The organism is Mesorhizobium sp. WSM2240 (assembly GCF_040438645.1).
Lineage (GTDB): Bacteria > Pseudomonadota > Alphaproteobacteria > Rhizobiales > Rhizobiaceae > Allomesorhizobium.
In genome coordinates, this window is record NZ_CP159253.1 from 2274927 (window position 1) to 2387261 (window position 112335).

General features: G+C 62.3%; 104 protein-coding genes, 1 tRNA gene and 6 pseudogenes (2 of these 111 running past the window's edge). 70 read left to right on the plus strand and 41 right to left on the minus strand.

What is annotated here, in order from left to right:
- Nucleotides 1-401: the 3' portion of a VWA domain-containing protein gene (locus tag ABVK50_RS10925; protein ID WP_353641542.1), read on the plus strand. Its footprint begins 325 nt before the window's first position; the window shows 401 of its 726 coding nt (coding positions 326-726); the start codon falls outside the window, past its left edge; it ends in the stop codon at nt 399-401.
- Nucleotides 398-1093, plus strand: a complete 696-nt coding sequence (locus ABVK50_RS10930; RefSeq protein ID WP_353641541.1) for a DnaJ domain-containing protein — start codon at nt 398-400, stop codon at nt 1091-1093. The genes ABVK50_RS10925 and ABVK50_RS10930 overlap by 4 nt, the downstream gene beginning before the upstream one ends.
- A 44-nt stretch (nt 1094-1137) precedes the next feature.
- On the opposite strand, the gene ABVK50_RS10935 is transcribed toward ABVK50_RS10930, so the two are convergent.
- Nucleotides 1138-2553, minus strand: coding sequence for a D-alanyl-D-alanine carboxypeptidase (locus tag ABVK50_RS10935; RefSeq protein WP_353641540.1), 1416 nt, complete (start codon nt 2551-2553; stop codon nt 1138-1140).
- A gap of 257 nt (nt 2554-2810) precedes the next feature.
- Here ABVK50_RS10935 and ABVK50_RS10940 point away from each other — a divergent pair, with 257 nt between their 5' ends.
- The 3 genes from ABVK50_RS10940 (at nt 2811) to clpA (ending at nt 6210) form a co-directional block, all read left to right on the plus strand.
- On the plus strand, nt 2811-3140 hold the full coding sequence (locus ABVK50_RS10940) for a phasin family protein (protein ID WP_353641539.1): 330 nt from the start codon (nt 2811-2813) through the stop codon (nt 3138-3140).
- A gap of 269 nt (nt 3141-3409) precedes the next feature.
- A complete protein-coding gene (clpS, locus tag ABVK50_RS10945; protein ID WP_165030813.1) occupies nt 3410-3739 on the plus strand; it encodes an ATP-dependent Clp protease adapter ClpS in 330 nt (109 codons plus the stop codon).
- Nucleotides 3740-3747: 8 nt separating this feature from the next.
- On the plus strand, nt 3748-6210 hold the full coding sequence (gene clpA, locus ABVK50_RS10950; protein ID WP_353641538.1) for an ATP-dependent Clp protease ATP-binding subunit ClpA: 2463 nt from the start codon (nt 3748-3750) through the stop codon (nt 6208-6210).
- 64 nt (nt 6211-6274) lie between these two features.
- Here clpA and ABVK50_RS10955 read toward each other — a convergent pair whose 3' ends face one another.
- The gene (locus ABVK50_RS10955) at nt 6275-6751 is read right to left on the minus strand and encodes an Lrp/AsnC family transcriptional regulator (protein WP_353641537.1); all 477 of its coding nucleotides are present in this window, start codon (nt 6749-6751) and stop codon (nt 6275-6277) included.
- A 105-nt stretch (nt 6752-6856) separates the two neighbouring features.
- Between ABVK50_RS10955 and ABVK50_RS10960 the strand changes: the two genes are divergently transcribed.
- From ABVK50_RS10960 to ABVK50_RS10975, 4 genes are read left to right on the plus strand one after another with little or no spacing between them, the layout of a single operon-like run.
- Nucleotides 6857-7792, plus strand: coding sequence for an EamA family transporter (locus tag ABVK50_RS10960; RefSeq protein WP_353641536.1), 936 nt, complete (start codon nt 6857-6859; stop codon nt 7790-7792).
- 45 nt (nt 7793-7837) lie between these two features.
- Nucleotides 7838-8584 carry an AzlC family ABC transporter permease gene (locus ABVK50_RS10965; protein WP_353641535.1) on the plus strand — a complete coding sequence of 249 codons (747 nt, stop codon included), beginning with the start codon at nt 7838-7840 and terminating at the stop codon, nt 8582-8584.
- The gene (locus ABVK50_RS10970; RefSeq protein ID WP_353641534.1) at nt 8581-8931 is read left to right on the plus strand and encodes an AzlD domain-containing protein; all 351 of its coding nucleotides are present in this window, start codon (nt 8581-8583) and stop codon (nt 8929-8931) included. The genes ABVK50_RS10965 and ABVK50_RS10970 overlap by 4 nt, the downstream gene beginning before the upstream one ends.
- Nucleotides 8932-8945: 14 nt before the next feature.
- Nucleotides 8946-9368: an ACT domain-containing protein gene (locus tag ABVK50_RS10975; protein ID WP_353641533.1), complete on the plus strand. Its 423-nt coding sequence runs from the start codon at nt 8946-8948 to the stop codon at nt 9366-9368.
- A gap of 7 nt (nt 9369-9375) precedes the next feature.
- On the opposite strand, the gene ABVK50_RS10980 is transcribed toward ABVK50_RS10975, so the two are convergent.
- From ABVK50_RS10980 to ABVK50_RS10995, 4 genes are read right to left on the minus strand one after another with little or no spacing between them, the layout of a single operon-like run.
- The gene (locus ABVK50_RS10980) at nt 9376-9804 is read right to left on the minus strand and encodes an HIT family protein (RefSeq protein ID WP_353641532.1); all 429 of its coding nucleotides are present in this window, start codon (nt 9802-9804) and stop codon (nt 9376-9378) included.
- Nucleotides 9805-9858: 54 nt separating this feature from the next.
- Nucleotides 9859-11094, minus strand: a complete 1236-nt coding sequence (locus tag ABVK50_RS10985) for a GNAT family N-acetyltransferase (RefSeq protein ID WP_353641531.1) — start codon at nt 11092-11094, stop codon at nt 9859-9861.
- Nucleotides 11095-11131: 37 nt separating this feature from the next.
- Nucleotides 11132-11860, minus strand: a complete 729-nt coding sequence (locus tag ABVK50_RS10990) for a glycerophosphodiester phosphodiesterase (protein ID WP_353641530.1) — start codon at nt 11858-11860, stop codon at nt 11132-11134.
- A 7-nt stretch (nt 11861-11867) separates the two neighbouring features.
- Complete coding sequence (locus ABVK50_RS10995) at nt 11868-12332, minus strand: RidA family protein (protein WP_353641529.1); 465 nt, start codon at nt 12330-12332, stop codon at nt 11868-11870.
- A gap of 135 nt (nt 12333-12467) precedes the next feature.
- On the opposite strand from ABVK50_RS10995, the gene ABVK50_RS11000 reads away from it, so the two are divergent.
- From ABVK50_RS11000 to lpxB, 17 genes and pseudogenes are all read left to right on the plus strand, one after another.
- Nucleotides 12468-13295 carry a cell envelope integrity EipB family protein gene (locus ABVK50_RS11000; protein ID WP_353641528.1) on the plus strand — a complete coding sequence of 276 codons (828 nt, stop codon included), beginning with the start codon at nt 12468-12470 and terminating at the stop codon, nt 13293-13295.
- 15 nt (nt 13296-13310) lie between these two features.
- Nucleotides 13311-13580 (plus strand): annotated as a pseudogene (locus tag ABVK50_RS11005) (DUF4031 domain-containing protein); the annotation flags it as partial.
- Between the two features lie 148 nt (nt 13581-13728).
- On the plus strand, nt 13729-15048 hold the full coding sequence (locus ABVK50_RS11010; protein WP_353641527.1) for a hypothetical protein: 1320 nt from the start codon (nt 13729-13731) through the stop codon (nt 15046-15048).
- Between the two features lie 13 nt (nt 15049-15061).
- Nucleotides 15062-15390: pseudogene (locus ABVK50_RS11015) on the plus strand (putative quinol monooxygenase).
- Between the two features lie 194 nt (nt 15391-15584).
- Nucleotides 15585-16370, plus strand: coding sequence for a 30S ribosomal protein S2 (gene rpsB / locus ABVK50_RS11020; RefSeq protein WP_353641526.1), 786 nt, complete (start codon nt 15585-15587; stop codon nt 16368-16370).
- 115 nt (nt 16371-16485) lie between these two features.
- Nucleotides 16486-17409 (plus strand): translation elongation factor Ts, encoded by a 924-nt coding sequence (tsf, locus tag ABVK50_RS11025; RefSeq protein WP_353641525.1) that lies wholly within the window; start codon nt 16486-16488, stop codon nt 17407-17409.
- Between the two features lie 103 nt (nt 17410-17512).
- The gene (gene pyrH / locus ABVK50_RS11030) at nt 17513-18235 is read left to right on the plus strand and encodes a UMP kinase (protein ID WP_353641524.1); all 723 of its coding nucleotides are present in this window, start codon (nt 17513-17515) and stop codon (nt 18233-18235) included.
- 40 nt (nt 18236-18275) lie between these two features.
- A complete protein-coding gene (frr, locus tag ABVK50_RS11035; RefSeq protein WP_353641523.1) occupies nt 18276-18836 on the plus strand; it encodes a ribosome recycling factor in 561 nt (186 codons plus the stop codon).
- Nucleotides 18836-19588, plus strand: a complete 753-nt coding sequence (locus ABVK50_RS11040) for an isoprenyl transferase (RefSeq protein WP_353647029.1) — start codon at nt 18836-18838, stop codon at nt 19586-19588. Before frr ends, ABVK50_RS11040 begins: the two co-directional genes overlap by 1 nt.
- The gene (locus ABVK50_RS11045) at nt 19585-20400 is read left to right on the plus strand and encodes a phosphatidate cytidylyltransferase (protein ID WP_353641521.1); all 816 of its coding nucleotides are present in this window, start codon (nt 19585-19587) and stop codon (nt 20398-20400) included. Before ABVK50_RS11040 ends, ABVK50_RS11045 begins: the two co-directional genes overlap by 4 nt.
- 108 nt (nt 20401-20508) lie before the next feature.
- Nucleotides 20509-21648 carry an RIP metalloprotease RseP gene (gene rseP / locus ABVK50_RS11050; protein ID WP_353641520.1) on the plus strand — a complete coding sequence of 380 codons (1140 nt, stop codon included), beginning with the start codon at nt 20509-20511 and terminating at the stop codon, nt 21646-21648.
- Nucleotides 21649-21866: 218 nt separating this feature from the next.
- The gene (gene bamA / locus ABVK50_RS11055; protein ID WP_353641519.1) at nt 21867-24254 is read left to right on the plus strand and encodes an outer membrane protein assembly factor BamA; all 2388 of its coding nucleotides are present in this window, start codon (nt 21867-21869) and stop codon (nt 24252-24254) included.
- Nucleotides 24255-24304: 50 nt separating this feature from the next.
- Nucleotides 24305-25363, plus strand: a complete 1059-nt coding sequence (gene lpxD / locus ABVK50_RS11060) for a UDP-3-O-(3-hydroxymyristoyl)glucosamine N-acyltransferase (RefSeq protein WP_353641518.1) — start codon at nt 24305-24307, stop codon at nt 25361-25363.
- Entirely contained in the window at nt 25356-25823 is a 468-nt protein-coding gene (fabZ, locus tag ABVK50_RS11065; protein ID WP_353641517.1) for a 3-hydroxyacyl-ACP dehydratase FabZ, read from the plus strand. Before lpxD ends, fabZ begins: the two co-directional genes overlap by 8 nt.
- A 14-nt stretch (nt 25824-25837) precedes the next feature.
- Nucleotides 25838-26671, plus strand: coding sequence for an acyl-ACP--UDP-N-acetylglucosamine O-acyltransferase (gene lpxA / locus ABVK50_RS11070; protein ID WP_353641516.1), 834 nt, complete (start codon nt 25838-25840; stop codon nt 26669-26671).
- The gene (gene lpxI / locus ABVK50_RS11075) at nt 26658-27548 is read left to right on the plus strand and encodes a UDP-2,3-diacylglucosamine diphosphatase LpxI (protein ID WP_353641515.1); all 891 of its coding nucleotides are present in this window, start codon (nt 26658-26660) and stop codon (nt 27546-27548) included. The genes lpxA and lpxI overlap by 14 nt, the downstream gene beginning before the upstream one ends.
- Nucleotides 27545-28714: a lipid-A-disaccharide synthase gene (lpxB, locus tag ABVK50_RS11080; protein ID WP_353641514.1), complete on the plus strand. Its 1170-nt coding sequence runs from the start codon at nt 27545-27547 to the stop codon at nt 28712-28714. The genes lpxI and lpxB overlap by 4 nt, the downstream gene beginning before the upstream one ends.
- A 19-nt stretch (nt 28715-28733) precedes the next feature.
- Here lpxB and ABVK50_RS11085 read toward each other — a convergent pair whose 3' ends face one another.
- The 8 genes from ABVK50_RS11085 to moaA form a co-directional block, all read right to left on the minus strand.
- Entirely contained in the window at nt 28734-29603 is an 870-nt protein-coding gene (locus ABVK50_RS11085) for an NAD(P)-dependent oxidoreductase (protein WP_353641513.1), read from the minus strand.
- A 58-nt stretch (nt 29604-29661) separates the two neighbouring features.
- A complete protein-coding gene (locus ABVK50_RS11090) occupies nt 29662-30483 on the minus strand; it encodes an ABC transporter permease (protein ID WP_353641512.1) in 822 nt (273 codons plus the stop codon).
- Nucleotides 30484-30485: 2 nt separating this feature from the next.
- A complete protein-coding gene (locus ABVK50_RS11095; protein ID WP_353641511.1) occupies nt 30486-31199 on the minus strand; it encodes an ABC transporter permease in 714 nt (237 codons plus the stop codon).
- 74 nt (nt 31200-31273) lie between these two features.
- A complete protein-coding gene (locus tag ABVK50_RS11100) occupies nt 31274-31969 on the minus strand; it encodes an ABC transporter substrate-binding protein (protein ID WP_353645961.1) in 696 nt (231 codons plus the stop codon).
- A gap of 539 nt (nt 31970-32508) precedes the next feature.
- Complete coding sequence (gene mobB, locus ABVK50_RS11105) at nt 32509-33021, minus strand: molybdopterin-guanine dinucleotide biosynthesis protein B (protein WP_353641510.1); 513 nt, start codon at nt 33019-33021, stop codon at nt 32509-32511.
- A gap of 68 nt (nt 33022-33089) precedes the next feature.
- Nucleotides 33090-34295 carry a multidrug effflux MFS transporter gene (locus ABVK50_RS11110; protein ID WP_353641509.1) on the minus strand — a complete coding sequence of 402 codons (1206 nt, stop codon included), beginning with the start codon at nt 34293-34295 and terminating at the stop codon, nt 33090-33092.
- 2 nt (nt 34296-34297) lie between these two features.
- Nucleotides 34298-35218 carry a DMT family transporter gene (locus ABVK50_RS11115; RefSeq protein WP_353641508.1) on the minus strand — a complete coding sequence of 307 codons (921 nt, stop codon included), beginning with the start codon at nt 35216-35218 and terminating at the stop codon, nt 34298-34300.
- A 137-nt stretch (nt 35219-35355) separates the two neighbouring features.
- Entirely contained in the window at nt 35356-36351 is a 996-nt protein-coding gene (moaA, locus tag ABVK50_RS11120; RefSeq protein WP_353641507.1) for a GTP 3',8-cyclase MoaA, read from the minus strand.
- 185 nt (nt 36352-36536) lie between these two features.
- On the opposite strand from moaA, the gene ABVK50_RS11125 reads away from it, so the two are divergent.
- Nucleotides 36537-36887 carry a DUF971 domain-containing protein gene (locus ABVK50_RS11125; protein WP_353641506.1) on the plus strand — a complete coding sequence of 117 codons (351 nt, stop codon included), beginning with the start codon at nt 36537-36539 and terminating at the stop codon, nt 36885-36887.
- Nucleotides 36888-36938: 51 nt separating this feature from the next.
- Nucleotides 36939-37550, plus strand: a complete 612-nt coding sequence (locus ABVK50_RS11130) for a pyridoxamine 5'-phosphate oxidase family protein (protein ID WP_353641505.1) — start codon at nt 36939-36941, stop codon at nt 37548-37550.
- Between the two features lie 12 nt (nt 37551-37562).
- Here the strand turns inward: ABVK50_RS11130 and ABVK50_RS11135 are convergent, their stop codons facing one another.
- Complete coding sequence (locus ABVK50_RS11135; protein WP_353641504.1) at nt 37563-38015, minus strand: MarR family transcriptional regulator; 453 nt, start codon at nt 38013-38015, stop codon at nt 37563-37565.
- Between the two features lie 47 nt (nt 38016-38062).
- Here ABVK50_RS11135 and ABVK50_RS11140 point away from each other — a divergent pair, with 47 nt between their 5' ends.
- The 4 genes from ABVK50_RS11140 (at nt 38063) to ABVK50_RS11155 (ending at nt 42150) form a co-directional block, all read left to right on the plus strand.
- Nucleotides 38063-38968: an alpha/beta fold hydrolase gene (locus ABVK50_RS11140; protein WP_353641503.1), complete on the plus strand. Its 906-nt coding sequence runs from the start codon at nt 38063-38065 to the stop codon at nt 38966-38968.
- Nucleotides 38969-39077: 109 nt separating this feature from the next.
- Nucleotides 39078-39350, plus strand: coding sequence for a hypothetical protein (locus ABVK50_RS11145; protein ID WP_353641502.1), 273 nt, complete (start codon nt 39078-39080; stop codon nt 39348-39350).
- 237 nt (nt 39351-39587) lie between these two features.
- A complete protein-coding gene (locus tag ABVK50_RS11150; protein ID WP_353641501.1) occupies nt 39588-41453 on the plus strand; it encodes a murein L,D-transpeptidase in 1866 nt (621 codons plus the stop codon).
- Between the two features lie 181 nt (nt 41454-41634).
- Entirely contained in the window at nt 41635-42150 is a 516-nt protein-coding gene (locus ABVK50_RS11155; protein WP_353641500.1) for a hypothetical protein, read from the plus strand.
- Between the two features lie 121 nt (nt 42151-42271).
- Here the strand turns inward: ABVK50_RS11155 and ABVK50_RS11160 are convergent.
- Together ABVK50_RS11160 and gph are read right to left on the minus strand one after the other, a co-directional pair.
- A tRNA-Val gene (locus ABVK50_RS11160) sits at nt 42272-42346 on the minus strand.
- Nucleotides 42347-42463: 117 nt separating this feature from the next.
- Nucleotides 42464-43147: a phosphoglycolate phosphatase gene (gene gph, locus ABVK50_RS11165; RefSeq protein ID WP_353641499.1), complete on the minus strand. Its 684-nt coding sequence runs from the start codon at nt 43145-43147 to the stop codon at nt 42464-42466.
- A gap of 160 nt (nt 43148-43307) precedes the next feature.
- Here gph and rpiA point away from each other — a divergent pair, with 160 nt between their 5' ends.
- The 4 genes from rpiA (at nt 43308) to ABVK50_RS11185 (ending at nt 47626) form a co-directional block, all read left to right on the plus strand.
- Nucleotides 43308-44006: a ribose-5-phosphate isomerase RpiA gene (rpiA, locus tag ABVK50_RS11170; RefSeq protein WP_353645960.1), complete on the plus strand. Its 699-nt coding sequence runs from the start codon at nt 43308-43310 to the stop codon at nt 44004-44006.
- 18 nt (nt 44007-44024) lie between these two features.
- Complete coding sequence (locus ABVK50_RS11175) at nt 44025-44612, plus strand: DUF2059 domain-containing protein (RefSeq protein WP_353641498.1); 588 nt, start codon at nt 44025-44027, stop codon at nt 44610-44612.
- A 101-nt stretch (nt 44613-44713) separates the two neighbouring features.
- Entirely contained in the window at nt 44714-46105 is a 1392-nt protein-coding gene (gene gor, locus ABVK50_RS11180; RefSeq protein WP_353641497.1) for a glutathione-disulfide reductase, read from the plus strand.
- A gap of 147 nt (nt 46106-46252) precedes the next feature.
- On the plus strand, nt 46253-47626 hold the full coding sequence (locus ABVK50_RS11185) for a class II 3-deoxy-7-phosphoheptulonate synthase (RefSeq protein WP_353641496.1): 1374 nt from the start codon (nt 46253-46255) through the stop codon (nt 47624-47626).
- A 63-nt stretch (nt 47627-47689) separates the two neighbouring features.
- Here the strand turns inward: ABVK50_RS11185 and ABVK50_RS11190 are convergent, their stop codons facing one another.
- Nucleotides 47690-48757 carry a GGDEF domain-containing protein gene (locus tag ABVK50_RS11190; RefSeq protein ID WP_353641495.1) on the minus strand — a complete coding sequence of 356 codons (1068 nt, stop codon included), beginning with the start codon at nt 48755-48757 and terminating at the stop codon, nt 47690-47692.
- A gap of 326 nt (nt 48758-49083) precedes the next feature.
- Here ABVK50_RS11190 and ABVK50_RS11195 point away from each other — a divergent pair, with 326 nt between their 5' ends.
- The 3 genes from ABVK50_RS11195 to ABVK50_RS11205 all read left to right on the plus strand — a co-directional run bounded on the left by ABVK50_RS11195 (nt 49084) and on the right by ABVK50_RS11205 (nt 50612).
- Nucleotides 49084-49491 carry a GFA family protein gene (locus ABVK50_RS11195; RefSeq protein ID WP_353641494.1) on the plus strand — a complete coding sequence of 136 codons (408 nt, stop codon included), beginning with the start codon at nt 49084-49086 and terminating at the stop codon, nt 49489-49491.
- A gap of 131 nt (nt 49492-49622) precedes the next feature.
- On the plus strand, nt 49623-49982 hold the full coding sequence (locus tag ABVK50_RS11200; RefSeq protein ID WP_353641493.1) for a diacylglycerol kinase: 360 nt from the start codon (nt 49623-49625) through the stop codon (nt 49980-49982).
- Nucleotides 49983-50027: 45 nt separating this feature from the next.
- Nucleotides 50028-50612 carry a hemerythrin domain-containing protein gene (locus ABVK50_RS11205; RefSeq protein ID WP_353641492.1) on the plus strand — a complete coding sequence of 195 codons (585 nt, stop codon included), beginning with the start codon at nt 50028-50030 and terminating at the stop codon, nt 50610-50612.
- Between the two features lie 4 nt (nt 50613-50616).
- Here the strand turns inward: ABVK50_RS11205 and ABVK50_RS11210 are convergent, their stop codons facing one another.
- Nucleotides 50617-51171: a DUF1003 domain-containing protein gene (locus tag ABVK50_RS11210; RefSeq protein ID WP_353641491.1), complete on the minus strand. Its 555-nt coding sequence runs from the start codon at nt 51169-51171 to the stop codon at nt 50617-50619.
- Nucleotides 51172-51264: 93 nt separating this feature from the next.
- Between ABVK50_RS11210 and ABVK50_RS11215 the strand changes: the two genes are divergently transcribed.
- The 6 genes from ABVK50_RS11215 (at nt 51265) to gltX (ending at nt 59017) form a co-directional block, all read left to right on the plus strand.
- Nucleotides 51265-51978, plus strand: a complete 714-nt coding sequence (locus ABVK50_RS11215) for a DNA-3-methyladenine glycosylase I (RefSeq protein ID WP_353641490.1) — start codon at nt 51265-51267, stop codon at nt 51976-51978.
- 87 nt (nt 51979-52065) lie between these two features.
- Nucleotides 52066-53745, plus strand: coding sequence for an NAD+ synthase (locus tag ABVK50_RS11220; RefSeq protein WP_353641489.1), 1680 nt, complete (start codon nt 52066-52068; stop codon nt 53743-53745).
- 63 nt (nt 53746-53808) lie between these two features.
- On the plus strand, nt 53809-54165 hold the full coding sequence (locus ABVK50_RS11225; RefSeq protein WP_353647030.1) for a GNAT family N-acetyltransferase: 357 nt from the start codon (nt 53809-53811) through the stop codon (nt 54163-54165).
- Nucleotides 54165-55394, plus strand: a complete 1230-nt coding sequence (locus ABVK50_RS11230; RefSeq protein WP_353641487.1) for an MFS transporter — start codon at nt 54165-54167, stop codon at nt 55392-55394. The genes ABVK50_RS11225 and ABVK50_RS11230 overlap by 1 nt, the downstream gene beginning before the upstream one ends.
- Nucleotides 55395-55762: 368 nt before the next feature.
- Entirely contained in the window at nt 55763-57568 is a 1806-nt protein-coding gene (locus ABVK50_RS11235) for an ABC transporter ATP-binding protein (RefSeq protein WP_353641486.1), read from the plus strand.
- Between the two features lie 75 nt (nt 57569-57643).
- Nucleotides 57644-59017, plus strand: a complete 1374-nt coding sequence (gene gltX, locus ABVK50_RS11240; RefSeq protein WP_353641485.1) for a glutamate--tRNA ligase — start codon at nt 57644-57646, stop codon at nt 59015-59017.
- Here the strand turns inward: gltX and ABVK50_RS11245 are convergent.
- The 3 genes from ABVK50_RS11245 to ABVK50_RS11255 form a co-directional block, all read right to left on the minus strand.
- Entirely contained in the window at nt 58935-60062 is a 1128-nt protein-coding gene (locus ABVK50_RS11245; protein WP_353641484.1) for a DUF2865 domain-containing protein, read from the minus strand. The two genes, gltX and ABVK50_RS11245, sit on opposite strands and share 83 nt — an antisense overlap.
- A 103-nt stretch (nt 60063-60165) precedes the next feature.
- Nucleotides 60166-62490: an NADP-dependent malic enzyme gene (locus ABVK50_RS11250; RefSeq protein WP_353641483.1), complete on the minus strand. Its 2325-nt coding sequence runs from the start codon at nt 62488-62490 to the stop codon at nt 60166-60168.
- Nucleotides 62491-62600: 110 nt separating this feature from the next.
- Nucleotides 62601-63380, minus strand: coding sequence for an SDR family oxidoreductase (locus ABVK50_RS11255; protein ID WP_353641482.1), 780 nt, complete (start codon nt 63378-63380; stop codon nt 62601-62603).
- Nucleotides 63381-63505: 125 nt separating this feature from the next.
- Here ABVK50_RS11255 and ABVK50_RS11260 point away from each other — a divergent pair, with 125 nt between their 5' ends.
- Together ABVK50_RS11260 and ABVK50_RS11265 are read left to right on the plus strand one after the other, a co-directional pair.
- Nucleotides 63506-64330 (plus strand): UDP-2,3-diacylglucosamine diphosphatase, encoded by an 825-nt coding sequence (locus tag ABVK50_RS11260; protein WP_353641481.1) that lies wholly within the window; start codon nt 63506-63508, stop codon nt 64328-64330.
- Nucleotides 64331-64454: 124 nt separating this feature from the next.
- Nucleotides 64455-65669: an MFS transporter gene (locus tag ABVK50_RS11265; protein WP_353641480.1), complete on the plus strand. Its 1215-nt coding sequence runs from the start codon at nt 64455-64457 to the stop codon at nt 65667-65669.
- Here the strand turns inward: ABVK50_RS11265 and dgcA are convergent.
- Complete coding sequence (gene dgcA / locus ABVK50_RS11270) at nt 65640-66623, minus strand: N-acetyl-D-Glu racemase DgcA (protein ID WP_353641479.1); 984 nt, start codon at nt 66621-66623, stop codon at nt 65640-65642. The two genes, ABVK50_RS11265 and dgcA, sit on opposite strands and share 30 nt — an antisense overlap.
- 76 nt (nt 66624-66699) lie before the next feature.
- On the opposite strand from dgcA, the gene ABVK50_RS11275 reads away from it, so the two are divergent.
- The 4 genes from ABVK50_RS11275 (at nt 66700) to ABVK50_RS11290 (ending at nt 70818) form a co-directional block, all read left to right on the plus strand.
- The gene (locus ABVK50_RS11275) at nt 66700-67881 is read left to right on the plus strand and encodes an ABC transporter permease (protein WP_353641478.1); all 1182 of its coding nucleotides are present in this window, start codon (nt 66700-66702) and stop codon (nt 67879-67881) included.
- Between the two features lie 7 nt (nt 67882-67888).
- Complete coding sequence (locus tag ABVK50_RS11280; protein WP_353641477.1) at nt 67889-68707, plus strand: ABC transporter ATP-binding protein; 819 nt, start codon at nt 67889-67891, stop codon at nt 68705-68707.
- Between the two features lie 15 nt (nt 68708-68722).
- Nucleotides 68723-70096: an MlaD family protein gene (locus ABVK50_RS11285; protein ID WP_353641476.1), complete on the plus strand. Its 1374-nt coding sequence runs from the start codon at nt 68723-68725 to the stop codon at nt 70094-70096.
- A gap of 125 nt (nt 70097-70221) precedes the next feature.
- Nucleotides 70222-70818 carry an ABC-type transport auxiliary lipoprotein family protein gene (locus ABVK50_RS11290; protein ID WP_353641475.1) on the plus strand — a complete coding sequence of 199 codons (597 nt, stop codon included), beginning with the start codon at nt 70222-70224 and terminating at the stop codon, nt 70816-70818.
- A gap of 72 nt (nt 70819-70890) precedes the next feature.
- Here the strand turns inward: ABVK50_RS11290 and ABVK50_RS11295 are convergent, their stop codons facing one another.
- Nucleotides 70891-76890: a kinesin gene (locus ABVK50_RS11295; RefSeq protein WP_353641474.1), complete on the minus strand. Its 6000-nt coding sequence runs from the start codon at nt 76888-76890 to the stop codon at nt 70891-70893.
- 296 nt (nt 76891-77186) lie between these two features.
- On the opposite strand from ABVK50_RS11295, the gene ABVK50_RS11300 reads away from it, so the two are divergent.
- The 3 genes from ABVK50_RS11300 (at nt 77187) to ABVK50_RS11310 (ending at nt 79069) form a co-directional block, all read left to right on the plus strand.
- Nucleotides 77187-77555 (plus strand): Hpt domain-containing protein, encoded by a 369-nt coding sequence (locus tag ABVK50_RS11300; RefSeq protein WP_353645959.1) that lies wholly within the window; start codon nt 77187-77189, stop codon nt 77553-77555.
- A gap of 116 nt (nt 77556-77671) precedes the next feature.
- Nucleotides 77672-77992, plus strand: coding sequence for a 2Fe-2S iron-sulfur cluster-binding protein (locus ABVK50_RS11305; RefSeq protein ID WP_353641473.1), 321 nt, complete (start codon nt 77672-77674; stop codon nt 77990-77992).
- Nucleotides 77993-78043: 51 nt separating this feature from the next.
- Complete coding sequence (locus ABVK50_RS11310) at nt 78044-79069, plus strand: NAD(P)/FAD-dependent oxidoreductase (RefSeq protein WP_353641472.1); 1026 nt, start codon at nt 78044-78046, stop codon at nt 79067-79069.
- A 72-nt stretch (nt 79070-79141) separates the two neighbouring features.
- Here ABVK50_RS11310 and ABVK50_RS11315 read toward each other — a convergent pair whose 3' ends face one another.
- Complete coding sequence (locus ABVK50_RS11315) at nt 79142-79762, minus strand: DUF922 domain-containing protein (RefSeq protein ID WP_353641471.1); 621 nt, start codon at nt 79760-79762, stop codon at nt 79142-79144.
- Nucleotides 79763-79872: 110 nt separating this feature from the next.
- On the opposite strand from ABVK50_RS11315, the gene folK reads away from it, so the two are divergent.
- Entirely contained in the window at nt 79873-80388 is a 516-nt protein-coding gene (gene folK, locus ABVK50_RS11320) for a 2-amino-4-hydroxy-6-hydroxymethyldihydropteridine diphosphokinase (protein WP_353641470.1), read from the plus strand.
- Here folK and ABVK50_RS11325 read toward each other — a convergent pair.
- Nucleotides 80385-80933, minus strand: a complete 549-nt coding sequence (locus ABVK50_RS11325) for a DUF924 family protein (RefSeq protein ID WP_353641469.1) — start codon at nt 80931-80933, stop codon at nt 80385-80387. The genes folK and ABVK50_RS11325 overlap by 4 nt on opposite strands.
- Before the next feature lie 7 nt (nt 80934-80940).
- Nucleotides 80941-82770 carry a monovalent cation:proton antiporter-2 (CPA2) family protein gene (locus tag ABVK50_RS11330; RefSeq protein WP_353641468.1) on the minus strand — a complete coding sequence of 610 codons (1830 nt, stop codon included), beginning with the start codon at nt 82768-82770 and terminating at the stop codon, nt 80941-80943.
- Between the two features lie 199 nt (nt 82771-82969).
- Between ABVK50_RS11330 and ABVK50_RS11335 the strand changes: the two genes are divergently transcribed.
- Nucleotides 82970-83431: a RidA family protein gene (locus ABVK50_RS11335; protein WP_353641467.1), complete on the plus strand. Its 462-nt coding sequence runs from the start codon at nt 82970-82972 to the stop codon at nt 83429-83431.
- 17 nt (nt 83432-83448) lie between these two features.
- Here ABVK50_RS11335 and ABVK50_RS11340 read toward each other — a convergent pair whose 3' ends face one another.
- The 4 genes from ABVK50_RS11340 to ABVK50_RS11355 form a co-directional block, all read right to left on the minus strand.
- Nucleotides 83449-84003 (minus strand): hypothetical protein, encoded by a 555-nt coding sequence (locus ABVK50_RS11340; protein ID WP_353641466.1) that lies wholly within the window; start codon nt 84001-84003, stop codon nt 83449-83451.
- 102 nt (nt 84004-84105) lie between these two features.
- Nucleotides 84106-85182, minus strand: a complete 1077-nt coding sequence (locus ABVK50_RS11345; protein WP_353641465.1) for a TIGR01620 family protein — start codon at nt 85180-85182, stop codon at nt 84106-84108.
- Nucleotides 85179-86642: a YcjX family protein gene (locus ABVK50_RS11350; RefSeq protein ID WP_353641464.1), complete on the minus strand. Its 1464-nt coding sequence runs from the start codon at nt 86640-86642 to the stop codon at nt 85179-85181. The genes ABVK50_RS11345 and ABVK50_RS11350 overlap by 4 nt, the downstream gene beginning before the upstream one ends.
- Before the next feature lie 73 nt (nt 86643-86715).
- Nucleotides 86716-87165, minus strand: a complete 450-nt coding sequence (locus ABVK50_RS11355) for a histidine phosphatase family protein (RefSeq protein ID WP_353645958.1) — start codon at nt 87163-87165, stop codon at nt 86716-86718.
- Between the two features lie 287 nt (nt 87166-87452).
- On the opposite strand from ABVK50_RS11355, the gene dksA reads away from it, so the two are divergent.
- Entirely contained in the window at nt 87453-87869 is a 417-nt protein-coding gene (dksA, locus tag ABVK50_RS11360) for an RNA polymerase-binding protein DksA (RefSeq protein ID WP_353641463.1), read from the plus strand.
- An 87-nt stretch (nt 87870-87956) separates the two neighbouring features.
- On the opposite strand, the gene ABVK50_RS11365 is transcribed toward dksA, so the two are convergent.
- Nucleotides 87957-88718, minus strand: a complete 762-nt coding sequence (locus tag ABVK50_RS11365; protein ID WP_353641462.1) for a hypothetical protein — start codon at nt 88716-88718, stop codon at nt 87957-87959.
- A gap of 307 nt (nt 88719-89025) precedes the next feature.
- Between ABVK50_RS11365 and cckA the strand changes: the two genes are divergently transcribed.
- The 4 genes from cckA to ABVK50_RS11385 all read left to right on the plus strand — a co-directional run bounded on the left by cckA (nt 89026) and on the right by ABVK50_RS11385 (nt 93356).
- Entirely contained in the window at nt 89026-91635 is a 2610-nt protein-coding gene (cckA, locus tag ABVK50_RS11370; RefSeq protein WP_353641461.1) for a cell cycle histidine kinase CckA, read from the plus strand.
- A 319-nt stretch (nt 91636-91954) separates the two neighbouring features.
- Nucleotides 91955-92290, plus strand: coding sequence for a hypothetical protein (locus ABVK50_RS11375; protein ID WP_353641460.1), 336 nt, complete (start codon nt 91955-91957; stop codon nt 92288-92290).
- 476 nt (nt 92291-92766) lie between these two features.
- Complete coding sequence (locus ABVK50_RS11380; protein WP_353641459.1) at nt 92767-93132, plus strand: hypothetical protein; 366 nt, start codon at nt 92767-92769, stop codon at nt 93130-93132.
- Nucleotides 93133-93203: 71 nt separating this feature from the next.
- Nucleotides 93204-93356 (plus strand): hypothetical protein, encoded by a 153-nt coding sequence (locus ABVK50_RS11385; protein ID WP_353641458.1) that lies wholly within the window; start codon nt 93204-93206, stop codon nt 93354-93356.
- 203 nt (nt 93357-93559) lie between these two features.
- Here ABVK50_RS11385 and ABVK50_RS11390 read toward each other — a convergent pair whose 3' ends face one another.
- Entirely contained in the window at nt 93560-94717 is a 1158-nt protein-coding gene (locus tag ABVK50_RS11390; protein ID WP_353641457.1) for a permease, read from the minus strand.
- A 248-nt stretch (nt 94718-94965) separates the two neighbouring features.
- Here ABVK50_RS11390 and ABVK50_RS11395 point away from each other — a divergent pair, with 248 nt between their 5' ends.
- The 4 genes from ABVK50_RS11395 to ABVK50_RS11410 all read left to right on the plus strand — a co-directional run bounded on the left by ABVK50_RS11395 (nt 94966) and on the right by ABVK50_RS11410 (nt 99640).
- Nucleotides 94966-95853, plus strand: coding sequence for a PRC-barrel domain-containing protein (locus ABVK50_RS11395; protein ID WP_353641456.1), 888 nt, complete (start codon nt 94966-94968; stop codon nt 95851-95853).
- Nucleotides 95853-96833: a CAP domain-containing protein gene (locus ABVK50_RS11400; RefSeq protein WP_353641455.1), complete on the plus strand. Its 981-nt coding sequence runs from the start codon at nt 95853-95855 to the stop codon at nt 96831-96833. The genes ABVK50_RS11395 and ABVK50_RS11400 overlap by 1 nt, the downstream gene beginning before the upstream one ends.
- 215 nt (nt 96834-97048) lie before the next feature.
- Nucleotides 97049-98305: a DUF2254 domain-containing protein gene (locus tag ABVK50_RS11405; protein ID WP_353641454.1), complete on the plus strand. Its 1257-nt coding sequence runs from the start codon at nt 97049-97051 to the stop codon at nt 98303-98305.
- Between the two features lie 228 nt (nt 98306-98533).
- Nucleotides 98534-99640 (plus strand): AI-2E family transporter, encoded by a 1107-nt coding sequence (locus ABVK50_RS11410; RefSeq protein WP_353641453.1) that lies wholly within the window; start codon nt 98534-98536, stop codon nt 99638-99640.
- Between the two features lie 533 nt (nt 99641-100173).
- Here the strand turns inward: ABVK50_RS11410 and ABVK50_RS11415 are convergent.
- A complete protein-coding gene (locus ABVK50_RS11415) occupies nt 100174-100566 on the minus strand; it encodes a hypothetical protein (RefSeq protein ID WP_353641452.1) in 393 nt (130 codons plus the stop codon).
- A gap of 188 nt (nt 100567-100754) precedes the next feature.
- Nucleotides 100755-101447 carry a LysM domain-containing protein gene (locus ABVK50_RS11420; protein WP_353641451.1) on the minus strand — a complete coding sequence of 231 codons (693 nt, stop codon included), beginning with the start codon at nt 101445-101447 and terminating at the stop codon, nt 100755-100757.
- A 422-nt stretch (nt 101448-101869) separates the two neighbouring features.
- On the opposite strand from ABVK50_RS11420, the gene ABVK50_RS11425 reads away from it, so the two are divergent.
- From ABVK50_RS11425 to ABVK50_RS11440, 4 genes are all read left to right on the plus strand, one after another.
- Nucleotides 101870-104428 carry a membrane-bound PQQ-dependent dehydrogenase, glucose/quinate/shikimate family gene (locus ABVK50_RS11425; protein ID WP_353641450.1) on the plus strand — a complete coding sequence of 853 codons (2559 nt, stop codon included), beginning with the start codon at nt 101870-101872 and terminating at the stop codon, nt 104426-104428.
- Between the two features lie 81 nt (nt 104429-104509).
- Nucleotides 104510-104779: a thermonuclease family protein gene (locus ABVK50_RS11430; protein ID WP_353641449.1), complete on the plus strand. Its 270-nt coding sequence runs from the start codon at nt 104510-104512 to the stop codon at nt 104777-104779.
- Nucleotides 104780-104905: 126 nt separating this feature from the next.
- Nucleotides 104906-105172: a hypothetical protein gene (locus ABVK50_RS11435; RefSeq protein WP_353647045.1), complete on the plus strand. Its 267-nt coding sequence runs from the start codon at nt 104906-104908 to the stop codon at nt 105170-105172.
- Between the two features lie 366 nt (nt 105173-105538).
- Complete coding sequence (locus ABVK50_RS11440) at nt 105539-105823, plus strand: hypothetical protein (RefSeq protein ID WP_353641448.1); 285 nt, start codon at nt 105539-105541, stop codon at nt 105821-105823.
- A gap of 175 nt (nt 105824-105998) precedes the next feature.
- Here the strand turns inward: ABVK50_RS11440 and ABVK50_RS11445 are convergent, their stop codons facing one another.
- The 4 genes and pseudogenes from ABVK50_RS11445 to istA all read right to left on the minus strand — a co-directional run.
- Nucleotides 105999-106343: a hypothetical protein gene (locus ABVK50_RS11445; protein ID WP_353641447.1), complete on the minus strand. Its 345-nt coding sequence runs from the start codon at nt 106341-106343 to the stop codon at nt 105999-106001.
- Nucleotides 106340-107433: pseudogene (locus ABVK50_RS11450) on the minus strand (IS5 family transposase). The gene ABVK50_RS11445 and the pseudogene ABVK50_RS11450 overlap by 4 nt, the downstream one beginning before the upstream one ends.
- A 153-nt stretch (nt 107434-107586) precedes the next feature.
- Nucleotides 107587-108938: pseudogene (locus tag ABVK50_RS11455) on the minus strand (IS701 family transposase).
- Between the two features lie 393 nt (nt 108939-109331).
- Nucleotides 109332-109999: pseudogene (gene istA, locus ABVK50_RS11460) on the minus strand (IS21 family transposase); the annotation flags it as partial.
- A gap of 335 nt (nt 110000-110334) precedes the next feature.
- On the opposite strand from istA, the pseudogene ABVK50_RS11465 reads away from it, so the two are divergent.
- Nucleotides 110335-110935, plus strand: a pseudogene (locus ABVK50_RS11465) (tyrosine-type recombinase/integrase).
- Between the two features lie 695 nt (nt 110936-111630).
- Here the strand turns inward: ABVK50_RS11465 and ABVK50_RS11470 are convergent.
- Together ABVK50_RS11470 and ABVK50_RS11475 are read right to left on the minus strand one after the other, a co-directional pair.
- A complete protein-coding gene (locus ABVK50_RS11470; protein ID WP_353641445.1) occupies nt 111631-112290 on the minus strand; it encodes an MFS transporter in 660 nt (219 codons plus the stop codon).
- A protein-coding gene (locus ABVK50_RS11475) for a hypothetical protein (RefSeq protein WP_353641444.1) crosses the window boundary here: on the minus strand, nt 112262-112335 show its 3' end. The gene runs 142 nt beyond the window's last position; 74 of the gene's 216 nt are visible here — the last part of the coding sequence; its start codon lies off the right edge, out of view — the gene reads right to left on this strand; the stop codon is at nt 112262-112264. Before ABVK50_RS11475 ends, ABVK50_RS11470 begins: the two co-directional genes overlap by 29 nt.

Below are 112335 nucleotides of genomic sequence, written 5' to 3' on the forward strand. Positions count from 1 at the left end.
TCGACTGCCGCGGCGGACATACCCAGATCGGCAAGGTGCTGTCGCACGCGCTGAAGGAAACCGCGCGCGAGAAGGTCAATGCACTCGTCTATATAGGCGACGCGATGGAGGAGAAGATCGACGATCTTTCGGTCCAGGCCGGCAATCTCGGCCTGCTCGGCGTACCGGTCTTCGTCTTCCAAGAAGGCCGCGACCCAGTCGCCGAAGCCGCCTTCAAGGAGATCGCCCGTCTGTCGAAAGGCGCATGGTTCCGTTTCGACCGCAACGCCGCCGCGACACTGGCGAAACTGCTTTCCGCGGTAGCCGTATTCGCCACCGGCGGGCTCAAGGCGCTCGAGGCGCGCGGGCGGCCCGAGGACCGCCTGATGATCGAGCATTTGCAGGGCAGCAGGCCGCAATGAGCATTTTTCTCGGCATAGTGACCGCTTTGCTGGTTCTGACACTGATCGTCGCCGCGTTTCTGCGGCTCGATCCGGCCTCGCTCGCCAGAACGCTGCGCAATGCCGGACCGGTGGTGCTCGCTATTCTCGGCGCGGCGGCGCTGCTCAGCGGCCGGGCCGGCATAGGCGGAATGATGCTTTCAGGGGCGCTCGCCTGGTTCATGTCGAACCGGATGCGGAGCGGGCGCAAGAAGACGCCGGGCAAGCGCTCTACGGTGCGTACGGCGGCGCTCGAGATGGAACTCGATCACGACAGCGGTGCGCTCGAGGGGGTGGTTCTGGCCGGGCGTTATGAGGCCCGGATGCTCGGCGAGATGGCTTTGAACGAATTGAAACAGCTTTACGCCGAACTCCCAGGCGATCCGGAAAGCCGGCAATTGCTAGAGACGTATCTTGACAGCCGGTTTCCCGTCTGGCGCGAAGACCCGGATACGCATGATGGCGAAGGGCTGGGTGTTCCGCCAGGTACGGGCGCCATGACTAAGCAGGAGGCCTACAAGATCCTTGGTCTTGAAGCGGGGGCCACCGCGGCGGATATCCGCAAGGCGCATCGCCGCCTGATGCAGCGCCTGCACCCCGACCTCGGCGGAACGTCTTTCCTGGCGGCGCGGATCAACGAAGCCAAGGACGTCTTGCTCACCAATCACCACTAGTCTCCTTCGACACGATACTTTCCGGGAGATTCCTGTTGCGCCGCCTAGTTCTCGACAGCGTAACAGTCGATCTTCTTTCTCTTGAGCGCATCGCAGGCCTTCCAGGCCGCCGCCTTGGAGCCGAAACCGCCGAAGCGGGCGCGATGGTAGATGACACCGTCCTTGTCAAACGTGACGGTATAGCCGGACGCATGGGCAAGGACCGCGGGCGCCACCTTGCTCGTCCTGGCCAGGGATGCGTTGGCTTCGGACTTGTTTGGCGACGACGCGACCTGGATCGCCCAGCCGGACGGCGCAACCGAAGCCGTCTCGACCGGATCGACGTCGCCGCCAAAACGGTCGGCCGAAGGTTGTGCATAGGCCTGCTCTACCGGGGCGGATTCGAGAGTTTCAACAAAGACGGACTTTGGCGTGGGGGTAGGCACAACTTCTTCTTCGATGGCCGCAACCTCTGCTTCCTCCAAGGTTTCGGCGTCCGCCTCGGCCGCGATCACAACGTCTTCCTCGGGCCGGGCTTCCGGCGTCGGCGCATCGTTCTTGGGCAAGAAAACCTTCGCCAGAGCGCCGATAGGCGAACCCCCGGCGCTGGCGATAAGCGGCGCGCCTTTGCGCCTGGTCGATGCCTTGGGCATGTATTTCTCGATCAGTTCGGCCATGTGATTGTCGCGGGATGCGCCGCTGTTGCCGCCCATCACCACCGCGACTATGCGGCGATCGCCTTGCGAAACGGACGAAACCAGATTGAAGCCTGAGGCGCGGGTGTAGCCGGTCTTGATGCCGTCGACGCCCTTGACGCGGCCGAGAAGGCGATTGTGGTTGGCCATGCGATTCCGGCCATAGGTGAAGGAGCGCGTTGAGAAATAGGAGTAGTACTGCGGGTAGTGTTCCTTCAGTGCGATGCCGAGGGTCGCCAGGTCGCGCGCCGTCGAGAACTGCGCCGTATCGGGCAGGCCGTGAGCGTTGCGGAATACGGTGCTGGTCATGCCAAGCTTGCGCGCCTTGGCCGTCATCATCTGCGCGAACTCTTTCTCCGAACCGCCGAGATATTCCGCGAGCGCCGTCGATGCATCGTTCGCCGACTTGGTCACGAGGGAATAGATCGCCGTTTCCACGGTGATGGATTTGCCGGCCTTGACCCCGAGCTTCGTAGGCGGTTCCGCAGCGGCATTACGGGAAATCGGGATCGAGGTGTTCTTGGTGATTTTGCCGGCGGCCATCGCCTCGAACACCAGATAGAGCGTCATCATTTTGGTCAACGACGCCGGATAGCGCCTCGAATCGGCGTTAGACGAAAACAGCGTCTTGCCGGTGTTGGCGTCGATGACGATCGCCGCGTATTTGGAATTCGCAGCAGACGGGCCGGTCGCGGCAAGCCCCAGCGCAATAGCCAGCAATCCAGCAATGGCGGATTTCAACGGAGAAGCGATGGAAAAGGCAATGGCCGCAAACGCCTGACGCACTGTTACACCCTTTGAATTTTAATTGCACCGGAGGCGGCAAAGGCTCCTGCCTCGCTTCCGATGAACCTAAGGGCGACAGCGTTACCAATCCGTTTATGGTAACCAGGACGTTCATCCTTTTTGTCGGGATTGAGCCAATTTTGAAACAAATGCCGCGCGGCGCGGGCCAAATTGACTCTTTTTGCGCTGCACAATAAATTGGGGTGCGTTGCACAGCGGGACGTGTTGCGCGCCAACTCACCCGAAGGGATGATCGAATGACACAAACATTTGAAGACGCCGGCAATTACGGCAAGGAGTTCGTCGATACCGGGCTGAAGAGCTTCGCCGCGCTTTCAAAGAGCGCTCAGGCGATTGCGGTTGAATCCGCCGAATACGCAAAGAAGTCGTTCGAAGCCGGCAGCGCCGCGCTGGAAGCACTACTGTCGGCAAAGTCGCTGGAAAATGCGTTCGAGATTCAGACCGACTACGCCAAGCAGTTCTATGAAGGCTTCCTTGCCGAGGCCACGACGCTCAGCGGCCTCTATGCCGACATGGCGAAGGACAGCTACCGGCCGTTCGAATCGATCGTGGCGAAGGCCCGCTAAGCCAACCTGCAAACATATTCGGGCCCGGAAAGCCCACTGGGAGAACCCGGCTGCGCCGCGCGGCCGGGTTTTTTCGTGACCTTTGCGTCCCTATATCGCGAATTCCTGAAAAACGACGATGCTCACGCGTTCGTCCATATTGTCAGCAAAAAAGAAGGGCTTAAAATTGCGATGAGGCTACCTACATTCGACAGTCGGGTGAGGAACCCGCGAAAGGCAAGGCACTGGTGAAGAACGGCGGGGATGCCACGACAAAATTTGTGGCGCACATGCAAAACGGCGAAGACGGGGGCAACAGCCCCGGTCGCGGTACGGCTGTCATCACGCGAACCAAGACCAGGACCAAGAAACCGAGCCTCTACCGCGTTCTGATCCTCAATGACGACTACACGCCGATGGAATTCGTCATCCACATTCTGGAGCGCTTTTTCCAGAAGGATCGTGAATCCGCCACCCGCATAATGCTCCATGTTCACAATCACGGAGTGGGCGAATGCGGGGTATATACATTTGAAGTGGCCGAGACCAAAGTGTCTCAGGTCATGGACTTCGCCCGTCAGAATCAACATCCGCTGCAATGCGTGATGGAGAAGAAATGAGGTTTTGAATGCCGGCTTTCTCCCAAGGCCTTGAAAAGGCGCTGCATCAGGCGCTGACTTTCGCCAATGAGCGGCATCACGAATATGCCACGCTCGAACATCTCCTGCTCGCCCTGATCGATGACAGCGAGGCGGGCGCTGTCATGCGCGCGTGCAATGTCGATCTCGACGAACTCAAGCAGACCGTCCTCACCTATATCGACACTGAGCTCGACAACCTGGTCACAGGCTATGACGAGGATTCCAAGCCGACCGCCGGCTTCCAGCGGGTCATTCAGCGCGCGGTAATCCACGTCCAGTCTTCTGGCCGCGACGAGGTTTCGGGCGCCAACGTGCTTGTGGCGATCTTCGCCGAGCGCGAAAGCCATGCTGCGTACTTCCTGCAAGAGCAGCAGATGACCCGCTACGACGCGGTCAACTACATCTCGCACGGCATCGCCAAGCGGCCTGGGGCCAATGAAACCCGCACCCCGCGCGGCGCCGAAGAGGACCAGCAGAATTCGTCCGGCGGCGAGCCGGAGGAGAGCGGCGCCAAGAAGAAGCAGCAGCAGGACGCGCTGACCGCTTACTGCATCGATCTCAACAAGAAGGCGAAGTCGGGCAAGATCGATCCGCTGATCGGACGCGAAAGCGAGATTAACCGCACGATCCAGATCCTTTGCCGCCGCTCCAAAAATAACCCGCTTTATGTGGGCGATCCGGGGGTGGGCAAGACCGCTATAGCCGAGGGGCTGGCCAAGCGCATCGTCGAGGGCGACGTGCCGACAGTTCTCGCCAACGCTACGATCTTCGCGCTCGATATGGGCACGCTGCTCGCCGGCACGCGCTACCGCGGCGATTTCGAGGAGCGCCTGAAGCAGGTCGTCAAGGAACTTGAGGACTATCCCGGCGCGGTTCTGTTCATCGACGAGATCCACACTGTGATCGGCGCCGGGGCCACCTCCGGCGGCGCCATGGATGCGTCGAACCTGCTGAAGCCGGCGCTGTCTTCCGGCGCGATACGCTGCATCGGCTCGACCACCTACAAGGAATTTCGTCAGTTCTTCGAGAAGGACCGCGCACTCGTGCGGCGCTTCCAGAAGATCGACGTGAACGAACCGTCGGTGGAGGACACGATCGCTATCATGAAGGGCCTGAAGCCCTACTATGAGAACTTCCACAAGGTGAAATTCACCAACGACGCCATCAAGGCGGCGGTGGAACTGTCCGCGCGCTACATCAGTGACCGCAAGCTGCCCGACAAGGCGATCGATGTGATCGATGAGACCGGGGCCAGCCAGATGCTGGTACCCGAAGCCCGGCGCAAGAAGACGATCAGCGTTAAGGAAATCGAGGCAACCATCGCCACCATGGCGCGCATCCCGCCGAAGACGGTTTCGGCCGACGACGAGCAGGTGCTGGCCGGTCTCGATACCGAATTGCGCCGTGTCGTCTACGGCCAGGATACCGCCATCTCGGCGCTCACTTCGGCGATCAAGCTGGCGCGGGCAGGCCTGCGTGAGCCCGAGAAGCCCATTGGCTCATATCTGTTCTCGGGCCCGACCGGCGTCGGCAAGACCGAAGTGGCAAAGCAACTTGCCGCCTCGCTAGGCGTCGAATTGCTGCGCTTCGACATGTCGGAATATATGGAGCGCCATACCGTCTCGCGGCTGATCGGCGCGCCTCCGGGCTATGTCGGATTCGACCAGGGCGGCCTGCTGACCGATGGTGTCGACCAGCATCCGCATTGCGTGCTGCTGCTCGACGAGGTCGAGAAAGCGCATCCGGACCTGTTCAACATCCTGCTGCAGGTCATGGACCACGGCAAGCTGACCGACCACAACGGTAAATCGATCGACTTCCGCAACGTCATCCTGATCATGACGACGAATGCGGGCGCATCCGACATGGCCAGGGCCGCAATCGGTTTCGGCTCGTCCAAGCGCGAAGGCGACGACATGGAGGCAATCAACCGGCTGTTCTCGCCGGAATTCCGCAACCGTCTTGATGCGATCATCCCGTTCGGTTCGCTGCCGATCCCGGTCGTGCATCAGGTGGTGCAGAAGTTCGTGATGCAGTTGGAGGCCCAGCTTTCAGAGCGCGGCGTCACTTTCGATCTGTCGCCGGAGGCCATCTCCTGGCTTGCCGACAAAGGCTATGACGAGCGCATGGGTGCTCGGCCGCTCGGCCGAGTCATCCAGGAGCACATCAAGAAGCCGCTCGCTGAGGAAGTTCTGTTCGGCAAGCTGAAGAAGGGCGGCACAGTGCGCGTAACGGTCGAGACCAAGGAAACCGGTGAGACCGGCCTGAAGCTCGAATCGCTCGCCGATGAGCTTCCGGTCAAGCCGAAGAAGGAAGAGCCGAAGAAGGTCCCGGCACGGAAACCTGTCAAGAAGGCTGCCAAGCCGGCGACGCAGAAGTCACGGCCGGCCGCCAACGGCAAGGATGGCGGCAAACGCAGCCTGGTGCCACAACTGCCCAGAAAGGGCTGAGTGGTTCGGCCAAAGCCATAATCTCCTCCCCGAGTGCCGGGGAGGAGATTTTCGTTTGAAGAAGCTATGCCTCGCCGATCCCGATCGGCGGCAGCCGCCGCTCCACCGGCGAAGACTGGATAATCGACGTGTTGGTCATGGCGTAGGGGATGATCTGGTCGATCAGCCGCTCCAGGTCGGCCACCGACCGGAGATGGGCCCGGGCGATGAAGCAATCCTCGCCCGTTACTCGGTCGCATTCGACGATTTCCGGCAGCGCGCGCAAGATCTCGGCGACTCTTTGAAGCTGGCCAGGGATAGGCCGGATGCGAAGCCACGCGGCGAGCGGCAGCCCGAGAGCCGCTGCGTTGATCTTAGCCGAATAGCCTTCGATCACACCGTTCTCCTCAAGACGCTTCACCCGTTCGGAAACACTGGGCGCTGACAAGCCGACAAGCCGGGAAAGCTCGGCCGTGCTCGTTCGCGCATCCCTGGCGAGCGCTCGCAGGATTTTCGCATCGACCGGGTCGATATCGCCATTTTCATATCGAAGGCGTTTCATTGAATTTTACCGATGATGTAGCCGCACCTGCCTGACAATAGCCTAATCTTAGGCATATAGAATACCGTAAATGCCTCTCATAATGACGGTTGAGGAAATCGTCATATGCCCACGTCCAATCCCACTCTCGACAGGGCCGCGCAAATCGTGCCGCCACACGCCTGGTTCTGCGTCAGCGCGATATTCCACTATCTCGGCCCGTCCTTCGCCGTGCTTCTATTTCCAGCCATCGGCGTGCTCGGCGTCGCGTGGATGCGGATCGCCTCTGCCGCGTTGATCTTTGCGCCCTTCACAAAGCCGTGGCGGACGATCGCGGAGGCGGATGCCAGGACCCGCCTGCTGCTGGTCGGTTTGGGCGCCAGTCTCGCGATCATGAACGTCGCGTTCTACCTCGCGCTCGAGCGCCTGCCGATGAGCCTGGTCGCGGCCATGGAATTCGTCGGCACGATCGGCGTCGCGCTCTACGGATTGAGGACCGGCCGCAATTTCGCAGCACTCGTACTCGCCGTTGCCGGCGTCTTCGTCCTGATCGATGTGAGGTGGTCCGCCGACATGATCGGGCTCGGCTGGGCGGCGCTCAACGGCGGGTTGTTTGTGGCCTATATCGTACTTGGCCACAAGGCAGCCGAAGGCGGCGCCAGTGGCGGCGTCGAGCGCTTGGGGGCCGCAATGGCGATTGCCTTCATTTTCGTTATGCCGATCGGCTTGGCGGAGGCGGTCAAGGCGTTTGGCTCGGCAAATCTCGTTCTTGCCGGCATAGGGGTCGGCCTGTGCTCGTCGGTCATCCCTTATATTTCCGATCAGCTCGCAATGTCGCGGCTGCCACGCGCGAGCTTTGCCCTGATGCTGGCGCTTCTGCCGGCGACTGCCGCGATCATCGCAGCGCTCGTACTCGCCCAAATCCCGACCGGCCGCGATGTTTTGGGCATCGCTCTGGTCATGCTGGGGGTTGCCGCGCACAAGCCTGCGCCGTCCGGGACAGGATCGGAATCGAGGCCGGCCCTCCGTCCTGGCCCACGGGAACAGATTGAACTGCCCTGATTTTCACATCGCCTCGATGAGGAGCTTATGTTATCCGGCAAGCCGATGCCTGATGACGCAACTCCCCGCGCGCCGACAGTCACCGACCGCCGCCACTGGTATCTGCGTGGCGTCCGGGCGGCGGTGTCCGTTCCAGGACTGATCCTCGCCAGCGCCTTTGTCGGCTTCGCCGGCCTCGCCAAGGAAGCCGGATTGACGCTCGCCGAGACCGTATTCATGACCGGCGTGGTATGGGCGCTGCCCGGAAAGGTCGTTCTGATCGGCGCGATCCTGTCAGGCGCCTCGCTGCCGGCGGCGACCTTCGCGGTCGCGCTTTCATCGGTCCGGCTGATGCCAATGGTGGTGGCGTTGGTGCCCGAACTCCGCGGCGGGCGCACGCCGAATTGGGTACTCTACGTGCTTTCCCATTTTGTCGCCGTCACCTCCTGGGTTGTCGCCATGGAGCGCATCGGTGGTATCCCGCGCGCCATGCGCACGACCTGGTATGCCGGCATCGGATCGACGCTTGTGCTGGGCAATATGGGTGTCGTGGCCGTCGTCTTCCTTGTTGCCGACAGGCTGCCGCCAGCGGTTTCGGCAGCGCTTTTTCTCCTGACCCCGATGTACTTCCTGACCTCGCTCTGGGGCTCGGCGCGCGAACGGGCAGGGCATGTCGCGATGGTGCTTGGGCTGGGCCTCGGGCCGCTCTTCCATGTGGTTGTGCCGCAATACGATCTGCTCGCGGCCGGCCTTATTGGTGGTACCACGGCTTACGCCTTCCATCGGCTATCGCGACGGAGGCGCGCCTCATGACATTCACCTCGTTGGACGCTTGGTGGTGGCCGTTCCTGTTCATCCTCGTCGCAGGCTGGCTCGCCACCGATTCCTGGCGTTTTCTCGGCGTCTATTTCGGCGGCCGCATTGCCGAGGATTCGGATCTGCTGGTGCTGGTCCGGGCGGTAGCGACGGCGCTGGTCGCCGCCGTCATCGGCAACCTCATCATCTTCCCCAGCGGCGCGCTGGCAGCAACGCCGCTCGGCCTGCGCATGGGTGCGGCGGCTCTTGGTTTCGCCGCCTACTTTTTCTTGGGCAAGCGCGTTCTGGTCGGCATCATCGTTGCCGAGGCGGTCCTTGCCGCGGGCTTATTCTACCATGGCTAGTTGAGATAGAGCGGATGACCGGCGTCAACGACCTGCAACAGCTTCTGGCCGGCATGGAGCCGGAACTGCACGACGGCGAATTCGTCTTCTGCACCGTCGCCAATGGGAATATCGCAGACCTCGCTCGTCTCGATCCGCTTGGGATGTTTCGCGAGGCTGAAGGCCTGACGCTGATCCTACGCCGCGAGATCGCCGAGCAAGAAAGGCTCGCCGGTGCCGCGCCGATGCGCATGATCACGCTTGCCGTGCATTCGAGCCTGGAGGCGGTTGGCCTGACCGCCGCCTTCTCGGCCCGGTTGGCGCGGGAGGGGATTGCCGCCAATGTGGTAGCCGCATTCCATCACGACCACATCTTCGTGCCGGCTGCCGACGCCGCGAAGGCTCTTGCGGCGCTGAAGGCCCTACAGAGTGAAAGTGCGGAAAACGTCCGCAAATAATCGTCGGCTATGCCGCTCCCAGCGCCGCTTTGATCTTTTCGGCATTCGCCGCAAGCACTTCCGGCTTCTCCATCGGCCCGCCGGGCTGTCCGAGCATCACGCCTTCGAAGCGCGGAATGACGTGGACGTGCAGGTGAAACACCACCTGTCCCCCGGCCGGTTCGTTGAATTGCTGAATGGTTACGCCGTCGGCCGAAAACGCTTTCACAACCGCGCGAGCCAGTTTCTGGGTCGTGCGCATCACAGCAGCAAGGCTGTCCGGATCGACGTCGAGGATGTTGCGCGACGGCTTTTTCGGGAGCACCAGGCAGTGGCCGTCGCCGCGCGGCATGATGTCCATCATCGCGAATGTATCAGCGTCCTCGTAGAGCTTATGGGCCGGGAGGTCGCCGCGCAGGATTTTTGCGAAGATGTTGTTGTTGTCATAAGTCGCCATTTGTACCTCGCCGTCTGTCGGTTCCCGCCATATTTGCCGCTGACCGGAATTGATTCAATGGCGGGGCTCAACATTGAGATCCGGCGACTTCCGGAACGGGCCGTGCTCCTCGAGATACTCGCTCATCCGCGCCACTTCGGCCCGTTCCCGCTCGAGATAGTCGTCGATGGCCTGCCGGAGGCCTGTATGGGCAATGTAGTGCGCCGAATGCGTTGTGACCGGCCGGTAGCCCCGAGCCAATTTGTGTTCGCCCTGCGCGCCGGCCTCGACGACCCGGAGCCGCCTGTGGATCGCAAAGTCGATGGCCTGATGATAGCAGACCTCGAAATGCAGGAAGGGATGATCCTCGATGCAGCCCCAGTTGCGGCCGTAGAGCGTATCCGATCCGATGAAGTTGATCGCCCCGGCGATGTAGCGTCCGCCGCGCTTCGCCATCACCAGCAGGATGTCGTCGCGCATCCGTTCGCCGACCAGCGAAAAGAATGTGCGGTTGAGATATGGCCGGCCCCATTTGCGGCTGCCCGTGTCCATGTAGAAGGCGAAGAAGTCATCCCAGACCGCTTCGGTCAGGTCGCTGCCCGTCAGCCAGTCTATCGAGATGCCGCTGACGAGCGCTTCGCGGCGTTCCTTCTTCAGCGCCTTGCGCTTTCGCGATGCGAGCGTTGCGAGAAAATCGTCGTAGCTCGAAAAGCCTTCATTGAAGAAGTGGAACTGCTGGTCCGTCCGCGCCAGGAAGCCGGCATTTTCCAGCGCCGCCATATCGGCCGTCTCGGCAAAGGTCACATGCGCGGAGGATACGCCGAGGCGGTCGGTCACCAGCTTCAAGCCGGCAGCCAGCGCCGCCTTGACCGCGGCCTCGTTCGCGCCGCGCCTGGCCAGCAGGCGAGGTCCGGTCGCCGGAGTAAACGGCACTGACGCCTGCAATTTCGGATAGTAGCGTCCGCCTGCGCGCTCGAAGGCGTCGGCCCAGCCGTGGTCGAATACATATTCGCCCTGGCTGTGAGACTTAAGATAGCAGGGGACAGCCCCGAGAACCGCACCGTCCGGCGCTTCGAGCCGCAGATGATGCCCCTGCCAACCGGAGCGCCGCACGGCGCAGCCGGATTCTTCCAGGATGCTCAGAAAATCGTAGGAAGCGAACGGGTTGTATGCAGTTCCGGCACAATTGCGTGAGGCGCCGGAAAAGCCGTCCCATTCCTCGCGCGTGAATGCGTCGATACTGGCCGCGATGCGGATCGCATATTCGCCATCCGCAGCGTTGGTTCCGGCTTCGTCTTCGCTGATGGTCATCCGCCTCTATCTACGATCGAAATGTGGCCGCACAAGGCTATGCGGCCAACACGGCTTCAGGCGTGAAGCCTTCGAACGTCATCTGGTCGGCATGCGCGAAGGTCCGCTCGACGGCAGCCTCGTCGCGAACGGTCCAGGTGATGACAGGCATGCCGAGCCTCTCCCGCACGAAACCGGCGAAACGGTTGGGCAAGCAGTCGACCCCGTAGGAGACGAACGAAATGTCATGCGCCAGCATGGAAAAATGTGCTTCCAGCTCGTGTTCCTTTTCGCCCCACGCTGTCAGGCCGGTCGGGATGTTCCGGGCATGCGCCGGAAATTGCCGGACCAGCCAGTGGTCGAACGACATGATCGCGACCTTGCCGCCGTAATCGTGAAGCAGCGCGCAGACGCGCTCGACCAGGCTGGCGTCATGGCCGGGAACCCCCTTGAGCTCGACCACGAGCGGCACGCGCCCGTGCACCAGATCGAGCATCTCCTTCAGCGAAGGCGGATGGTCCGCGGTGCTGCCGATGCGCAGCGCAGCCATCTCCCGCGCCGTCCTTTGCCAGACGCAGCCGTCGGTTCCCGTCAGCCGGAACAGGCCGTCATCGTGAAAAACGACCGGCACTCCGTCGCTGGTCAGGCGTACGTCGCACTCGATCGCATATCCCTTCGACGCTGCCGCCTCGAAGGCGGGAAGCGTGTTTTCCCAGACCAGCTTGTTGGAATCATGCAGGCCGCGATGAGCGATCGGCCGCGCGGTCAGCCAGGACAGATTTTTCATGCTCGCCTCACGCAACTTCGATTATGGCTTCGATTTCGACGGATGCATTGAGCGGCAGCGATGCGGTTCCCACCGCGGAACGCGCATGCTTTCCCGACTCGCCCAGCACCGCGACCAGGAAGTCGGACGCGCCATTGGCGACAAGATGCTGCTCGGCAAAATCAGGTGTAGAGGCGACGAAGACGGTGATCTTCACCAGCCGCTTGATCTTCTCCAAATCACCGATCGCGGCCTTGGCCTGCGCCAATATATTGATCGCGCAAAGTTTCGCGGCCTCCTGCCCGGCGGCTGTGTCCACGTCCCGGCCGAGCAGGCCGGTGACCTGCAGCTTGCCCTCCCTGAGCGGCAACTGCCCCGCAGTGAAGACGAGATTGTCCGTCCGCATGAAAGGCACGTAGTTGGCGGCGGGCGCCGCGGCAGCCGGCAGTGTGATCCCGAGATCGCTCAGCCGCTTTTCGATTGTTTCGCCCATTGTCTTTCCCTATGACTTTGTATGATGCGGTCGCTTGGTCGAACCTGCAATTTTCGCCTCGCTTCCGCCATGACTTTTTTTAGACTGCACAGCATGAAGCGGCCAAGCCGTCGCAATGCGGACCGGAGTGATTACATGCGCGCAAAGCGCCTTGCCCTGCTAGCCCTTGTTTCGCCGTCGGTGCTCATCTCTGCGCCGGCTCTGGCCGCAGCGCCACTCGCGCCGCACCGTGCCGTTTACGACCTCGTGCTCGACGAAGCGTCCGACCGTTCTGGCATAACCGGTCTATCCGGCCGCATGGTCTACGAGTTCAACGGCTCTGCCTGCGAGGGCTATACTGTCAAGTTCCGCTTCGTCACGCAGATCGACACCAGCGAGAACTCGCGCCTGACGGATCAGCAGACGACGACCTTCGAGGCTGCCGACGGCAAGACCTTCTCCTTCGTGACAAAATCCTTCACCGATCAGACGCTGGAGCGCGAGCTCAAGGGCACGGCGCGGCGCGAAGCGGACGGTTTGAAGGTCGAAATAGAGAAGCCGGAACCGAACAGCGTCAAACTGGAAGGCACCCAGTTTCCGACGCAGCACCTCGTCGAATTGATCGGCAAGGCCAACACCGGTGAGAATTTTTACGAAACCAGCATCTTCGACGGTTCCGAAGATGGTGACGAAGTGATGACCACCACTGTCGTGGTTGGCAAGAAGGAACCGGTGGAGAAAAGCGATCCGGAAGCCCCGGCGCTCGCCGGGTTCGCCAAGGAAAAATTCTGGCCGGTCGACATTGCCTATTTCGACGAGGCGACCGAGGGCGGCGAGGAAGTGCCGGAGTATCGCATCAGCTTCAAGCTGCACGAAAACGGTCTGACGCGCGATCTGGTGATGGACTACAACGACTTCTCAATGACCGGCAAGCTGGTCAATTTGACGTTGTTCGACCCGGCCCCGCAGAACTGCAACCAGTAGCGGGTCTTTCTCTGCATGGCCGTCTATGTCGATGAGGCGATCTGGCGCTTTGCGGGCCGACGCTGGTGCCATCTGATGGCCGACGATATGGCTGAACTCCACGCTTTCGCTGCAAAACTCGGCCTTCATCGATCATCCTATCAGGGCCCGCCCAAGACCGCCGCGCCGCACTATGACATCACCGCCTTCGAACGCGACCGCGCTGTCAGGCTCGGCGCAGTCGCCTGCAGCCGTAGTGAGATCGTTGCCGTCTGCCGGCGAGTGCGTGTGAAGAATGGCAAGGCTTCCATCGCTGTTCCGGCCGCGAGCGCATTTCCAGCGATCATAAACCAATCCCAGAAATTTCTTGAACATCGTTCAAATTTGACTTGAGCCCGCCTCAATTCCCCGACAGCATGCATTTGCGCAGGCATGAACACGCGGGGAGGCAGATTTGAGCAGGCTCGATACTTTCGTGGCGCCGGTGCCCAGCGTGCCGCTGATCAAGGCGATGACGGTGGTGAACCGCGTCCTGATGCTGCGGGGCGTTTTCGGTTTCCGCGACATTCCTCCGTTCAACAGGATCGCGGGCCTGCGTGGTATCGCCAATGTCCGTCACATCGATTTTCCCGAAGGCGACCGCGGGCGGCTTGCCGCTGTGTGCGGGCAGGGGAAGGCGACCTTCATCACGCCCAATCATCCCGAATTTTTCACCGACTGGATGATCGACAAGGAGATCGCCTCGCATGTCTGTCCGCTTGCCGCGTTCTGGGCGACCAATGGCGTCGTCAACGGCCTCGGTAAAGCAGCGCAGAAATTCTGGCTCGCCAACAATCTGATCGCGCAGATTCCGGGCAACAGCCAAGCCGCGCGCGAACATTCGGTCGACTGGGCGCTGAAGGGTCACAGCGTGCTGCTGCATCCGGAAGGCAGCGTCGGGTGGCACGGCGATTTCGTCGCGCCGCTGATGCCCGGGGCCGCCGAGATGGCACTGGAAGCGTTCCAACGCAGCCGCGAAGCAGGGCGCGAACTCGAGGTCTGGATCGCGCCGATCGTCTGGAAACTGGTCTTTACCCGCGACGTGGAGGCAGATCTCATGAAGGAATGCGCCTATGTCGAGCGCAGCCTGAAGATAGAGCCGGCGTCGCGCTCGATCGCACTTCCCGACCGGGTCTACCGCATCTACGAGACTTTACTGTCCCGGGATGAGGGAAAGAACGGCGTGGAGGCGGATGGCGCGCCGTTCGCGGAGCGGCAGGAAGCGTTGCTTTCAGTCATGCACGACCGACTATGCGAACTCCTGCCCGAGGCCGTCCCATCGAACCGTGACGAGACGATGCGGAGCGCGCGGCGCTTCGTTCGTGAAAACAGCTCTGCCGATCCGGAATTGCGCAGGCAGGTGAAGTCGCTGTCGGAAACCGTCACACGTGTCCAGCGCATCGGAGACTTCGCTTTCGCCGACGAGATGGTAACCCAGGAAGGGATCGCCGAGCACATCAAGCGCATCCGCAACGATTGCTGCAAAGGCACGATGCGCGACACGCTGAACCGTTTCTTGCCGCAGCCGGCCGGACCGCGCCGCGCCTATATCCGGGCGCCGGAACCACTCGCAATGCACCAGTTCGAGGGCACGCCGGCCGACGCCATGGCCGAGATCCGCCGCCGCATGCAGGCGGCGCTGGACGAGATCAATGACGGATTGCGCGCGAGCGGAAGTTTGAGATTTTATCCCAATCCGTTCCATCATTCCCGAAGTTCTGGATTGGCGAGGTAGTGGATCCGTTATGATGGCGAAAACAAGTAGCGGGCCGCTCGTAAGAATCGCGGAACTCGAAATCGACCCGTCTCAATTTGACACTTATAAGGCCTTACTCCGGGAGGAGATCGAAGCCTCGGTCAGGATCGAACCAGGGGTGCTGATGCTGTACGCCAGTCGGTCAAGGGAAGCCCGACGAACATCCGAATCCTTGAGGTCTAGGCCGATCAGGGAGCTTATGATGCCCATCTGCAGTCACCTCATTTTCTCAAATACAAGGCGTTGACATCGACCATGGTCAGGTCTCTCCGCATTGTCGATGCGGACCCGATCATCCTGAGCGCGAAGTCTAAGGCGTAGCGATTAAAACCGCTGGCCACCGATTGGCAGGGCCCGGGTTGCATTGCAGCGCTGTTCCCTCTATATGCGCGCTCATTCCACACACGGACTTTGGTGTCTGCCCGGGAGAAATCCGGCTGAAACCTCCGGTGGCGTCAAGGGAACTTTCCCAGAAACGTCAAGTGTCCGTGGAGGCTAACCGGAAAGGACAAAGAATGGCTCTGCCTGATTTCAGCATGCGCCAGCTATTGGAAGCTGGCGTTCACTTCGGCCACCAGACCCACCGCTGGAACCCGAAGATGGCTCCGTACATCTACGGCGCCCGCAACAACATCCACGTTATCGACCTCTCGCAGACGGTGCCTATGCTGCACCAGGCTCTGAAGCAGGTTTCCGACACCGTCGCCAAAGGTGGCCGCGTGCTGTTCGTCGGCACCAAGCGCCAGGCTTCGGACATCATCGCCGATGCGGCCCAGCGTTCGGCCCAGTATTACGTCAATTCGCGCTGGCTCGGCGGCATGCTGACCAACTGGAAGACGATCTCGAATTCGATCCAGCGCCTGCGCAAGCTCGACGAGATCCTGGCCGGTGAAGGCAGCCGCGGTCTCACCAAGAAGGAACTTCTGAACCTTCAGCGTGAGCGCGAGAAGCTCGACAAGGCGCTCGGTGGTATCAAGGACATGGGCTCGACGCCCGACCTGATGTTCGTGGTCGACACCAACAAGGAAGCGATCGCCATCCTCGAGGCCAAGCGTCTCGGCATCCCGGTCGTGGCCATCATCGATTCCAACTGCGACCCGGACAAGATCGACTTCCCGATCCCGGGCAATGACGACGCAGCGCGCGCGATCCAGTTCTATTGCGATCTGATCGCCAAGGCAGCGATCGACGGCATTGCGCGCCAGCAGGGCGCTCTCGGCGTCGATATCGGCGCTGCCGCCGAAGCGCCTGTCGAGCCGACGCTCGACGAGACGCCGGCAGCCGGCGCTCCCGAAGCGTAAATCGACGGGGCCGGACTCCGGCCCTAATTCTTGCGACGCGGATTGCCGCGTCGCCGGCAGGCGCATCATCGAGCACTCGGTGGTGCGCTCGCGCATTTCGATCCAAGAGGCAAAAATGAGCATTACGGCAGCACAGGTCAAACAACTCCGCGACATGACCGGCGCGGGCATGATGGATTGCAAGGCGGCGCTCGCCGAGACCAATGGCGATATGGAAGCGGCCGTCGACTGGCTGCGCGCCAAGGGGATCGCCAAGGCCGACAAGAAGGCCGGCCGCACGGCGGCTGAAGGCCTGGTCGGCGTCGCCGGCGACGCTACTTCGGCCGTCGTGGTCGAGGTCAATTCCGAGACCGACTTCGTCGCGCGCGCCGAATCCTTCCAGGAGATCGTGCGCAATGTCGCGCAGGTGGCGCTGTCTGTCGGCGGCGAGACCGAAGCGGTCGCCAACGCAACGTACCCCGGCACCGACAAGACCGTCGTGCAGGCGATCAAGGATGCCGTCGGCACTATCGGCGAAAACCTGTCGTTCCGCCGCTCGGCGAAGCTGTCGGTCGGCGCAGGCGCCGTTGCGACCTATGTCCATAACGCGGTCGCCGAAAACCTCGGCAAGCTCGGCGTGCTGGTCGCGATCGAGACCGCCGGCAACGCCGATGCGGCCCGCACCTTTGCCCGCCAGGTGGCGATGCATGTCGCGGCCACCAACCCGCTGGCGTTGACCGCAGAGCAGATCGATCCGGCCGCCGTTGCGCGCGAGCGGGCGATCTTCACCGAGCAGGCCCGCGAATCGGGCAAGCCGGAGGCGATCATCGAAAAGATGGTCGAAGGCCGTATGCGGAAGTTCTACGAGGAAGTCGTGCTCCTGAAGCAGTCCTTCGTGCTCAACCCCGACATTACGGTCGAGGCTGCACTGAAGGAAGCCGAGAAGGAAATCGGCGCGCCGGCCAAGATCACCGGCTTCCTCCGGTTTGCGCTCGGCGAAGGCATCGAGCGCGAAGAAAGCGACTTCGCGGCGGAAGTCGCGGCTGCGGTGAAAAAGTAACGCCGCATCAAGCTTTTCATGGCGGTTTATGAGGAGGGCATCGCGTGACAACGCGGTGCCCTTCGTGTATCGCGCGCATGAACACGATACCGACGAGGAAGCGATGACGAAAAAACCCCTGTACCGGCGCGTGCTTCTCAAGGCGTCGGGCGAGGCGCTGATGGGTGATCAGCATTTCGGCATCGACGTTTCAGTCGTCGACCGCATCGCCTCCGACATCGCCGAGGCGAGGGCGCTCGGGGTCGAAGTGGCGGTCGTCATCGGCGGCGGCAACATCTTTCGCGGCGTGGCCGTGGCCTCCAAGGGTGGCGACCGGGTCACCGGCGACCACATGGGTATGCTTGCGACCGTCATCAATTCGCTGGCGCTGCGCACCTCGCTGGTCAAGCTCGGCGTTGACGCGGTGGTCCTTTCGGCAATCGCCATGCCCGAACTCTGCGAGAGCTTTTCGCAGCGCCAGGCGACGGCTTATATGAACCAGGGCAAAGTCGTGATTTTCGCCGGTGGCACCGGCAATCCCTTCTTCACCACGGATTCGGCCGCTGCGCTCCGCGCCGCCGAGATCGGCGCGGATGCGCTGTTCAAGGGAACACAGGTGGATGGCGTCTATTCGGCCGATCCGAAAGTGGATCCTAACGCGGTGCGTTATAGCCGCATTAGCCACGCCGACGTTATCAGCCAGGGCCTGTTGATTATGGACACTGCAGCGATTGCGCTTGCACGCGAAAACAACATCCCGATAATCGTCTATTCGATCCACGAGCAGGGTGGTTTCGGCGAAATCCTAACCGGTGGCGGTCACTGCACGATCGTCGCCGACACCTGAAGACCAAATTGGCTCGACGTAGGGGCCAAGGAGAGTGAAAATGACCAGCGGGGCAGACTTCAACGACATTCATCGGCGCATGGATGGAGCGATCAACGCGTTCAAGCACGATCTGGCTTCTCTGAGGACCGGCCGCGCGTCCAGCAACCTGCTCGATCCGGTCATGGTCCAGGCCTATGGCTCGGCCATGCCGATCACGCAGGTCGCGACCGTTTCGGTGCCGGAGCCGCGCATGATTTCGGTTTCCGTCTGGGACAAGTCTATGGTCGGCGCGGTCGACCGCGCCATTCGCGAAGCCAATCTCGGCTTCAACCCGATCATGGACGGCACGACGCTGCGCATTCCGCTGCCGGAACTCAACGAACAGCGCCGCAAGGAACTGGTCAAGATCGCCCACACCTATGCCGAGAACGCGCGCATCGCCGCCCGGCACGTTCGCCGCGACGGCATGGATCACCTTAAAAAGGCTGAAAAGGATGGCGATATCAGCGAGGACGATCACCGCAAGCAGGCTGACCGGATTCAGAAGCTGACCGACGAGACGATCAGCTCGATCGACAGCCTGCTGGCGGCGAAAGAAGCCGAGATCATGCACGTCTGATGCTCGGCAATGCCGCGGCCGAAAGCGAAGAAATGACAACGCCCGCGCATGTCGCGATCATCATGGATGGAAACGGCCGCTGGGCGAAGGCCCGCGGGCTTCCACGCCTTGCCGGGCATCGCGCCGGCGTCGAAGCGTTGCGCCAGGCAGTGCGGGCAGCTGGCGAGTTCGGCGTCTCCTGGCTCACCGTCTACGCCTTCTCTTCGGAAAACTGGTCGCGGCCGAAATCCGAGGTCAGCGACCTGATGGGGCTCCTGAAGCTGTTTATCCGGCGTGATCTCGCCGAACTGCACCAGAACGGCGTTCGCGTAAAAATCATCGGCGATCGCGCCGGGCTGCAGGGCGATATCAAGGCGCTGCTCGAAGAGGCCGAGGCGCTGACCGCCGGCAACGATGCGCTGAAACTCGTCATCGCCTTCAATTACGGTGGCCGCGACGAGATCGCCCGCGCCGCGCAAAAGCTCGCCGCCGCCGCCGCTTCAGGAAAAATCGCTCCTGGCGACATTACCGTGGAAGCCGTCGCCGAGGCGCTCGACACGCGCGACATTCCGGATCCTGACCTCGTCATCCGCACCAGCGGCGAAATGCGGCTTTCGAATTTCCTGCTCTGGCAGGCGGCCTATAGTGAACTCGTATTTCTGCCATGCTACTGGCCCGACTTCACCCGTGAGCATTTCGCCGAATCGCTTAGCCAGTTCGCGGCGCGCGAACGGCGTTTCGGCGGCCCGTCGGCCCGAGATGTGGCGCTATGAGCAATCTGCAGCTTCGCGTCCTCTCGGCTGCCGTGCTGGCGATCGTCGTACTGGGGCTGACCTGGCTCGGCGGGCTGCCGTTCCGGTTGTTGGCGGTGCTGATCGGCGCCGCCATCTTCTACGAATGGTGCGCCATGTCCCGCACTGTCGCCAATGCTTCCTACCAGGTGCTGACGGCACTGATCCTGGCTGCGGTGCTGCTGTCGCTCATAGCGGGCTTGCCGGCTGCGACGGTGCTGCTCGTTTTGGCCGGCGCCCTGGTGGCTTCGATCGTGATGGGGCTCATCCGCGGGCAGGGTTCGTGGCCGACGATCGGGCTTGCCTATGCCGGATTCTCCGCTGTTTCGCTGATTTTCCTGCGCAGCGGCGACAATGCCGGGCTCGTGGCCATCCTGTTTCTGTTCGCCACGGTCTGGACAACCGACATACTCGCCTACTTCGTTGGGCGCGCCATCGGCGGCCCAAAACTCGCGCCGGCGATCTCGCCCGGTAAGACATGGAGCGGCGCGATTGGCGGCGCTGTCGGCGGGCTTGCCGCGGGGCTCATCGCCGCAGCTCTTGCGGGCGCCGCCAATCTTCCCGTCCTTGGCATAGTAGCGCTGCTGCTCTCGATCGTGTCCCAGATCGGCGATCTGTTCGAATCCTGGGTCAAGCGGCGCTGCGGCGTGAAGGATTCAGGCGCCATCATTCCCGGCCATGGTGGCGTCATGGATCGCGTCGACGGGCTTGTCGCGGCGGCGTTTGCTCTATACGTCATCGGCTGGATGGCGGGCGGCGCCGATCATCCGGCGCATGGATTGTTTCCGCTCTGAGCGGAAGACCACCCGGCTTCTGGTGTGTCTGCGCCACGGATTCGCCGGGATTGAGGTCACAGTCCGCGGCGCGATCGTCGCAATGGCGGTTTTGATCGAGGGCACGATTTGAACGAGTTGTTTTCAACGCTGTTTGGCTTAGACAGCCTGCTTGTCGGCACTATCTTGCCGTTCCTGTTCGTGTTGACGGTCGTCGTGTTCGTGCATGAGATGGGCCACTATCTTGTCGGCCGCTGGTGCGGCATCGGCGTCAAGGCCTTTTCTATCGGCTTCGGACCCGAGATCTTCGGCTTCAACGATCGCCGCGGCACGCGCTGGAAGCTTTCGGCCATACCGCTCGGCGGCTATGTCAAATTCGTCGGCGACATGAACGTCACCAGCACGCCTGATGCCGAGGAAGCCGAGAAGTTGACGCCGGCCGAGCGCCAAGTGGCGTTCCACACCCAGCCGGTCTGGAAACGTGCGGCGACGGTCGTCGCGGGACCGCTGTTCAATTTTCTGCTGACGATCGCGGTGCTTGCGACGTTTTTTTCAACCTATGGCCGCGTCGTCTCGGAACCGACAATCGCGGAAGTTCAGGCCGGCAGCCCCGCCGAAGTAGCCGGCTTCTTGCCCGGCGACCGTTTCGTCAGTGTCAACGGCAGTCCGGTACGGACTTTCGCCGACGTCCAGTACCATGTCTCCGGCCGCGCCGGCGATCCGCTCGACTTTGTGCTGCTGCGCGACGGCAAAGAGATCGAACTGACGGCGACACCCAAAGTCACCGAACAGAAGGACGCCGCCGGCAACACCTTCCGCATCGGTGTCATTGGAGTGGTCAACACCAAGGAAGTCGGCCAGTTCCGCGTCATCGAATACAGCGTGCCCGGCGCGGTGGCGGAGGCCGTGAGTGAGACAGGCCGCATCATCATGCGAACCGGCCAGTTCCTGAAGCGCTTCGCGGTCGGGCGCGAGGACAAATGCCAGCTCGGCGGTCCGATCAAGATAGCCGACATGGCCGGCAAGGCGGCCAAGCTCGGCTTCGAGCGGCTGGTCGAACTGATTGCGCTGCTCTCCGTTGGCATTGGATTTTTGAACCTTCTGCCGATTCCCCCACTGGATGGGGGCCATCTGGTTTTCTACGGCATAGAGGCCGTCATCAGGCGTCCTGTGTCGGAGCGCATGATGGAGGCGGTGTACCGAACGGGGATGATTCTTGTTCTAGCCTTCATGGCGTTCGTTTTCTGGAACGACCTGTTTGGGTGCTGAAAACATGAAGAAATTTGGGCTGGCGACTGCTGTCGTTACGACGGCGTTTACCATCGCGGGGAATATGCGTGACGCGAAAGCCACGCGGAATGGCGAAGTAAACGCAAATTAACCAGAAGCCTTGCGTGTAGGGAAAATCCGGTTAATACGGTATGGGAAATTTACCGCACGTCCGGTTTTCTCGCCGTGGGGACTTCGAGAAAAGGTTTTAAAGCCCGATGAAGGCAGTTACGAAGTTTTTGAGCGCCGCTTCCGCGGTGGCTGTGTCTGCTGCTCTGGCAGTTCCGGGCGCAGCCGTTTTGCAGTTTGCATCAGTTTCAATGGCCGAGGCGGCGGTTGTCAGCAGCATTGATGTGCGTGGTAATCAGCGGGTCGACGCTGAAACCATCCGCAACTACCTCTCCATTAGCCCCGGCAGGTCGTTTTCCAACGCCGACATTGACGAGGCTGTGAAGCGCCTGTTCGGCACCGGTCTGTTCTCTGATGTCCGCATCACCCAGGTCGGCTCGACGCTGGTGGTGCAGGTTTCGGAATATCAGGTCGTCAATCAGGTCCTTTTCCAAGGCAACAAGAAGATCAAGGACGCACAGCTAGCCGGCACCGTCCAGTTGAAGCCGCGCGGCACGTTTTCGCCCGCCTCGCTGGAAACCGATGCGGAAGCGATCCGCGCGGCCTACCAGCGCATTGGCCGCAACGACGCCACTGTCACCCCGAAAACGATTGATCTGGGGGACAACCGCGTCAACGTCGTGTTCGAGATCAACGAAGGCGACCGAACCAAGATCGCCTCGATCAATTTCACCGGCAACAACGCTTTCAGCGATCGACGGCTCTCCGACGTGATCGCCACCAAGCGCTCGACCATTCTGTCATTCCTGCTGCGGGACGACATCTATGACGAGGAGCGCCTGCGCGCGGACGAGGAAGCGCTGCGCCGCTTCTACTACAACCGCGGCTATGCCGATTTCCAGGTCGTCTCGGCGTTCGGTGAGCTCAACGAGGCAACCAACGAATACACGGTCTCGATCACGGTCGACGAAGGCGAGCGTTACACCTTCGGTGATGTGAGCGTCGAGAGTACGATTGCGGGCGTCGATGGCGAATCTCTGCGTTCGCTGGTCGAAACCAGCCCCGGTGCGGTCTACAGCGCCAAGAATGTCGAAGACTCCATCATTGCCCTTACCGAGCATGTCGCCGGTCTCGGCTACGCTTTCGCGCAGGTCACGCCGCGCGGCGACCGCAATTTCGAAAACCGCACCATTTCGGTTGTCTATACGGTCGATCAGGGCCCGAGAACGTATGTCGAGCGCATCGAGATCCGTGGCAACACGCGCACGCGTGACTATGTCATTCGCCGCGAGTTCGACGTCAGCGAAGGCGACGCGTTCAATCAGGTGCTGATCCAGCGCGCGAAGAGACGGCTCGAAGCCCTTAATTACTTTGAGCGCGTCGAGATCGCCACCGCTCCCGGCTCGGAGCCGGACCAGGTGGTGCTCGTCGTTGATGTTGTGGAGAAGTCGACCGGCGAATTCTCGATCGGCGCGGGCTACACGACGGGCGGCTCGACCCCCGGACCTTCGATCGAAGGTGCGATCACCGAGCGTAATTTCCTCGGCCGTGGCCAGTTCATCCGGCTTTCGGCCGGCGGTGGCAAGGATTCGCGCGACTTCATGCTGTCTTTCACCGAGCCCTACTTCCTCGGACGACGCATCGCGGCAGGCTTCGATGTCTTCCGCCAGACCCGCCGCTACAACGACTACGAGAGCGAACTGACCGGCGCGACCGTACGCTTCGGCCTTCCGATCACCGAGAACATCAGCACGCAGCTGGCTTATAATTTCACACAGGAAGAGTACGAGTTCCGTGAAGGCTGCGACGATCCAGACGTTCCCGGCACGCCGGACCCGGATTGCGGCGTATCGGAAGCCATTATCGACGGAGTCGAGAACAGCCCGTGGAACAAATCGTCCGTTTCGGGTGGGCTCGTCTACAACACCATCGACGACATGAAGAACCCGCATTCGGGCATATACGCAAACTTCACGACTGAAGTCGCCGGGCTTGGCGGCGATGCGGAGTACGTGAAGCTGACAGGACGTGGCAGCTACTATCACACGCTTTCGGAAGAAATGGATATCGTCGGCCTGGTCAGTGTCGGCGGCGGCCATATCGCCGGCTTCGGCTCGGAAAGCAATCTGCGCATCTTTGATCACTTCAAGAGCAATGACCGGATGATCCGCGGCTTCGAATTCGACGGCATCGGCCCGTACGATGATGCCTCTGATGACAAAGATCATCTCGGCGGTACGACTTACTTCAATGCGTCCGTCGAGGCGCAGTTCCCGGTTCCAGTCGTTCCGGAAAGCTTCGGCCTGCGTGGCGCGGTTTTCGCGGACGCAGCGACGCTCTATGGCAACGACATCGATACGGCCGGTACTACGATCGATCTCGTCGGCACCGGCATGGAGTGGCGCGCTTCGGTGGGCGCCGGCCTGATCTGGGCTTCGCCCTTCGGTCCGCTGCGCATCGACTACGCGGTTCCGGTCGTTAAGGAAGAGAACGACGAGGAACAGAACTTCAACTTCGGCATTTCGACCCGCTTCTGATTGGTTGAAAGATGCTTCCGGGCCTGAATGGCCCGGAAGAAAAGGCTTGCATGTCAGACCCGGTCTTCTTCGTGCCGTCACGACGCTATTCGGCGGGCGAGATCGCAAGCCTTACCGGCGCCGAACTTGCAGATAGCGCACATTCCGCAACTGCCATCTCGACCATCGCGTCGGCTGCCACTGGCGGGGAGGGTGCGCTTGTTTTCGTCGAAGGCAAGCGCAATGCCGGGCTGCTCGACAAGCTGAACGCGGCGGCGGTTCTGGTCACTCCCGATATAGCCGGCCGCGCGCCTTCCGGCATCGCCGTACTGGTCACGCCGACGCCGCAGCGCGCATTCGCCATGGTCGGTCGGCTGCTTTTTCCCGATGCCGCGACACCCGGCGCAATCACCGGTGAGACCGGCATTTCGCCCGCGGCCCATATCGACCCGACGGCGCATCTCGAGGCCGGCGTCGTCGTGGAAGCCGGCGCGGTGATCGGGGCAGGGGTCTCGATCGGAGCCGGCACGATCATCGCGCCGAATGTCGTTATTGGCCGCAATTCGCAGATCGGCCGCAACGCCTATGTCGGGCCCAACGCCACCATCCAGTACGCGCTGATCGGCAACCACGTCATCATCCATGCCGGCGCAAAGATCGGCCAGGACGGCTTCGGCTTCGTCGCCGGCCGCGGAGGGCCCGAGCGCATTCCGCAGATCGGCCGCGTGGTCATCCAGGACAATGTCGAGGTCGGAGCAAACTCCACCATCGACCGCGGGGCAATGGCCGATACCGTCATCGGCGAGAACACCAAGATCGACAATCTGGTCCAGATCGCCCACAACGTTCGCATTGGCCGTGGCTGCATCATTGCCGGTCTCACCGGCATTTCCGGCTCCGTCACCATTGGAGACAACGTCCTGATGGGCGGCGGCGTGGGACTGGCCGACCATGTGGTGATCGGCGACAGAGCGCAGCTTGCGGCGCGAAGCGGGTTCATGCACGACGTGCCGGCCGGCGAAGTCTGGGCGGGTTATCCGGCGAAGCCGATGAAAGAAGCCATGCGCGAATTTGCGATGATCCGCAGGCTGGCGCAGACCAGGCCGAAAAAGGGTGATGATAATGGCTGATACGCCGCCAGCGACGCTCGATATCGTTGACATTCTGGGCCTGATGAAACTCCTGCCGCATCGCTACCCGTTCCTGCTTGTCGACAAAATCATCGAAATCGATGAAGACAATTCAGCGATCGGCATCAAGAACGTCACCATCAACGAGCCGCATTTCCAGGGCCATTTCCCTGAGCAGCCGGTCATGCCCGGCGTTCTTATCGTCGAAGCGATGGCGCAGACGGCCGGCGCCATCTGCATCCGCAGCCAGAAGACCGACAAGCCGTCGCTGGTTTATTTCATGACCATCGACAATGCCAAATTCCGCCGTCCGGTCGTGCCGGGTGACCGCCTTGAAATTCACGTAAAAAAGCTGAAGAAGCGCGGCAATATCTGGCGCTTTGCCTGCGAGGCGATGGTAGACGGGGCGAAAGCCGCGGAAGCCGAGATCTCGGCGATGATGTCGCCGCCGACGGCCTGACCCGGAAAGACTTGATGCAGACTGACCCTTTCATCCATCCCTCGGCTGTGGTCGAGCCGGTCGCCAAGATAGGCGCAGGCGTCTCGATTGGGCCGCTTTGCCACGTTGGCGCGGATGCCACGATCGGCGCGGGCACGCGCCTCGTCAGCCATGTCACGGTCATCGGCGCAACAACGATCGGCGAAAACTGCGTCGTCTACCCGCAAGCTGTGCTCGGCGGTCCGCCGCAGAATACCGGCCACAAGGGCGGCCGCACCACGCTGACCATCGGCGACAATTGCACCATTCGCGAATTCGTCACCATGCACACCGGAACCGACAATGCCCGCGGCGCGACCATTGTCGGAAACAACGGCAATTTCCTCGCCTATTCGCATGTCGCGCATGACTGCATCGTCGGCGACAACGTCACCTTGACCAACGGTGCGACGCTAGGCGGCCATTGCGAGATCGGCGACAATGTCGCGATCGGCGGTCTGAGCGCGGTTCACCAGTTCGTCCGCATCGGCCACAACGCCTTTCTGGCCGGCGGCTCCATGCTGGTCGGCGACCTGATCCCCTACGCCATAGCCATGGGTAATCGCGCCAAACTGCGCGGATTGAACGTCGTCGGCCTCAAGCGCTCCGGTATGCCGCGAACGGAAATTCAGGCGCTGCGGCGCGCCTACCGCACCATCTTCGACCCGGCCCGCCCAGTTGCCGAAAATATCGAGATCGCCCGCGCCGAATTCGCCGGTTTCCCCGCTGCGATGAAGATCGTCGACTTCATCAGCGCGCGCGGCAAGCGCCATTACGCCGTGCCGCCGCTGAAAGCCGGCGCCGATGACGCCGACGATGACGAGAGCTGACGCGGAACCACGCAACAAGCTTGCCGCCGGCGACAGGGTCGCTGTGGTCGCCGGGAGCGGCAGGCTGCCCGTCACCATCGCCAAGAGCCTGGCCGAGGCCGGCCATTCGCCCTTCGTCGTGATGCTCGCCGGTGAGGCGGGCGACGATCTCGCTTTGGCCTCCTTCGAACATGAATGGCTGGCGCTGGAAGAGATCGGCGCTCTACTGCCGCTCCTGAAACATCGCAAGATCACCCACGTCGTGCTGGCGGGTGGGGTAAGCCGCCGTCCGCACTGGAGGCAAATCCGGCCGACCCTTGCCTTGCTGCGTATCCTGCCAAGAATCCTGATGGCGCTGGCGCGCGGCGACGACGGCTTGCTCAGGGTCATCATCGGTCAGATCGAAGCCGAAGGCTTCAAGGTGATCGGCGCACACGAAGTCGTTCCGGACCTGCTTGCGCCGGAAGGGCTGATGACCCGCGCCAGGCCGATGAAAGGCGACGCGGCCGACCTTGACGCTGCACTCGCCGCCGCTCGCGCCATCGGTGCACTCGACATCGGCCAGGCGGCGGTGGCGATCGGCGGCCGGGTGGTGGCGCTGGAGGGCGTGGAGGGAACCGACGGGCTGCTCGAGCGGGTGAAGGAACTGCGCCATCACGGCCGCATCGGCGGCAGGAAACGCGGCGTTCTCGTCAAATGCGCCAAGCCCGGCCAGGAATTGCGCGCCGACCTTCCGGGCATCGGCCCGGCAACCGTTGATGCCGCCCATGCTGCAGGCCTTGCCGGCATAGGCGTCGAGGCAGGTCATTCGCTGGTGCTGGATTTCGGTGAGACGGTCAAGCGCGCCGACGCACTCGGCCTGTTCGTGGTTGGCCTGCCGGCAGGCGGCAAGCCATGAGCGACACCCGCCCGCTCAAGATCGCCATTATCGCCGGTGAGGAATCCGGCGACCTCTTGGGCGCCGACATCGTGCGCGCCCTGCAACGTCTCACCGGTCGCGAGATCCGGCTTGTCGGGACCGGCGGCCGCCATCTTCAGGAACTGGGGCTTTCGCCGTTGTTCGACGCGAGCGAGATCGCGCTGATGGGCATCAGCGCCATCCTGCGCGATCTCCCGCGGCTGATCCGCCGCATCGGTGAGACCGCGCGGGCCGTTGTAGCCGAGAAGCCGGATTGCCTGATCACCATCGACAGTCCCGATTTCACGCTACGCGTCGCCAAAAAAGTGCGGGCGCGGGATTCCTCGATTCCGATCGTGCATTATGTCTGCCCAAGCGTCTGGGCCTGGCGGCCGGGCAGGGCGCCGGCAATGCGGCCGCATGTCGATCACGTGCTCTGCCTTCTGCCTTTCGAGGCGGCCGAACTGCAGCGTCTCGGCGGCCCGCCCGGAACCTATGTGGGCCACCGCCTGACCCAGGACGAGGGAGTGACGCTGGCTAGTTCTATGCAGGCTGCTCCGCGCGACCTGTCCGAGGCCCGCGAAAAGACGCTGCTCCTGCTGCCCGGCTCGCGCAGGGGCGAAGTCAGAAGCCTTATAGAGGTGTTTGGCGAAACGGTTTCGGTGCTGCGATCGCGTGGCCATCGCCTACGCCTACTCCTGCCAACGGTGCCACATGTCGCCGATACCGTCAAAGCCGCGGTCTCCGGTTGGGCCGTGAAGCCCGAGATCATTCTCGACCAGGCGCGCAAATGGCAGGCATTCGGCGAAGCCGACGCAGCGCTGATAGCGTCTGGAACCGTCTCGCTGGAACTAGCGCTGGCCGGCGTCCCCTCGGTATCGAGCTATAGACTCGACCCGGTCGCGCGGCTCATCCAGGGGCTGGTCTCCGTCTGGTCCGCGCTCCTGCCCAATTTGATCGCTGACCAGCCGATCGTTCCGGAATTCTACAACCAGTATGTCAGGCCCGAAAACCTTGCCCGCCACATCGAAGCGCTGTGGGCCGACACTGCGTTCAGGACGTGGCAGAAGGACGGCTTCGCCGAAGTCGCGGGGCGCATGCGCACTGACCGGCCGTCTGGTGAGATCGCGGCGCAAATCGTGCTCGACCATATAGCCAAACATTAGGCAAGCAGTAGAATCGCGGCTACTTTTCCAGCCGCGCCAGCAGCGAGGACGTATCCCATCGCCTGCCGCCCATCGCTTGCACATCCTTGTAGAACTGGTCCACAAGCGCTGTGACCGGCAGCTTCGCGCCCTTGCGGTCCGCTTCGGCGAGGCAAATGCCGAGATCCTTGCGCATCCAGTCGACCGCAAAGCCAAAATCGTATTTGCCGGCGTTCATCGTCTTGTGGCGGTTTTCCATCTGCCAGGAACCGGCGGCGCCCTTGGAGATCACCTCGATAACCTTTTCGATGTCGAGTCCGGCTTTCTTGCCGAAATGAATGCCCTCAGCCAGACCCTGCACAAGGCCGGCGATGCAGATCTGGTTGATCATCTTTGTAAGCTGGCCGGAGCCGGCCGGTCCCATCAGACCGACCATCTTCGCGTAGGAGTCGATCACCGGCTTCGCCCTGTCGAACGTCTCCTGCTCGCCGCCGACCATCACGGTAAGCACGCCGTTCTCCGCGCCGGCCTGGCCGCCCGAAACGGGCGCGTCGAGGAAGCCGAAGCCGCCGGCCGCCGCCTTTTCCGCGAGTTCCCGAGCGGCTTGGGCCGATGCGGTGGTGTTGTCGATGAAGATAGCGCCCTTTTTCATCGCCTGGAACGCGCCGTCGGGGCCGATGGTCACCTGCCGAAGGTCGTCGTCGTTACCGACGCAGGAGAACACGAAATCCTTGCCCGCTGCAGCCTCTTGCGGCGTACGCGCCGCCGCGCCGCCGAATTCCGCCACCCACTTCTCGGCCTTAGCGGCGGTGCGGTTGTAGACGGTCACGTTATGCCCGCCCTTTTTCCTCAGGTGACCCGCCATCGGGTAGCCCATCACGCCAAGTCCGAGAAACGCGACAGATGCCATGGTGCAGTCCTTTCAGTGCGATATTCCGGTTTTTTGATGCGTCGCGGCAGCTATGCTGTTAGCGCACGAGATGCCGCGTAATGCGACGTTCTACCCATTCGACGCCGTGACGCAAAGTCTCGACGAGGACGAGGTAGAAAATGGCGGCCCAGAGATAGGCCTGATAGTCGAAGCTCCGCGAGAACGCCAGGCGCGTCTGACCCATCAGGTCGGGGACCGTGACGAGCGCGACCACAGCGGAGCCCTTGATCATCAGGACGATTTCGTTGCCGTAGGGACGCAGCGCCACAATGAGCGCTTGCGGCAGGATGATCTTGCGCAGTGTCTGCAGCTTGTGGAGGCCGAGCGACGCCGCGCCTTCCCACTGGCCTCTTGGCACGCTTTCGATTGCGCCGCGCAGGATCTCGGCCTGATAGGCCGCGGTGTTGAGCGAGAAGGCAAGGATGGCGCAATACCAGGCATCACGGAACAGCCACCACAGACCTATGGATTCCAGCATAGGGCGCTGCGAGCCGAGCCCGTAGTAGATGAGAAATGTCTGGGCGAGCAGCGGCGTGCCGCGGAAGAAATAGACATAAGCGTAGGCGAGCGCTCCAACAACCTTGTTCCTCGACATCCGTGCAAAGGCGATCGGCACCGACAGAATAGCGCCGAGCACGATCGAGATGGCGACAAGCGCCAGGGTCACGCCTAGGCCCGAGAAATAGGCCGGCGCCCATCTCTTGACCAACTCCGTGTTCCAGGCGCTGACCAGGTAGGTAACCAGCGCAATGCCTGCGACAGTCCACAGGCCGACCAGCGTATAGCCGACTATGCGTTCCCGGGGCCAGCCTTGCGCCGGTGGCGGAGGCGCCGCGATGCTCACGGATTCGGTAGCCATGATTATCGACCGTCCTCATGCTGGCTGACCGCGCGTTCGACGGCTCGGATGCCGAACGACGAAATGATCGCCAGGACGAGATAGATGAAGATAGCAAGGCTGAAAAACAGGAAGGCTTCGCGGGTGACGCGCGCGGCAATGCCGGTCTGTCGGAGAATGTCGGAGAGGCCGATCGCCGAGACCAGCGCGGTGTCCTTGAGCAGGATCAGCCAAAGGTTGGCGAGGCCGGGCAGGGCAATGCGCACCAATTGCGGCAGCACCACCAGCCGCATGGTTTGGCCGCTGGTCAGGCCGATCGAATAGCCGCCCTCATACTGACCGCGCGGAATCGCGCGAAAGGCCGAGAGGAACACCTCGCTGGCGTAGGACGAAAACACCACGCCGAGCGCAACCATGCCTGAAACGAAACTGTTGACTTCGATGGTAGCGTCAGGCTGCACCAGCCGCACGATATTCTGCAGGCCGATCTGGACGCCGTAGTAGACGAGGAAAAGGGTGAGGAGTTCAGGAAGCCCACGGAAGATGGTTGTGTAGATATTGCCCACAAGCCGGAGCGAAGGCTCCGAGGCCTGTTTCGCAAGCGCCACGAAGAAGCCGATAATCAGACCGAGCGGGAGCGTCGCGACGGCAAGCGAAACGGTGATGAATGCACCGTAGGCGATGTCGTCAAGCCAGCCCTCCGACCCCCAGCTGAGCAGCGTCCAATAGCTGGGCATCAGGTCAGTCCGCTCCCTTGATCAACACACTAAAACGATGGGCGGCGGCTATGCCGCCGCCCATCGCGATTGTCTCAGGACTCGCCGCCGTAGACGTCGAAGCTGAAGTATTTGTCGTTGATTTCCTTGTATTTGCCGTTGGCGCGGATGGCGTCGATCGCGGCATTGAACTTGTTGACCAGGTCGGTCTCGCCCTTGCGCACAGCGATGCCCGCACCGGGGCCGTGGATTTCCGGAACCGGTGTGATCGTACCGACGATCTTGCAGCAGGCGCCGTCCGGCGTCTTCAGCCATTCCTCCAGCACCGTGATATCGTCATTAATGGCATCGAGGCGGCCGTTGGCAAGGTCGAGCTGCTCTTCCTGGCTTGTCGGATAGCCCTTGATCGTCGAGTCGGTGTAGGTCTTTTCCGAATAGTTGAAGTGGGTGGTGGAGGTGGCGACGCCGAGCGTCTTGCCGGCGAGGTCTTCCTTGGTCACGCCTTTGATGTCTGTATCCTTCGGCGCGGCGATCGCCGGCGGGGTGTTGTAGTATTTGTTGGTGAAGTCGACCTTCTGCTTGCGCTCGTCGGTGATCGACATAGAGGCGATGATGGCGTCGAACTTGCCGGCCTGCAGCGCCGGGATGATGCCGTCCCAATCCTGGGTGACGAATTCGCACTTCACCTTCATCTCCTCGCAGAGCGCATTGGCGATGTCGATGTCGAAGCCTTCCAGCTTGCCGTCGGCGGTCAGGTTGTTGAAGGGCGGGTAGGCGCCTTCGGTACCAATCTTGAGCGTTCCGCCGGAGGCAGCAGCCGCGGTTGGCTCAGCCGTTGTGGGCGCCGCGGCGGTTTCGGCAGGTGCAGGTTCGGCGGCCGGTTCAGCCGGAGCAGGAGCCGCTGCGGTTTCAGCTGGCGCCGGCTCAGCGGCCGGGGCTGTCGCCGTCTCAGCCGGAGCGGCCGGGGCAGGCTCAGCAGTCGCGGTTTCGGCGGGGGCGGGTGCAGGTTCGGCAGGCGCAGCCGTTTCGGCAGGAGCCGCCGGCGCGGTCTCGGCCGTCTTGGTTTCCTCCTGCGAGCAGGCGGCCAGCATCAGCGCAATTGCTGCTGCGGAGGCCGCGAGCGTCAAGCGTTTCATCGTACGCATTTAATCCCTCATGGTCTTGCGTTCCGGCCCGACGCCGGAGCATCGCTGGCGCGACCTCTGTCGCGCCGATGGCGGGATATTCCCACTGTTTTCAGAAGAAAAGCAATCGCAAACGGGGCCTTACGGCAAACAATTCCCAACCCTGACGGGCATTTGCGGGGAGTTTTTGCGCAAATTCGAGAGGGTTAGCTTCGGGATAATCCCGTCACCGCCTCGACGAAGTCAGCGATGGCTTCGAGGTCGTCGAGGCCGAAAACGGGAACTGCCTCGCCGGAGACTGGATGGTCCGCCGCGATCGCGACGATGTTGGGGTCGGAGGAGGAGAGTGGCGTGGCGTCCTTGGCGTCGCGTCGTCGCATCTCGATCTTCCTGTGCGGCTCGCGCTTATAGCCTTCGACCAGCACGAGGTCGCAAGGCGCCAGCCGGGCGAGGATCGCGTCGAGCGAGGGTTCGGCCTCGCCCCGCAGTTCGTGCATCAGCGCCCAGCGCCTGCCCGAGACGACAGCTACCTCCGTTGCGCCGGCGGCCCGGTGGCGAAAGCTGTCGGCACCTTCCTTGTCGATATCGAAATCGTGGTGCGCGTGCTTGACGGTCGAGATCGTCCAGCCGCGCCGGGTAAGCTCGCCTACCAGTTTCTCAGTCAGGGTGGTTTTGCCGGAGTTCTTCCAGCCGGTAATGCCGAACACACGGCTTTTCACGCAATCATCTCCGCAACAAGTTTCGACCGGTTGGCCGTAGCGGTATGTCGCCGGCGTCCATGCCGGCCTCAAATCTCGCCCGCGACGCGCGCAACATGCATGACATAAAGCGTCGTGAGGCCCGCCGCGGCCAGGGGGATGAACATGACCAGCAGCAGCGGCATCGGGCCGCTCTCGGGCGTCAGCAACGCCCCGGCAAGCACCGAAAGCGCTGCACCGCCGCCGATAGTCAGCGCGCCGCCGAGCCCGGATGCCGAACCGGCCAGGTGCGGTCTGACGCTCACAATGCCAGCATTGGCGTTAGGGAGCGTCATTCCATTGCCGGCGCCGACGAAGAATACCGGCCCGAACAGCGCCAGCGCATGGAGATGGCCGGCCAAAAGCAAAAACATCGCCAACGCCAGCCCGGAACAGGCAATGACATTGCCAGTCAGCATCATGCGGTTCAGTCCGATCGCCCGCGAGTAGCGCCCGGAAAGGAAATTGCCGAGCATGTATCCGACCGAGATGATGCCAAAATACATGCCGTATTGCGAGGGCGACAGCCTCAGCATCTCCGTCGCCACATAGGGGCCGCCGCCGAGAAACGCGAAAAATGCGCCGGAGGCGAATGTCGCCGTCAACGTATAGCCCCAGAACCGGCGCGAGCCGAGCAGTTCGGGGTAGGACCGGAATTGCTGTACAAGGCTCGACGTGCGGTCGTGATTGGTCTCGCCTAGGTCGATCTGGACGACGGCGAACGCAACAAGCCCGAAGGCGAGCGTCAGCACGAAGCCCGACTGCCAGCCGTAGAGTTCATCGAGCAGGCCGCCGATTAGCGGGCCGACCATCGGCACGACGCTCATGCCCATGGTGATGTAGCCGATCTTGCTCGCGGCTTCGGCGGTCTCGACCGTATCTCGCACCACGGCGCGCGCCAGAACCATCCCTGCAGCTGAAAAGCCCTGGAAAATCCTGCAAACAAGCAGTGCTTCTATCGTCGGCGCATAGATCGCGGCCAGTGTGGCGACAAGGAATATCCCGAAGCAGGCGAGCAGGACCGGCCTGCGCCCGAATCGATCCGAGGCGGGACCGATCAGCAACTGGAGCAGGGCGGTTGCGGCGAGGTAGAGCGAGACGGCAAGCTGCACGACTGCGTAGTCGGCGGAAAAGTAGCGCGCCATGCCGGGCAGCGACGGCAGGAACACATTCATCGCCAGAGGGCCGACCGACGCCGCCATGACCAGCGTGGCGATGCCTGGCGGCGTTCTCGTCACGTAAGGCGCGGTCGTCATGGCTACATGCCGTCCGGCGCCATTGCCGGGCTGGTGCTTTGGGCGGCGGGCAATTGCTTGCCCACAACCCGTTCGCGATAGAGCGTGTAGAGGCCCGAGCCGACGATGATGGTTGCACCCGCTATCATCGCCGCGTCGGGAATGTCGCCGAATACAAGGAATCCTAGCAGGATCGCCCATAGCAGCGCGGTGTAGCGGAACGGTGCGACGAAGGAGATGTCGCCTCCGCGCATGGCCATGATGATGAAGTGGTAACCGAAGAGGAGCAGCACTGCGGCGAAGGCAAGCAGCCCGACGGCGCCGGGGCGCATCGGCGCCCAGCCGCCGAGCGGCGCCACCAGGAACGCGCCGCATATGGTCACCACACAGGCGGTGACGGTCGAGATCAGCAGCGTCGGTACGCTCTGGGGAATACGCCTGGTCGCAAGGTCGCGCACTGCGCAGAAGGCGACGCACAAAAGCACAGACAGCGCATAGATGTTGAAGCCTTCGAGACCCGGCCGAACGATGATCATGACACCGGCGAAGCCCGCCGTGATCGCCAGCCAGCGGCGCCAGCCTACGCCTTCGCCGAACACCATAGCCGCGCCCATGGTGACGGCCAGCGGCAGCGCCTGGAGCACGGCCGAGACATTGGCGATCGGCAGATGCGCCAGCGCGATCAGGAAGAAGAAAGTGCCGCCGAGTTCGCCCATCGCCCGCACCGCGACCATGGGATGAAGCGCGAAGCTTGGCTTCTTAAGCACGCCCTGGTGCCATGCCAGTATGCCAATCAGCGCGCTCGCGAACAGCCCTCGCACCAGCATGACCTGCCCCATGTTCATCTCGACCGAGGCGAGTTTGACCAGCGTATCGTTCATCGTAAAGCCGGCCATCGACACCGACATGAATACGGCGCCGCGAAGATTGGGAGAAAGAGGCAAGGTTTTTTCCGATTCCGGGGCTGTCTGCATCCGATGTAGCACCCGGAACCCAAACAGCAAACGCAAAGCGGTGGGCCACGCTGCTCGCGCGGCCCACGTCAAAGTTGCGGACGGATTTTAGCTTCGCGCGTTTTCGCTCAGCCGCCGGTGACGCTCATATGGCGGGAGACGGCCGGCCGCCGGGTATTGCGGTCGATGATGAAGTCATGGCCCTTCGGCTTGCGGCCGATCGCCTCGTCGATGGCGTTGGACAGGAGTTCGTTGCCTTCCGAGGCGCGCAGCGGCGCGCGCAGATCGGCGGCGTCGTCCTGGCCGAGGCACATATAGAGCGTGCCGGTGCAGGTCAGCCGCACACGGTTGCAGCTTTCGCAGAAATTATGCGTCATCGGCGTGATGAAGCCCAGCCGTCCGCCGGTCTCGGCGACCTCGACATATCGCGCCGGGCCGCCTGTCTTGTAGGGAATGTCGGTAAGCGTGAATTGCCGCTCCAGGCCGGCGCGAACCAGCGACAGCGGCAGATACTGGTCGGTGCGGTCCGCGTCGATCTCGCCCATCGGCATCGTTTCGATCACCGTCAGGTCCATGCCGCGGCCATGCGCCCAGCGCATCAGTTGGGGCAGTTCGACGTCGTTGAAGCCCTTCAGGGCCACCGCGTTGATCTTGACCTTCAGCCCGGCGGCCTGTGCGGCGTCGATGCCGGCCATGACGCGGTCGAGATTGCCCCAGCGGGTGATCGCGTGGAACTTCTGCGGGTCGAGCGTGTCGAGCGAGACGTTGATGCGCTTCACGCCGCAATCTGCGAGTTCGGCGGCGAAGCGCGAAAGCTGCGAGCCGTTGGTGGTCAGCGTCAGCTCTTCGAGCGCACCGCTATCGAGATGGCGCGAAATCTGGCGCACCAGATGCATGATGTTCTTGCGCACCAGCGGCTCGCCGCCGGTCAGCCGGAGTTTCTTCACACCCTTCTCGACGAAGACCGTCGTCAGCCGGTCGAGTTCCTCGAGCGAGAGCAGATCCTTCTTCGGCAGGAAGGCCATGTCCTCGGCCATGCAATAGGTGCAGCGGAAGTCGCAGCGGTCGGTAACCGACACGCGCAGATAGCTGATCGTGCGGCCGAAGGGATCGATCATGTTCATGCCAGGCGCTTCCAGTGCAGTCGCGGCGATCGTTATATCTGACTATGTCGTACGATCCGGCGCCGCGATCAAGATATTCCTTCCGGCACTCCGGTAACAATCTCGAATCCGATGCGGCAATGGCCGCTTTGCGCGCCAGGCAAAGCGGCGTAGGAGTGGCCGAAAATGCGTGTGAGGCAAAGATGATGACGGCGCCGAAGGAGTTGCGGGTTTCCAAGGACCGGAAGATGCTGACGGTGACCTTCCCCGATCACCGTCCGTTCGATCTTTCGGCCGAATTCCTGCGCGTCGTTTCGCCGTCGGCCGAAGTGCAGGGCCATTCGCCCGAGCAGCGCGTGACGGTGCCGGGCAAGAAAAACGTTGCGATCATCAAAATCGAGCCGGTCGGGAACTACGCCGTGCGCATCACCTTCGACGACATGCACGATACCGGCATCTTCACCTGGGACTATCTCCACACGCTCGGTCATGAAAGAGATGAACGCTGGCAAGCCTATCTCGACGAGCTTGCGGAAAAGGGGCTGAGCCGCGACTAGCTTTCGCAAAAGCGTCACGTCGGCAGGATAGGCGGGATTGGAGAGTTTGAAATGCAGGTTATCACCACGGTCGAAGAGCTTGAGGCGCTGTACGGCCTGCCCGGCGAGACCTCTCTGGTCAAGGAACTCGACCAAATCATTCCGGAATATGCGGCTTTCATCGAAGCCTCGCCATTCGTGGCGCTCGCGACCAACGGGCCGGAAGGGCAAGACTGCTCGCCGCGCGGAGACCTGCCGGGGTTCGTGCGCATACACGACACGAGAACGCTGATGATGCCCGACCGGCGCGGCAACAACCGGGCCGATTCGCTGAAGAACATCGTTCGCGACGGCAGGGTAGGGCTGCTGTTTCTTGTTCCCGGTTCCGGCACCACCCTGCGGGTCAACGGCCGCGCGCAGATCACGACCGACGCCGCGCTCTGTGCCTCCTTCGCGGTCGAGGGCAAACCTGCGCGCTCGGTCATCGTAATCTCGGTGGAAGCTGTCTATTTCCAGTGCGCTCGCGCCATTCACCGTTCGGAACTCTGGAATCCCGAAACGCACGTAGATTCGAAATCGCTGCCGACGCCGGGAGATATACTGGCGGCGGCGAGCAAAAACAAAATCGATGGGACAGCCTACGACCGTGAATGGCCGGAGCGGGCGAAGCACACGATGTGGTAAACTGAAGGCGGATCAGCCTTCCTTCAGCATATCCTCAATCCGCCGCATCTGGTCGCCCATCAGGTCGCATTCCCTTGGGCTCGACTGCGCCATCACTCGCTCGATGAGCGCCGAGTAGATTTTCAGCGCCCGCATCAGCAGCGCCTCACCCTCCGCGGTCAGCGAGAGGCGCATGATGCGCTTGTCCTTGGCGTCGCTTTCGCGGCGAACCACGCCGCGGTGTTCGAGCTGAGGCAGGAGCATGGTGATGTTGGAGCGGCCAACCAGGAGCTTGCGGGCGAGATCGTGCTGCGACATGCCGGGATGGCGGTAGAGGTTCATCAGCATATCGAGCTGCGCCAGTTTCAGGTCGAGCGGCTGCAGCGCTTTCGTCAGCGCGTTCACCACCGCCTTTTCGGCGCGCACCAGGGCGATCCAGTTGCGGAAACGCGGATTGTCCCAGGGCAGATCTTGTTTATTGTTCATAGTTGAACTAGTATGTTCATGATTGAACTAATGGATGGATCGCAACTATGGCATCATTTGGATTGAAGGTCATCCGCGGTTTGTTCGGCGCGGCGGAACATGTCGCCCCGGCTTTGGCCGGGCGTGTTGCGTTCAATCTGTTTTGCCGAACTCCGGGCCGGCGTTCGCTGACCGCAGGCGAGCGCCGCGCGATCGTGCAGGCCGAAGCATTCATGCAGGAGGCGCGCCATCACCGTCTGCGAACCCGCTCCGGCTGCGTCATGGTGCATGAGTTCCGGCCGGCTCGGAAGGCGATCGGCACGGTGCTCGTCATTCATGGCTGGCGCTCGCGCACTGAGTATATGCGCTCGTTGATCGAAGGTTTTCGTAGCGCCGGGTTTCGTGTCATGTCGCTCGACCTTCCGGGCCACGGCCACTCATCCGGCCGGCGGCTGAATATGGTGACCGCCGTCGATGCTGCTCACACGGCCGGCGAGTGGTTCGGGCCGTTCGCGGCGGTCGTCGGCCATTCATTCGGCGGCGCGGTCGCCGTCAATGCGGCCGTCGGCTCCGTCCCCAGCATCGCGCCATTGGCAACTGAACGCCTTGTGCTGATCGCCTCGCCCAATTCGATGTCGGACCTGTTCGAGGGATTTGGCCGCTTCGTCAATCTCGGCCGGCGGACGTATTCGGCCATGGCCGGTCAGGTCCACCGGCTTTCCGGCCGGGTTCTCACCGAATTCACTGGCTCGCGGCAACTTGCCGACGTGCCGATCCCGGCGCTGGTCATCCATGCGACCGACGACCGCGAAGTGCCTGCCGACAACGCCAGGGTGCTAGCGTCCGCTGGCGATCACGTACGGCTTTACTGGGCCGACGGGCTCGGCCATCGCCGCATTCTGTCGGACCCGGCGGTGGTGGAACTGTCGATGGGCTTCGTGACCGAACGGCGCGAGCACGCCTTGGTGCATTGAGCGCTGCTGCTCCTTTGCGGCGCCACCGATCTTCGATTCTCGTGAACAAAATCCCGCGGTTCGACGTTTCGATCCTACATGCCGGCAACTGGAACCGAGGAGTTGAACGATGAACAAGCGGTATCGAGAGACCGATCAGGACAGGGACCAGAATCGCGGACTCCAGCAGGAACAGGCTGAGCGCGAGCGCGCCCGCCAGCAGAGCGGCGCCCCGCGCGAAAACGATGAAAGCCGAGCAGAAAGGGGCCGTCAGCAAAGCCAGCCCGGCCGTGGCCAGAACCAGTCCGAGGACATGTCTCGGCGTCAGCAGGCTGGCTGGCAGAGCGAGATGGAGCGAGAGAGCGAGGAGCGCCGTGGGCCGCAGTCGGAACGCAACGACTAAATGAACTGGCGCAAGGACAGCGGGGCTCGGATGCCGTGACCAGATCGAGCATGCGCTTCATGCGCGAAGTTACCTGCGCGGTGAGACAACAGGAGGTGGTCGAAAATTTATAGACTCTTAACGAAATCGGTATGAATCGGTATAGTCGCGAGGCTAAGCCGCCATTCGGCGGACCAAACCATTTTCGCGGCGAACAATAGGAGCCGGTCGGGGTACCCGATCGGAACAGATATTCTGATGGGTTTCGTGGCAAAGACGATCGGTTCACTTCCGCTGGCGGTGCTTGCGGCGACACTGGCGCTCGGTACGCCGCAAAGCCATGCGCAAAGCCTGTTCGAGGCTTTGTTCGGCGGCGGCATCAAGAAAAGCCGCCGCGCCGATTTTCCGCCTCCCCCCCGGGTGCATAGGGAAACCAGAAAAGCCGCCCCGGCTCCGAAAATCAGTGGCCCTTCCTACTACACCTATAAGGCCGATCCGCTGGTGCGAGTCGACTTCGCGGCGCTGAGGGCAGCCGGCCAGACGGTGTCTTTCGAGCCGTCGCTGACGGGATCGGCATTTCGCGAGGCAGCCGCTACGGGCCTCGCCGATTTCGACCTTCACGCTGAAAAGGATATCGCCAAGGCCCTGGCCGACCACTATTCTGCCAATCCGGAGTTCATCTGGGTGACAGGCTCGTCCGCCAATGGCCGTGCGAGAGAGGCGGTGCGGGTCCTGAGCGAAGCCGACAGTCACGGACTCTCGCCTGCCGACTATGCAGTCACCATCCCGGGCGCCGCCCATTCGCTCGACAATGCCGCCGCCCGCCAGCGCGAACTGGTGCGTTTCGAAATGGCGCTGTCGGCGCGCGTGCTGCGTTATGTCCGCGATGCCCAAGGCGGCCGCATCGATCCGAACCGGCTGTCCGGCTATCATGATTTTCCCGCCAAGCCGATCGACCTCGCCGGCGTTCTGAAGACGCTTTCGCATACGGCCGAGGTACGGACCTTCCTCGAATCGCGCCATCCCCAAAACCCCGAATACCAGGCGCTGCGGGTCGAACTGGAGGCGTTGCGGGCAAGTTCGGAAAACGAGATCGTGGTCGACGCCAAGCTTCTTTTGAAGCCCGGCGAGATCAGCCCGGAACTGCCCAAGCTGCTGCAACTGATCGCCCGCAACATCGACGACGAATTCGGCGGCGAGCATGGCGAAACGCTGTGGCGGCTCGGAAAGAGCGAACTCTACTCCGAAGAACTCGTGCCGGTGATCAAGGCCGTTCAGGAGAAGCACGGCCTGAAGCCTGACGGCGTCATCGGCCCGCGCACTGTGGCCACGCTTGCCGGCACCTCCAAGGCCGACCGTCTCGACAAGGTGACCTTCGCGCTGGAACAGTTGCGCTGGCTTCCGTCCGATCTCGGCAGTCCGCGCGTGTTTATCAACCAGCCGGCCTATACGGCGAGCTACATCGAAGGCGGCCAGGAAAAGCTGAACATGCGTGTGGTGATCGGGAAGCCCTCGAATCAGACCAGCTTCTTCTACGATGAGATCGAGCAGGTCGACTATAATCCCTATTGGGGCGTGCCGCAGTCGATCATCGTCAACGAGATGCTGCCCAGGCTGCGCCGCGATCCGGGTTATCTCGACCGCTCCGGCTACGAGGTCACCGATGCGAGGGGCAGGCGCATTCCGTCCTCGGCGATCAACTGGGGTCAATATGGCGCGAAGGTACCCTATAATGTCCGCCAGACGCCGAGCGAGGCGAACGCACTCGGCGAACTGAAGATATTGTTCCCCAACAAGCACGCCATCTATATGCACGACACGCCGCAGAAGGCGCTGTTCGATCGCGATTCACGCGCCTTCAGCCATGGCTGCGTGCGCCTGAAGGATCCGCGCGGCATGGCCGCCGCCGTACTCGGCACGACCGTCCAGCATATCGAGGCGAAGCTGAAACAGGGGCATTCCTCGGAGAAGGTGACCCGCAAGATCCCGGTCTACGTCGCCTATTTCACCGCCTGGCCGGACATCAACGGCAAGGTCGAGTATTTCGGCGACGTCTACGACCGCGACGCCCGGCTGAAAACGGCGCTGGAAAAGACCGACGAGCTGCGCGCGTCGAGCATCTGACGAAAGCGATTCTCTCAGCATAGGAAGACGCCGGCGGTTCCGGCGTCGCCTCGCGTTCGCTACGATCTCCATCCATGGCGACTTTATAGCAATTTTGCCCAAGCACTGGAAACCGCAACGCTGCAAGTTGCAGGGGCGATGTTCCAGCGCCTTGCGGCGGCTCGCTTATCTATAGGAGACCATGACGATGACGATTTCTCCATTTCTCACTGCTCTCGGATCCGAAGGTTCCGCTGCCGACCAAGCGAAAGACATGGACCTGTACGGATGGCTAATCGGAAGCTGGGAAATGGACACGGTCCGCCACCTCGAGGACGGCACAATCCAGAAATCGGATGGAGAGATCCATTTCGGCTGGGTGCTCGAAGGCCGCGCGATCCAGGACGTCTGGATCAGGCCCAAGCGCCCGGCGCCATCCACTATGTATGGCACGACCTTGCGCATCTTCGATCCTGGGATCGGTGCCTGGCACATCATCTGGAGCGACCCGCTCAACCAGGAGTACTCGCGCCAGATCGGGCGAGCCGAAGGTAAGGACATTGTCCAGATCGGCGATGACTCGCGCGGTCTGCAAGCTCGATGGCGTTTCACAGAGATCACGGCCAACAGCTTCCATTGGATTGGCGAGGAAAGATCTGCCGAGAGCGACCCTTGGCAAACCCCGTATGAACATTTTGCCCGCCGAACAAATTGCTGAAGCTGGTGATAGCCACCTATGAGCGTCCGGGTTTGTCAAAGATATAATCGCCGGCAATTGCAAGATCAGACGCTCAGCGCGCTGTCGAGTGACAAGCAGGCATTGGTTTTATTAGGGAAAATGGTGGGCGATGCAGGGATTGAACCTGCGACCCCACCCGTGTGAAGGGTGTGCTCTCCCGCTGAGCTAATCGCCCGCCGGGGTCAGACCCCGGAACAGGCGGCGATATAAGGGAGGGGAAACCCGGAAGTCAATCGCCGCAGCGACAAATCCGTCATGTCCGCGTTGCCGCTCCCCCGGAGTGGCGAAGCAGTCACGCGTTGGCCGTCTCGATCAGCCGCCCTGCAAGGTCGAGCGTTAGTTCGTCGAAATGCGAGATGATCACGGACGGCTCGAATTCCCGCACATGCCTGTCCGTATAGCCGAAATCGACGGCCACCACCGGAATGCCGGCGGCCTTGGCGGCATCGATGTCGGTTCGCGAATCGCCAACCATCACTGCGCGATCGGGATCGCCGCCGGCCCTGGCGACGGTCTCCAGAAGGTGCCGCGGATCCGGCTTGCGGAACGCGAAGGTGTCGGCTCCGCATATAGCTCCGAAATGATGCGTCATGCCGAGCGCGCCGATCAGCTTGCGCGAAAAGGCCTCGGTCTTGTTGGTGCAGATCGCCAGATTGAACCCTGCGCTCTCGAAACGGGCGAGTGCTGCCGGAACGCCGGGGTAGGGGCGTGACTTGCCGGGGATGTTGGCGCCGTAATGGTCGAGAAACAGCGCGAGCAGTCGGTCATGCTCTTCGATCGCGAGCGCCTTCTGCTGTGCGGCGTAGGCACGTTCGATCATGACACGGCCGCCATGGCCGACATATTGATGGAAGCCCGCTGTGTCCGTGTGGGCGACGCCACCGGCGCCGAGGCAGTGGTTGAGGCTGTCCAGCAGATCGGGCGCCGTATCGATCAGCGTTCCGTCGAGGTCGAATACGATGATGGGCTTGCGCATCAGAAGTCTCGGCGACCGACGGGTTGGCGGGGCGATGATGAAGGCGATAGCTTGCGAGCCGCGCCGGCGCAACCTGTTCCCGCCTCCGTGCACAAGACCTTTGCCCTATTCCCCAAAGATGCTAGGAGCGCCCGACGCAAAATTGAGGCGCGAAACAGGCATGGATGCGAGGGCGTTGAAAATCGAGGCGGCGCGCGCGGCCCTCGGCCACGTAAAGGACGGAATGCGGCTCGGTATCGGCACCGGCTCGACCGCCGAGGAATTCGTGCGCCTGCTCGTCGAAAAAGTTGCCGCCGGCATGAAAATCGTCGGCGTGCCGACGTCGGAGCGCACGGCAGCGCTCTGCCGCGAACTCGGCGTGCCTCTGTCGACGCTTGAGGAAACGCCCGAACTCGATCTTACCATAGACGGCGCCGACGAGGTCGATGGCCAGCTTGCTCTGATCAAGGGCGGCGGCGGCGCGCTTCTGCGCGAAAAGATTGTCGCCGCTGCTTCGGCTCGCATGATCGTCATTGCCGACGAGTCGAAACTCGTCGAAACGCTTGGCCGGTTTCCGCTGCCGATCGAGGTGAACAGATTCGGTCTCGGCGCCACAAAGCTGGCAATCGCTCGTGCGGCCGATGCGGCCGGGCTTTCAGGCCCGCTGACATTGAGGATGACGAACGCCGAGCCGTTTGTTACAGACGGCGGTCATTTTATTATCGACGCATCTTTTGGCCGCATTCACGATCCAAGAGCGCTATCAAATGGTCTTCATGCCGTTCCGGGTGTCGTCGAGCATGGCCTGTTTCTGGGCCTCGCCGATGCCGCCATCATCGCCGGCGCCAACGGCGTCCGGACGGTTCATGCGGCAAGTTAAACAGGAGTTCTACCTATCATGACGCTGGTCCACCGCGTTCGTCGCCTGTCCACCGCACTGGCGGCTTCGGTCATTGTCGCAACCGCCTCTCCGGCCTTCGCGCAGGAGATTTCCGACGCCCACCTTCAGGCTGCGCGCGAGGCGGTGGATGCGATCAACGCCACCGACATGTTCGACGGTATCCTTCCCGCTGCCGCCGCTGCGCTGAAGTCGACGCTGATCGAGAAGAATCCGGACCTGCAGGAAATCATCACGGCGACCGTCGACGAGAAGGCGATCGAAATGGCCGGCCGCCGCGCCGACCTCGAAAAGGAAGCGGGTCTCGCCTATGCGCGGGTGTTCCCTGTCGAGGATTTGAACGCCATCGCCACCTTTTACAATTCGCCGGCTGGCAAGAAGCTCCTGGCCGATGGTCCGATTGTCACCCGTGAGGTGACCAAGGCCGCCGATATCTGGCAGCGCGGCATCGTCCGCGATCTCGCGGAGGTTGTCGGCAAGTCGCTCATGGAAAAGACCGGCGGCCGCGCCCAGGCCGCGCCGGCCGTTACCGAGGGCGCCGCTCCGGCCCCCGCGGCCGAAGGCGAAGCGCCCGCCGCGGCGAACTGAGCCGCTTCCGCTCGAACAAAACTTGTTGAAAAGCCCGACCGATCGTCGGGCTTTTCTTTTGCCGGGCTGCCTCGTAACAGTGGGGCGAAGGGGGCGACCAGATGGCTCGATACGACTACGACCTTTTCGTCATCGGCGGCGGCTCGGGCGGTGTGCGCGCCGCGCGGGTTTCGGCGGCGCTCGGCAAGCGCGTCGGCATAGCCGAGGAGTATCGCTTTGGCGGAACCTGCGTCATTCGCGGCTGTGTGCCGAAAAAGCTGTTCGTCTACGCCTCGCAATTTCCCGAGCACTTCGAGGACTCCGCCGGCTATGGCTGGACCGTCGAGCCGGCGCGGTTTGATTGGCGCACGCTCGTCGCCAACAAGGACCGCGAAATCGCGCGCCTTGAAGGGCTCTATCGGCAGGGTGTCGAAAACGCCCGCGGGGACGCGTTCCAGACCCGCGCGGTGCTGGTCGACAGGCATACCATCCTGCTCGAAAGCGAGAACCGGACGGTTACCGCCGACCAGATCTTGATCGCTACAGGCGGCAGGCCGAACCCGCATCTGGCGCTCCCCGGCCACGAGCACTGCATCTTCTCCAACGAGGCCTTCGACCTGCCCGAACTGCCCAAGGCGATCGTGATCGCCGGCGGCGGCTATATCGCGGTCGAATTCGCCAACATCTTCCACGGTCTCGGCGTCCACACCACGCTGATCTACCGCGGCAAGGAGATACTCAGCCGTTTCGACATGGATCTTCGGCGCATGCTGCACGAGACTATGGAGAAGAAAGGTATCCGTATCATCTGCCATGAGATCTTCAGCGCGATCGAGAGGCGCGCCGACGGACGCCTCGACGCCTATCTGCAGGGAGGCGAGGTGCTCGTCGCCGATCAGGTGATGCTGGCGATCGGCCGCATTCCAAACACCGAGGATCTCGGCCTCCAAGCCGCCGGCGTCGAGAGGGGCAAGATCGGCGAGATCATGGTCGACGACTATTCGCGCACAAATATCGATAACATCTGGGCAATCGGTGACGTCACCAACCGCTTCCAGCTGACCCCGGTGGCCATCCATGAGGCGATGTGCTTTGTCGAAACCGCCTTCAAAAACAATCCGGTCGCGCCCGACCATGACTGCGTCGCTACCGCAGTGTTCTCGCAGCCCGAGATCGGCACTGTCGGCCTCTCGGAGGACGAGGCGGCGCGGCGCTTCCACGACATCGAAGTCTATCGCGCGACTTTCCGGCCGATGCGGCACACGCTGTCAGGCCGCGACGAGAAGATGCTGATGAAGCTGATCGTCGATGCCCAGACGCGGCTGGTTCTGGGCGCCCACATCCTCGGGCCGGACGCCGGCGAAATGGCGCAGCTTCTCGGCATTTCTCTCAAGGCTGGCCTCGCCAAAGACGATTTCGACCGCACAATGGCGGTGCATCCGACTGCGGCCGAGGAGCTTGTGACGATGTACAAGCCGTCCTATCTCGTGAAGAACGGCGAGCGGGTAGGATAAGGCTGCCAGCAGGAGTAAATGCCGCTTCGATTTCCGCCCAACTCCGGTCTAGAATAGACCTCCGGCTTCCTGTATAGAGCCGCGTTCCCGAAAAGCGGGCAATTGCGGGGCGAAATCGCCCCGGTTAAACAGCGTTTGGACACGGCAATGACGAAATGGTCCCCGAATTCCTGGAGAGTGAAGCCGATTCAGCAGGTCCCGGCCTATCCGGACCAGGCTGCGCTTGCCGAAACCGAGGCCCGTCTCGCCACCTTTCCGCCGCTGGTTTTTGCAGGTGAGGCACGCAAGCTGAAGAAGCAGCTTGCATCCGTCGCTGCCGGTGACGCATTTCTTCTCCAGGGCGGCGATTGCGCCGAAAGCTTCGCTGAACACGGCGCCGACAACATCCGCGACTTCTTCCGCGTCTTCCTGCAGATGTCGGTCGTGCTGACCTTCGCCGGTTCGCAGCCGGTGGTGAAGGTCGGCCGCATCGCGGGCCAGTTCGCCAAGCCCCGTTCGTCCGATAATGAAGTCAAGGAAGGGGTGACGCTGCCGTCCTACCGCGGCGACATCATCAACGGCACGGCTTTCGACGAGAAGTCGCGCACGCCCGATCCGGCGCGCCAGGAAATGGCTTATCGCCAATCTGCTGCGACGCTCAACCTTTTGCGCGCCTTCGCGCAAGGCGGCTACGCCAGCCTGGAAAACGTCCATCAGTGGATGCTCGGTTTCGTGGCGGACAGCCCGCAGGGCGAAAAATACGAGGCGCTTGCCAATCGAATTACCGAGACCATGGATTTCATGCGGGCGGTCGGCATCACTTCGGAGACCAATTTCGCGCTTCGCGAGACCGATTTCTACACCAGCCACGAGGCGCTGCTGCTCGGCTACGAGGAGGCGCTGACTCGCGTCGATTCAACTTCGGGCGACTGGTACGCGACTTCGGGCCACATGATCTGGATCGGCGACCGCACCCGCCAGCCGGATCATGCCCACATCGAATACTGCCGCGGCATCAAGAATCCACTCGGCCTGAAATGCGGCCCGTCGCTGACCGCCGACGGCCTGCTCGAGCTCGTCGACCTTCTCAATCCGGAAAACGAGCCGGGCCGGCTGACGCTGATCGCACGCTTCGGCGCCGACAAGGTCGGCGAGCACCTGCCAAAACTCATCCGCGCGGTGAAGAAAGAAGGCCGCAACGTCGTCTGGTCCTGCGATCCCATGCATGGCAACACGATCACCGCGGCAGGCTACAAGACGCGTCCGTTCGACCGTATCCTGCGCGAGGTGCAGAGCTTCTTCGAGGTGCACCGCGCCGAAGGCACGCATCCGGGCGGCATTCACATCGAGATGACCGGCAACAACGTCACCGAATGCACCGGCGGCGCGCGCGCCATCACGGCGGAGGAGTTGCAGGACCGCTATCACACCCATTGCGACCCGCGTCTTAACGCCGATCAGGCGATCGAGCTGGCTTTTCTGGTGTCGGAACTGCTGAAGAGGAACTCCGGCGAGACGGAAAAGAAGGTCGTCAACGGCTGAATCTGCCCGGACTTTTGCATCAAAGGCGCTGGCTTGAACCAGCGCCTTTGATATCCTGAAGGCTCAATCCTTCCTGTAGAGCAACCAGCTCTTGAGCGGGCGATCCGGAGTCGCGGCAAATTTGGTTACCCGGTTCCGACCGTTGACCTTGGACCGGTAGAGCGCCCGGTCGGCCTTGGCGTAGAGGTCCTCGGCGCTTTCCGCCTCGGACGCCATGCAGATACCCATCGAGATGGTGATCGGCCCGTAATCGACGCCTTGGCTGGAAAACCGCGTCTGCTCGATCAACAGGCGGATACGCTCGGCGATTTCGAACGTCGCCTGTTCCGTGCCCCCCTCGACGATCAGCGCGAATTCCTCGCCGCCGGTTCGCGCCACGAACATATCCTGACGGATGCTCGTCCTGAAGATGTCAGCGATGGCCTGGATGATCTTGTCGCCGACGGGATGGCCGAAGCGGTCGTTGATTTCCTTGAACCGGTCTATGTCGGCAAGGATCAGGGCGTTGAACAATATGCTCGAATTGCTGTTGTAGATCTTGGCGATCCGCGTGTCGAAGGCGCGGCGGTTCCAGATGTGGGTCAGCGGGTCCGTATCGGCCAGTCTCTTGTATTCCTCGAGCTTTGACTTCACGCTCTCCAGTTCGGCCGACTTGTCGCGCAAGGCGCTTGCAACCTGTTTTCCGTGGTCGATCGTCGAGTTCGTCGCCACAGACACGGCGCCAACGATCTTCTGCAGAAGATCCTTGGTCATTTGCGACCGGTTGCTCAGACCATCGGAGGTCTCGCCGAGAACCTGACCATATTTTTCGATGTGGCTGCGCTCGTTGCGCAGTATTCCGGCAATGTCTTCAAGCTCCTTGGCGATTACTTCACGCGCATGCGCGACGATGCCCTGATCGTGGTTCTGGGCGAAATATTTGCGGCCGATCCGGTCGAGGTCGTCCTGCGTCGGTCGGTCACCAAGGCCGACGACCTCGAGGCTGAGATTGTGGTTAGATCCCGTCAAGGCCTCGTAGAAAATCTCGTAATTACGGGGCAGGCCAACCACGCCCATCTGCCGCATCGTGGCGACGACGCCGGTAACGATGTCGTTGTGTACGTCCTCGGTCGAGGCGGTGGCAGGTTGCATGTTTGCTTCACTTACCCCGTTGAGTACACGAAACCGGCGTCGCCTATGCAGGCGCGCCGATGCAAATCGTTACCGGTCGCGGGCGTCAGCCCTTCAGTGCCAGCAAAAACGCGCCCCCGATCAACGCTTCTACCACGAACTACTTACATGCACTTGCGCTAAAGTTTTCTTAATTGCGAGGCAATGGCGATTACCCGGCAAGGTTGTATCAATGATGACGTTGCTCTTGAGCCGAATGTCGCAATCGTGGGATCGCAGCCGGACGAACGCCGTCATCTTGCGCCTGTGGTAGACGATGCCGGCGCAAAATTTTGGGAGAAATCGGCATGACCGATCTCAATCGTGGTTCGTGTCTTTGCGGCGCAGTGCGCTTCACCGCGAAAAGGCTGTTGCGCGGCGTCCTCTATTGCCACTGCTTGCAATGCCGCAAGCAGAGCGGGCATTTCTACGCCGCCGCCAAAGCCGCGGACGTCGACCTTGTCGTTCAGGGCGGGGAGGAGATCACATGGTATGCCGCATCGCCCGAGGCAAAGCGTGGATTCTGTCGGGCATGCGGCTCCGCCCTGTTCTGGAAGCATGGCAACCTCGACGAGACCTCGATCCTCGCGGGCGCATTCGACAAGCCGACCGGGCTTTCGGCGGTTGGCCATATATTCGTGGCCGACAAGGGCGACTACTATTCGATCGACGACGGCCTGCCGCAGCATCAGCGATCGGCGCCGGTTACTGACTAGCGCAGGGCTGAACGGCCTAAAACACACTCAGCAGCCGGACTGCCCGTCCGGCAAGACGATTGCCATCTGTTCGGCGCGGGCGAACTTCGCTAAAGCTCCGCTCCGGCAATCGGACAGGGATTCTCCATTTAATGCAACGCCTGATCAGCGCCTTCCGGAACTCGGTGCGGGCCTTTCGCCGGCTGATCCGTCACGAGACCGCCTTCCAGCAGGAGATGCTGCTACTCGCGCTTGCGGTCCCGCTTGCCTGGTTCGTGGCGAGTTCCTGGCGAGGCTACGCGCTGCTTGTCGGCGCGGTCTTGCTTCTTATCATGGTTGAAGTACTCAACACCGGCATAGAAGCAGCGTGCGATGCGGTGTCGCGCGAGTTCAACATCGATATCCAACTCGCCAAGGATTGCGGGTCGCTGGCCGTGCTGATTTCGATCGTGCTTGCCGGCGGCGTCTGGGGCATCGCCATCATTGAGCGGTTTGCTGGCCTTCCGCTTTAGCCGTCGATACCTATATGCGCGATGCAATCGGAACCCGCTGCGGCCATGACCGACATCGCTATCGAACTTGAACGTCGGGCCGGCCTGCCGCAGGATCTGCGCTGGCTGTTGGAGAAATATCCGCGCGAGAGCTGGCAGGCCCATCCCAATCTTGCCGGCATGGCTTCATTCTGGCTGCAGCGCCATGACATGTTCCGCGAACTCGGCGGTCTTTTGACCACGATCATCGGCGACTACCGTGAGGGCCGGCGCACCGCGCCGGAATTCGCGCGGCAGTTTGCGCCGCGCCTCAATTTCTTTCTCGGTGAGCTCGATGGCCACCACAATGTCGAGGACCATCACTATTTTCCGGTTTTCGCCAGGGCTGAAAGCCGGCTGAAGCGCGGCTTCGACATTCTCGATGCCGATCACCACACCATCCACGAAGGGCTGGCGCGCAATGCCGAGGCGGCGAACGCGTTCCTTCGTGCTCTTTCCGAGAATGAGGACAGCCAGCGCTTTGCCGCCGACGCCTATGCCGACGAGAATGCGCGGCTTGTTGCTATGCTGACCCGGCATCTGGCCGACGAGGAAGACCTGATCATCCCACTGATGCTCGACCGGGGCGACAGAGGGCTCGGCATCGGATAGTCCTTTATCGGACACCCTTAACCAGCGCCTCGATCCGGTCGAGCTGGGCGGCAAGCCTGGCGACATCGTCACGTACGGTCATGATCTGGCTGTGCCGCAATTCATCGAACTTCTCGTGCAGCGCCATGATCTCGATTTCAGCCTTAAGGTTGACCTCGTAATCGTGCGATGCGTCGAGGCGATCGCGCTCGGCCTGGCGGTTCTGCGACATCATGATGACCGGCGCCTGGAGCGCCGCGATCATGGAAAGCACGAGGTTGAGGAAGATGAAGGGGTAGGGATCGAAGCCCTCGCGTCCGAGCAGCCAACTGTTGCCGACAGTCCAGAAGATCAGAAACACGATGAAGGATATGATGAATGTCCACGAGCCGCCGACACGCGCAATGGAGTCGGCCAGGCGATCGCCGACTGCTTCCTTGCCCGCAATGGCGGCGTTGAGATCGCGCGAAACCGGCTTCCGTTCGACGGCGCTCGTAAGGGCTCTATGTTCCTGCGCGCTCAGGGCTTCCGGCCCACGCCTCAGCCAGCGGCCGGCAAGATCGGTAACGGATTTCGTCATGAAACTCTCCTGGGCTGAAGGTCGCTTGGCAGCCGTGCTCTGTTATAGGAGTATGCCGGTCGGTCAGAAAGCCGAGGCGCAAGGACAGACATTATGCTCAGCTTCGAGAAAATTCGCGCCCGCGCTGCGAGCCGCAAGGGCGGCGATGCGGTGCTGGCCTCGCTGCTTGGCCCCGTGCCTGACAATGCGAGCTTGGCGAAGGTCACCGACGACCGGGTCCTGTCGACCATGGCCGAGCGTGTCTTTGCCGCCGGTTTCGTCTGGAGGGTGATCGAGCAGAAATGGCCAGGCTTCGAGGAGGCGTTCCTGGACTTCGAACCGAAGCGCCTGCTGTTTCAGCCGGAAGACTTCTGGCACGATCTGGCATCCGACAAGCGTATCGTCCGCAATCCGCAGAAGATCAGGTCGGTGCGTGACAATGCCGCCTTCGTCGAACGCATGTCGAAGGAACACGGCAGCTTCGGCAAGTTCCTCGCGCAATGGCCAAAGGACGACCAGATCGGCCTGATGGCGTTTCTCGCCAAGCATGGCAGCCGGCTCGGCGGCAATACCGGCCAGTATTTCCTGCGCTGGCTCGGCTGGGACACTTTCATTATCTCGCAGGATATGGCCGCCGCACTGCGCGACGCCGGGCTGGACATCGCGGAAAGCCCGACCTCCAAGCGCGATCTCGCCCGGGTGCAGATGCAGATGAATGCATGGGCGCGCCAGACGGGGCTGCCCTACGCCCATATTTCGCGGATTCTGGCAATGTCGATCGGCGAAAACCACTCGCCGGAAGCAATCCGGGAATATACCGGCGACTAGCGGTTGCTCGCCACAAGACGCGCTACGCGCCAGTGGCTCAATCGAACGGCATTGCCGCAAAATTGCCGCCACGCTAAACCGGTCGGCATGACCAAGCCAGCGCCAGACATCCTCCGCATCGCGGTAGCCCAGTTCAATCCGATTGTCGGCGATGTCGCCGGCAATCTCGCCAAGGCGCGTGAGGCGAGGGCGGATGCCGCCCGTCATGGCGCCGATTTGGTGCTCTACACGGAACTGTTCATCGCCGGCTATCCGCCGGAAGACCTGGTGCTCAAGCCGGCATTTCTCTCGGCATGCGAGCGCGCGGTGAACGAGTTCGCGGGCGACACCGCCGATGGCGGGCCGGGCGTCATCATCGGCACGCCGCTGAAGCGCAAGAGCGGCACGCATAATTCGATCATTTTCGCCGACGGCGGCAAGATTCTTGCCGAACGCTACAAGCTCGACCTGCCGAACTACGGCGAATTCGACGAAAAGCGCGTCTTCCAGGCCGGACCCGAAATCCAGGGGCCGGTCAATTTCCGCGGCGTGCGCCTGGGGATTCCGATCTGCGAGGACATCTGGGGCGATGCTGCGGTCTGCGAGACGCTCTCCGAAAGCGGTGCGGAAATCCTCCTGGTGCCGAACGGCTCGCCCTATTACCGGGGCAAGGTCGATGTCCGCCACCAGGTAGTGATCCGGCAGGTCATCGAATGCGGCTTGCCGATGATCTACGCCAACCAGATCGGTGGCCAGGACGAGCTGGTTTTCGACGGGGCGAGCTTCGCCATCAATGCCGACAAGACGCTCGCCTTCCAGATGAGCCAGTTCGAGGAGACGGTCGCCGTTACCAAATGGCGTCGCGGCGAAGCCGGCTGGGTCTGCGCAGAGGGCCCGATGTCGAAAATTCCGGAAAAGGAGGAGGCAGACTATCGCGCCTGCATGCTTGGCCTGCGCGACTACGTCAACAAGAACGGCTTCAGGAACGTCGTTCTCGGCCTGTCGGGCGGCATCGATTCGGCGATTTGCGCCGCACTGGCGGTCGATGCGCTGGGCGAGGAGCGGGTGAGGGCGATCATGATGCCCTACCGGTACACTTCGAAGGAGTCGCTGCAAGACGCCGAGGACTGCGCCCGCGCGCTGGGCTGCCGCTACGACATCGTGCCGATCTTCGAGCCGGTCGACGGCTTTTCCAATGCGCTTACCCAGCTTTTCGAGGGTACCGGGGAGGGCATTACGGAGGAGAACCTGCAGAGCCGCGCGCGCGGCACCATTCTGATGGCGATCTCCAACAAGTTCGGCTCGATGGTGGTCACCACCGGCAACAAGTCGGAAATGTCGGTCGGCTACGCCACGCTCTATGGCGACATGAATGGCGGCTTCAATCCGATCAAGGACCTCTACAAGATGCAGGTCTATGCCCTGTCGCGCTGGCGCAACGGCCATGTACCGCCCGGCGCACTCGGGCCGTCGGGCGAGGTCATTCCGAAGAACATCATCGACAAAGCTCCGTCGGCGGAACTGCGCGAGAACCAGACCGACCAGGATTCCCTGCCGCCCTATCCGGTGCTCGACGACATCCTCGAATGCCTTGTCGAAGGCGAGATGGGCGTCGACGCGATCGTTGCGCGCGGCCATTCCCGTAAAACCGTGCATCGCATCGAACACCTGCTCTACGTCGCTGAATACAAGCGCAGGCAGGCGGCTCCGGGGGTGAAGATCACCAGGAAGAATTTCGGCCGCGACCGCCGCTATCCCATCACCAACCGGTTCCGGGACCGGGGCTAGGTCCGCCGACAGATGGAAATCTCGCACGATCTATCCCGGCTCGACTTTCAGGCGACCTCGGGCTTGCTGAAAGCGACTTACTGGGGCTGGGAGCGTACCGACGACATCAACCGGCGAGCCTTCGCGCATTCAGTCTGCGCCATAGCGCTGATCGATGGACGCCAGGCAGGCTTCGCCCGCGCCTCTGGCGACCGGGCGGTGTTCGCGCGGATCTCGGATGTGATCGTCTGGCCCGAGCATCGCGGCAAGGGCATCGGCAAGGCGCTGGTCCAGGCGCTGCTCGATCATCCGGAACTGAGTTCGGTGTCGACCTGGATGCTGAACACGTCCGATGCGCATGGCCTTTACGCGTGTTTCGGGTTCCAGCCGGTGACCGGAGGCAACGAAATGCGGCTCGATCGCCCGCCGGTTGGCGCATAGTGACCGGCTTCCTCGCCTTTCTCCGCGACAATGCGCGCTGGCTCGCCGGCGGCTTCCTGCTGACGCTGTTCTCGTCTTTCGGACAGACTTTTTTCATTTCGCTTTCGGCCGGCAATATCCGCGAGGAATACGGGCTGTCGCATGGCGGCTTCGGCACGCTCTACATGGTCGCGACGCTGGGCAGCGCGCTGACCCTGCCGCGCCTCGGCCAGATCGTCGACCGCTACAGCGTGAAGCAGGTCGCGCTCTTCATCATCCCGATGCTGGCGCTGGCTGCCATTTCCATGGCCTTTTCAACCAACGTCATCCTGCTCGCCTTCACTATCTATCTCCTGCGCTTGTTCGGGCAGGGCATGCTGACCCACACCTCGTTCACTGCGATGGGCCGCTGGTTTTCGGCGCAGCGCGGCCGTGCAGTTTCCGTCGTAACCCTTGGCCACAATACCGGCGAGGCGGTTTTCCCGCTGATCTTCGTGGCAGTTGCTGCCGCGGTCGGCTGGCGCAACACCTGGCTGATGGCGGCGGCGGCCCTGGTTTTTGTGGCGCTGCCGGTGATCGTCTCGCTGATCGCGGTCGAGCGCGCGCCCCGGGCCTCGGACCCAGTCGCTCGTGTTTCCGATGCCCGCGACTGGACCCGGGCCGAAGCGCTGCGCGATCCGGTGTTTTATCTCCTGTTCCTCGGCGTTATGGCGCCGTCCTTCATCGGCACCGTCATTTTCTTTCATCAGGTCTATCTCGTCGAACTGCGCGGCTGGTCGCTCGAGCTTTTCGCCGGCACCTTCACCCTGATGGCCGTCATGACCGCTACATTCGCTCTGATCTCGGGCCAGCTAATCGACCGCTTTTCGGCGGTGGCTATGCTGCCGGCGTTTCTCATTCCGCTCGGGGCCGCCTGCCTGATCCTCGGCTTCTTCGAGGGCCAGTGGAGCGCGTTCGCCTTCATGGCGCTGCTCGGCGTGTCGTGGGGCTTCTCCTCGACGCTGTTCGGCGCGCTTTGGCCGGAAATCTACGGCACCAGGCATCTGGGTTCGATCCGCGCTCTGGCTGTGGCGATCATGGTCTTCGCCAGCGCCATGGGACCGGGCCTCACCGGACTGCTAATCGATCTTGGCGTCAGCTATCCCGGCCAGATCATCGCGATGGGCATCTACTGCTTCGCCATTTCGCTGGTGATGCTGCAGGTCTCGCGCCGCGTCAGGGCGCGTGCGACGCAACCTCTCGCAGCCTGACGACGCAACCCACTGTTGCAGGAATGTCTCTCTGATTGTGTCACCTTTGCTTTTCGCGACCCGAAGTGTTGGCGAAACAGCCCGCCTTCATTATAAGCATTTCTCCCGCTGATCCCGTTTGGGAGGGTACGAATGACAGGATTTGACACTTTGATGCCGGGCCGCGAAGCCTAGGTTCCAAGCGCCGCCTCGGAGGTTTTGACCTTCCGGGCATCCAGAACCGATTTTCGCCTGCCCCGGTCGCCGCCTCATCCTGAGCTCGGCTGCCAAATCGATTCGGCCCCGCACAGAGCAACGATTTTGTGCTCCCGCGGTGCTTCATTTCCACGTTTTTTCCGGGATCGGGCAGTTTTGCGCCCGAAAGGACCATGACTCGTTTTCGTATCAATCTGCGCGGCGGCGCGTTCCGCAGCGTATTTAGCTTCACCGCAGGCCATTGGCGGCGCCAACCGATCCGTCTCGCCGTCATCATGGCGACGGTGCTCGTCTCCACCTTGGCCGATGTGCTGACCCCGCTCTATTCAGGCCGGCTGGTCGACGCCGTCGCCAGCGGCGCGGCGGCCGACATCGTCGCCTGGAACGCAGCGACCGCGGCTTTCTTCATGCTGATCGCGCTCGCACTCGGCGCCATAGTCATGCGCCACATCGCTTTCATGGGTATCATCGACCTGACGCTGATCATGATGTCGGACATCGCTGCCGACGCGTTCCACCGCGTCCAGCGCTTTTCCACCGACTGGCACGCCAACAGCTTCGCCGGCTCGACCGTGCGCAAGGTGACGCGCGGCATGTGGGCGCTCGACCTCCTGAACGACACGATCCTGGTGGCGTTGTTTCCCTCGCTCGTGATGCTCGTCGGCTCGACGCTGCTGCTCGGCTGGTATTGGCCGATGATGGGTTTCATCATCGCGGTCGGCTCGCTGGTCTATGTCGCGCTCACCATCGCACTGTCGCTCGGCTATGTCGCTCCGGCGGCGAGCCTCGCCAACCGCTGGGACACCCGGCTCGGCGGCGCGCTGGCCGATGCGGTCAGCTGCAACGCGGTGGTCAAGGCTTTCGGCGCCGAAGACCGGGAAGACGGCAGGCTCGCCTCGATAACCGGCAAATGGCGGGTCCGGACCCGGCGCACCTGGGTGCGCGGAACAATCAACGGTACGACGCAGGGGTCTACGCTGCTTGTGCTCCGTGTCGCAGTGATAGGTTTCGCCCTGATCCTGTGGTCGCGCGGCGAGGCGAGTGCGGGCGACATTACCTTCGTGCTCACTTCGTTTTTCGTACTGCAGGGCTACCTGCGCGATGTCGGCATGCATGTGCGCAACGTGCAGCGCTCGGTCAACGACATGGAGGAACTGGTCGATATTCAGCGCCAGCCGCTCGGTATCGAGGATGGGCCGGGCGCGAAGCCGATCGCGATCGAGCGCGGGCGCATCGAATTCGACGAAGTGACGTTCCACTATGGCAGCCATCCCTTGCCGCTCTACAAGGATTTCTCGGTCACGATCGAAGCCGGCGAGCGGATAGGGCTCGTCGGCCATTCGGGATCGGGCAAGACGACCTTCGTCAAGCTCATCCAGCGGCTCTACGACCTGAGCTCCGGCCGTATCCTGATCGACGGTCAGGACATCGCCGAAGTCACGCAGGCGTCATTGCGCCAGCAGATGGCCATCGTGCAGCAGGACCCAGTGCTGTTTCATCGGTCATTGGCCGAAAACATCGCCTATGCGCGGCCCGGCGCCTCGCAGGCCGAGATCGAGGAAGCTGCCAGGCTCGCCAGCGCTCACGATTTCATCGAGAACCTGCCTAAGGGCTACGGCACGCTTGTCGGTGAGCGCGGCGTCAAGCTGTCGGGCGGCGAGCGCCAGCGCGTCGCGATCGCTCGGGCGTTCCTCGCCGATGCGCCGATCCTCATCCTCGACGAGGCTACGTCGAGCCTCGATTCGGAATCGGAGGTGTTGATCCAGCAGGCGATGGAGCGGCTGATGGTCGGACGCACAACGCTGGTCATCGCGCATCGGCTGTCGACTGTGCGCGCACTCGACCGGCTGCTCGTTTTCGATCGGGGCCGTATTGCGGAGGAGGGCGATCATGACCAGCTGATCCGACTTTCCGGCGGCATCTACCGCCGGCTATTCGAGCGCCAGGCGCTGGAACTGACCAAGGGGATGATAATCTGACGAGCGGGCGGGGCGCTAAAGCGCCTCGCCCGCCAGTCTTGCCAAGGCCATATCCTTCCGCTAACCCCGCAAACCATGACTGTCACAGTTCGTTTCGCCCCGTCGCCGACGGGCCAAATCCACATCGGCAACGCCCGCACTGCGCTTTTCAACTGGCTGTTCGCCATGAAGCATGGCGGGCGGTTCATTCAGCGCTTCGACGATACGGATTCCGCGCGCTCCAGGCAGGAATATGCCAATGCGATTCTCTATGACCTGCACTGGCTAGGCATCTTTCCGGACGCCACTCATTACCAGTCTCAGCGCATCGAAAACTACGACGCCGCAGTCGAGAGGCTTAAGGAAGCCGGCGTGCTCTACGCCTGCTATGAGACGCCGGAAGAGCTCGATTTGCGCCGCAAGATCAGGCGCACGCGCGGCCTGCCGCCCGTCTATGGCCGCGAAGCACTCAAGCTCACCGCCGACGAAAAGGCGGCTTTCGAGGCGGACGGACGACGGCCGCACTGGCGGTTCCTGCTGCCCAATTTCGACGCCGATCCGTTCGAGCCGAAGCGCACCGACATTGTCTGGACCGATGTGGTGCGCGGCGAGGAAACCGTCGATCTCGCCTCGCTGTCGGACCCGGTCCTGGTCCGCGAGGACGGCACCTATCTCTACACGCTGCCCTCGGTTGTCGATGACATCGACATGGGCGTGACCCACGTCATTCGCGGCGACGACCATGTCACCAATACCGGCGTGCAGATCGCGCTGTTCCGGGCGCTTGGCGCCGAGCCGCCGGCCTTTGGCCACCACAACCTCCTGACCACCAGCTCGGGCGAGGGGCTTTCCAAGCGCAGCGGCGCGCTGTCGATCGCAGGTTTGCGCGAATCCGGGCTAGAGCCAATGGCGGTGGTCTCGCACGCCGTGCTGATCGGCACGTCGGAGAATGTCTCGGCCGTCGCCAGCATGGCGGAACTCGCCGAGCGCTTCGACCCTGCGGCGACCTCGAAATCGGCTTCCAAGTTCGATCCGGACGAGTTGATCGTACTCAACCGCGCGCTGCTCCATGAAACGCCGTTCTCGGAGGTGCAGGACCGGCTTTCCGCGCTCGGCATTTCCGGCGAAAAAGCCGAGCCGTTCTGGCTTGCGGTGCGCGGCAATGTGGAAAAACTTTCTGATTCGGTGGCTTGGTGGAAGATCCTCAAATCCGGCCCGCAGGAACCTGCCGATCTCGTAGACGAAGACAGGGACTATGTTCGGGCAGCATTCGACATGCTGCCTGAGGAGCCCTGGGACGGTTCGACCTGGAAGGCCTGGACCGATGCGGTGAGGAAGGAATGCGGCCGCAAGGGCAAGGCGCTGTTCATGCCGCTTAGGCTGGCGCTCACCGGGCTTGACGCTGGTCCGGAGCTCGCAGATCTATTGCCGCTTCTGGGTCGGGAAGGAACCTTGGCCCGACGACCCTGACTTTGCGGTCCTCGTCTGGTTCGACGGCGACGGCCTCCGGCTGTTTCTCGACAGCAATATCGGCTCTCGGGGCTGGGGCTTCCGGCTTGGGTTCGGATGGCGTGACAAACGATCCGTTCTCGGCGGGAACTTCAGCGCCCGCGGGCTTGCCGGCAAGCACCTCGAAATTTCTGGCGGCATTGCAGCCGCAGCCTTTCGGCCGTGGGGCATCTATGCTCTTGTAGAGATACGCCGACTGCAACTCCGAATAGCGCTTTCCCGTCACCGTCGAGATCATTGTCGCGGTATCATCAGCTCCGGGCGCTAGCACCCGGTTCGGGTCCGCTTCGTGGAAGAAGACCTGCATCTCGGTCCCGGGGCAGCGTGCGTCGCAGTTCTTCTGGTCGCGTTCGAAATCGGCAAGCGACGCCGCGTAGGACATCGGGAAGAAATAGCCGTCGCAGGTGCGCACGCAAGTCGTTCGGTAGCTTCTGCCCAGCTCCTGCAACTGCTGTCCGTCGCCATCGATAACCCGACGGATGCGGCCTTCGAGGTCCTCGTCAAGCGGTCGGATCGCGCCAAAACCGGTCGGCCGGTCTGACATGATCTCACCGCTATCGATCGGCGGCGGCAAGGGTCTCACGGCAACCGCATCGTCGCGGCAGCCATTGGCGTCGAGCGATGCGAGCAGGCGCGCGCGCGAATGCTCTCCGCCGTTGCCGGCCAATTGGCTGCGCTTGCGCTGAAGCGTCTCGAGATTGATCGCCATTTTCTCGATCGCCGCGTTCAGCGTGGCGCATTGCTTGACGCCGTTGCCGAGCAGTGAAAATCCGCATCTCTGGCTACGCGCCTGTCGCCGCGCTTTCACCATTTCGTCGCGCTGGCGGACGATAGCGTCGTCATATTTGACGAGTGCAGCCGACCCATCGATATCGGCGGCCGCGGCAAGCTCGGCTTCGAGTTGGCGGCAGAGCAGGGTATCGGCGAGAGCGGGCACGGCGGTCGCAACGGTGAGCGCGAAGGCTCCCAGCGCAATGGCTCGTCTCAGCGTTCGCCTGCCCGCCATCCGTGCCGATCCCCTTCCCGCATCGTCGGCTCGCCGACTACGCGAATCCGATGCGGAAGGTTAGCGGTTTCTTCGGCGTCTGGCCAATTTCCCGGCCGGGCGCTCAACCCGTCCTTAGCGTCGCAACGGCTTTCTGAGAGGCTTCGACGACCGCAAGGGCCGTCATGTTGACGATCCCGCGCGAGGTCACCGACGGCGTCAGGATATGTGCAGGTTTGTCGGTGCCGAGCAGGATCGGACCGACATGCAGCGCGTCCGTCATCTGCTTGACCGTGGTGAGCGCTATATTGGCCGAATCGAGGTTCGGGAACACCAGCAGATTGGCTTCGCCCTTCAGCGCCGAATGCGGAAAGACGCGCTGGCGCAGCAATTCGGACAGCGCCGAATCTGCATGCATTTCGCCGTCGCTCTGCAGGTCGGGCGCTATCTTCTTCAGGATCTCGGCCGCCTGCCGCATCTTCAGCGCGCTCGGCGAATCGCGCGAGCCGAAATTGGAATGCGACAGCAGCGCCGCCTTGGGCTCGATGCCGAAGCGGCTGATTTCCTCGGCCGCCAGCACGGTCATCTCGGCGATTTCTTCCGCCGTCGGATCGACTGTCACATAGGTATCGGTGAAGAAAGTGACGCCGCGGGTCGAGATCAGCATCGAAAGCGCCGAGAGATCGCGGTCGCGGACGCCCTCGCGCGGCCCGATGATCAGCGTGACGTTGCGAAGATGCCGTTCGAAACGGCCCTCCAGCCCGCAGATCATCGCATGCGCGTCGCCGCGCTTCAGCGCCAGCGCCGCGATCACGGTGGTGTTGGTGCGCACCATGGTGCGTGCGGCTTCCTGTGTCACGCCGCGACGGCCGGTACGCTCGATCAGAAGGTCGACATAGTGGCGGTAGCGCGGATCGTCCTCCGGGTTGACCAGTTCGAAATCGGTACCCGGCCTGATGCGTAGCCCATACCGCTTCAGCCGCACGTCGATGACATGCGGCCGTCCGATCAGGATCGGCTCGGCGATGCCTTCCTCGATCACCACCTGCGCGGCTCGAAGCACCCGCTCGTCCTCGCCGTCGGCATAGATGACCCGCTTTGAGGCCGATGTCTTGGCCGTCGAGAATACCGGCTTCATCACCAGGCCGGAGCGGAAGACGAAGCGGTTCAAGCGATCGACATAGGCGGGGAAATCGGCGATCGGCCTTGTGGCGACGCCGGTCTCGCAGGCCGCCTTGGCTACTGCCGGCGCGATCCGCAGGATGAGGCGCGGGTCGAAAGGCGAGGGGATGAGAAAATCCGGGCCGAAGGTCGGCGTCTCGCCGGAATAGGCGCGGGCCGCGACATCGGACGGCTCTTCCCGCGCCAATGCCGCGATGGCGCGCACAGCCGCCATCTTCATGGGCTCGTTGATGGCGCTTGCGCCGCAATCCAGCGCTCCGCGGAATATGTAGGGAAAGCAGAGTACGTTATTGACTTGATTGGGAAAATCGGAACGGCCGGTGCAGATCATCGCATCCGGACGCGCCGTGCGGGCCTCATCCGGCATGATCTCGGGATTGGGGTTGGCCAGCGCCAGGATCAGCGGCTTTTCCGCCATGTGCTTCAAGAGTTCGGGCTTCAGCACGCCTGCCGCCGACAGACCGAGAAACACGTCCGCGCCGCCGATCACGTCGGCCAACGTCCGCGCCTCGGTGTCCTTCACGTAAGGGTCTTTCCAGCGGTCCATCTCGTCCAGCCGGCCTTTGTAAGCAACGCCGAATCGGTCGGTCACCCAGATGTTTTCGACCTTCGCGCCGAGCGAAACGAGCAGGTTGAGGCAGGCGAGCGCAGCCGCTCCCGCGCCCGAGGTGACGATCTTGATGTCCTCGATTTTCTTGCCGGCGAATTCCAGTCCGTTGAGCACTGCGGCCGCAACAATGATCGCCGTGCCGTGCTGGTCGTCGTGGAAGACCGGGATCTTCATCCGCGCCTTGAGCTGCTCCTCGACCTCGAAGCATTCCGGCGCCTTGATATCTTCGAGATTGATGCCGCCAAAGGTCGGCTCGAGCGCGGCCACCGTCTCAACCATGCGCTCGATTTCCGGCGCGTCGATCTCGATATCGAAGACGTCGATGCCGGCGAACTTCTTGAAAAGGACAGCCTTGCCTTCCATCACAGGCTTGGACGCCAGCGGCCCGATATTGCCGAGCCCGAGCACGGCGGAGCCGTTGGAGATTACCGCCACCAGATTAGCGCGCGCAGTGTAGTCGGCGGCGGTTGCCGGGTCATCCTTTATCGCGAGGCAGGGAGCGGCGACGCCTGGCGAATAGGCCAGAGCCAGATCGCGCTGGTTTCCCAGCGGCTTGGTCGCCTGAATCTCCAGTTTGCCGGGGGTAGGGTGCTTATGGAAATATAGTGCGGCGTCTTCGAGGTCGGAGCGTCCGGCTTCGGTCTTGCTGGTTTCCATTCTGTGCTCCCCCGCTTGTTCTTCTTTCGCCTCCTTAACACGTGCGACCGGATTTTCGAGGTTCTCGATCGATCTTCACCGGAAATCGGAGACGCCGTATTTGGGCAAGCCTAGAACGCGCTGACGTAAAGCCCACCATCGACGGGAATGTTCTGGCCGGTGAGATACCCGGCGTGGACAGAGCACAGGAACGCGCAGATCTGCCCGAATTCCTCCGGCGTGCCGAGGCGCTTGGCCGGAACGGCGGCAGAGGCCTGGGCCTTGCGGGCGGCCGCAGCGGCAGGTTCCTCGACAGTGCCGACTTCGTGCGGGGGGCGCAACCTGTCGGTGTCAAGTTTGCCCGGCAACATGTTGTTTATGGTGACGTTCTTGTCCGCGACCGTTCGCGCGACGCCAGCCAGGAACGAGGTCAGACCCGCGCGCGCGCCGGACGAAAGGTCGAGGCCGGGGATAGGCACATAGACCGAAAGCGAGGTTATGTTGACGATGCGGCCGAAGCCGCGCGCCGCCATGCCGTCGAGGACCGCTTGGATTAGTTCGATCGGCGCGATCATGTTGTTGGTCACGCCTTTGACGATCGCCTCGCGGTCGAGCTCGCGAAAATCGCGGAAAGGCGGACCGCCATTGTTGTTGACGAGAATATCCGGCTCCGGACAGGCGGCGAGCAGCGCCTTCTGGACCGCCGGGTCCGCCACATTGCCGGCAATCTCGGTCACGCTCACACCGAACCGCTCGCGTATCTCCGCCGCCGTTCTGGCCAGAACCGTTGCGTCGCGCCCGTTGACCACGAGATCGCAGCCCGCCTCCGCCAGCGCCAGCGCGCAGCCCTTGCCGAGGCCGCGGCTCGAAGCGCAGACGATGGCCTTTTTTCCGCGAATGCCGAGATCCATGAGACGATTCCTTCGTTGGGCTGTTTGGCGGAAGCCTATCGCGTGAGCCTTGCCGATCGCAACCGTCATACGCCTGTTGCATGAATCGCGGCATAGGCAAGCCGAGACAAACGGTCCTGGATCCGATGCCCGGCGAAACTCCCCGCAGCTTCCGCACGCTTTTCATTTCCGACATCCATCTCGGGTCGAAGGCGGCCAAAGCCGAGTTCCTGATCGATTTCCTGCGCCATCACGAGGCCGAGGCCATCTATCTGGTCGGCGATATCGTTGACGGCTGGCGGCTGCGCCGCTCATGGCACTGGCCGCAACTCCACAACGACGTGGTCCAGAAACTGCTGCGACAGGCACGCAAGGGCGTGCGGATCACCTATATTGCCGGCAATCACGACGAGTTCCTGCGCATGTTCCAGGGTGTGCATTTCGGCGGCATCGTGGTCGCCGACCGCGCCGTACACGAGAGCGCCGACGGCAAGAAATATCTCGTCATCCATGGCGACCAGTTCGACACGGTAGTGCACAATATGCGCTGGCTCGCCTATCTCGGCGACAAGGCCTATGACGCGGCGATCATGGTCAACCGGGTCATAGCCCGTTTCAGACGGCTCTTCGGCATGCCCTACTGGTCGTTCTCGTCATGGGCGAAGGTAAAGGTCAAGAAGGCAGTCAACTTCATCGGCGCGTTCCAGGAGGTACTCACCGAGGAGGCGCGCCGCTCGCAGGTCGACGGCGTCATCTGCGGTCATATCCATCACGCCGTCATCGAGAAGTTCGACGATGTCCAGTACATCAACACCGGTGACTGGGTAGAAAGCTGCACTGCAGTAGTCGAGCATTTCGACGGCAGGATGGAAATCCTGTACTGGCCGCATATTCGCACAAATGTTCCGGCGGTGGCCGAACAAGGCTTCGTGCCGGTCGTCATCGACAGCGAGACCGTCAAGGCTGCCTGATCCGCCATCGGCGGGTTCAATCGATTGGGCCAAGCGGTTTTCCGGCATGGACGGCCATGCTAATGCGCGCATGATGCGGCGGGGCTCCTTCGTCTGAGTCGCGCCCGCCGGACTTTTCGCGCTTATGTCTCTTCCGCCGCTTTCCCCAGAGCAACAGATCAAGCCGCGCCGCTTCGAACTGCGCATCAGCCTGATTTTCGCCGCGCTCTTCATCCCACTCGGCGTGCATCTCCCATATTTCCCGCTCTGGCTGGAAGCGAAAGGGTTCGACGCCGCACAGATCGCCATCATTCTGTCCGCGCCGATGTTTTTGCGTGTCGTCACCACACCCTTCATTACGGCATTGGCGGACGAGGCCAAGGATCGCGCCAATGTCCTGATCGCGCTGGTTGCGGCCGCCCTTGCGCTTTCGGCCGGCTATTTCCTTGAACCTACCTATGTCGTCGTGCTCGGCGTCTCGCTGGCGCTGACTGTGGTGTGGACGCCGCATTCGCCGCTTGCCGATTCGCTGGCGCTGTCGGGCGTCAGACGCTTCCGGTCCAGCTATGCCAACATGCGCATCTGGGGTTCCGCTGCCTTCCTCTGCGCCAATCTCGGCGGCGGTTTTGTTCTTGCCATGACCAGCGCTGACGCGGTCCCGGCGATGATCTCGATCGGGCTTTGCGGAACGCTTCTAGCGGCGCTCTTTGCGCCCCGACTGGGCCGGCCGCGCCGCGCTTCGCCCTTGTCGGCGGCCGACCTGCAGGATTCGGCGCCCAAGCTGTTCAACCGCTATTTCCTGCTGTTCGTGGCTGGGGCAGGCGTCATCAACGCCAGCCACGGATTCCTCTACAGCTTCGTGTCGATCTACTGGAAATCGATTGGCGTCAGCGAAACGCTGGTCGGGTTCCTGTGGGCTTGGGCGGTCGTTGCCGAAGTCGGCATGTTCCTGATCTTCTCGCGTGTGTTCGGCAAGGTTTCGGTTCCAGCGCTGCTTGCGGCGGCGGGATTGGCCGCTATCCTGCGTTGGGTCGCCTATCCGCTGATCTGGCCGCTCGGTCTTGGCGTGGTCGGCTTTTTCGCGATCCAGACGCTGCATGCGGTTTCCACGGGGCTCATCCTGCTCGGGGTCCAGAAGCTGATCGCCGAGACGGTCGCGGAGGAACGCACCGGTGCTGCGCAAGGCATCGCTTTCTTCGCCAACGGATTCTCCATGGCCGCCGCCACCCTGCTGTCGGGGCCGCTCTACGCCGCCTTCGGCGTCGGCGGCTTCTTCTTCATGGCCGTCTTCGCACTCGCGGGAATTGGATTGATCGCGCTTGCGGCCCGTTCAGCCCCAAAGGGCCGGCTCGGGCGGTGAAACCATCGACCCGTCATAGACCAGCCCCGGCGAGCGATCGCGGGCGAGAAGCAGGGGCCCATCGAGATCGGCGAAATCTGCGTCCTGCGCAAGAAGGACGGCCGGCGCCATGGCCAGCGACGTGCCGACCATGCAGCCGACCATAACGGACAGGCCGAGTTCCCGGGCCCGGTTGCGCAGCAGTATGGCGGCGGTCAGTCCGCCCGCCTTGTCGAGCTTGATGTTCACCGCGTCGTAGAGGCCGGCGAGCTCTTCGAGGTCGGCGGCCTCGTGAATGCTCTCGTCCGCACAGATCGGCACCGCATGCTCGATGCGGCGCAGGATCTCGTCCCGGCCGGCGGGCAGCGGCTGCTCGACAAGCGCAATGCCGAGTTCGGCGGCGGCGGCAAGGTTCGCTTCGACATTCCCGTCGGTCCAGCCTTCATTGGCGTCGAGTATGATCCTGCTGCGGGGAGCGGCACCGGCCACCGCGCGGATGCGTTCGATATCGTTCTCGCCGCCGATCTTCACCTTGAGCAGCGGCCGCGTCGCATTGGCGGCGGCTTGCGCGGCCATGGTTTCAGGAGTGCCGAGCGAGAGGGTGAACGCCGTCTCGACCGGGCGCGGCGCCGTCGCCGAGATTTGGGCATATGCACGCCTGCCCGACATCTTCGCTTCGAGGTCCCACAGGGCGCAGTCGAGCGCGTTGCGGGCGGCACCTGCCGGCATTGCGCGAAGCAGCTCCTCGCGGTCCATACTACGGATGATTTCGCCGCGCATCGCTTCGATCGCCGCGTTCACGCTTTCCATCGTCTCGCCATAGCGCCGGTAGGGCACGCATTCGGCGCGGCCCGAGGATCCGCCATCGCTGATCGTGCAGCAGATCACTTCGGCCTCGGTTTTCGACCCGCGCGAAATGGTGAACGTGCCGGCGATCGGAAAGCGTTCGGATTCGACTAAAAGGTCACGCTTCATATATTTCTGCTCCGGATAGGGGCTAAGTGTTTGACCCTAAATGACAGAACCCGCTTGGCGGGCTAATACAGGGCGCATGTTGACCAACGCCATCAGGGAATCAAGCGGCCAGGCGGCCGACGATGGACGTCCCCGCATCGCGGAGACGGAGGAAGGCGGCGTGCTTCATTGCGCGCTGTCGGGGGCGTGGACGACGCGAACCGTGGCCCGGGTCGACGCCGAGATGCGAAAGATCGAACGCAGGACCGGCTATAATTCCATGGTTCTCGACCTCTCGAAAGTCGAGAAGCTGGACACCGCCGGCGCCTGGCTGATCGATCGGCTGATGACCTCGCTTGCAGGGCGAGGCATCGAAACCAGCCTGCAAGGCCAGAGCGAGGCCGGTTCCGTACTGCTCGATGCGGTGAGCGACGCTTCTCAACGGGAGCACGATGTCACCCCGCCGCGACCTCCCAACATCATCATTCACGCGTTGGAACTGCTAGGCCGCGCGGTCTATGCCGGGCGCGACGACATCATTGCCTCCATGGCCATTCTCGGCGCAACGATCCGCGGCGGCCAGATGAAGCTTGGACGCGGGCACAGCGTTAATCCCGCCGCGATCTTCAACCAGATCGACCGGATGGGAGTCGGGGCCATTCCCGTCGTCGTGCTGATGTCGGCAATCGTCGGCGCGATTGTCGCGCAGCAAGGCGCCCTGCAATTGCGATATTTCGGCGCCGACATCTTCGTTGTCGATCTGGTCGGCATACTGGTGCTGCGGGAACTCGGCGTGTTGATGACTGCGATCATGATCGCCGGCCGCTCCGGTAGCGCCATCACCGCCGAGATCGGTTCGATGAAGATGCGCGAGGAGGTTGACGCGCTGACCGTCATCGGCCTCAACCCCGTCGGCGTGCTGGTGTTTCCGCGGCTCGTCGCCTTGGTCGTTGCCTTGCCCTGCCTGACGGTTGCAGCCAATTTCGCGGCACTTGGCGGCGCTATCCTGGTCTCCTGGTTCTATTCCGATATTGCGCCAGCCGCATTCATCGACCGCCTGCGCAGTGCGATCGACGTCAGTACCATCGCGGTCGGGCTGATAAAGGCGCCTTTCATGGCGATGATCATCGGCATCCTCGCGGCCGTCGAAGGCCTGAAGGTCGGCGGCAGCGCCGAATCGCTTGGCCGCCACGTCACGGCCTCGGTCGTGAAGTCGATCTTCGTCGTCGTCATTCTGGACGGTATGTTCGCCATCTTCTTCGCCGCGATTGATTTCTAGGATGGTTATGAGCGATCAGGCCGAACTCGCTGAACCCGAATCCCGCGCCGGCGGCGAGGAGAACATTATTTTGTCGGCGCGTGACGTTACGGTCGGCTTCGGCGACAAGATCATTCTCGAAAAGCTGTCGCTGGACATCAGGCGCGGCGAGATACTGGGATTCGTCGGCGCGTCAGGCTCGGGAAAATCGGTACTGCTGCGAACGATCCTTGGTCTCAATAAGAAGCGCTCCGGCACCATCCATCTGTTCGGCGTCGATGTCGACAAGGCGACCGAGGCGGAACGCCTGAAGATCGACATGCGCCTTGGCGTCCTTTTCCAGCACGGCGCGCTGTTTTCGGCGCTCACCGTGCAGGAAAACATACAGGTTCCGATGCGCGAATATCTCGACCTCCCCAAGAAGCTGATGGACGAACTGGCGCTCCTGAAGATCGAACTGGTCGGCCTTCCACGCGACGCGGCCGCCAAATTCCCATCGGAGCTTTCGGGCGGTATGATCAAGCGCGCCGCTTTGGCGCGGGCGCTTGCGCTCGATCCCGACATCGTTTTCCTCGACGAGCCGACCTCCGGCCTCGATCCGATCGGCGCCGCCGAGTTCGATGAACTGGTCGCAAAGCTGCGAGACACGATGGGGCTGACCGTCTACATGGTCACCCACGATCTCGACAGCCTGTTCTCGGTGTGCGACCGGGTCGCGGTTCTCGGCAATAAGAAGGTGCTGGTTCAGGGGACCATTGAAGATATGCTGGCCAGCGAGGAACCGTGGGTGAAATCCTACTTTCGCGGCAAGCGGGCGCGGCAACTCGACCTTGCCGCCAGGGAATAGAAGTCAGAACCGCCGATGGAAACCAAAGCAAACTACGTCATTGTCGGAATTTTCACGCTCGTGGCGATCATCGCGGCGTTCGCCTTCGTCTATTGGACCGCGGCGATCGGCGATCGTGGCGAGACGGCGGAGTTGCGTGTGCGCATTCCGGGCTCCGCATCCGGACTGGGCAGCGGCAGCGCCGTTTTGTTCAACGGCGTCAAGGTCGGCGATGTCCGGCGGGTCTATATCGACGTGCTGAATCCCAGTGTGGCCATCGCCGACACAGAGATCGACCGGCTGACGCCGATCACAAGATCGACGCAGGCTGTCATTGGTATCGCCGGCCTCACCGGCCAAGCCAATATCGAGATGAGGGGCGCCGATCTGCAGGAGCCGAACCTGCTTGACGAGGCGGAGGCGAACGGCACGGTGGCGGAGATCACCGCCGACCCGTCCGCCGTCACCAACCTTCTCCAAACCGCGCAGAATATCTTCAAGCGCGCCGACACAGTTCTCTCCGAACTCGAGGGCTTTACCCACGATGTCCGCGGGCCGTTGACGAAGACGGTCGAGAACACCCGCACTTTCTCGGATGCACTGGCGCGGAATGCCGACGGTGTCGACAAGTTCCTGGAAAGCGTCTCCAAGCTTTCCGAGGAACTGGCGGGCGTTTCCGGCAAGCTCGACGGCACGTTGCAAGCTGCCGAAGACCTTCTCAATTCCGTGGACCGGCAGAAAGTTACCCAGATCGTCGCCAATGTCGAAACCTTCACCAAAAATCTGAGTGAAACCAGCACACAGTTCGACGCGGTCGTGAAGCGGGTGGACAAGGCGGTCGGTACGATCGACCAATTCGCCGAGAGAGGCAGTGATGCGTTGGCCAAGGCCGACGGCATCCTCGAAGCGGTCGATCCGGCGATGGTTCGCACCTCACTGTCCAATATCGATATCGCAAGCCGCGACGCCCGGACGGCCGCCGCCGACATCGCAAAGGTCACCGACAAATTCGGCCGGCGGGCCGAAGACATCGACGGGATGATCAGCGACGCAAGGCAACTGACCGGACGCCTCAACGATGCTTCGGTGCGGGTCGACGGCATTCTGGTGAAGGTCGACAAGCTTCTCGGCTCGGGCGAGGCGGAGGGCCTGATGGTCGATGCGAGCGAGACGCTGAAGGCATTCCGCCAGGTCGCCGAAACGCTGAATTCCAGGTTGGCCACGATCACCGATGGGCTCGCCCGCTTCTCCGGTCAGGGCCTGCGTGAGGTCGAGGCGCTGGTACAGGACAGCCGCCGTTCGATCAACAGGATCGAGCAGGCAATCACCGACCTCGAACGCAATCCGCAGCGCATTATCACGGGCGGTGAGGGGACTGTGCGCCAGTACGACGGAAGGGCGCGGCGTTGACTTCGGAGACGGCGCGCAGCAAGAAAGAATCGGTTATCCAGGGGTTGCGACAGATTTAAGCTTGGCCCCGAAAAGTTGCAGACTTTTCGGGGATAGTTAAACGGTGGGACGGGCAGGTTTAGAGGGTGAAGCCAAATCAGTTCATTGCCGGGGTGGCGGCGGCTTTCCTGCTGTCGGGCTGCGCGCTCTTGCCGGGCGGCGCGCCGACGCCCCTCGACACGTTCGAACTATCGGCGCCGCAACTGCAATCCAAGGCCAGGCGCAGCCGCATCCAGATTCTCGTGGCCGAACCCTCTGCGCTGAAGGCGCTTGACGGCCAGAACATCGTTATCAAGCCGTCTCCCGCCACCATCCAGTTCCTCAGAGGCGCGCAATGGGCCGACCGGTTGCCTCGCATAGTGCAGGCGCGCCTGGCCGAAACCTTTCAGCGTTCGGGCGGCTTTGGCGGCGTCGGCAAGCCGGGCGAAGGGCTGGCGATCGACTATCAGATCATCGCGGAGATCCGCGCCTTCGAGGTGCGCGTCGACGGCGGTGGCCGCGCCAATGTCGAGATCTTCGTGAAACTGCTGAACGACCGCAACGGCACGGTTCGCGCCTCCCGCAATTTCGAGGCGAGCGCCCCGCTTTCGCGCGACGGCAACGAGGCCTATGTCGCTGCGCTCGACCAGGCCTTCGGCCAGGTGGCTGCCGAAATCCTTGAATGGGCGGATTCGCAAATCTGATCGGATGCCCGGCTCCAGCAAAAAAGGCGGGAATTTTCCCGCCTTTTTTGCTGTCCGCGTTTGCGCGAGCCGTTACCGCAGGCGGCCGCCGGCATGGGCAAGCATGGTGTAGACCTTGCCGGTATCCGAGGTGAGGTAGGTCTGCGCGATGACATTGTCGCGGTCGTTGTGTGAGACGTCCTTCAGAAGTTTCTCGAAATCGTCGCAATAGCGGTCGACCGCCGCGCGGAATTCGCTCTCCGTCTGGTACTTGCGGCGGATCTCGTCAAAGGTCTGCTGGCCTTTCAACGTATAGAGGCGGCGCGTGAACACGTCGCGCTCACCACGCCTATAGCGGTCCCACAATTCGATCGACGCTTCGTGGTCGATTGCGCGCGCGATATCTACCGACAGCGAGTTCAGCGATTCGACGACATGGGCGGGCGAGCGCGGATTGGTGGCGCCGCGCGGGGCGGTCTCCACTACCGTGGTTTCTACATCCTCGCGCGAGGCTCCACTAAGCAGGTCGCGCACCCAACCGCCGGGTTGCGTCGCGCGGCCATTTTCGCGCGGCCTTTGCAGGTCCGCCGGACGCTCCGGCGCCTGTGCCGGGGCAGCGCGCCGCGGCGGTTCCGGCGCACGAGGGGCGGGCCGTTGCGCCGGCCGAGGTTCGGAAACATCGACCGTGCGTCCGGATTTAGCAACGATATCCGACAGTTCCTTGAGCGCGTTGATCTGCTCGGTAACTGCGCGGCGGATCGCCGTCGTCGACTGCTTGGCTTCTTCGGGCATGTCGAGCACGCCACGCTTCAGCTCGGCGCGCGTGGATTCCAGATCCTGCCTGATCGAGCCGGCGGTGCGCCGCATGTCTTCAGTCGCTTCGGCGAAACGCTTGGTGGCCGATTCCACCACCTCCGAAATCGCCGAGCGTATCTTGTCGGTCGATTCGAGGGTGCGGTCCTCGGCCTTTTCCAGCGCTTTGCCGACCAGGTCCTCGAAAGACCGCATGATCCGCTCCAGGTCCTCCGACTTCTTGACCAGACCGACGGCCAGATCCTCGAGCGATGACTGTCTCTCCAGCGTGTGCTCCAGATTGCTTTGAGCCGAGCTCAAAAGCTCTGACGCGCCGGCCAGGAGGCGGCTGTGCTCGTCGAACTTCGTCGCTATGGAGGCCACTTCTTTCAGTGTGTTGGAAGACAGCTCCGTGAGGCGCGACGTGTTGGAATCGACCAGCCTTGCGGAACTCGCAAAGGTCATGGCTGCCTTTTCCGTCGTTGCGGCGAAGCTCTGCGTGCTGCCGGTCAGGCGTTCCTCGACAGCCGTCAGATTGCCTGCCGCCGCGTCGACCAATGCGCCGAGCTGAGCGCTCGAATCGGCGAGCTTTCCGATCAGGCTGTTAACGCCCTCGGCCAGCGTCGAATTTGCGCCCTCGACCGCCGACAACGTCTCCGCTGTGCGGTTGGCGAGCGCGTCCACCAGCGATGCGTTCTCGGCGCGCAGACGTCCGGCGGCCTGCTCCGTCGCCTGCTCAAGGCTCTTCTGCAGCTCGTTGCCGCCTTCGGCCAGGCGCTCGGCAAGCGGTCGGCCGGCTTCGTCGAGAATGCGGGTGATCTCGGCCGACCGCTCCGCCAGCATTGAGTTCAACTCGCGTGTGTTGGCGCCGATGGTGCGCGCCGCATCGTTCGTGCTCTGGCCAATATGCTGGCCGACGGCTGTGAACGTTTCGGCGATCACATTGGCGCGCGACACGAGCTGCGTTTCCGCCTGGTTGATCTGCTCGCTGAGCTTCTGGCCCATGGCTTCGGCACTGTAGGCGAGGCGGTTTTCGACATCGGCGATATGCGTGCCGACCCTTGCGGCAGCCGCTTCGGCGCTGGAGGAAAGCCTGATCTCGGCATCCGCCACATGCTGGCCCACGCGGGCGGCGACCGCCTCCGCGCCCTGCGCCAGCTTCTCATCGGCGCCGGCGAGCGCTTCCTCGATGGCGCGTGCGCGTGCGTCCAACTCCTTCGAGGTCTGCAGCGCGCGCGCAATGACGCGCTGCTCGGTATTGGCGAACGCGTCGGCGATGCCGGCGGCATGCTGGCCGATCGTGGCCGAGCTGTCGCTGATCCGGGCGGCAAGCTGCTGGTCGGCGTCGGAAAAGACGCGGCCGATCTCGATCGCCCTGCCGGCAAGCGTGTCGGCGGTTTCTCCGACACGAGCGATAAGGCGCTGGTCGGCATCCTCGAATGTGCGGACGATTTCGATCGCACGCGATCCAATCGCTTCGGACCCCTCCGAAATCCGTGCTGCGAGCTTCTGGTCGGCTGCGTCGAACACAGTGCTGATCTCGGCGGCGCGGGAACCCAACGCTTCGGAGCCCTCGGCGATCCGGGCAGCAAGTTTCTCGTCGACCGCCTCGAATATATTTCCGAGTTCGGCTGCACGTGCAGCCAGCGCTTCGGCGGATTCGCCGATGCGCACGCCGAGCCGCTGGTCTGCGTCGTCGAAGTTGCGCAGAATGTCTCCGGCGCGGGCGGCAAGCGTCGAGGCCGTTTCCACCGCGCGGGCCACCAGACGTTGATCGGCCTGGTCGAAGGTCCGGGCGATGTCCTCGGCGCGGGCAGACAGGCTCTCGGCCGTCTCGCCGGTGCGGGCAGCGATGCGCCGGTCAGCTTCCTCGAACACCTGGCTGATGTCGTTGGCGCGCGCCAGAAGTGCTGCGGAAGTCTGCTCGGCGCGTTCGGCGATCTGCCGGTCGGCGTCGGTGAAGGCCTTGCCTGCTTCCTGGTGCAGCGCAGCGGTGACTTCGAGCACCTTTTCCCGCAGCGCACCGGCAACGACGACGGCGCTCTTTTCCAGGACCAGGCGCACATTGTCGACACCGTTCGAAAGTGCGCGCTCCATTGTGCCGGTACGTTCCTCGATGATGCCGGTCTGGCGCTGGAACGCTTCCTCGATCTTCTCGATGTCGGCTGCGAGCGCGTCGGAGATGACGTTGCTCTTGCCGGCAATAGCGTCGATATGGCCCGAAATGGCCTGATCAATCTCGCGCCGCGCCGCAGTGAGCTTTTCAAGATCCTCGTCAAGCGCGCGCGCCAGAGCGTCGCGGCCTTCGGCCAGCTTGCCGATATGCGCCGCCACGACCTCGTCGATGCCGGCACGGCTCTGCGCGACCTTTTGCAAGTCGGCTTCGAGCGCACGCCGCAGGATATCGCGACCCTGGGCGAGCTTCTCCACCTGTCCGGCGACCAGTCCGTCAATGCCGGCGCGGCTTTCCGCGAGCTTGTTGAGATCGGCTTCGAGCGCACGCCGCAGGATATCGCGGCCTTCGGCGAGCTTTTCCACCTGTCCGGCCACGAGCCCGTCTATGCCGGCGCGGCTTTCGGCCAGCTTGTTCAGATCGTCTTCCAGCCTGCGCGAAAGCATCTCGCGGCCGTCGACGAACCTCTGGGCATGGCCGGCCAGCAATTCGTCGATGCTCGAGAGATCCTCCTCCAGCGCACGCTTGAGCGTTTCGCGGCCCTGTGCGAGCTTGTCCGCCTGTCCGGCGACAAGTCCGTCGATGCTGGCGAAATCGTCTTCGAGCGCCTGTGACAGCACGCCGCGGTCCTGCGCGATCTTCTCCATCTGCGCCTTGACCAGCCCGTCGATGCTAGCGAGGTCGGCTTCGAGTGCGCGGGACAGGATATTGCGGCCCTCGGCCAGCTTGCCGATATGGCCGGCGACGATCTCGTCGATGCCAGCGCGTGTTTCGGCGACCTTCTGCATGTCCGCTTCCAGCGCCTGCGACAACAGGTTGCGGCCTTCCGTGATCTTCTCGACCTGGCCGGCGACCATGCCCTCGACCCGCTCCATGTCAGCTTCGAGCACCTGCGACAGGATTTGCCTGCCTTCGGCGATCTTCTCGACCTGGCTGGCAACGAGACCATCAATATCGGACCGGACTTCCGAAAGCTTGTTCAGATCGGCTTCGAGCGCGCGCCGCAGGATGTCGCGGCCCTCGGCCAGCTTTTCGACCTGGCCGGCAACCAGTCCGTCAATGCCGGAGCGGCTTTCCTGCAATTTGCTGAGGTCCGACTCCAGGGCCCGCGACAGGATGCTGCGGCCTTCGACCAGCTTGCCGATATGGCTTGTGACCATTTCGTCAATGCCTGCACGCGTTTGCACGAGTTTTTGCGTATCTTCCGTGAGCGCACGGGCAAGGCTGTCGCGGCCCTCGGCCAGCCTTTCGAGCTGGCTTCCGAGCTCGGCGTCGATCGTGGCCCGCTGTTCGTTGATCTTGCGCAGATCCTCCTCCAGCGCACGCGAAATCATCTCGCGGCCTTCGGCCAGTTTCTGCACATGCACGCCCACCGCTTGATCGATGTCGGCGCGGCTCTCGACGAATTTCGCCAGATCGGCATGGATCGCGTCCGCCATGCGGTCGCGGCTCTCGGCAAGCCGGCGCGAATTCTCCTCGACGGCCTGTTCGATGCCGGCGCGGGCTTCGCCCAGCCGCTCGATGTCGGCGTCGAAGGCGCGCGACACCACGTGGCCGGACTGTTCCAGGCGACCTGCAAAGTCGCTGGCGCGCGCTTCGAGCATGGAGGAGGTCGAAGTGACGATGTCGGCCATCTCCGCGCCTATGCGCTCGCGGCCCTGTTCGATCAGCTCCGAAAGCGTCTGCTTTCCATCGCTGAAGGTTGTGGCGATGTCGCGCGCCCGCTCGACCAGCGTATCGTTTATCTGGCGGGCGCGGGCCTCGAGCGCCGCGTTCAGCTTCTGCGTGCCGAGATCGAGCGCTTCGGCCCGCGTATTGAACTCGCTGATCAGGCCTTGGCCGCGTTCGGCAAGAGTGCGCTCGATGCCCTGCAGGCTGGCCTCGAGGTCGGCATTCAGGGATTTGGCAGCCCCGCCGAGCAGGGAAACCATTCCGGAGGTGCGCTCGTCCAGCAGATCGCTCAGCGAGCGCGTGACCTCATCGGACGTTTGGGTGAGCTTGGCGATGCGCGTGTCGAGCAGGCTGGCGAAAGCCTCGCCCGATGTCGAGATGCGGTCGCTGATCGTGTGCAGGCGGCTGTCGAGCGAATCGAAGATCGACATTCCGCTCTCATTGATGCGGTCGATCAGCGTGTCGCCGGAATTGGAGATCGTCATCGTCAGTTGCGTCGACGCGCCAAGAATGCTGTCGCGTATGGAATCGCTCGCCGATCCGAGCTGGTCCTTCAACGTCTCGTGCGCACCGGCGATCGAGGCGCGGACCCGCTCCGCGTGGGTGACGACGGCTTCGCGTTCGCTGCCCAGCCCATCGACCAGCGAGCGGATGCGGGCCTCGTTCTCCGTATAAGAGCGTTCGATCTGGTTAACTTCGGTATGGACCAGCGTTTCCAGCTCGACGGCGCGCGCGAGCGTGCGCTCGATGCCTTCGCCCATCGCCGCGACTTCGCGGCGCACGGCCTGTCCGACCATCATGACGCGATCTTGCGCCATGTTCTCGGGTTCAGCCAGGCGGAAGGCGACTTCGGTCATGGATTGAGCGGCGAGCCGCATGTCCTGGGCGCGCCGGATCATCACCGCGAAACCCCAGAACAGGATGACGGGGACGATCGTCGCGACAGCGAGCAGGACGGCGTTCGGCGTCGCGACGAGCTGCTCGACCGAACGGATATCCAGAAGGTTCGGCGTCAGCATACGCCCAAACAGCACGCCACCGGCAATCCACAGCAGCGACAGGATCGCCACCACCCAGTAAATGGCGTTGGAGGACCGGCGGTTCATCCCTTGCAGGAGATCGCGGAAATCCTTCTGGCGATCGTCATTGGCGGGCGAAAAACCGTTTGGCTGGTCATTGGCCGGACGAAACCAAGTCGAAGCGGGAGTGTCCTCATTTGCCGGCGCTGGAGTGGATGTCGACGCCGTGCCGTTGGCGGCTGCATGAGCGTCGCTTTCAGCGCGGCCCTCGCGTGCGAGTTCGTCGGCCGCCTGGGAAATCTGTGCTTCCAGATCCTCCATTGAGGCCGCGATATCGAGATCGTCGGCACCGGCTGCGAGGTCGAAATCGAGCGCTTCCTCGAGTTCCCTGGCCACGTCGCTGTCAAAATTCTTGGTTGTGGTAGGTTTTTTCGCCATGCCGCCAGTTACCCTGTACAAATGTCGCGGAAACGCCGGATTCCGGCTCTTTTTTGCCCGCAAGCGAGGCTTATTATGGACATCCCGTATCGTACTGGCACAGTCCGGTAAAGGAAGCTTGAATCGGCCCCGATGCGTAAAAGTTTAAACATAGGGTTAACGAAGCCACGATTCTGGCGGCTTTGCGGCGGAATTGCGGGCTCTCCACATTAACGCGTTATCCACAATGATCGGAATAGGCTGAGCCGGTCATATTTCGACACGCGAACATGAATCTCAGGAATCCAGAAATGGCACTGCCCGATGCCAACGCCATGGCGTTTTCAATGCCCGGCGGCGAAAGCTGCGGCCAGGCGCGGTTGCGCCCAGTCGATCTGGTTCATCTTGCCCGGCAAACGATGGGCGACCGGGCGCTGGAACAGGAGGTGCTGGCCTTGTTCGTCCAGCAGGCGACGCTGGTCCGCGACCAGATAATCGCCGCCAGCACGACCGAGCGGCTTCGTCTAGCCCACGGCCTTATCGGCTCGGCGCGCGGGGTCGGCGCGTTCGCCATTGCCGATTGCGCCGTCGAGATCGAACGGAGCCCGGACGACCGGCAGGCGCTAAAGCGTCTGGCCGGTCTGATCGACGAGATGCGCGATTTCGTTGCCGCCATCGGCCGCTGACGCCGCATAACCCACGGCTTCATAAAGGATTGCGCCACGACGTGGCGCGTTTGCGCCGCAGTTGACTTGGCCGGTGGAGTGATTATCTCGGCTGATGATATCTCCCAGGACCTGTGATGACCAAGCTTTCCTTCGTCACCTTTGACGGCACCCGTTTCGATGTCGATGCCGAAAACGGCTCCACCGTCATGGAAAACGCGATCCGCAACGCTGTTCCCGGCATAGAGGCTGAATGCGGCGGCGCTTGCGCCTGCGCGACCTGCCATGTCTATGTCGACGAGGAATGGACCGGCGTCGTTGGCGAACCGGAGGCCATGGAAGAAGACATGCTCGATTTCGCCTACGAGGTTCAGCCCAATTCGCGGCTTTCGTGCCAGATCAAGGTGCGTGACGAACTGGATGGCCTTGTGGTCCGCGTTCCGGAACGGCAAGGCTAGGCGGCCGGCGCCGTCCGGCGGACCGACATCGAATTCATCGAGGACAGGCGCATGACCACCACAAGCCAGACCGACGTGCTGATCATCGGGGCAGGGCCGGTCGGGCTGTTTGCCGTGTTTGAACTCGGCCTCTTCGACATGAAGTGCCATCTGGTCGATATTCTCGACCGCCCCGGCGGTCAGTGCGCCGAGCTCTACCCCGAAAAGCCGATTTACGACATTCCGGCATGGCCGAAGATTTCGGCGCAGGGTCTCGTCGACCAGCTGATGGAGCAGATCGCGCCGTTCAAGCCTACCTTCAGCTTCAACCGCATGATTTCCAGCCTGGAGAGGCTGGAAGATGGCGGCTTTCGCGCTGCCACCGACGAGAACGAGGTGATCGAAGCGAAGGTCGTGGTGATCGCGGCGGGTGGCGGCTCGTTTCAGCCCAAGCGCCCGCCAATTCCGGGCATCGAGGCTTTTGAGGGCACGAGCGTCTTTTATTCCGTGCGGCGCATGGAGGAATTTCGCGGCCACGATCTCGTCATTGTCGGCGGCGGCGACTCCGCGCTCGACTGGACCCTCAACCTGCAGCCGGTGGCAAAGAGCGTGACGCTGGTTCACCGCCGCCCGGAATTCCGCGCCGCGCCCGACAGCGTCAACAAGATGTACGCATTGCAGGAGATGAAGCAGCTCGAATTCCAGGTCGGCCAGGTCACGGGCCTGACCGGATCGGACGGCCAACTCACTTCGGCAACCGTCAAAGGACCGGATGGCGACGTGGATGTCGCCTGCACGCGGATGCTGCCGTTCTTCGGCCTGACCATGAAGCTCGGGCCGATCGCCGACTGGGGTCTCAATCTCCACGAGAACCTGATCCCCGTCGACACCGAAAAATTCGAGACCTCGGTGCCGGGCATTTTCGCCATCGGCGACATCAACTGGTATCCCGGCAAGCTGAAGCTCATCCTGTCCGGCTTCCACGAGGCGGCGCTGATGGCGCAAGCCGCCAAACGCATCGTCAGCCCCGGCGAACGCATCGTGTTCCAATACACGACCTCGTCGACCAGCCTGCAGAAGAAGCTCGGCGTGGCGTGATAGAGGCAACTGCCCAAACTAGGGCGGGTTGAGATTCAGGTCAGGCCGGCATCACCTGAGTATCGACACATCCTACCCAGGCAGGCGGCCGTCCCCGATCCGTTCGAGGCGGTATCTCAACAGCTTGAGGATGCGGTTCTCGAAGTTCATGCCTTCGACGCGGTCGAACTCGACCTGCGCTCTGTCGTGCTTCTCCAGCAATTTCGTCGTTATCGCCTTGGCCTTCGCCGCCAGCACCTGGCAGTTCTTCTCTCTGTAAAGGCCTTTCAGCGCCTCTTCCATCTCGCGGGCATGGTTCTTGGCGATGATGACATGGCTTTCTTCGTGCCGCTTGATATCCGACGAAAGCGTGTCCCAGATCAGCCGCACATCCTGCTCGGCGTTTTTGCTGCGCCGCCATCTGGGCAGGATCATCCTGGCTTTGACCGTCACGTTCGCCTTTATGATCTGGCAGGAGCCGTTCTTGTCTTCGGCATAGCCGAGGCGCGTCGTGAACTCCATCCGGGTGGCGCCGGGATGACGTTTGCCCGAATTCTTCAGCTGCGGCCCGCGCTTCGACAATTGCGATTCGATCTCGTCCAGCGTGCTGCCGCCGATCGAGAAATAGCTGTAGCTTTTAGACAGGCTGGCGCCTTGCGCCGGGGACATCGCGCAAAACAGGAGCGATATGGTGAGAAGCGTTTTCTTGTTCATGTTGCCTCACGCCCCACCTTGCTTTACGGGCGTGCGCTACGCAACGAAAAATCGACGGTCCAGAACCGGCCGCCGGCAATTTCCCGTATTTGTGAATGTCGAGGTGACGGTTGTCTGGCCACAAAAGAGAGCGCGTCTATCTTAGCCTGGGCGGAAACCTCGGCGATCCAGCCAGGTCCATGGGCGCGGCGCTGCGGATCCTCGATGCCGACCTGCTGACTGAAGTCAGGACAGTGTCGTCGCTCTACCGCACGCCGCCATGGGGCAAGACCGACCAACCCGATTTCCTCAACGCCGCGGCCGAGATCGAAACCGGCCTGTCGCCGCGCGAGCTTCTGGAACTTTGCCTGGAGGCGGAGCGCAAATTGAAACGTGTGCGCCAAGAGCGCTGGGGGCCGCGTCTCGTCGACATTGACATTCTGGCATTCGGCGACCGGCGTATCCATGAAGCCGGTCTCGACATACCCCATCCGCGCATGCTCGAACGCGCCTTCGTGCTCGTGCCGCTGGCCGAGATCGCCCCCGACTACACGGTCGGCGGGATCACCCTGGCCGAGCATGTCGGCAATATCGATCGCGCCGGCATCGAAAAGCTGCCTTCGGGTAGCGACTGGTGGAAGGACTAGCCGGAAAACCCGCCGCCATCGAGAAAAGCCTGCTCCTCGGGCGTGGTTTGCCGTCCCAGCATCGGGTTGCGATGAGGGAAACGGCCGAAACGCTCGATGATGGCGAGGTGATCCAGCGCATATTCCAGATATTTTTCGGCTCGCGCCGTATGCAGCTCGACCGAATACTGCTGGTCTTCCAGATGCTCCGAATGCTCCAATGGCAGATAGAAGAAGACACGCATCTCGGGATCGAACTTCATGTCAAACCCGGCGTCGATCGCCTTCCTCGCAAAGTACCGGGCCAGCGGGTCAGTGGCATACATGTGCCCGGTTCCGCGGAAACAGTTGCGCGGCAACTGGTCGAGCAGGATCATGAGCGCCAGCGCGCCTTCTGCTGTGTCGGCCCAGTGATCGCATTGCCGGCGCGCCGCGGCCATATGCCGGTCCAGGAAGCGGCCGCGAAACTCGGCGTCGAACGCTTCGTCCTTGAAGAACCAGCGGTCGGGACCCGCTTCGCGCCAGAACGCCACGATCTCGGTCGGGCCTGCTTCACTATCCTTCATGGTTACCTCACTCCGCCGTCGCCGGCTTGCCGAGCACGATCGCGGCCTCTTCGTTGAGCGCCTGGCCCGGCCGCTTGGGCGGGGTCAGTGGTGTAGGCACCGGCATATTGCCTTTCATCAGGCCGCGGCCAGCCTTTATGCCACCTGCGATCTGCAGTTCCAGCCGCTCGGCGTCGCGGCGGCGCACATCCGCGATCACCTCGGCGGCTTCTTCCTCTTCCGCGCCGAGGTGCCTGAGCGTGCTTTCGCCGAACAACAGCGCAGATTCGAAAGTCTCACGCATCTGGTAGTCGACGCCGGCGCGGATCAGCGCGATAGCGTTGCCGCGGTCATAGGCGCGCGCCAGCACAGGCACCAGCGGAAACTCAGCCTTCATCTGCTCGGCGATCCTGACCGAGACCTCCGCCTTGTCGACGCAGATCAGCACCGCGCGCACCTTGCCGGCGCCGGCCGCGCGCAGAATGTCGAGCCTCGTGCCGTCGCCGTAATAGACCTTGAAGCCGAAATCGGCGGCGGCCTGGATCATCTCCACGTCATTGTCGATGATCGAAACGTCGATGCCACGCAAAAGCAGCGGCTGGCTGGCGATCTGGCCGAAGCGGCCGAAACCGATGACCAGCACGCTCCCCGTCAGCCCGTCGGCAATGTCGACGCCCTCCAGCGTCTGCTCGTCCGGCGGTGTGATCCGGCGCAGCACTATGATGGCCAGCGGCGTCAGCACCATCGAGACGATGATGATGGCGGTCAGCATGGCGTTGGCTTGGCCGTCGATTATGCCGACTGCCAGCGCCGATGAGTAGAGCACAAAGGCGAACTCGCCGCCCTGAGCCATCACCACCGCGCGTTCGAGCGCCTCGCGATGGCCCGATTTCAGGAACCGCGCCACGAGATAGATGCCGAACCCTTTCACGACCATATAGGCCACGACATAGGCGGCGACCGTCTGCCAGTTGGCCCACACCACTGTCAGGTCGAGCGACATGCCGACGGCAAGAAAGAACAGCCCGAGGAGTACTCCGCGAAACGGCTCGACATCGGCCTCGAGCTGATGGCGGAAGGTCGATTCGGAAAGCAGCACCCCGGCCAGGAAAGCGCCCATGGCCATCGACAGGCCGCCGAGTTCCATCGCCAGCGCCGAACCGAGCACGACCAGCAAGGCGGCGGCCGTCATGACCTCGCGGGCGCGCGATTCGGCCAGTATGCGAAACAGCGGGTTGAGCAGATAGCGCCCTGCCAGCACCAGCCCGGCGATAGACGCCAGCCCTATGACGACATCGATCATGCGCTCGGCCCAGCCCGTATCGGCCCCACCCGGAGCCAGGAATGCCACCAGCGCCAGCAGCGGAACGATGGCCAGATCCTCGAGCAGCAGGATCGAAACCATCCGCTGGCCTTTGGGCGTGGCGATATCGCCTCCCTCTTCTAGCAATTGCATGACGATCGCCGTCGACGTCAGCACGAAGCCCGCGGCCGCGACGAACGAGACCGCGACCGGAAAGCCGGTGGCTAGCCCAATGCATGTCAGCAGCAGCGCGCAAACACCCACCTGGAGCATGCCGAGCCCGAAGATCTCGCGACGCAGGCCCCAAAGGCGCGAAGGCTCCATCTCGAGGCCGATGATGAACAGGAACATCACAACGCCCAGTTCCGCGACATGCAATATCGCTTCGGGATCAGAGAAAAGGCCGAGTCCGAAGGGTCCGATGACCAGCCCGGCCGCCAGATAACCCAGGATAGAGCCCAGGCCGAGACGCTTGAAGAGCGGGACGGCGACAACGCCCGCCGCAAGCAATGCCACAACGTGGACGAGATCGCTGCCTGCCGCTTCTGCCGCCATATATGATTCCTGTCGTTTAGCTGTCTTGCGCGCCCGTGCCGGCGCGAAGAGCGAAATGCCCGTCGACACGATATGCGTTCGCTGCGCGATCGAACAGCCTTCGGGCAGAGTTTGTGACCTTATGTCCGGCGCAGGACTCGCATCGGTTGCTCGCAGGACTATGTCTGTCGCTTGCTTCCTGAAGAGACGGGAGAAGAGAATGGAACTCGTCACCCATAAGAAATTCAAAAGCGGTCGGTTGATGCCGTGGGGAAAAGGCACGGTCATTACTGGAGCAAAGGGATTTGTCTACCTTTGCGGAAACACGGCAACCGCTGACGATTATGATCCGGCCAGCACAAAGGGAGGCGGCTTCGTTGGCGATGCGGCGGCGCAGTGGCGCGCGATTCTCACAAACATCAAGTCGGATTTGGAGGAACTAGGCAGTTCGCTCGATTATCTCATCAGGCTGACCTTCTTTGTTAAGGGGCCATTTCCCGATGACGGCGTTCTGAGCTCTCCCAATTTTCGCCTGGACGTGGCGGACGAATTTTTTGCCGAGCATTGCCCCAAGCACTGCAGCTACAACAACCCGCCGCCGTCGGAGGTGATCGGTGTTGCAGCGCTTGCACAACCCGACATCGTCATTGAAATTGTCGCGGTCGCGGCGCTGCCGGACTAGACTAGCCGAGATTCACCTTATTCGGCGGCGATGGAACCCACCGCCGTCGCATCGACGCGCTTCAAAGTCATTCCGATGACCGGCACCAGTTCCTTTTCGACGCGAACCGAAACGGTTACGTTCATGGTGTTGTCCTTGGAAACGCGGGCCTGCATCACGCCCTTGAGCTGATTGCGGTTGATCGCTAGCACGACCTTGCCGCCGTCGACGACATTGCCAGAAACGATGTCGAGACCCTTGCCCTCGGCGCCGTCTAGGAACGTGCCCTTGTAGCCCTTGGCGCCCTTGTGCTCGATGGTGGCTGACATCTTCTGGGAGAAGACGCCGACCCTGCACGAGCCATCGAGCGTCATGCCGAGTTTCGTGGCGGGCGTGGAGCCGTTGAAGGTGCAGTTGAATTTGGTACCCTTGTACTTGCCGGCGACGATCTCCCCCGGTCCGCTCCAGTCGCCTTCGACGCTTTGGAAGAATTTGCGGTCGCGCTCGGCAGCTTGGGCGGAAGTGGCGAGGCCGGCTGTCGCCGCGGAGGCGGCAATAATGGGCAGGATGGTGGACAGGACTACGCGTTTCATCAAGGGACACCCTGCGACGACAGAACTGGAAAATCGGTAGCTCCGACCATGAACAAGATTGGTTAATGCTTCGTCACTTGGAGGGCTTTCTACCCCGGCATTTCAGCCCTCCGGCGTTGGATTGCCAACCTGCTTTTTAGACGCGAATGAGGTCAATGCCGAGAGGAAATCGCTGATGCCGGGCCGCTTCACGGCTGTGAAGGGCAGGGGCCTCGCGGCTTCCATGGCGGCGATGCCTATGCGAGCCGTCATCATGCCGTTGACCACGCCTTCGCCGAGCTTTGCCGAAAGCCGGGCCGCCAGCCCCTGGCCGACGATCTGGTGGACGAAGTCGTCGCCGGCGGCGATCGCTCCCGTCACAGCGAGATGCGCCAGCACGCTGCGCGCCAGCCGGAAGAAGCCGAGCGTTCCCGGCCTGCCGCCGTAGAGCTCCGACAGGCGACGGATCAGACGGCCTGATTCGAACACGACATAGGCGATGTCGACCAGCGCGCGCGGGCTGACCGCGGTGACCAGCGAAACACGCTTGGCTGCGTCGAGAATCATGATCTTCGCACGCGCATCGAGCGGAGCCAGTATCTCCGTTTCGGCGAGGCGGACGAGATTCGCGCCGTCGATGATCTCGCCACGCAATTCGGCAAGCGCCCTGCGTCCGGCCGCCGTGTCAGGCTTCCCGGCGACCAGCGCCGACAATTCGTCGACTACCGCGCGGGCATCCTTGGCATCATCCCGAATGATGGCGTCCAACGCGCGAGCGCGCAGCTTTTCCACCGACGCAAGCCGCGACAGCGCCAGCATCTCGCGGATCAGGATGATGAGCAGCGTGACTGCCGCAATTACCGCCATGCCGGCCGCCAGCCAGCCCAGCCATTCGGCGCGCTGGAAAAGCTCGCGGATCAGTTGATCCGTCCACAGGCCGACGGCAAGCGAGACCAGGATGCCGAAGGCCCCCAGGAAGATCGCAGCCAGCCGGGAACGCCGCTTCGGCGGCGAGGCGGGCGGCGGCACACGTTCGGTGATATCGGGCTCGGCAAAGACATCGATCTCGGCCGGCGTTACGACGGCCGCCTCCGGCCTGATCGCACGCGGCTTGCGCGGCGCGTCGGCTACTGGCCGCTCGTCTCTTTGATCGGGCTCCGGTTCGATCCGAAACGCAGCCGGTTTGCGGGGCGGCGTCATGCCAGATGATCTCCAATCAAAAACTGCAGCGCCCGGTCCAGTCTTATATGCGGCAGCGACAGGGTCACACCCTCGGCCGTCTTTTCGAGTTTTGGCGGACGGAAGCGCACGATGCGCAGCGCTTCCTCCTGCGGCTTGCCCTCGCTTTGTTCAAAAACAGTGTCAATTTTCGCCGGCAAGTCGCCGGGAAATATGGCCGTTTCGGTTTCACCGTCGAAAGTCTCGCCGCCGATCCTCTCGCCCTTCAGCGGCGTGCCGATGATGACCGGCAGCGTCTCGCGCCCCTGCTTGACGCTGCCCTCCCGGGTGGCGCGGATTGCGGCCATGGCAAGCACCTCGACCGTCGCGCCCGAGAAATTCGCGCGTTTCACCGCCCGGTCCGCCAGCCGCCGGACGATGGCCTGCAGCCGGTCATGGCTCTCGTGATGTAGATGGTCGGCCTTGGTCGCCGCCACCAGGATACGATCGATGCGCCGCGAGAACAGATCGGTCAGGAAGCTGCCGCGGCCTGGCCGAAAGCAGGCCAGGATCTCCGTCAGCGCCCGTTCCAGATCGGCCATCGCACCCGGCCCGGCATTCAGCGCCTGCATGGCGTCGATCAGCACGATCTGCCGGTCGAGCCGCGTTATGTGCTCGCGAAAGAACGGTTTTACGACATGCGTCTTGTAAGCCTCGTAGCGCCGCTCCATCATCGCGTGCAGCGAACCACCTCGGGCGCGCTTGTCGCTAAGACCGGGCAGGGGCGCGAAGGTCAGCGCCGGCGAGCCGTCGAGGTCGCCCGGCATCAGGAAGCGCCCGGGTGGCAGGGTCGACAGCGCCCGCTCGTCGAGCTTGCAGGCCTTGAGATAGGCGGCGAAGCTCTCGGCGAGGCTGCGGGCCGTCATCTCGTCGGCGTCGGCCGCGGGATCGACGGTCGCGGACAGTTGGCGCCAGGCTTCGGAAAGCTCGGCGCGCACCGGCAGTTCCATCAGTTCGAACGCCTCGCGCGAAAACTCGGCATAGTTTTTGCCGAGTAGCGGCAGGTCGAGCAGCCATTCGCCGGGATAGTCGACGATGTCGACCGACACCCGTCCGCGCGAGAACATCCGGCCCCAGCCGGACGCCGATTCGTATTCGATCGTCAGCCGCAGTTCGGAGATGGCGCGCGTCGATTCCGGCCAGACCCGCGCCTTCACCAGCGCGTCGACGTGATCCTCGTATTGAAAGCGCGGCACGGCGTCGTCAGGCTGCTCTTCCAGGAAGGCGCGGGCGATGCGGCCGGACTTCTGCGCCTCGAACAGCGGTAGCCGGCCGCCATGAACGAGATTGTGGACGAAGGCCGAGATGAAAACGGTCTTGCCGGCGCGGGAGAGACCCGTCACCCCGACCCGGAGCGACGGCGAAAAAAGCCCACCCGCCCGCCCGGAAAGCGTGTCGAGTGCTATCCGCGCCTCGTCGGTGAAACTGGTCAGAGACGCCAAGCGAATTCCCCGGACTGCCGATCACCGCCATATAGGCGACGGGGCGGACTTTTGAAATGGCGACCTGAGGTCTTCAAAGATCCGCAGGCGTCAGAAAACTTTCCAGATAGCCCCGGCCGGGCGCGGCGTCGGCGAGGCTGCCCTCGAATCGGATGACCGCAAGCCCCGATGTCGGAAAGCCGAAATTCAGTGTCGCGCGTGCGTTGTCATCCCCGCTTCCGGAGACGGCAATGGCCAGGTCCTCCATCATCGGATTGTGCCCGATGACCAGTAGCGAACCCGCGGCGCCATTGCCCCGGATGATTGAGAGATAGCCTGCGGCATCCTCGGAATAGAGCGCGCCGGAGAAGAGGACACGGCCGGTGTCGGTGTGCCCGGCGATCCCCTCCAACGTCTCGCGGGCGCGCCTGGCGTTGGAACACAGGGTAATATCAGGAACGTAGCCGCAGGCGCGCATGGCGACGCCTACGGCTTCCGAGTCGGCTATGCCGGATGCGTCGAGCGGTCGGTCGAAGTCGCGCATGCCGGGCGCAGCCCAGCCGGCCTTGGCATGTCTCAGGAGAAAAAGCCTGCTTGCCAAGACGTCTCCTTTTCCGCGGCTGGCCGCCGATTAGCGAATGCCATGCCGGTTTAGCGGCGCCTGCCTTTTCGCGCAACACGCCGAAAGGCCAAGCCGGCCGCCGTATGGAAGGGCGCGAAACCGGACTTTAGCCACCACTGACAATTGCGTGACCTTCTTTACGAATGATCTTGTGCCGCTTGGGACCGGCGAATATATAGGCCCGAAAAAAGGGTAATGGGATGAGTCGAATGAACGCTCTCGCTGATACCGATTATGTTCCCTCGGAAGATGAGCCGTTCATGAATGAACGGCAGAAATCCTATTTTCGCGCCAAGCTCGTCACCTGGAAGAGCGATATTTTGCGCGAAGCGCGCGAAACGCTTGAAATCCTGCAGCAGGAAAACGCCAATCATCCGGACTTAGCCGACCGTGCCTCGTCCGAGACCGATCGCGCCATCGAACTCCGCGCCCGAGACCGCCAGCGCAAACTGATCGCCAAGATCGATTCGGCGCTGCAGCGGATCGACGAAGGTACTTATGGCTTCTGTGAGGAGACCGGGGAGCCGATCGCGCTCAAGCGGCTCGATGCCCGTCCGATCGCCACGCTCTCGATCGAAGCGCAGGAGCGCCACGAACGGCGCGAAAAAGTCTATCGCGACGACTGAATCAGTGAATAGTTAGCGAACAGAGGAAATTCGTGTGATGGCCGGTTCTCCGGCCATTTTCATTTCGCTACTGGCTATTCGCTATTCCTATCTCTTGTGGCTCGAAAGCTCGCCCAAGAGCTTGGTCATCTCGTCGTCAAGCGACGGAACCGGCGGCCTGGTGGCGCTCCGGGCGGGTTTGTCGTCGAGGGAAACTTCCAGTTCCTTGAGGAGCGCGTCGTCCAGATCCTCCTGCTCCCTTGCGGGCTGCAACGAAGGTGGCTGCTGCTGTCGAGGCGCGGGCACATAGCGATGATCTTGCGGCAAGGGCGCAACGGTAGCTGCCGGCGGCATTCTCGGCGGCTCCGGTTTTAAAACGGGCTGCGGCGTCGCCGCCTGTTCGCTTGTGCTGCGGCCGGCCGGCTGTGCTGCCGGGCGCTCCGGTGCGCGCGGTGGCAGCGGAGTTGCGGGCCGGGCGGGTGGGTGTTCGACAGGGCGCGGTCTCGGCAATTGCTGCGGCTGCGCGACCGCTTCGCGGCTGCTGTCGCCGGTCAGCGCAGGGCGGCGCTGTTGCGTAAGCCTGATATCGCGCTCCACCACAACGTCCGTCGGGCCGCCAATCAGGAGCAGATGTTCTATGTCGTCGCGGCGCACCAGCACCAGCCGCCTGTGGCTATCCACCGCGGTCGCATCCATCACCGCCAGTCGGGTCTTGCGGTTGCGGCCTCCGGCGACAAACGTCCCGAAGGTGAGGCTGCGGACGAGCTTGATTATGACCAGCACGATCACGAGCAGAAGCAGCGCCGCAAATGTCCAGAGGATCGCCTGGGTGTATCCGGGGCCTGCCAGCCCATCCAGCCATTGCTGCATCGTTTTCCCCGTGTCGTTTTCTACCGCCGCCCCGGCGACACTAGACCGTTGCAGCCGCCATTCGCAAGGTTCGTTTCACGGTTCGTGACGCACTGAAATACGTCATCGCGCCCCAGAGCCGACACGGCCGGCCTTTTTTGGCCAGATCCCTCGATCTTGTCCCGAACTTCCTCCGGCCGAACGCTTCAATCTGGACCAGAAAGGCTCTAGACCTATGCGCGTCGGGGATAATGTGATTCAAGCGATCTGGGGCGTTCGCGCCCGGCCGCATGGCAGAAGACTTACCGGGAAAGCAGGCAGGGGGCCTATGGCCAAGGACACGCGCGGCGATTTTTATCCGGTGCCTATTGTCGATCAGAATACGCGCCCCAGCGCGATAGCGCGGCTTATCGTCTTCATCGTCGTCCTGACGGGCGCTGCGATTGTTTTCGGCCTTTTCCGCGAGAGTCTCGGCGATCCGTTCCTGCTCGGCATGCTTGGCGTGCTCGCGATGATCGGCGTCGGCTATCTCTTCGCGACCGCGATCGGCTTCATCCAGATCGCGCCGCGCTCGACCACGGACGAACTGTCGAAGGCGTTTGTCGATTCGATGTCGCAGGGTCTGCTGGTCACCGACACCAAGGGTAGGGTGATCTACGCCAATCGCGCCTATGCCGACATGACCGGGGCCACCGCCGCGGCCGACTTGAAGACGGTCGAGAGCCTGCTTTCGGATGTTCAGGAGGCTTCGCCGACGATCTACCGGCTGGCGTCCGGCCTCCGCGACGGCCAGGCCGGCGACGGTGAGTTCCGTCTTCCCCAGGCAATCAGGCCGGGTTCGGAGCCCGGCGCGCGCTGGTACAGGGCGCGTGCGCGAACCTTCAAGGTCCCGGGCCAGCGCGTGCCGCTGTTTGCCTGGCAGCTCGCCGACATTTCGAAGGAGCGCGCAGAGCAGGAGCGGTTCTTCCTCGACCTGCAGCAGGCGATCGACCATCTCGACCATGCGCCCGCCGGCTTCTTCTCCGCCGACCAGGACGGCCGCGTCACCTATATAAACGCCACGCTGGCCGAGTGGCTGGGCATCGATCTCGCCAGCTTCACGCCGGGCGCAACCACTCTGCAGGAAATCGTTGCGGGCGACGGCATGGCGCTCATCCGCTCGGTCAAGGCCGATCCCGGTACGACCCGCAACGCCGTCATCGATCTCGATCTTGCGACCGCCGCCGGCGAAGTCCTGCCGGTGCGTTTCATGCACCGCGTTTCTGCGAGCCGCGAGGGACTGAACGGGCCAACCCGCACGATCGTGCTCAACCGCACCCAGGGCGAGGATTCTTCCGCCGATCTCAGGGCTTCCGAGGTTCGGTTCACGCGTTTCTTCAATTCCACGCCGATGGCGATCGCCGGCGTCGATTCGTCCGGCCGCATCGTGCGCACCAATGCACCCTTCCTGTCGCTGTTCTCCAGCGTCGTCGATCGTGACGCGGTCGATCGCCGCGTGCGCCTCGACACGGTGATCCACGAGCGCGACCGCGCCGCCTTTGCGGCGGCGCTGGAAAAGGCCCGGCAGCGCCAGGCCGATATCGCGCCTATCGACACCGTGCTGCCTAACAATGAGGAGCGCCATATCCGCTTCTACGTCAATGCGGTGGCTGACGGCACAGGCGGCGAGGGCGCCGAGGAGGCCGCGATTGTTTATGCCGTGGAGACCACCGAGCAGAAGGCCATGGAAGGCCAGATGGCCCAAAGCCAGAAGATGCAGGCGGTCGGCCAGCTTGCCGGCGGCATCGCGCACGACTTCAACAATGTGCTGACCGCCATCATCATGGCGTCGGATCTGCTTCTGACCAATCACCGTCCGTCGGACCCGTCCTTCCCCGACATCATGAACATCAAGCAGAATGCCAACCGCGCCGCCTCGCTGGTCAGGCAGCTTCTGGCGTTCTCGCGCAAGCAGACGCTGCGGCCGGAAGTCCTCAACCTTACCGACGTGCTCGCCGATCTCCGGATGCTTCTGGCGCGGCTTGTCGGCAACACCATCAAGCTCAAGGTCGATCACGGCCGCGATCTCTGGCCCGTCAAGGTCGATATCGGCCAGTTCGAGCAGGTCGTGGTCAATCTCGCGGTCAATGCTCGCGACGCCATGCCCGACGGCGGCGAACTGACGGTGCGGACAATGAACGTCGCCGCCGCCGAGTGCCAGAAGTTCGGTTACCGCGAGCTCACCGCGGCCGATTACGTGCTGGTCGAGGTGGAGGACACCGGCAGCGGCATCGCGCCCGACGTGCTCAAGAAGATTTTCGAGCCGTTCTTCACCACCAAGGAGGTGGGCAAGGGTACCGGACTGGGCCTTTCGATGGTCTATGGCATCATCAAGCAGACCGGCGGTTTCATCTTCTGCGATTCGGAAGTCGGCAAGGGCTCGGTGTTCCGCATCTTCCTGCCGCGCCATGTGCCGGGCGCCAAACCTGTCGTCGAGGACGAAGCCATACCCGTGGCCGAAGGCGACGCGAAGGCCGGCGAAGTCGCTGCCGCCGCGGCCAAGCTTTCGGATGCGGCGCGCGACCTGTCTGGTTCGGCCACCGTACTTCTGGTCGAGGACGAGGACGCGGTGCGCATGGGCGGCATGCGCGCGCTTACCTCTCGCGGCTATACCGTCCACGAGGCGTCGTCCGGCGTCGAGGCTCTGGAGGTCTATCATTCGCTGGGCGGTCAGGTAGACATCGTCGTGTCGGACGTGGTCATGCCGGAAATGGACGGGCCAACGCTGCTCGGCGAATTGCGCAAGATCAGGCCCGACATAAAGTTCATCTTCGTTTCCGGCTATGCGGAGGATGCGTTCGCAAAAAACCTGCCGGCCGACGCCAAATTCGGCTTTCTGCCGAAGCCGTTCTCGCTGAAGCAGTTGGCGACGGTGGTGAAGGAAGTGCTGGAGAGATGAAGGCGACTTGTCCGCCAGGTGATGTGACGTTTCTCCATGTGCTTGAGGCCAAGCAGAAGCGTCGCGCCGAATCTCTTCTCCGTCTGGCAGAGACTTGACGGTGTGTGCCTGTGCGCGCGGGTAACAGCTGCTCATTCCGCCCGCCAATAACTGCGCCTTTCAGGCGACCACATCCTCAGTTTCATCACCTGCCTTGCAAAATCGTACTCACCTTTCGTCATTGCGGGTTCAAAAATGCAATCGCGCCTGTTACTCTCGAAATGTAAACATACGAGAGACGCTGTGGTTCTGGAGCGCCGTCGGCGTCGCCGTAGCTACCATGATCATCGGCTTCACAGCAGGAGGCTGGACTACGGGTGGAAATGCCGCCCTCATGGCTGAACGTGCAGCACGCGACGCCCGTGCCGAATTGGTCGCGGCGGCCTGTGTCCAAAAATTCGCCGCCGATGCAGATGCGGCGGCAAAGTTTGCCGCGTTGAAGGAAGCCTCATCCTGGGAGCGCGATGACTTCATCGAGGAAGGCGGATGGGCCTTGCTTACGGGCATGGAAAAGACTGTCCCTGGTGCACTCGACGCTTGCGCTGATCAGTTGCTCGCGATGGACAGCCTTCCGGTACGCGAGGTGCAGGTGAGTCCGGCCGCTACGGACAGCTGAACTGTCTGTCGCGCCATCCAGTCTGAGGTGATTGCCTACGCGCTTTCGCATTCTGGCGAGGGCCCGCGAGCAGGCCGGCTCGATGCCGGGCCTGCCGACTGAGGACTAGGCGTCCCAGAAGCCGCCGTCGCCGATGTCGTCACCGACAGCTCCGAACTCCGGCTCCTCGATGATATTGTCGCTGTCGTCGCGGCATAGACGCCGTCATAGAACCGCGGCAGTGTCCATGAGTTCCGGATCCCGTGGACGACCCACACGACTGGCCTCCATTGCGTTCCAGTGCACTACCGACGTCAACTCCAACGCCCGCCTGCCCACCAGTCAGCCGACGGCGGAACATTCTCACACGGCTACGGTTTCAGAGTTGCGGGGCGCAAAAGGGGATGCACCGGAGCACGCGACGGACCGAACCACTCACCAATGAAGGACAGGCCGTCCGGTGAGAAGCCGATGGCCCTAGGACGCCCAAGAGGGACATGTTGCAGTGGATTGCGGACAACCGCGAACTGATCACCGCGCTCACCGGGTTTGGTACGCTGCTTGTGTGGGTGATCTACCTGCAGATATTCATCAGCAACTATCGAAGGCAGGTCCGTGCAACCTTGCTTATTGCTCGAGGGCCGGGAGAGGGATTGGAGGCGCGCTGCTTTCTCAGCAACATGAGTTCGGGCTACTTGCAAAGTGTGCTCGTGAAGATTGAGACGGCAGCCAAGACGCTTATTTGTCCGGTTACCGACATGCTCGATCTGGAAGGAGAGGTTCCCGCCGATTCCCGGCTGCGGACGCGGCAGGGGCCGTTGGCAAGCGGCGAGACCAGGGATATCGGATCATTGGGAACCTGATCCACCACGCCCTGCTGACTGCGTCGAAAGACTCAGACCGCGGGATTGGGCGAACCACGGTTCGCTCCATCATGATCGAGGTTTTGGGCATTTACGGCTCAGAGGATATTCCGATTGGCGCGCGCAGGCGCTTTGTCGTGTTTGATGGCGACGGTCGGCAGCGCATCCAGGGGCAAGAACTCGAAACAACACAAATCAGAAGAAGCGGGAACGGAGGCGGCTGATAGCTGATTTGGAACGTGACCGACAACGAGAAAATCCTTTGACCTTCGATTGCAGGAAGTTGGCGCAATCACGGCCAACTCGTTTCAGGGTTCATTTCGAGATACGAAACCGCCGCCGCCAAACGGCCGCTGAAGCTTGCGCTAGCATGGACGTTGATCCACGCTGCGTCCCGCGCTCAAACATGACAGTCGTTTTGCGGCCATCATTTGGCAGTTGCCGAGGGCTTCCGATCCTTCATCTGCCCTGGCGCGTCGCTTCCGCTATCCTGGAAATATAGCCACAGGAGCACCGCGGCAACAGCGAGGAATACGACATTCAGGAACAGCGTGTGGTCAACGGCAAAACGCACCATCTCCTCAATCGCGGGCCGCTGGACCGGTAACTGCCCGATGAGAGCAAATGCATAATGAACCGTAATCCCGGCCGCCACCATGCATACGTACAGCAGTGCCGAGATGTAGAGGGCATATCTCCAGCCATAATATTTGGCGTGGATATAGATAACGGTCGCGGCCAGGAGGTCCGCTCCGAGAAAAGCCATTACTCCTCCAAACGATGCTCCTTTTGCCCAAAGCATCGCCGCGAGCGGAACGTTCCCCATGGAGCCGATGAAAGTGAAAAACGCCACGACAGGCGCGACAAGCGCATTCTCGAGCACTTGCAGGAACCCTGGCCTGGCTATCTGCCCCTGCTCGCCGGAGATAAGGAACAGCGCGTCCCAAAATGACTGAGGGACGAGGACCGCTATGAAGCCCGCCACAGAGAAGCCGAACAGGATCTCTTTCCATACCATCTTCCACTCCATGAAGAAGGCATGCGCGATATGGACCCAGCCCTCGCGAGAGGTGAGCTTGTCCCGCCAAGATCCTTCTGTGCCCTGGCCGGCGTCCAGACCTTCCTCCCGTTGGGCTTCTTCTGCATGTGCCTTCGCGTGTTCGGCAAGCCGGTACGGGAACCACAAGCTGGTCAGGCCATAAGCGTAGAGGACCATGAGAAGGCCGAGCAAGATGTTCCCTACGGTGAACCGCCAGCCGACAAGCACCCACAGGACGATGCCAAGCTCGATGACGAGATTTGTCGACGCGATGAGAAACGCAAGCGCGTTTGCCGGGTGTGCGCCTTTGACGAAGACGGAGCGGGAGGCAGCAAGAGCCGCAAACGAACAGGATGAGGAGATAAAGCCGAAGAAGCTTGCCAGGCCCGCCTGCTCAGCGCCCCGTTCGCCCAGCAGTTCGGCCATCTGCTCCCGAGTGACGAGAACCTGAATCCCGGCTGAAATGAGATAGCCGAATATCAACGCCCAGAGCGCTTTCCATAGCATACCTCCGGCCGTGTAGAATGCTTCTAAAATCTGTTCCATCGGGAACTATCTCTGCAACCGTTCCGTGAGCGGAACCGGGAGCCTTTTCAATTGTTCCAACTGGCCGACCATCTCCCGGCGGGGATGGTTCTGCGTCATTGACAAACGTTGGATGGGAGCGACCCCCCGGGCGGTTTTGACCTGTTGGAGAGGCAAACAGAGTTGTCGCGCCAGTGCATCAACACAGAACCTTTTTGCTATCTGGGACTTTCGTTTGATCGAAGGGGTGTTGGTTCGCTTCCATCGGAATGACCGATACGACCGACACGGTGGATAAGTACTGGGACCGGAGGGCGCAAAGCTTCGTCGGACGTTGTTCGTCCCAAGCGACGAAAGGAAAGAAAATGATGTGGCGGGCTTCTGACCTGAAGGGATGCGCAATCCGAGCGGCCGACGGATCAATCGGCAGCATAGTCGACCTACTGTTTCAGGAGCAGGACTGGACCATCCGATGGGCGGTGGTGGACACCGGCACCTGGATTCCGGGGCGACAGGTTCTTCTGCCGCCCTCCGTTCTAGGACCGCTCGACAGAATTCATCGCGAAATTCCGGTGAACCTTACGCGTGAACAGGTCAAAGGCAGTCCGGGTGTCGAGACCGACGAGCCCGTGTCCCGACGGATGGAGGCGGACGTCTACTCCTACTATGGCTGGGATCCGTATTGGGGCGGTGGTGTAGGCTACGCGCCGGTTTCCCAGCCAGTTGGCGCTGCGGGCGTAGTGCCACCCCCCGCGGGCCCCAGATATCCCCGTCCAGTGGCGCCTGACGCTGAGGGCCAAGAGCAGCAAGGTGATCCGAACCTGCGCAGCATTGATGAGGTCACGGGGTACTACATCAAGGCCACCGACGGCGACATCGGACACGTCGAGGATTTCGTGGTGGACGAGGAAAACTGGCGCGTTCGCTATTTGGTGGTCGACACCAAGAACTGGTGGCCCGGAAAGAAGGTGCTGGTGTCGCCGGACTGGGTCCAGGATATTTCGTGGAGCGAACAGAACGCGTTCGTCGCTCTGACGCGTGAGAAGGTCAAAAATAGCCCCGAATACCACCCGGAGAGCGCTGTTGACCGCGATTACGAACAACAACTGTACGGACACTATGGCTACCCCATCTATTGGGGAGCCGGCACGGTGTAATGCTTGATCGTACTAACGACATAATGCGATATTCGCTCCAGGCTTCCGCCCAAATCGGTTTGCTAGCATTGTCCCTGGCGCTCACGCCGCATCTGGCATGCGCCGCCGAGACAGGTGATCTGGAGGCCTTACGCGCCGAAGCGTTGTCTCTCGTCAACGAAGCACGCGACGAGAGCGGCTTGGAACCGCTGGAACTGCAGAAGATCCTAAATGAGGCCGCGCAGGCCCATGCGGAGGACATGCTCCAGAGAAATTACTACGCGCATGTCTCGCCAGAGGGGGAAACAGTAAAGGACCGATATCGCGACAGCGGAGGCAGCCGCTGGAAACTGGTCGCTGAGAATATTGCAATGTGCAGCGGCTGCTCGTCGCCACCGTCCCTCGAGCGGGTGCGCAGCTTTCATGAGGGCTGGATGGGCAGCCTTGCCCATCGCGAAAACATCCTGACCGAGGGCTTGGACGGTTTCGGCTTCGGCATCGCTGGCGAAGACAGAAATGTCTATGCCGTGCAGACATTTGCAGGGCCTGGTATGCCGATCGACCTGAAGCCGGGAGAGGAGACGGTGGCGCTGCAGGCCGACGAGTTGGCTCAACGGTTGGCGCGGATCCTTAATCGCGAGCGGGAGCGGGAGGGCCTTGCGCCAGTGAAGGCGAGCGAGGCCCTTAGCCAACTGGCGAACAAACTGTTGCCGGAGAGATCCGACGAGAAGTTGATCGCGGATCCAGGCAATCTGTTTGGCCTGCTGCCACAAAGCCAAGCAGGAGATTGGACGACGCTCAACGTGCTGGCTGCGGGATGCGGTGGCTGCGGAACGGCGCCGACCGCGGCAGACCTCCGCTACTTCGCCGATCAGTGGCTTGACAACCCGAACAATCGCCAGACGCTGCTAGCCGATGCGGCCAGTCATATCGGGCTGGCAATGCACGCAAATGGAGAAGGGCGCAAAATTGCCATAGCAGTTGTTGGGCGGCAACGTTGAACAACATCAGCATAGGTGGTGGGGGCTCACGCCAGGGGGCAGTTCAATTTTTCAAGCCGGCGGGAGCGGCCAGGCTCTTGCGCGGGCAAGACGGGGAGACCGCAGGCTTCGTCAGGTAATTTCCGGCTCAATGCTTTTGCCCGGCGGCACCTCGAAGGAGCGCCAGCCGAGGGAACGACCCAGGCGATCCCGCGTTCGAGCACCTGGAGGACGGATTGTCGATCAAATGGTTCCTTTTCAGGCGGATCACGCGCGCTTTGTGGTTCCTCCCGGCGCTGTTCTCGTTCTTTGCGGTCGTGGTGCTCGGTATGTCCTCCCTTTCTTCGGTCTTCTTTCCGGGGCCGATCGGTCCCGAGAACCTGCCGATAACGATTTCCCAGGACGCCATAAAAACGATCCTGAACGTCCTTGCTGCAAGCATGCTGACCGTCGCCGTCTTCGCGCTGTCCACTCTGGTGAACCTGTTGGCGAACGCAGCACAGACTGGATCGCCGCGCGCCGTTTCCCTCATCGTGGAGGACAGGCGAGCGCAGACCTCGATTTCGATCTTCATCGGCGCCTTTCTGTTCAGCATCGTCGGGATCATAGGTCTTTTCGGCGAGATTTATAGCACGAGCGGCCGCTTGATCCTGTTCGGAGCCACAGTTCTGGTGGTGCTGGCGATCGTCTTTGCGTTGATCCGGTGGATTGGGCAGATTTCCGTCGTGGGGCGCGTCGGCGAGACAACCGACCGCGTCGAGAAGGCGACCAGGCATGCTCTTGACCGCCTCGGACCAACCTCGCTTTGGGGCTGCTGCAGGGCAAGCGAGCCTGTGGGCGAGTTTACCGTTCGCGCCGCGCAGATAGGCTTCGTGCAGCACTTCGACAGACAGGGCCTCCAGAAGATTGCTGAAGAGAACGGGATTGCCATCCATGTCCTGGCCCGGCCGGGGACATATGTCGACTTCGAAACTGAACTGGCGCGGGTCGACGGCGGGATCAGCGAGGATTGTGCGGTAAGGCTCCGCGACAGCTTCTTCGTGGGCGCGGAGCGGACGTTCGAGTACGACCCGGGCTTCGGCTTGACGGTCCTGGCTGAAATCGGGCGGCGCGCCTTGTCTCCTGCGGTGAATGATCCCGGCACGGCGATGGACGTGATCGCCACGCAGACTCGGGTACTCGGCGAATGGGCCCGCGCTTCGTACGGCGAGGAGACTGAAGCGGAATACGATCGCGTATCGGTGCGACCGATCGCTCCGGCTGAACTAGTGGCGGAAGCCTTCGATTCGCTCTCCCGAGACGCTTGTGGTTCTTTGGACGTCACCTTGGCGCTCTTGCGCGCGCTCGGGACATTGGCGAAGGCAGCACCCGCCGATTTCCGACAACCGGCCCAGCAACTGGCGCAAAAGATTGCAGCCAGGGCGGAAACGTCAATGGCTTTCCCTGCCGATATAGCGGCCATCAAAGCGGCGGCATCCCAGGTGAGCACCTGACTGCCGGGGGGCGAGTAGAAGCTAACAGATCCGGTGGGCGACATTGTCGTCGACAGTGTTGGGGCATTTCTTGCCGCAAGCCTTACGGCGTGGGTTCTGGGGAAGCGAACTCCCAATTCGGATTGAGGCAAGGAACCCTTTGGTCGCAACAATACAGATCGGATGGGGGGAACTTGCTGTCGTCGCCATCAGTTCTCTGGGCTGAGCCTAACATAAGGAAGGGCCGGGATGGCCGCTGACGGATTGAAAGCGCCGGATCACGCGGGCTATGGCTTGTGGATAGTCAAAAGCCTCATTTTGATCGGATTGATCGCGCTGGCGCTGCTTTTGTGGCGCATTCGGGATGTCTTCCTGCTGGCGTTTGCCTCTGTCCTTGTCGCCGTTCTCCTCACCGCGGCAGCCCGCCCGATCCGAAGATGGACAGGTATTTCCCGAGCCTGGTCGCTCGCTGTCGCCGGCGGCGCGATTCTCCTTGCCCTGGTTCTCACGGGCTGGTTGATCGGAGCGCAAGTGCAAAATCAGGTAGCGGAGCTTGTTCGCGAACTGCCGCGGGCGGTCGGAAATCTGGAGGAGCGGTTGGGCATCTCCGTCTCGTTGGACCAGGTCCTTTCGAATTCCAGCCAGACCGCCGCCGAGCCGCAGCGTACGACTGAGCGGGCAGGGAATGGCACGGGCGGCTTTTCCTTGCTCAACGACCTGACGACCCACCTGCTTTCGTGGAGCAGGACCTTGGTCGAAACAGTGACAGGTTTCGTCCTGGTTGTTGTTGCAGGAATCTACCTGGCAGTTTCCCCGGGGCCCTACCGCCGCGGGTTCGTAAAGCTGTTTCCGCCGAGCTATCACCAGAACATATCAGGCGCGCTGACCGCTTCCGGCCGCGGCCTGTTTCTGTGGCTGCAGGCCCAACTCCTGGCGATGGCGGTCGTCGGACTGCTCGCAGGCATCGGCTCCTGGGCAATAGGTCTCCCGGCGCCGCTTGCGCTCGGCCTTTTTGCCGGCCTTACCGAGTTCGTTCCGATCGTCGGCCCAATCGCCGGTGCTGTTCCCGCGCTGCTTTTGGCCGCCACGCAGGGAACAGGCGCGCTGCTTTGGACACTCGCCCTCTATGTTGGAATCCAGCAGCTCGAGTCGAACGTGATTGCGCCCCTTCTGGAGCGCCGGATGGTGAAGATCCCACCAGCCCTGTTCCTTTTCGCGGCTGTGGCGTTCGGGCTGCTGTTCGGGCTGATCGGCATCTTGCTGGCCGCTCCGTTGACGGTGGTGGCCTTCATCGTAATCAACAAGCTCTATGTCGAGGATACGCTGGACGAGATCCCAGAAACCAATGTGGATTGAGGGAGTCGCTGCCGTGCCGCGACGAGCGCCGCTTCGTCGGCGCTGCCGGCGAAGCCTGGTCCGAGGGCGCAGTAAATCTGCCAACGATCCCTGTTATGACTGGCGCATTCGAGAAATCCGCGGAGACGACCAATTCGATTGGCAGGAGAGCGACACGCCTGTCATTGCGACGGTTGACACTGTCGGATTATAGGCGCGATCGAGCTGCCCGGCATCAGCGAGATTCAGCAAGACGCCCGCGGCCTTTGCATTGCGCGACCATGCGGTCACCGCGTTTGGGTCATTTCCGTCAAAGGGAATGACAGTGCGGGCGGGCCGCACGAACAGTTGTCGTATTGCTGTTCGACATTCGCGGCAAAGACGTTGAATTCGAGAGAGGTGATCGGTCGCCACCGGCTTGGGCGCGTTCGCGCCATCGGGAGATCGGAAGGAGAGCATTTGCAAATGAATCCCGTCAAAAGGATTTGTGAAAGCGCGCCGGTAATTTCGGCTGGGGCTCTCATGCCGTAAAGGCCCAGCCCCAAGTCGACCATCTAGTCGACGTACACCGTCAGGGTTCCGTTCGGCTCGCGCTTAACGGCAACCACAGTGTCCATGTCTTCTTCAGAGAGGCCCTTCAAGTCCAGCTCTCGCAGCGCCTGTCTCAAGCTTTCAATCTGATTTTCGCTCTCGACCAAGGCCTGCTGGACCGCCGAACGACCCTCTTCTTCGGTCAGGCCGTCGATGTCGACTACCTTCACCTTTGTATCCTTCGTTACGCCAGTGAGATCCACAACACCGGCCCGAATCGCAGACAGAACGACACTGGATGAATCGTCTACGCTTCTCTTGGCCTCTGAAGCGGTCGGGGCGGGCTCATCCTGCGCGAAAGCTGTAAGGGACAACGATGCAAGAAGAGCGAAAATGGCGACCAGGGAGAGTTTCATTGATGCATCCTTGAGGGGTACGACTGCTTGCGCGTCGGGTAGTGTCGGCAGACCGCCAACGGCAAAGGCCAGACGAAAGTTCCGATTCAGATGCCGTAGCAAGGTCGTGCTGGAATAGGATTTCGCAATGACCACTTGGGGCAAACCACAGCCGTTTAATCGTACCGCAAGAGACAGCGCTGAAGCGCCTATTGCGACTTGATTGTCAGTGTGTCGGACGCGAGCTGTTGCTGTCCGTCCGCGGCCCTAGCGATGAAACGAACCGTCCGACCTTGACCGGGTTCATCCCGCAGAGGAACAACGGCCCGGATCCCACCATCCCTATCCGTGCTGCCCGACCAGACAGTTCTCGGCGTAGCACCGTCGGCTTCAGAAGTGATGACCACGTCAGCATTGCCAGGCAATCCCTCCGCCGTTAGCAGCACTTCTCCTGCGTCTCCAGTCGTGGTTGCCTCCAATGTGGGGCCATTCTCTGGAGAGGATATCCCCGGCAAGCCAAGGCTCTCGCCAAATTCCAGCAGGTCACGGTTCAAATCCGGTTGGTCGGCGAGGTATTCGCTTGCCGATCGCCCTGCAGCGGTCGCAGCTTCATTGATCGTTTCCCTGGTTTCTCTGACGGCGCTTCTTGCTCGGTCGAGCCAGGTCTCATCATCGCCAGACGGCATGCTGAGGTTCGTTCCAGCCCTGATGTCTGTCTTGCTCGTATTCGGATTGGCCTGAAGGATTTCATTGACCGTCGTTCGGCAGCGCTCCGCCAATCCCTCCAGAGTCTCTTCACTGCCGAGCACCTCCGTTTGGCCGCACGCAGATTGCGAAACTGCCGGGGTGCTCAAGGCCAGAGACGCAACTGCGACAATCACAGTACATTGCACCGCTTGCATGGTTACTCTCCTTTCGGGCCGCTATAGCCGCCAAACGTAGCCGCATGGCGTGGGTTCCGTGTTTCGCGGAATAGGAAAGACGGCCGGCACTCGAGGGGAACAATACGATCGGACGACTGTTCAACAGCCAACCCCGGAGAAACGCGATGCGTGGCCGACAGTTGTTTGTGATCATTCTCGTTGCCGCAGTTGTGGCGGGTCTTGTCGGGCTCGGAGCTGCCGGCGTTTTCACGGACGACAGCGGCGGAACGTCGCCGCACGCATTGGATCCGAGCCAATAGGGCGCGGGTGCACGGAGCCGCCCGACTTCAGTTCACGAGGAACGAACTCGGTAGCCGGGTGCGGATCCACAACGACGATCGCTCAATAGCATCCCTGCAAGAGGATAGATTTGCCAATTTCGACTGACCAGGAGCATTAGGATGTACCGGATCGCTGTCTCCTTTGTTGTGATTGTCCTCGGCCTGGTCCTGGTTGCGGGCGGCGTCTGGCTCGCCGTGATCGGAGGGTCGTGGTTTTACATCCTTTGGGGAGCGCTTCTGGTCGCATCGGGTTCATTGATCCTGCTCCGGCGCGCCGCCGGTCTCGCGCTCTACGGGATCACCATTCTGGTTACTCTGGCCTGGGCCCTGTGGGAGGTCGGCTTCGACTGGTGGGCCCTTGCGCCGCGCGGCGGCCTCCTGCTGGTGCTCGGCGTTCTGCTTCTGCTGCCGCCGTTGGTGAGGTCGATGCATCGGACCGCTACCTCAGCCGCCGCCTACGATGTGAACAGCTTCGTCCTCGCCGGGTCGATCGCCATTGCCGCGGCGGCGGGGATTTATTCCATGCTGCAGACACCCCACAACACGCCGGGAGCCTTCACCGAGGATCGTATGGCAGTCGAGGCGGTCTCGGACGCGGATGTGCCCGCAGGCCAATGGGCTGCTTATGGACGCACCTATTACGGCCAGCGCTACTCGCCACTCAACCAGATCACGCCGGAGAACATCTCTCGGCTTGAGGTTGCCTGGACCTATGAGACAGGCGAAGTGCGGGACGAAAACGATCCGGGCGAGACCACTTATGAAGTCACGCCGCTGATGATCGATGACACGCTTTATCTTTGCACGCCCTTCAGCACCGTCATCGCGCTCGATCCGGTCACGGGCGATGAGAAGTGGCGGTTTGAGCCAGGCCTGAAGCAGCCGCCGACAGAGACGACGCAGCACATGACGTGCCGTGGCGTGTCGTACTATGCCGCTTCGCCCGAAGACCTGCCGGCGACAAGCCCCGGAACCACGGCGGGTGTGGCCGATGGAGAGGGTGGCGTCCCGCAAGCCGATGGTGAGCCGCAATTGGCGGAAAGCGTCGACGAGGTAACGACGCAGGCCGCCCCAGTGCCCCAAAACATCGTCACTGGCCAGGCGGAGCCGGGGGCGCCTGTCCCGCTGGTAGCGCGTGAAGAGCCGCCGGCGAGGGTGATGCTGAGCCCTGACTGCATGAACCGTCTCTTCGTGCCGACATCCGACGGCCGGTTGATCTCCATAAGCGCCCAGACGGGCGAAATCTGCCCCGGCTTCGGAGGCCAGGACGGGACCGTCAATCTCTGGGCCAACATGCCCAACGTGACGCCTGGATCGTTCTATTCGACGTCGCCGCCAGTGGTCACGGAGGGCGACCTTGTCATCATCGGCGGCGCGGTCAATGACAATGCATCCGTGACCTCGCCGTCCGGTGTGATCCGCGCCTATGACGCCTATACGGGCGCCTTGGTGTGGAACTTCGACAGCAAAAACCCGACAGCCACGGAGCCCATTCCCTCTGGTGAAACCTATACTCAGAACGCGCCCAATTCCTGGAGCGTCGCAAGCTATGATGCCGAACTTGGTCTGGTCTACTTTCCCATGGGCAATGAATCGCCTGACCAGTTCGGCGGAAACCGGGGCGAGAACACGGAGCGGTTCTCCGCCTCCATTCTGGCGCTGCGAGCCGAGTCGGGCGAGGTGGCCTGGGTGTTCCAGACCGTCCACCACGATATCTGGGATTATGACGTGCCCGCCCAGCCGACCCTGGTTGACCTTACCATCGGCGGTGAGGTGGTCCCGGCCCTGGTTGCACCCACCAAGCAGGGCGACATCTTTGTGCTCGATCGGGCCACTGGCGAGCCTGTTTGGCCGGTCGAGGAGCGGCCGGCACCGCAAGACGCGGTCGAGGGCGACTTCACCGCGCCCACGCAACCGGCGTCCGCCATCTCGTTCCGGCCGGAGCCGCTGACAGGAGCGGATATGTGGGGGGCAACCCCGATCGATCAGCTCTACTGTCGAATCCGCTTCCATCAGCTGGATTACGAGGGGAGTTTTACTCCGCCTTCCATCGACGGCACGATTGTGTACCCGGGCAATTTTGGCACATTCAACTGGGGCGCGGTCGCGGTCGATCCCAACCGGGACATCATGTTCGCGATGCCCGTCTATCTTGCCTTTACCGTAAAGCTGATCCCGCGGCCGAACGAATTGGAGCGCGTCGTCACCAAGCAGGGCGAGCCGATCTTCAACGAGAATTTCGGCGCACCCTATGCGGCTGAGATGGGACCGTTCTATTCGCCCCTCAACCTGCCGTGCCAGCAGCCGCCGTGGGGCTATGTCGCTGGCGTTGACCTGACCACCGGCGAGACCGTGTACCAGCATGTGAACGGAACGGTGCGGGACCTCTCGCCCATACCCCTGCCTTTCGAGATGGGCGTTCCGGGCATCGGCGGCCCAATCGTGACCGACGGGGGCGTGGCATTCCTGAGCGGAACGCTCGACTACTATGTGCGCGGCTACGATCTGCGTACCGGCCAGGAGATCTGGCGCGAGCGCCTGCCTGCGGGGGGCCAGGCCACACCCGCCACATATATGGGCGCCGATGGGCGGCAGTATCTGGTGGTGGTTGCCGGAGGCCACGGCTCTACCGGCACCAAGGCAGGCGACTCCATCATTGCCTATTCGCTGCCTCAATAGGCGGCCGGCGGTCGGGTCCGGGGCTCCTCAGCGTGTAGCTGTCAGGCGGGTGAAAGACCACGCGTCGGTCCTGGCGGCCTCATGCCGACGAAATGCGAATTCGTTGAGCGGGATCAATACAGCCGCTTCGTCGGCAATTACTCTCGGACAGACGGCGAGAGCGTTCAGCGGTGCCTGGTTCGTGGCGGCCACGCGATGGACCGGCCCCGACACAGCCACGGTGCATTCGCCCAGGAGGAGTCAGCCGCTAAGTCTGAAGGGATTGGCATCTGGCAGGGTGAGTTCCAGCCGCCATGGGAATTGGCGAGCCGCCCAGCGTGGACCGACAGTCCCCTCGACCGGTGCCCTTGATGACGAGTTCGGCCGAAGGCGGATGCGATATCAAGGGTGCGGGGCAGAAACATTACGCCCGCACCGAGATATCGACATCCAATGGCGAGAAATGGTTCTGTAGTGAAGAAGAAGCCCGAACCGCGGATGGCGACGGGCTATACGATAATCTCAACACTTCAATCACGCGTCCAAGTGCCGCGGCAGCAACCACCCTCAGAGTCGAAAGAGAGGTGCAGCGCCAAGCGCACGGGGCGAATCTTCATCGACTATCTGCGAAATGGACGCGGTACGACGGCTGTGGGTGCCTCGTCGCCGCGAGCCAGGCCCGGCTTTCCGATTTCCAAGCCAGTAAGTTGGGCTGACATCGAGGCCGGAATTGCTCCGGACGTCTTCACGATGGACAGGCCGTAATGTGCAATTCAGGAATGGCTCGGTACGTAGACGGCCGTGCGCTTGCCATCTGTCAGGATCACGCAATTTGGCCTCGGAGAACCATCCCGCCTCAACATAGGCTGGGACAATGCGGGTGCCCCCGGGACGAGCGGTTCTCCCTCCATTGGTCCAAACTCAGCATTGCGTTCGCCATCCGTGATGAAAACGTCGGTGCCCTGGACATCGATGACCTGCAGGTCGCTGCCGTCCATGCCCGGCGCCTCGGAACGCGGCAGCGATGCTTGAAATTCCTCTGAGTACGCTTTCATGGTGCAACCTCGAACCAGAAAAGCAACGCCACCCCGAAAGGGAAGTTCCGTCGCGGGGCGCGGCTTTGTTGAACCGATGATACCGACGCTGGTCGACAAGCCCCCCGAAGGCAAGGAATGGATGCACGAGGTCAAGTATGACGGCTACCGCACGCAAATCGTGATCGCCGGGGAGAGGGCGCGCGCTTTCACCCGCAGAGGATTTGATTGGACAAAGAAATACCTTCCGATCGTCGAAGCTGCGCGCCGGCTCGGCCGCGATTGCCATCTGGGGGGGGAACTGATCGTGCAGGACCAGAACGGCGGCCAAGCTTCGAGGCGCTGCGCGGCGAGATCGAAAGCGGCCGCGGCGATCGGCTGATCTTCTATACCTTCGATCTTTTGAGCCTTGATGGAACGGATCTGCGAGACAGCGGCTGCGAGGAGCGCCGCGCCCGGCTAAGCAATCTGCTCGGGCCGCCAGATACTGCAAGTCCATCCATTTCAGCGAGTCCCATGAAAGCTCAGGCGCGGAATTCTTTGCTGCCGTCGACAGACTAGCAGGCTGTTGAAGAAGTATTGCGCTTGGCCTTGAGGATGGCCTCGTCGCCGTTGTGATAGGCGAAGGTGATCTCGATCAAGCCGTCACCGAGCAATTCAGCGGAGCCGTCACCGCTGACTTCGTCCATTTCGTCGCAGCCGCCCCATGTGAAGAAGACCATCGAGGGGCTGTAACTCAGATCGAGACCGGCTTGCAGGGCGCCAAACGCAATCTCGCCATTGTTATCGGCCCCGATTGTGATGGTGGCGGGTCCACAGAGGTCGAGATAGCCGCGATCCCATAGATCGGCTTCGACGATGCGCCAGCGGCCGATCAGTTGGCAGTCCGCCGGCGCACTCATGCCGGCACCGCCGTGAGCTTTGGCAGCCGCACCAGATTGTAGGCGGCGGCCGTGAAGGTGAAGGCCCATCCGACCCGGTCACGGCCGCGGAACTTCGTCTTGTCCTGGCCGGCGATGCTCTTGATCCAGCCGAACGCCTCCCGATGCGCTTGCGGATGCGCTGGCTGACGGCATAGCGGCCGTGCCGGGTCGTGCGCCCATCGATCGCCGAACTTCGGCCGCTCGTGTTCTGCGCCACGTGCGGCGTCACCCTCATCGAGCGCAGTTCGTTGACGAAGTCCTCCACATCATATGCCTTGTCGGCGCCGAGCGTGATCGCCTGCGGCCGGTCGGCACGGGGCTCGATCATATGTAGCGCGGCCACCCGCTCGGCATGTCCGTAGGCCAGTGTCAGGCAGGCCTCGACCAGCAGGCCGTGACGGTTCTCCATTAGCCCGTGCCTCATGAAGCACAGCTTAGCCTCCTTGCCTTTGCCCTTGCGGTAGAGCCTGGCGTCGGGATCGGTGGTCGAGGCATGCGTCTCGTTCAATCGCTTCTGGCCGTGGAAGTCCGCTTCGGCGTTGCGCCCACCGCCTTCTGCCGGCGGCTCCTCCGGCCCGTCCTTTGGCCTGACGCTCTTCATCGAGGCCCAAGCCTCGATCAGCGTGCCGTCGATCGAGAAGTGGTCCGTAGATAGAAGCCTCTTCACCTTGGGCTGGGCGGCCAGCACCGCGCTCAGGAACTTCGCCGCGATGTCGCCTTCCAGCAGCCGGTCGCGGTTCTTCGAAAAAACCGAATGGTCTCAGGCCGCATTATCCATCCCGACGCCGACGAACCAGCGGAACAGGAGGTCGTATTCCAGCCGCTCCATCAAAAGCCGCTCCGAGCGGATCGAATAGAACGCCTGCAGCAGCATCGCCCTGAGCAGCTTCTCCGGCGGAATCGACGGCCTCCCGATCGGCGAATACATCGCCGCGAAATCCTGCTCCAGCGCCGACAGCGCCTCGTTCACGATCCTCCGGATCGCGTGCAACGGATGATCGCGCCGAACCCGCGCCTCAAGATCCACATAGCTGAACAACTCGCCCGTCCGATTGTCGTCGCCGCGCACCCACCACCCTCCGAATCTCCTTGGAGCCAATGAATCATGGTCTGAGATCGGCGGCGAACGACTTTTTCAACAGCCTGCTAGTCTTACTGTGTCATAAACCTGTTTTGGCAGCATGGACATCGTGGCAGCCGCCGCGCCAAGGCGCGGGCGAGTCTAATCCGGATGGTGGCGATGGAATTGCCGACGTGGCGTTCGGGACGGAGCGGCGGCGCCACGGGGTCGATAATCTTCGGATAGCGCAGGTGCCTTGAGGAACGGCCTGGAGCGTGGGGCTGAGGGGGGAATCAGACTCCGTTCGGAGACCAGGAATCCGTAGGCGGCGATCGCGAGCGTGGCGTGATGATGGAAGCCGCGCCAACCTCGGCCTTCATAATGGCCAAGGCCGATCTCCTGCTTGAGCTCCTGATAATCCCGTTCGATCCGCCACCTCAGCTTGGCCTGATCGACGAGGTCGGCGAGCCCGGTATTTTCCGGCAAGGTCGAGAGCCAGTACTTGGTCGGCTCGACCTCGTCGTGCGGCCACTCGATCAGGAACCATTCCTCGGCTCGTGGCGTGGCGCGGAGCGCCAGTAATCGCGATGCGCCGGCCGGACGCGGATGGCGGCAAAGCGCGAGGCGAGCGGCGCCTTGGAGCCCTCGCGCCAGGTGACGCGGCCCCAGGCGTCCTCGGGCAGGGTTTGCGCCAGTTCCTTGGCGGAAACCGGCGCGTGCCCGGGCTGGCGCCGGACGAGCGAGGGCGGGCGGCCGCGTCCGCTCCATGGCTTGGGTGGCAGCGGTTGCGTGTCCGGCGGCCACAAGCGGATCGAGGACTGGACGCCGACGACATAGGTCAAGCCCATCTCCGTCAGCCCGGTGCGGAAGGAGGTGTCGTTACCGTAACCGGCATCGGCCAGCACAACGCTCCGCGAGACGCCGGCATCCAGCGCCGCCCGGATCTGCGCGAGGGCGATTTCGGGTTTGGTGCGGAAGATGACATCCTCCGGCACACCTGCCTTGGCGCGCCGATCAGGGTCGTTCGCCCAGCTTTCCGGCAGATAGAGCTGATAGGCGACCGGCAGGCTCGCCTGTTCGGTGGCAACCGACAGACTGACCGCGACCTGGCAGTTGTCCTGCTTGCCGAGCTGGCCGCAATACTGCCGCGCCACGCCGACCGAATGCTTCCCCTTCTTGGGAAAGCCGGTGTCGTCGACGATCCAGGCGCGGATCGGCCCCTGACGCTCAAGCGCCGCCAGAGCCTGCGCCCGCACGACGCCAAGTACGGCATCGTCCGACCAATCCGCTTTCGCCACGAAGTGATGCAGCGACTGGTGTGCCGCCTGAACACGCCCAGGCTCCACCCGCGCCGCCATCGGCTCGACGCTCTTGCGCTCGCCCGGCAAAAGCAGCCCGGTGCAATAGGCCTTCAGCGGCGCCACCCGGTCAGCATGACCCAATGCCGAGGCCAGCGTCTCGACATAGGCCGCAAAACGCGATTCACTCGTTTCGATTCCGTCCTGGAGATCCATCGCTCCCTCCATTTGAAGCTTGAATCTCCATTCTCGCAATCAATCGTTAACAAAGTTTATGACACAGTAAGACTAGGCCTAGAGGGGATCGTCTCAAAGCGCAGGAACAGCCGCTATCATGGTGGGCAGACGCGAGAATGGCTGAAGACAAAGACTTTCACCGAAAGCACATTTCTGGTGTTGGGCTATGACGCCACGCCAGGAGGCGCGCGGTCACTCCTGGTCGGGTCGGCAGATGGCGGGACGCTGCGCTATGTCGGCCGAGCTATGGTTACCCAAAGCGCGAGGCCTTATGGCGGCAGCTGGAGGCACATCGGACTGACCGGCCGCCGCGCCCCTCAATGGAGGGGGCGGCTACCGAATGGTTTGAGCCCGTGGTGCCGGTGCGCATCCGCTGGCCATCGCCAGGAAGCGGGCGTTGACATCGCGCTCCTTCCCGCGGCCGACCCGGTCGATGGCGGTCTTCATATTGTCGTAGATGCCGCGGCGGGGAACGCCGCCAAAGACGCGGAAGGCGTGATTGTGGGTATCGAACAGCATCTCGTGCGTCTGCAGGAGATAGGCCCGGACGACGAAAGCACGGCTGTAGCTCAGCTTCGTGTGGGCAACCTGCAGTTTGGTGCGCTCATTGCCGATGATCGCCCAGTCCTCGGACCAGTCGAACTGGAACGCTTCGCCGGGTTCGAAGGCCAGCGGCACGAATGTCCCACGAGCCGATGTCTGCAGCTCCCTCTGCCGATCGGCTTTCCAATCCCGGGCGAATGCCGCGACACGATTGTAGGAGCCTTCATAGCCGAGGCTCATCAGGTCGGCGGGCAACTGCTTGATGGTGCGCTTCTGTTTGCGGGGCTTGTTTGCTTCCGTCTTCAGCCAGGCTGACAATCTGTCGGCGAAGGGATCAAGCTTGCTGGGCCGGTCGGGAACCTTGAACCGCGGCTCCACTTCATCAGAACGCAGTATTTGCGGATGGTGTTCCGGGACAGGCCGGTCCTGCGCGAAATCTCCCGGATCGATAAATGCTCTCGAAAATGCCAGCGTCGGATCACGCTCAATAACGCCATGTCGATCACTCCATCTCCCCTACTGAAAACAAGCAGGGGTGGTTCAAACATGGGTCAATTCTCGGTGGAAATATCCCTCAATGCCGGGTCAGTTCTCGATGGAAATCAACACCTTTAGCGGAACTCACCGCTCTGACCCTTTCGAGACCTTCCGGAGCCGTATTCTCTTCTTGGAAGCCGAAATTGGCCGGAACCAGCATTCGTGACCGTGCCAGTCGTTTTCGCCACGCCTGACGAACGGCCGCTGTGCGCCTGATATCGGCCATTAAGCCAGCGGCCTCTAGGGACTGAAAGCAGACATAGTCATGCCGACGAAGCGGAGCCGAGGTTTGTGACTGCATAGTCATTCGTGGGCACACAGCGTCCACAAATCCCGGCTCATTGCTGCCGCACAACAGATCTGGGCGGTTCGCTTCTTCCTCGATCGCGAGGGACGTATCCGTGATCGCGCCCTGTTCGATCTGGCAATCGACAGCAAGCTTCGCGGCTGCGACCTAGTCAAGATCAGGATCCGTGATCTCGTCGCAGGTCTCGAAATTAGGACTCGTGCGATTGTCGTTCAGCAAAAAAGGCGGGTCGTCCAGTCCAGTTCGAGATCACGAGCGACGTGAGAGCCAGCCTTCTGGCTTGGCTTGAAAGGCGTGGAGGCACGGTCGACGACTATGCATTCCCAAGCCGGATCAATCACGCCTACCACATGAGCACGAGGCAATACTCCCGGTTGGTCGACGAATGGGTTAGCGCGATTGGCCTGCGTCCAGAGGAATATGGCACTCACTTACTCCGACGAACGAAGGCCACAATGATCTACAAGTCGACAGGCAATCTCCGCGCCATCCAGATACTCCTTGGCCACTCCAGGTCGAGAACACTGTTCGATATCTTGGCGTCGATGTGGAGGATGCGCTGCTCTTGGCGGAACGAACGGAAATCTGACGTTGGAGCGGTCATTCGAGGCAAGCTCGATGACCGCTTCCAGCACTTGAGTTCTTTTTGCCGCAACTTCTGACGTTGGTGGAAAGGAGACAGTCTGGTTTGTGGCTCAGGCTGTTTCGATTGCGGCCGCGATTTTGCCTTCCAATCTCGCACCAGTGCGCTCATGGCGATCAGGCCGATTGCCGCGAAGGGCACGCATGACACGAAGACCCATCGGGCAACCGTCGCGGCGTCTGCGGCCGTCTCCATGGATAGCAGGCCCGAAGCATTTGCCACGATTCCGACATAGGCCGCGCCGAGAGCGTAGCCGAGTCTCTGTGTCGTGGGGATCGCTCCGGAAACTCGCTGGGCGTCTGCATCAGCGAGCGCTATCGTTCGCCTGAGAATGAATGTCCACGCCATCCCGAAGCCGGCGCCCTCCATGCCTGCGAAAACGGCGATCAGCCAGACAGGGCCGCTTGGAACCGCATGGAGAAAGCCGAGGATGCTGAGGGTCACGACCGTCATGCCCAGTGCGATCATCAGCTGGTCGAACCGCTCGGGCGATCCGCTGACCAGAACGGCCATGGTCGTCCAGCCAATGGACGAACTGGCAACGATGTAGCCGGCCGTCAGCGCGGATACGCCGTGGAGGGCCGTGACTAGGAGCGGCCCGAACGCCGTGACGGCGATGGTCGCCATCGACATGGACAGGATCATGAGCAGCGCGGCACCGGCCGGGCGCCACGGATCGAACGGGCGACGTGGAAGAAGCCGGGTGTCGCCCGCAGAAAGCCGATCAGGCAGACCAGACCGGCGGCAACGGAAGGGACCGTTCGCAGGATCGAGACCTCGACGCCGCCAAAGGCGACCAGAACGACGGCAAGACACAACAGGGACAGACGCCTGACAGGGAACTCTGCAGCGTCGGCCGTGAATCGTGTCGTGCCCGTGTCGCTTCGCAAGACGATCCAGAGGGCGAGTGCGAATGCCTGGCCGGCAAAGAAGGCGAAGCCCCAGCGCCAGGTCGCATATTCCACGACGAAGCCGCCGACCATCGGCCCGGCGAATGCCGAGACGCCCCAAAGGGTCGAAACGGCCGCCATGGCGCGCGCGATATAGCGGCGCGGGAAGACCAGGCCGACTGCGACGAAGCCCATCGCCACCAGACCGCCGCCGCCGACGCCTTGCAAGGCACGTCCCGTCAGAAGCAGCGGCATGGTCGGGCTGACGGCGCTGATGATACAGCCGAACCCGAACAGGGCGGTTGCCATGCTCATCGGCGCACGCAGGCCGAAGCGCATGGTCACCAATGCGCTGGCCGCCCCCGCGACGATCGATCCGATCTCATAGAGCGACACGGACCAGCCGACCAAAAGCGGCTCCGCCGATCTCGGCCACGATGGAGGGGAGCATGGTGG

What these genes read in the sequence shown, in the direction of transcription:
- ABVK50_RS10930 (WP_353641541.1), top strand. Translation starts at nt 398, where the DNA reads ATGAGCATTTTTCTCGGCATAGTGACCGCTTTGCTGGTTCTGACACTG.
- ABVK50_RS10940 (WP_353641539.1), top strand. Translation starts at nt 2,811, where the DNA reads ATGACACAAACATTTGAAGACGCCGGCAATTACGGCAAGGAGTTCGTC.
- clpS (WP_165030813.1), top strand. Translation starts at nt 3,410, where the DNA reads ATGCAAAACGGCGAAGACGGGGGCAACAGCCCCGGTCGCGGTACGGCT.
- clpA (WP_353641538.1), top strand. Translation starts at nt 3,748, where the DNA reads ATGCCGGCTTTCTCCCAAGGCCTTGAAAAGGCGCTGCATCAGGCGCTG.
- ABVK50_RS10955 (WP_353641537.1), bottom strand. Translation starts at nt 6,751, where the DNA reads ATGAAACGCCTTCGATATGAAAATGGCGATATCGACCCGGTCGATGCG.
- ABVK50_RS10960 (WP_353641536.1), top strand. Translation starts at nt 6,857, where the DNA reads ATGCCCACGTCCAATCCCACTCTCGACAGGGCCGCGCAAATCGTGCCG.
- ABVK50_RS10965 (WP_353641535.1), top strand. Translation starts at nt 7,838, where the DNA reads ATGCCTGATGACGCAACTCCCCGCGCGCCGACAGTCACCGACCGCCGC.
- ABVK50_RS10970 (WP_353641534.1), top strand. Translation starts at nt 8,581, where the DNA reads ATGACATTCACCTCGTTGGACGCTTGGTGGTGGCCGTTCCTGTTCATC.
- ABVK50_RS10975 (WP_353641533.1), top strand. Translation starts at nt 8,946, where the DNA reads ATGACCGGCGTCAACGACCTGCAACAGCTTCTGGCCGGCATGGAGCCG.
- ABVK50_RS10980 (WP_353641532.1), bottom strand. Translation starts at nt 9,804, where the DNA reads ATGGCGACTTATGACAACAACAACATCTTCGCAAAAATCCTGCGCGGC.
- ABVK50_RS10985 (WP_353641531.1), bottom strand. Translation starts at nt 11,094, where the DNA reads ATGACCATCAGCGAAGACGAAGCCGGAACCAACGCTGCGGATGGCGAA.
- ABVK50_RS10990 (WP_353641530.1), bottom strand. Translation starts at nt 11,860, where the DNA reads ATGAAAAATCTGTCCTGGCTGACCGCGCGGCCGATCGCTCATCGCGGC.
- ABVK50_RS10995 (WP_353641529.1), bottom strand. Translation starts at nt 12,332, where the DNA reads ATGGGCGAAACAATCGAAAAGCGGCTGAGCGATCTCGGGATCACACTG.
- ABVK50_RS11000 (WP_353641528.1), top strand. Translation starts at nt 12,468, where the DNA reads ATGCGCGCAAAGCGCCTTGCCCTGCTAGCCCTTGTTTCGCCGTCGGTG.
- rpsB (WP_353641526.1), top strand. Translation starts at nt 15,585, where the DNA reads ATGGCTCTGCCTGATTTCAGCATGCGCCAGCTATTGGAAGCTGGCGTT.
- tsf (WP_353641525.1), top strand. Translation starts at nt 16,486, where the DNA reads ATGAGCATTACGGCAGCACAGGTCAAACAACTCCGCGACATGACCGGC.
- pyrH (WP_353641524.1), top strand. Translation starts at nt 17,513, where the DNA reads ATGACGAAAAAACCCCTGTACCGGCGCGTGCTTCTCAAGGCGTCGGGC.
- frr (WP_353641523.1), top strand. Translation starts at nt 18,276, where the DNA reads ATGACCAGCGGGGCAGACTTCAACGACATTCATCGGCGCATGGATGGA.
- ABVK50_RS11040 (WP_353647029.1), top strand. Translation starts at nt 18,836, where the DNA reads ATGCTCGGCAATGCCGCGGCCGAAAGCGAAGAAATGACAACGCCCGCG.
- ABVK50_RS11045 (WP_353641521.1), top strand. Translation starts at nt 19,585, where the DNA reads ATGAGCAATCTGCAGCTTCGCGTCCTCTCGGCTGCCGTGCTGGCGATC.
- bamA (WP_353641519.1), top strand. Translation starts at nt 21,867, where the DNA reads ATGAAGGCAGTTACGAAGTTTTTGAGCGCCGCTTCCGCGGTGGCTGTG.
- lpxD (WP_353641518.1), top strand. Translation starts at nt 24,305, where the DNA reads ATGTCAGACCCGGTCTTCTTCGTGCCGTCACGACGCTATTCGGCGGGC.
- fabZ (WP_353641517.1), top strand. Translation starts at nt 25,356, where the DNA reads ATGGCTGATACGCCGCCAGCGACGCTCGATATCGTTGACATTCTGGGC.
- lpxA (WP_353641516.1), top strand. Translation starts at nt 25,838, where the DNA reads ATGCAGACTGACCCTTTCATCCATCCCTCGGCTGTGGTCGAGCCGGTC.
- lpxI (WP_353641515.1), top strand. Translation starts at nt 26,658, where the DNA reads ATGACGAGAGCTGACGCGGAACCACGCAACAAGCTTGCCGCCGGCGAC.
- lpxB (WP_353641514.1), top strand. Translation starts at nt 27,545, where the DNA reads ATGAGCGACACCCGCCCGCTCAAGATCGCCATTATCGCCGGTGAGGAA.
- ABVK50_RS11085 (WP_353641513.1), bottom strand. Translation starts at nt 29,603, where the DNA reads ATGGCATCTGTCGCGTTTCTCGGACTTGGCGTGATGGGCTACCCGATG.
- ABVK50_RS11090 (WP_353641512.1), bottom strand. Translation starts at nt 30,483, where the DNA reads ATGGCTACCGAATCCGTGAGCATCGCGGCGCCTCCGCCACCGGCGCAA.
- ABVK50_RS11095 (WP_353641511.1), bottom strand. Translation starts at nt 31,199, where the DNA reads ATGCCCAGCTATTGGACGCTGCTCAGCTGGGGGTCGGAGGGCTGGCTT.
- ABVK50_RS11110 (WP_353641509.1), bottom strand. Translation starts at nt 34,295, where the DNA reads ATGACGACCGCGCCTTACGTGACGAGAACGCCGCCAGGCATCGCCACG.
- moaA (WP_353641507.1), bottom strand. Translation starts at nt 36,351, where the DNA reads ATGAACATGATCGATCCCTTCGGCCGCACGATCAGCTATCTGCGCGTG.
- ABVK50_RS11125 (WP_353641506.1), top strand. Translation starts at nt 36,537, where the DNA reads ATGACGGCGCCGAAGGAGTTGCGGGTTTCCAAGGACCGGAAGATGCTG.
- ABVK50_RS11130 (WP_353641505.1), top strand. Translation starts at nt 36,939, where the DNA reads ATGCAGGTTATCACCACGGTCGAAGAGCTTGAGGCGCTGTACGGCCTG.
- ABVK50_RS11135 (WP_353641504.1), bottom strand. Translation starts at nt 38,015, where the DNA reads ATGAACAATAAACAAGATCTGCCCTGGGACAATCCGCGTTTCCGCAAC.
- ABVK50_RS11140 (WP_353641503.1), top strand. Translation starts at nt 38,063, where the DNA reads ATGGCATCATTTGGATTGAAGGTCATCCGCGGTTTGTTCGGCGCGGCG.
- ABVK50_RS11145 (WP_353641502.1), top strand. Translation starts at nt 39,078, where the DNA reads ATGAACAAGCGGTATCGAGAGACCGATCAGGACAGGGACCAGAATCGC.
- ABVK50_RS11150 (WP_353641501.1), top strand. Translation starts at nt 39,588, where the DNA reads ATGGGTTTCGTGGCAAAGACGATCGGTTCACTTCCGCTGGCGGTGCTT.
- ABVK50_RS11155 (WP_353641500.1), top strand. Translation starts at nt 41,635, where the DNA reads ATGACGATGACGATTTCTCCATTTCTCACTGCTCTCGGATCCGAAGGT.
- gph (WP_353641499.1), bottom strand. Translation starts at nt 43,147, where the DNA reads ATGCGCAAGCCCATCATCGTATTCGACCTCGACGGAACGCTGATCGAT.
- rpiA (WP_353645960.1), top strand. Translation starts at nt 43,308, where the DNA reads ATGGATGCGAGGGCGTTGAAAATCGAGGCGGCGCGCGCGGCCCTCGGC.
- ABVK50_RS11175 (WP_353641498.1), top strand. Translation starts at nt 44,025, where the DNA reads ATGACGCTGGTCCACCGCGTTCGTCGCCTGTCCACCGCACTGGCGGCT.
- gor (WP_353641497.1), top strand. Translation starts at nt 44,714, where the DNA reads ATGGCTCGATACGACTACGACCTTTTCGTCATCGGCGGCGGCTCGGGC.
- ABVK50_RS11185 (WP_353641496.1), top strand. Translation starts at nt 46,253, where the DNA reads ATGACGAAATGGTCCCCGAATTCCTGGAGAGTGAAGCCGATTCAGCAG.
- ABVK50_RS11190 (WP_353641495.1), bottom strand. Translation starts at nt 48,757, where the DNA reads ATGCAACCTGCCACCGCCTCGACCGAGGACGTACACAACGACATCGTT.
- ABVK50_RS11195 (WP_353641494.1), top strand. Translation starts at nt 49,084, where the DNA reads ATGACCGATCTCAATCGTGGTTCGTGTCTTTGCGGCGCAGTGCGCTTC.
- ABVK50_RS11200 (WP_353641493.1), top strand. Translation starts at nt 49,623, where the DNA reads ATGCAACGCCTGATCAGCGCCTTCCGGAACTCGGTGCGGGCCTTTCGC.
- ABVK50_RS11205 (WP_353641492.1), top strand. Translation starts at nt 50,028, where the DNA reads ATGACCGACATCGCTATCGAACTTGAACGTCGGGCCGGCCTGCCGCAG.
- ABVK50_RS11210 (WP_353641491.1), bottom strand. Translation starts at nt 51,171, where the DNA reads ATGACGAAATCCGTTACCGATCTTGCCGGCCGCTGGCTGAGGCGTGGG.
- ABVK50_RS11215 (WP_353641490.1), top strand. Translation starts at nt 51,265, where the DNA reads ATGCTCAGCTTCGAGAAAATTCGCGCCCGCGCTGCGAGCCGCAAGGGC.
- ABVK50_RS11220 (WP_353641489.1), top strand. Translation starts at nt 52,066, where the DNA reads ATGACCAAGCCAGCGCCAGACATCCTCCGCATCGCGGTAGCCCAGTTC.
- ABVK50_RS11235 (WP_353641486.1), top strand. Translation starts at nt 55,763, where the DNA reads ATGACTCGTTTTCGTATCAATCTGCGCGGCGGCGCGTTCCGCAGCGTA.
- gltX (WP_353641485.1), top strand. Translation starts at nt 57,644, where the DNA reads ATGACTGTCACAGTTCGTTTCGCCCCGTCGCCGACGGGCCAAATCCAC.
- ABVK50_RS11245 (WP_353641484.1), bottom strand. Translation starts at nt 60,062, where the DNA reads ATGGCGGGCAGGCGAACGCTGAGACGAGCCATTGCGCTGGGAGCCTTC.
- ABVK50_RS11250 (WP_353641483.1), bottom strand. Translation starts at nt 62,490, where the DNA reads ATGGAAACCAGCAAGACCGAAGCCGGACGCTCCGACCTCGAAGACGCC.
- ABVK50_RS11255 (WP_353641482.1), bottom strand. Translation starts at nt 63,380, where the DNA reads ATGGATCTCGGCATTCGCGGAAAAAAGGCCATCGTCTGCGCTTCGAGC.
- ABVK50_RS11260 (WP_353641481.1), top strand. Translation starts at nt 63,506, where the DNA reads ATGCCCGGCGAAACTCCCCGCAGCTTCCGCACGCTTTTCATTTCCGAC.
- ABVK50_RS11265 (WP_353641480.1), top strand. Translation starts at nt 64,455, where the DNA reads ATGTCTCTTCCGCCGCTTTCCCCAGAGCAACAGATCAAGCCGCGCCGC.
- dgcA (WP_353641479.1), bottom strand. Translation starts at nt 66,623, where the DNA reads ATGAAGCGTGACCTTTTAGTCGAATCCGAACGCTTTCCGATCGCCGGC.
- ABVK50_RS11275 (WP_353641478.1), top strand. Translation starts at nt 66,700, where the DNA reads ATGTTGACCAACGCCATCAGGGAATCAAGCGGCCAGGCGGCCGACGAT.
- ABVK50_RS11280 (WP_353641477.1), top strand. Translation starts at nt 67,889, where the DNA reads ATGAGCGATCAGGCCGAACTCGCTGAACCCGAATCCCGCGCCGGCGGC.
- ABVK50_RS11285 (WP_353641476.1), top strand. Translation starts at nt 68,723, where the DNA reads ATGGAAACCAAAGCAAACTACGTCATTGTCGGAATTTTCACGCTCGTG.
- ABVK50_RS11295 (WP_353641474.1), bottom strand. Translation starts at nt 76,890, where the DNA reads ATGGCGAAAAAACCTACCACAACCAAGAATTTTGACAGCGACGTGGCC.
- ABVK50_RS11305 (WP_353641473.1), top strand. Translation starts at nt 77,672, where the DNA reads ATGACCAAGCTTTCCTTCGTCACCTTTGACGGCACCCGTTTCGATGTC.
- ABVK50_RS11310 (WP_353641472.1), top strand. Translation starts at nt 78,044, where the DNA reads ATGACCACCACAAGCCAGACCGACGTGCTGATCATCGGGGCAGGGCCG.
- ABVK50_RS11315 (WP_353641471.1), bottom strand. Translation starts at nt 79,762, where the DNA reads ATGAACAAGAAAACGCTTCTCACCATATCGCTCCTGTTTTGCGCGATG.
- ABVK50_RS11325 (WP_353641469.1), bottom strand. Translation starts at nt 80,933, where the DNA reads ATGAAGGATAGTGAAGCAGGCCCGACCGAGATCGTGGCGTTCTGGCGC.
- ABVK50_RS11330 (WP_353641468.1), bottom strand. Translation starts at nt 82,770, where the DNA reads ATGGCGGCAGAAGCGGCAGGCAGCGATCTCGTCCACGTTGTGGCATTG.
- ABVK50_RS11335 (WP_353641467.1), top strand. Translation starts at nt 82,970, where the DNA reads ATGGAACTCGTCACCCATAAGAAATTCAAAAGCGGTCGGTTGATGCCG.
- ABVK50_RS11340 (WP_353641466.1), bottom strand. Translation starts at nt 84,003, where the DNA reads ATGAAACGCGTAGTCCTGTCCACCATCCTGCCCATTATTGCCGCCTCC.
- ABVK50_RS11345 (WP_353641465.1), bottom strand. Translation starts at nt 85,182, where the DNA reads ATGACGCCGCCCCGCAAACCGGCTGCGTTTCGGATCGAACCGGAGCCC.
- ABVK50_RS11355 (WP_353645958.1), bottom strand. Translation starts at nt 87,165, where the DNA reads ATGCGCGACTTCGACCGACCGCTCGACGCATCCGGCATAGCCGACTCG.
- dksA (WP_353641463.1), top strand. Translation starts at nt 87,453, where the DNA reads ATGAACGCTCTCGCTGATACCGATTATGTTCCCTCGGAAGATGAGCCG.
- ABVK50_RS11365 (WP_353641462.1), bottom strand. Translation starts at nt 88,718, where the DNA reads ATGCAGCAATGGCTGGATGGGCTGGCAGGCCCCGGATACACCCAGGCG.
- cckA (WP_353641461.1), top strand. Translation starts at nt 89,026, where the DNA reads ATGGCCAAGGACACGCGCGGCGATTTTTATCCGGTGCCTATTGTCGAT.
- ABVK50_RS11375 (WP_353641460.1), top strand. Translation starts at nt 91,955, where the DNA reads ATGATCATCGGCTTCACAGCAGGAGGCTGGACTACGGGTGGAAATGCC.
- ABVK50_RS11380 (WP_353641459.1), top strand. Translation starts at nt 92,767, where the DNA reads ATGTTGCAGTGGATTGCGGACAACCGCGAACTGATCACCGCGCTCACC.
- ABVK50_RS11385 (WP_353641458.1), top strand. Translation starts at nt 93,204, where the DNA reads ATGATCGAGGTTTTGGGCATTTACGGCTCAGAGGATATTCCGATTGGC.
- ABVK50_RS11390 (WP_353641457.1), bottom strand. Translation starts at nt 94,717, where the DNA reads ATGGAACAGATTTTAGAAGCATTCTACACGGCCGGAGGTATGCTATGG.
- ABVK50_RS11395 (WP_353641456.1), top strand. Translation starts at nt 94,966, where the DNA reads ATGACCGATACGACCGACACGGTGGATAAGTACTGGGACCGGAGGGCG.
- ABVK50_RS11400 (WP_353641455.1), top strand. Translation starts at nt 95,853, where the DNA reads ATGCTTGATCGTACTAACGACATAATGCGATATTCGCTCCAGGCTTCC.
- ABVK50_RS11410 (WP_353641453.1), top strand. Translation starts at nt 98,534, where the DNA reads ATGGCCGCTGACGGATTGAAAGCGCCGGATCACGCGGGCTATGGCTTG.
- ABVK50_RS11415 (WP_353641452.1), bottom strand. Translation starts at nt 100,566, where the DNA reads ATGAAACTCTCCCTGGTCGCCATTTTCGCTCTTCTTGCATCGTTGTCC.
- ABVK50_RS11420 (WP_353641451.1), bottom strand. Translation starts at nt 101,447, where the DNA reads ATGCAAGCGGTGCAATGTACTGTGATTGTCGCAGTTGCGTCTCTGGCC.
- ABVK50_RS11425 (WP_353641450.1), top strand. Translation starts at nt 101,870, where the DNA reads ATGTACCGGATCGCTGTCTCCTTTGTTGTGATTGTCCTCGGCCTGGTC.
- ABVK50_RS11430 (WP_353641449.1), top strand. Translation starts at nt 104,510, where the DNA reads ATGCCGACGAAATGCGAATTCGTTGAGCGGGATCAATACAGCCGCTTC.
- ABVK50_RS11435 (WP_353647045.1), top strand. Translation starts at nt 104,906, where the DNA reads ATGGCGACGGGCTATACGATAATCTCAACACTTCAATCACGCGTCCAA.
- ABVK50_RS11440 (WP_353641448.1), top strand. Translation starts at nt 105,539, where the DNA reads ATGATACCGACGCTGGTCGACAAGCCCCCCGAAGGCAAGGAATGGATG.
- ABVK50_RS11445 (WP_353641447.1), bottom strand. Translation starts at nt 106,343, where the DNA reads ATGAGTGCGCCGGCGGACTGCCAACTGATCGGCCGCTGGCGCATCGTC.